The sequence below is a fragment of the Brevundimonas sp. TWP2-1 genome (assembly GCF_049897645.1).
GTDB lineage: Bacteria > Pseudomonadota > Alphaproteobacteria > Caulobacterales > Caulobacteraceae > Brevundimonas.
On sequence record NZ_JAFCWR010000002.1, the window covers coordinates 110,106 to 220,742 of the forward strand.

Consider the following 110,637-nt stretch of genomic DNA (forward strand, 5'->3'; position numbering starts at 1 on the left):
TGTTCGAAGACTGAATGGTGAAGCTGCGATGTCTTGACGCGGGCCATGCATCCATTGTGCGGTTTCGCGCGTAACGTTCCCGTTACCGCCTTGAGAGCGGCCCAAAGGGAACGAAACACAATGACCAATCTTCGCAATCTCATGCTCGTCGCCGTATCGGGCGGCGCGCTGATGGCGCTTGGCGCCTGCGGCAACAACGAACCGGCCGCCACGACCCCGGCGGAATCGACCGCCATGGCTCCGGCCGAGGGCGCCGCCATGGCTCCCGCGACCGATCCGATGGTCGGCGGCGCCGCCATGAGCCCCAACGAGACCATCGTCGCCAATGCGTCCAAGGCGTCGAACCTCAGCACCCTGGTGTCGGCCGTGACCGCCGCCGGTCTGGTCGAGACCCTGCAGGGCCCCGGCCCCTTCACCGTCTTCGCGCCTGACAACGCCGCCTTCGAGAAGATCCCCGAGGCGACGCGCACCAGCCTGATGCAGCCGGCGATGAAGGCCGACCTGACCAAGATTCTGACCTATCACGTGGTCGCCGGTCGCCTGACGGCCGCCGACATCGCCGCCCAGGCCCAGGCCAATGGCGGAACGGCTACCCTGAAGACGGTTCAGGGCGAAGAACTGAAGGTTTCGGCCGGCCCGAACAACACCTGGGTCATCACCGACGCCAAAGGCGGCACGTCCACGATCACCCAGGCCGACGTGGGTCAATCCAACGGCGTGGTTCACGTCGTGGACACGGTTCTGATGCCGTAAAAAATAATTTGGTTTCGGGCGGAAACGCCTGAAACCAAATCTCGGCGCTCGTGTTCTTCAAGGGCGCGAGACGCACACTACGCCGGGTGAGACATCCCCCAACGTCCCCGGCGAAAAGAAAGGGCCGCACTTTCCCCCGGGTGCGGCCCTTTCGAATTCTCGGATCAGCCCGAAGGCCTAAGACCTACTCGCCGGCGCGAATGCCTTCGCGGGCGATCGAGGCCAGTTCGTCGATCTTGGAGCGAATCTCACCTTCCGACACCGACAGGCCCGAGGCCTTGAAGTCGCCGGCGACCTTGCGGAACACGTCCTCGTCGCCCGGCTGCTCGAAATCGGCGCGCACGACGGCGGCGGCGTACTGATCCGCGCTCTCGCTCGACAGGCCCATCTTTTCGGCAGCCCAAAGACCCAGCATCCGGTTGCGCCGGGCGATGGCCTTGAATTCCTGCTCCTGATCGAGGGCGTATTTAGCCTCGAAGGCCTTTTCCCGATCGTCGAAGGTCGTCATTTCGCTCAGCAAAGCTCCGTCCACCCCGCTAACGTCGGGGCAAGGGCCGTCTATAGACCGCCCATCCATGAACGCAACCTGACTTCAGTCTTGCAGGGCATCCTGTCCCCAACCATTGCGCGCGTCGCCATCCTCATTTGTATCGAGGCCCGCCTTCGGCTAAGGAGACGCCGAACGAGATTGACTGCCCGAACGATTCCGAAACGCGCCGCCAGGACCGGGTCTTCCCCATCCAAAAATGGCCGCGCGATTTTTGTTTCTGGAGGGCGCCCGTAAGCCGGGACCGGACCATGAACAGCAAGCGCAAGAAGATCTACGAAGGCAAGGCCAAGATCCTGTACGAAGGACCCGAGCCTGGCACCCTGATCCAGTATTTCAAGGACGACGCCACTGCGTTCAACGCGCAGAAGAAGGCCGTCCTCGAAGGCAAGGGTGTGGTCAACAACCAGATCAGCGAGTTCATCATGTCGCGCCTGAACGGCATCGGCGTGACCAACCACTTCATCAAGCGTTTAAACCTGCGCGAGCAGTTGATCCGCGAAGTCGAGATCATTCCTCTGGAAGTCGTCTGCCGCAACATCGTCGCCGGCTCGATGAGCCAGCGCCTGGGCATCGAGGAAGGCACGCCCCTGCCCCGCTCGATCATCGAATTCTACTACAAGAAGGATGAGCTCAACGACCCGATGGTCACCGAGGAGCATATCACCGCCTTCAACTGGGCCTCGACCCAGGAGCTGGACGACATGCTGGCCATGACGGTGCGGGTGAACGACTATCTGTCGGGCATGTTCAGCGCGGTCGGCATCACCCTGGTCGACTTCAAGATCGAGTTCGGCCGCGTCTGGGAAAACGACTTCAGCCGCGTGCTGCTGGCCGACGAGATCAGCCCCGACAGCTGCCGCCTGTGGGACACCACCACCGGCGAGAAGCTGGACAAGGACCGCTTCCGCCGCGACCTGGGCAATGTCATCGAAAGCTATACCGAAGTCGCGCGTCGCCTGGGCATCATGAAGGGCATGCCGACGGTGATCCAAGGGGGGCTGCATTAATGGCTAAGGTCAAGGTTCACGTCTTCCTCAAGCCCGGCGTCCTGGACGTTCAGGGCAAGGCCGTCGAAGGCGCCCTGCAGGGTCTGGGCTGGTCGGGCGTCTCGAACGCCCGCGTCGGCAAGCTGATCGAGTTCGACCTCGCCGGCGCCGAAGATCCCCAGGCCGAGGCCAAGAAGATGTGCGAGCAACTGCTCGCCAATACGGTGATCGAAAGCTACCGCATCGAGGCGGCTTAAAATCTGTCGTCTCCTCCCCATTTCATGGGGGAGGAGACGGTTGCATCCTTCGACAGCGACGCCAGTTTAGCAGACGGCTTGATTGACGGAGCGCCAGTGACCTTCACCCTCACCTCCAACGACATTCAGGACGGCGGCGTGCTGCCGGACGCCCAGGTTCACGCCAAGGGCAACCAGTCGCCTCATCTCGCCTGGTCCGGCGCGCCGGAGGGCACCAAGAGCTATGCAATCACCTGCTATGATCCCGACGCGCCGACCGGCTCGGGCTTCTGGCACTGGACCGTGGCCAATATCCCCGCCGACGTGACGGAGCTGGAGGCTGGAGCCGGATCGTCCGGCGGGCATCTGCCGCACAGCGCCATCCAAGGCCGCACCGACTTCGGCCAGGCCGGATTCGGCGGCGCCGCCCCGCCTCCCGGCCATGGTCCGCACCGCTACATCTTCACCGTCTTCGCCGTGGACGTGGAAAGCCTGGACGTCACGGCCGACAACTCCGGCGCCGTGTTCGGCTTCAACCTGCACTTCCACACCCTGGCCAAGGCCTCGATAACCGCGACCTACGAAAACAAAGCGTGATCGCTGTCGGGCGGCGTCGCCCTTGTCGTGTCATGAACGCTGATTAGTTTGCAGCGCAACATGACAGACGCCGCCCTCGACACCGCCCTTCCCGTCCGCTCGCGCGGGGCGGTCGCCCTCGTGCTGATCGCCCTGGCCATGGGCGGCTTCGCCATCGGCGTGACCGAGTTCGCGGCCATGAGCATCCTGCCCGACTTCGCCGCCGGCCTGGGCGTCGATGCGCCGACCGCCGGTCATGTCATCAGCGCCTATGCCGCCGGCGTCGTGGTCGGGGCGCCGATCCTGGCGGTGCTGGGCGCGCGGCTGCCGCGCTGGCATCTGCTGATCGGCTTCATGGCCCTGTTCGCCGTCGGCAATGTGCTCAGCGCGCTGGCGCCCACCTATGGCTGGATGCTGGTGTTCCGTTTCCTCAGCGGCCTGCCGCACGGCGCCTATTTCGGAGTGGCGGCCCTGGTCGCGGCCTCCATCGTGCCGCTGCATTTCCGCACACGGGCGGTCTCGACCATCCTGATGGGACTGACGGTCGGGACGGTGCTGGGCGTGCCCGTCGTCAACATCATCAGCCATGCCTATGGGTGGCGCTGGACCTTCGCCATCGTGGGCGTGCTGGCCGTGATCACCATGGCCCTGGTCGCCCTGTTCGCCCCGCGCGATCCGGCTCACCCCGACGCCAGCCCCTGGCGGGAGCTGGGCGCCTTGAAGCGCGGGCAGGTCTGGCTGACGCTAGGTGTCGGCGCCATTGGCTTCGGCGGCATGTTCGCGGTCTATGCCTATCTGGCCTCGACGCTGCAGGCCGTGACGGGCGTGGGGGCCGAGGTCCTGCCCTGGGTGTTCGCCGTCTTCGGGGTCGGCATGTTCCTGGGCAATATTCTGGGCGCCTGGGCGGCCGACCATGTGGGGTTCAAGGCGGCGGGCGGCCTGTTGCTGTGGAGCGCGGCGGCCCTGGCGCTGTATCCCATGGCGGCGTCGAACCTGTGGGCCGTGATGGGGGTCGTCTTCCTGATCGGCGGCGGCGGCGGCCTGGGCTCGGTGTTGCAGACGCGGCTGATGGATGTCGCCGGCGACGCCCAGACCCTGGCGGCGGCGCTGAACCATTCGGCCTTCAACACCGCCAACGCCATCGGCCCGCTGCTGGGCGGCATGGCCATCGCCGCCGGTTACGGCTGGACCTCGACCGCTTGGGTCGGCGTCGCCCTGTCGCTGGGCGGGTTCGCCATCTTCCTGGTCGCCTGGCTGACGGGTCGGGCGCGCGTGACGGCCTGACAAGCCACAAGAACCCTGCTAAAGGGCCGCGCCATGAGCGCAGCCGTCATCGTCTTCCCCGGTTCCAACTGTGATCGCGACTGCAAGGTCGCCGTCGAACGCTCCACCGGCGAGTCCGTCTCCATGGTGTGGCATGCAGACACCGAACTGCCTTCGGGCCTGGACCTGATCGTCATTCCCGGCGGCTTTTCCTATGGTGACTATCTGCGCTGCGGCGCCATGGCGGCCCAATCGCCGGTGATGCAGGCCGTCAAGAAGGCGGCGGACGAGGGCGTCGCCGTGGTCGGCATCTGCAACGGCTTCCAGATCCTGTGCGAGGCCGGAATGCTGCCCGGCGCCCTGCTGCGCAACAAAGGCCTGAAATACGTCTGCAAGCCCATCGCCCTGACCGTCGCCAACGGCCAGACCCGCTTCACCGCTGGCTATGAAGGCCAGGCCGAAGTCACGATGACCCAGGGCAACGGCGACGGAAACTTCTTCGCCGACGCCGAGACCCTGGCTCGGATCGAGGGCGAGGGCCAGGTCGTCTTCCGCTACGTCGACAACCCGAACGGCTCGGTCAACGACATCGCGGGCATCCAGAATGCGCGCGGCAACGTCCTTGGCATGATGCCCCACCCCGACCGCGCCTTCGAGGCCGAACTGGGCTCCGCCGACGGCGCGACGCTGTTCCGGAGCATCTACGCGGCGGCTTGACGGCAATCTGAAGTTAGGGCGGATTGTGCCCATGCGCAGTTCTCTTCGACTCACCGCCGCTTTCTTGGCGCTCGCCACAGCGACACCAGTACTGGCTCAAGAAAGCCCCTCACAAGGCGAGGACTGGACGTTGACGGCCGTTCCTGAGCGAAAGGCCGTAATGGCCACGATCGACTTCACCTCGGGTCTTGCCATTGCCGCGCGTTGCGTCGATGGCGTCTACGATGTGCTGATCACGGGACTGCCCGAGACAACAAAAAGCTCGACCTCGCGTGAACTGGGAATCCAGGCAGGCGATCAGGAAGAACCCTACACCTCAGTCTGGACTGTAGGCACACAACGTAACACCGCCTTTAGCCGCATTCCCGCCGTTGTCGCCCGCGATTTGGCCAAGGGCGGCAAGCTTCAGGTCATTGTACCTGCCACAAACAACGGCCCGCGGACGCGCTATGTCATGGATCTCGATCCTTCCAGCACGGCTATAGAGCAGACTTTGACCGCCTGCGGACGGCCGATGGTGGATCCCCGTGAAGCTCGGGCTGATGAAATCGACGGCAATGGCCAGGACGGATTGCCCGATACGGTACGGTGGCAAACCATGCCAAGACCGGTTTTTCCAAATCCTGTCGGTGGCAGAATGCCGCTTGAGGGCTATGTCGCGCTCTCTTGCGTCCTGACAGCCTCGGGTCAGTTGACCGAATGCCAAACCGAAAGCGAGCAGCCGGCAGGGTACGACTTGTGGAAGGCCGTCGAGCGTTCGTTGCCGCGGGCCAGACTGGAACTGTCCGATGAAGCCTCGGCGGCCGGCCTGACTTTGGCCGGCCGAATGGTCCGCTTCTCGGTCAATTTCAAGGTCGAGCCCTAAGCCCGTCTAGATGTCCTTAATCTGAGACCGACCGTCGGAAAGGTCGGCAGCCTGGTCGTCTTCGTCTGCGTCGTCGAACGCCTTTTCACCAGCCTCGCGCTGGGCGGCCAGTTCGCGGGCGCCTACGCCGAGGCCCTGTTCGATGGCCCGGTTAGCTTCGACCTCTTCTTCGAGAGATGGCGTGTGGTTGTTGGTGTCGGGATCGGCCATGGGGTCTTCCTGTGTTGACGGCTGACCCTGACAACCGTTCGGTCCCGGCGATTGTTCCTATCGACCGAAAAACGGCTCCAGGCTGGCGCGCGACAGGGGGCGGAAGATCAGGAACTGACCGCCGACGGTCACGGTGATCTCGTGCGCCTGTGGGCGCTGCAGCAGGGCGGGATCGTCCAGCGAGACCGCGCGACCCGAGGCGATGTCGCGCGCATCCAGCGGCGGGAGGGTCGGCCGACCATTGGCTGAGGCCAGGGCCGCCATGAAACCACGAACCTCATTGGCCTGTTGCTCGGGCGTCAGGGCGGAACGCACCCGGGTCCATGCCGTCTGGACCGGCGTCGTCAGGGTCGAGACGGTTTGCGCCCGCCCCTCGCCCGCCACAGCAAGGGCGGCAAAGGCGGCGAGGCAAAGGCAGAGAAGGCGAGCCCTGATGATCATGTCCCACAGGATGAGGCCCGCGCTCGCCAATGCAAGCTTCACTTTTCTAGCGTGATGGATGAACCTTCTGGCGGTCCGGCGCGTAAAGGGCCGACAAGCGTCGCACTGGAAACCGAATGTCCTCCATCATCCGCCCCACACCGCGCCAGCGCACCCGTCGTCTGGTCGTCCTGGCCGCCGCCCTCTTCGCCATCGTCGTGCCCCTGGTGCAGAACCTGGCCGGCCTGGGCCTGACGCAGGCCGAGTTCGCCGCCGACGGCAACACCACTCTGCGGGTCGCCGGCTACGCCTTCTCGATCTGGGGTCTGATCTATGTCGGCATCCTGGCCTATGCGATCCGTCAGGCCCTGCCGCAGACCGGCGAGAGCCCGCTCCTTAACCGGATGGGCCTGCCGTCCGCCGTCGCCTTCTTCGGCATCGGCTTCTGGATCATCGTGGCGGCCATGAACCTGAAGGCCGCCAGCGTGGCCGTGATCTTCGCCTCGCTGATCGCCCTGCTGCTGCCGCTGTTGGCGGTGTCGGGCCATATCCGCGCACTGCGGCTGATGGACCGCGAGCGTATCCTGCTGGTCTGGCCTCTGGCCGCCCTCGCGGGCTGGCTGACGGTCGCCGCGCCGCTGAACCTGATCACGACCGTGACGGCGTTCGACGCCCTGCCCGCCGCCCTGTCGCCCGCACTGTGGGCCATTGTCGCCATCGTGGCGGTCGTGGTCGTCGCCCTGGCGGTGACGGCGGTTCTTCGGACGATGGCCTATCCGTTACCGACCGCCTGGGGCCTGCTGGGCGCCTTCGTCGCCGAACAGGCGGACAAGCCCGCCGTCGCCTTCACCGCCTTGGCCGGTGCCATCATTGTGCTGGTCGGCGGGCTGCTGCTGACCTTCCGGCTGCGGCCGGGCGTCGAACGCGCCCGCTAAGGCTCAAGGTTTCGGCGTATTGGTGACGGCGTCGTCCTGAGGGTCGTGATCGTCGGCGCCGACGTCGAAGGCGCCGTCCTCATCGAAGCCGACGCTCCCAACCCCGACCGCCGAGCCCGTCAGACGCTGACGACGGCTGGCCATTGCGGCCTCCGGCGCGGCGGCGTCCATCTCCGCCGTCGTTTCAGGATCGTTCGAACGGTCCATCTGCTGGCCTGAGGCTGGGACGATGCGGTCGGTGTGGGGCTTGCTCATACCGCGTCCTCCTCGGTGTCGTCAGCCTTCTTCTGAGCCTTTTCGGCCAAGGCGGAGGCGCCCGCGTCGTCGGCGGCGATCTCGGGCAAGTCGTCGTCTTGCGGCGTTGCGGCGGGGTCGATGGGGGTGTCGGTCATGGCGGCTCCTGTGGCTGTCGCCTGAATCAACCGCTTGCGATGTTCGATGTTCCCCGATCTTGCGCCGTGCGGGCTGACATTTGGCCCATCTGCGGCTAGAAGCGCCGCCCATGAGCGCTCCTGAAAAGACCCCCGTCAAAACGATGGCCGAACTGGCCGCCGAATACGGCCTGGCCCCGAACGAATATCAGGTCGTCCTCGACCGGCTGGGCCGCGAGCCCAACCATGTCGAACTGGGCGTCTTCTCGGTCATGTGGTCCGAGCACTGCTCGTACAAATCCTCCAAGATCCACCTGGGCAAGTTCCCCACCACCGGCGAGCGCGTCATCTGCGGGCCGGGCGAGAACGCGGGCGTGATCGACATCGACGACGGCGACGCCTGCATCTTCAAGATGGAGAGCCACAACCACCCCTCCTACATCGAACCCTATCAGGGTGCGGCAACGGGCGTGGGCGGCATCATGCGCGACGTCTTCACCATGGGCGCCCGCCCGGTGGCCCTGCTGAACGCCCTGCGCTTTGGCGATCCGTCGCACGAGAAGACTAGGCGCCTGGTCAAGGGCGTCGTCTCCGGCATCGGCGGCTACGGCAACTGCGTCGGCGTGCCGACCGTGGCGGGCGAGACCAATTTCCACGCCGGCTACAACGGCAACATCCTGGTCAACGCCATGTGCGTGGGCCTGGCCAAGTCGGACAGCATCTTCTATTCGGCCGCGCCCTCGGCGGGCCTGTCGGTCGTCTATTTCGGCTCCAAGACCGGCCGCGACGGCATCCACGGCGCGACCATGTCCTCGGCCGAGTTCGACGACGAGTCGGAATCGAAACGCCCCACCGTCCAGGTCGGCGACCCCTTCGCCGAGAAGCTGCTGATCGAGGCCACCCTCGAACTGATGGCCTCGGGCGCCGTCGCCGCCATCCAGGACATGGGCGCGGCCGGCCTGACCTCCTCCTCGGTCGAGATGGCCGGCAAGGGCGGCGTCGGCATCGAGCTGAACATGGACGCCGTGCCCCAGCGCGAAGAGGGCATGACCGCCTATGAGATGATGCTGTCGGAAAGCCAGGAGCGGATGCTGGCGGTCCTGAAGCCCGGCCGCGAGGCCGACGGCGAGCGCATCTTCAAGAAATGGGGCCTGGACGCCGCCACCATCGGCGTCACCACCGACACCGGCCGCCTGGTGCTGAAGCATCACGGCGAGACGGTCTGCGACGTGCCCCTGGCGCCCCTGTTCGACGACGCGCCCCTGTACGACCGCCCCTGGGTCCAGCCGGACCTGCATCCCCGACTGAACCCCGCCGACATCCCCGCCCCCGACAACTGGGCCGATGCGGTGATGAAGGTGATCGCCTGCCCCGACATGGCCTCCAAGCGCTGGATCTGGGAACAGTACGACCGCCACGTCATGGCCGACACGCTTCAGGACTCTGCCACCGGCGCCGACGCCGGCGTGGTCCGCGTTCACGGCACGGACAAGGGTCTGGCCGTGACCAGCGACTGCACCCCCCGCTACGTCCAAAACGACCCCTATGAGGGCGGAAAGCAGGCGGTGGCTGAGGCCTGGCGCAACCTGACCGCCGTCGGGTCTCGCCCCATCGCCATCACCGACAACCTGAACTTCGGCAATCCGCAACGCCCCGAGATCATGGGCCAGATCGTCCGCTCCATCGACGGCATGGCCGAGGCCTGCCGCGAGCTGGTCTTCCCGGTCGTGAGCGGGAACGTGTCGCTCTATAACGAGACCAACGGCGTCGCCATTCCGCCGACCCCGACCGTCGGCGCCGTGGGCCTGCTGCCCAACTACGACGTGGTGACCAACTTCTCGACCATGGCGGCGGGCGATGCTCTGGTCCTGATCGGCCAGACCGTCGGCGAACTGGGCGCCTCCATCTATCTGCGCGAGGTCCTGGGCCGCGAGGACGGCGCCCCGCCCCCCGTCGATCTGAAGCTGGAAAAGAAGACCGGCGACTTCGTGCGCGACCTGATCGAGGCCGGCGATCTGACCGTAGTCCACGACCTGTCCGACGGCGGCCTGATCGGCGCCGCCGCCGACCTGGCGCTGGCCTCCGACGTCGGCGTGACCCTGGACGCCTCCAGCGCGACCCACGCCCACATCTTCCTGTTCGGAGAGGACCAGGCCCGCTACCTGGTCGCGGTCCCAGACGCCGACGCCCTGATCGCCAAGGCCCAGGCCGCCGGCATGCACGCCTCGGTCGTCGGCCACGCCGGCGGCGACGCCTTCGCCTCTCGCGGCGACAAAGGCGAGCTGTTCAGCATCCCCGTCGCCCATCTGCGCGAATGGCACGAAGGCTGGATGCCGGGCTGGCTGGGCGACGCGGCATGATCCGCGTTCTCGCACCCCTCGCTCTGCTCGGTCTGCTGGCCGCCTGCGACGGCGGCGGCGACCCGGTGGAGCAGGCGCTGCGCGACACATCGGCCGCCAACCATGCGGCGGCGACCCGCACCACGGCCGAGACCCAGGCAGCCGGCCACACCGGTCACGGCAAGGCCGGCCCTACACCCGGCGATCAGGCCTTCGCCGCGTCCGAAGCCGAGATGCACGAGAAGATGGCCGCCGCATCCGGCCAGACGATCGACCAGGCCTATGTCGCCAAGATGATCGCCCACCACGAAGGCGCCGTCGCCATGGCCGAAGTCGCCCTGCGTGACAGCCGCGACCCCGAAATCCGCCGTATGGCCCAGAGCGTCGTCGATGCCCAGACGCGCGAGATCGCCGAAATGAAGGCCTGGGCGCCGACCTCCGCTCCGGCGAACTGAGCGTGGCCAAGGGATCCTACCGCGGCGGCGGAACACCGGCGGGTTCCACCCGTGCCAAGGCGGCGCCGATGGGGCGCTCTCGGGCGCAGAAGCCGGAGCGGCCTGCCGGACGCCCGCAATCCAAGCCTTCACAGATCACGAGAGACGAGCTGAAGCATTTCGCCTTTCGCGACCGCTCCAAAGAGGCGTTCCTGGATGAGCTCGACCCTCTGCTCCGCGCCTGTTTCAAGGGGGGCTTCACCCGACCCAACGAGGTCGCCGGCCTGCTGAACAAGTCGGGAAAGACAACCGCCTGCGGCCAGCCGTGGACGCCTCACCTTGTCTGGGGTCTTCAACGCTTTCTGTTCGAGCGTCGCGAAAAGAAGAGAGCCTCTCAAACGGCTCCCGCGGCGCCGTCGTCCCCGGTTTCGAAACCCGCGACTTCAACCCAACGCGCGAAGGATTTGGCCGCTGAAGACATGGCGCGGCTGCTCGGCGCCATCGCCAGGGCGCGGCCGTCGCGTTGACGTCGCATCGATCCTGCATGAACGCATGCACCAGATCGCGCGTATAAGGGATGAGGCGCCCGGCTGAACCGGCAATCTGCTTAAGGGACGGTCCTATGGACGCGACGACCGCCGACACCATCTTTCGCCCCGCGATACCGCCCCGGCGGACGGGCAAACCCCTGTCGTTGCTGCCCTTCCTGTGGATCAGCTGGCGCGACCCGATCCAGATGTGGTCAGAGCGGCACTTCACCGAGCCGCAGTTGCACGGGAACTCGGCCTTCGGCGAAATCCTGGTGGTCAGCCACCCCGAGGGTGTCCGTCACGTCCTGACCGAGAACGCAGCCAACTATGAGAAGGGCGACCTGCAACGCCGCGTGCTGGGCCCCATGCTGGCCGAAGGCCTGCTGCTGACCGAGGGCGACACCTGGCGCCGCGCCCGCCGCATCCTGGCCCCGCTCTTCACCCCCGCCAAGATGGCCACCTTGAACGCCCGCATGGCCGAGGTCTGCCAGGCCCGCGTCGCGGCCTGGTCCCTGTCGGCGCGCGGGCGGGTGCTCGACATCGATTCCGAGATGTCCGGCCTGACCTTCGACATCCTGTCGGCCACCATGTTCTCCGACGAACTGGGCGGCGAGGCGCGCGGGTTCGAGCGCGCGCTGAACCAGTTCCTGGCCAACGGCGCCCGTATCGATCCGCTGGACGTGCTGGGCGCGCCGGACTGGGCCCCGCGCCTGGGCCGTCTGGCCAGTTTCCGTTCGGCCCGCTTCTTCGAACAGCGCGTCACCACACTGGTCGAGGCCCGCCGCGCCCGGATCGAGGCCGGGGATACGCCGCCTGACGACCTGCTCAGCGCCCTGCTGCTGGCCAAGGACGAAAACGGCGGCCCCGGCCTGTCTGACGAAGAGGTCGCGGCCAACATCCTGACCTTCATCCTGGCGGGACACGAGACTACGGCCCGCGCCTTGGGCTGGACCCTGCACCTGCTGTCGCGCCAGCCCGAATACATGGTCCGGCTCCAGGCCGAAGCCGACGCCTTCGACGTCTCCGATCCCAAATGGGCCGACGCCCTGCCCTGGACCCGCGCCGTGCTGGACGAGACCATGCGCCTGTTCCCGCCCGCCCCGACCATGGCGCGCAAGGCCCTGGCCGACGACGAGATCGGCGGCCAGCCGATCAAGGCCGGCGCCACCGTCATCATCTCACCCTGGATCCTGCAACGCCACAGCCTGCTGTGGGACGACCCCGACGCCTTCAAACCCGAACGCTTCCTGCCCCAGAACCGCAAGTCCATCGACCGCTACGCCTACATCCCCTTCAGCGCCGGCCCCCGCGTCTGCATCGGCGCCGCCTTCGCCATCCAGGAGGCGATGATCGCCCTGGCCGCGATCCTGCGCGCCGCCGAAGTCGAGCCCCTGACCACGGTCGAACCCCGCCCGGTTCACCAGATCACCCTGCGCAGCCGCGAACCGATGCGACTGCGGCTGAGGGCGCGGCGCAAGGGCTGACCCAGCCCAACCGTCCCCCTTCCGCCATGAACGGTCTATAGGTCGCGCCGTCCTCCCATCGGAACCCGCCATTGCGCACCGCCGTCCTGCTCCCTCCCGGTTGTCTCTTCTCCGAAGCCCAGCCCAACTCGATGGAGACCGTCGTGCGGACGATGGCGGGCGTCGATCAGGGCGGGGAGGCCCGCATCTTCTGCTGCGTCGGGGCGGACGATCACAATGCTCCCGGCGTGGACGCCCTGCCCCCCGGCCGCATCCGCATGCCCACCCTGATCGAGCGGCTGCGCGCCTTTCGACCCGACGTGATCGAACACCATCAGCAGGTGAAACAGGCATTGGCGGTGCAACAGGCCCTGCCTGGCACGCCTCACCTGCTTTATCGGCACAACGCCCTGCGCCCGCCCCGCCACCCCATCGACCGCTGGCGCTACCGGGCGCGTTACGAGCGGCTGGACGGCCTGGTCTTCGTGAGCGTCGCCGAGCGCAACGCCTTCGTGCGCATCTTCCCCGATCTGGACGACCGGGCGTTCGCCGTGCCCAATCCCATCGACGCCGGCGCCTGGCTGGCCTCGCCCGAGGGTCGACAGCCGGTGATCGCCTTCGCCGGGCGCGCCATGCCGGAGAAGGGCGTCGATGTCCTGTGCGCCGCCCTGCCCGACGTTCTGGACGCCCATCCCGACTGGCGCGCCGTGCTGATGCTGAACGACTGGAACGACCACGCGCGCTGGGCGGCCCGGCATGTCGCGCCGCTAGAAGCCTATGGCGACCGGGTGAAGGTGCTGAAATCCGCGCCGTTGGCCGAGGTCCGGCGACGGATGCAGTCGGCGGCCATCGCCCTGACGCCCTCGGTCTGGGACGAGCCGTTCGGCCTGACGGCGATCGAGGCCCATGCGGCAGGCGCAGCCCTGATCTCGTCCGGGCGCGGGGGCTTACGCGAAGCCAGCGGGCCGCACGCACTCTATGTCGATGCGGTGACGCCCCGGACGCTGGCGGCGGCGATGGAACGGCTGATCACGGCGCCCGACGAACGGTTGGCCCTTGCGCGCGCAGGCCAGGCCTATGTGCTGGCGACCCACACGCCCCAGCGTCGCGCGGCCGATCTTCAGGCCGTGCGCCAGACCCTGATCGAACGCCGACGGGCGGCCGCCTGACGCCTTACAGAACCGGCACGGCCTGGGACAGGCGCCCGCCGACGCGGATCGGCTCGACGCGCGTCGCCAGCCCGGTCTTGTCGTCCGTCTCCACGAACACGCCGCACACCGTCGCCGGCCCCGACGCCGGCATATAGCGACCGCCGGAGATGCGGGTGGTGAAGCGCCGCAGCGGCTCTTCCTTCTCGTTGCCGATAACGCTGTCATAGTCGCAGCAGCCGCCGGCGTCGGTCTGATAGGCCGTGCCGCCGGGCAGGATCTGGCAGTCCGCGGTCGGGACGTGGGTGTGGGTGCCGACGACCAGCGAGGCGCGCCCGTCGCAGAAATGCCCCATGGCCATCTTCTCGGACGTGACCTCGGCATGCATGTCGACGATCACCGCATCGGCTACGGCCCCCAGAGGCGCAGCCGCAAGCTCGCGCTCGACCGCGCCGAACGGATCGTCCATTGGGTCCATATGCACCCGGCCCAGCACGTTCATCACCAGGACGGTGCGCCCCGAATGGGTCTCGAACAGATTGGCCCCCGCGCCCGGCGCATCCATCAGGCGCGGATAGTTGGCCGGCCGGATTAGCCGCGGCTCACGCACGATATAGGTCAGGGCCTCGCGTTGGTCCCACGAGTGGTTGCCCAGCGTCAGGCAGTCGGCGCCCGCCATGAACAGTTCGCGCGCCGTGTTCTCGGTGATGCCGAACCCGCCCGCCGCGTTCTCGGCGTTGATCACCACGAAGTCGAGCTTCAGGTCGCGCTTCAGGCCCGGAAGATGGTCGCTGATGCCGTCACGACCGGACTTGCCGATGACGTCGCCGAAAAATGCCAGTCTCACGTCAGAGACTCCGTCCAGTCCTGGCAACGCAGGCCGGGAACGCGTTGAAACTCACCAAGATTGCCGGTCAGCAGCAGCAGGCCGCGACTGCGCGCGTGGCCTGCGATCAGGGTGTCGTGAGCGCCGATGGGGGTTCCGGCTTTCTTGAGATAGATCTTGATGTCGGCGGCGTGGGCGGCCGCCTCATCATCGAAATCCAACAGCACCAGCCGCTGAACAAAGTCCTCGACCTCGGCCTTGTGGTGATCAGGCCGCGACGACAGGCTTACGCCGTAAAACAATTCCATCAGGGCGATTGTCGAAAGGCAAAGCCGATCAGCGCTCGTCCTGAAGTGAGACCGAAGCAGGCCTGATCGGTCTCGCAGCGCGCGCACGCACACGCTGGTGTCCAACATGGTCTCAAGCATCAGTCGAACGAAACGACGCTGTCGTCTACCGGATCGGCAGGCTCTCCGATATCGATGCCCGGCCGGTCGAAGAAATCATCCCAGACCGCGTTTGCAGGCAACAGGAGAAGGCCTTTGCCCTCCTTGATCACCCGCAACTCTTTGACGTCGTCAGGAAAAGCAACGGCCTTGGGCAAACGCACCGCCTGCGAGCGGTTCGACTTGAACACAGTGGCCTTCAGGGGTGCTGACATGGCCGACATATCCGCTACGACCACGGATATGTCAATGACATATCCCGTCAGAAACTTTGATAGCCCGCCTCAGTCAGAACCCCATGCAGCCGGATGTCATGCGGTTCCAGCTCCAGCCGCTCGACCTTCTGTCCGACATAGGCGAAGCCGATGCGAAGCGCGTCGGGGCGGGTGGCGAAGGTGCGGTCGTAATAGCCGCCGCCCTGCCCCAGGCGCCCACCCTGATCGTCAAAGGCCAGCAGGGGCGCCAGGATCAGGTCGGGCGTGACGACGTGCGCCAGCGGCAGGGGGGCGGGGCACCCGGCGGCGTCCAGTTCCAGCGGCTCGCCCGGCGACCAGGCGCGGAACTCCATGGGGGCGTCGCGCTGGATCACCACCGGCAGGCACAGCCGACGGCCGGCGGCCTCCAGCGCCACAGCGAGGGCGTCGGTGTCCAGTTCGGACCCCATGGCGCGATAGAGGGCCACGATCTCGGCAGGCGGCAGGGCGTCCGCATGATCCGCCGCGCGCGACGCCGCCAGAGGATCGATCTCGGCCAGCCGCTTGCGAACCGCCCGCGCGGCGGATCGCATCTCATGCTTGCCCTGGATCATTCGGCCACCCCTACCAACGCCCCGACCCTAGCGAACCAAAGCGACGCACACGCAACAGCAAAACGCACTCAAGCAGCGGAGCGACCGCCGCCGCTCAGCGAGCGCGCTCAAGCAGGAAGCAACCACATCGCGAGTAATGGCGCACAAACGTGCTCATGCAGCGAGCCGCCGCGCGGCGAGCGGTAGCACAAAAAAAGAGAAAGGTTGGCGGCGCCGCAAGAACCGTGAAGGGCGTTTAAATCCTCTCGAACCTGGGTAGCCAGGTGGGCTCCATATGCCCAGGCCCTCGAGCCCGGACAGGGACAGATCCCTTTGAGTGAATTAAGGTCGCGAGGAAATGTATGCCTTCGACGTGGGCCGCAGCAAGACCCGCCGTCGAGCAAGATAGGCCTTCGCCTCGGCTTGCGCCAGCCTGCGTCGAATCTTTGGTCAGATACCCGATCAGATTCCTTGGGCGATCTTCTCGATCCGGGCGGCGACGGCGTTGAGCGCCTCGGCGACGCCGTCCGTCGAGGCCGGAGCCGGGGCCAGGGTGGACGGCGCCGCCTTGCCGCCGTTCAGGCGCGCCTCGTGCAGTTCGTCGGCCAGGATCAGGGCAGACATCAGGAACAGCCGCAGATCCCCGACATGGCCGACGTCCTGGGCCACCTGGCGCACCTGGTTGTCGAACTGTTTGGCCAGGATGCGGACCCGCTCTTCCTGACCGTCGGCGCAACCCACCGCATAGGGCCGCCCGTTGACCTCGACCGTCACCGTCGCCATCAGCCGGCCTCGCTTTGCGCCAGCACAGCGCGCACGGCCTCGGCCGCACGCCCTAGGGCGTCGGAGGCTTCGCGTCCTGCGGCCTCCAGCTCGGCGACGCGCTGATCCGAACCACGGGGCGCGAACAGGTCGTCGTCCGCAATCGCGGGCGCCGAGGCGGGGCGCGCCTTCAGCTGCAGGATCTTGCGTTCCAGTTCGGCCAGGGCGCGGTCGATACGCGCCCGTGCGGCCGTGGTGGCGTCTGCCATCGGTCGCTCCTTCAAATTGCGTATAGAACCCGAGGACGCGTCGGGGTAAAGCGGCGCGCCCCCTTTTTCCGCCGTCCCATACAGAGGTCTCCACCGTGACCGACGCCAAAACCGCACCAAAGGCCACGCCCGAGCAGATGGCGAACGCCATTCGCGTCCTCGCCATGGACGGCGTCGAGCAGGCCAAGTCGGGCCACCCCGGCATGCCGATGGGCATGGCCGACGTCGCCACCGTGCTGTTTTCCAAATTCCTGAAGTTCGACGCCAGCCGCCCCGACTGGGCCGACCGCGACCGCTTCATCCTGTCGGCGGGCCACGGCTCGATGCTGATCTACGCCCTGCTGCACCTGACCGGCTACAAGGCCGCGACCAAGGAAGAACTATCCAACTTCCGCCAGTGGGGCTCCAAGACCGCCGGCCACCCCGAATACGGCCACATGCCCGGCGTGGAGGTCACCACCGGCCCCCTGGGTCAGGGCATGGCCACCTCGGTCGGCTTTGCGATGGCCGAGCGTCACCTCGCAGCCAAATACGGCGACGCCCTGGTCGATCACCGCACCTGGGTTGTCGCCGGCGACGGCTGCCTGATGGAAGGCGTCAGCCAAGAAGCCATCGCCCTGGCCGGCCGCTACAAGCTGAACAAGCTGACGGTCCTGTGGGACGACAACGAGATCACGATCGACGGCAAGGTCTCCCTGTCCGACGCCACCGATCAGAAGGCCCGATTCAAGGCCGCCGGCTGGGCGGTCAAGGCCATCGACGGCCACGACATGAACGCCATCAAGTCCGCCCTCAAATGGGCCACCCGTCAGGACAAGCCGACCCTGATCGCCTGCAAGACCAAGATCGGCAAGGGCGCCGCCACCATGGAAGGCAGCCACAAGACCCACGGCGCCGCCCTCGGCGCCGCCGAGATCGCCGCCACCCGCCTGGGCCTGGCCTGGGATCACGAACCCTTCGAAATGCCGACCACCATCGCCGACGCCTGGGCCAAGGTCGGGCGTCGCGGCGCCAAGGACCGCAAGAAGTGGGAGGCCCGCCTCGCCGCCTCTGGCCAGGCCGCCGACTTCACCCGCGCCATGAAGGGCGACCTGCCCGAGGGCGCCTTCGACGCCCTGAACGCCAAGATCGCCGAACTGATCGAGACCAAGCCCGCCCAGGCCACGCGCCAGTCCTCGGGCGCCGCCCTGGACCAGGTCTTCGCCTCCATCCCCGAACTGGTCGGCGGCTCGGCCGACCTGACCGGCTCGAACAACACCTTCGTCGCCGGCACGCCCATCCTAGACGCCCCGTCGTATGAGGGCCGCTACGTCAACTGGGGCATCCGCGAGTTCGGCATGGCCGCGGCCATGAACGGCCTGGCCCTGCACGGCGGGATCATCCCCTACGCCGGCACCTTCATGGTCTTCTCGGACTACAGCCGTCCGGCCATCCGTCTGGGCGCCCTGATGGGGGTCCGCGCCATCCACGTCCTGACGCACGACTCGATCGGCCTGGGCGAGGACGGCCCGACCCACCAGCCGGTCGAACATCTGGCGGCGCTTCGCGCCATCCCCAACCTGCTGGTCTTCCGCCCCGCCGACACGGTCGAGGCCATGGAGTGCTGGAAGATCGCGCTGGAGACCAAGACCTCGCCCTCGGCCATGGCCCTGTCGCGCCAGAAGACCCCGGCCGTCCGCACCGTCGCGGGCACGGAAAACCTCTCGGCCAAGGGTGCCTATGAGATCAAGGCCGCGTCGGGCGAAGCCAAGGCCACCCTGTTCGGCACCGGCACGGAACTGGCCCTCGCGCTCAAGGCCGCCGAAACGCTTGAAGCCGAAGGCGTCCCGACCCGCGTCGTCTCCGTCCCCTGTTTCGAATTGTTCGAGCAACAGGACGCCGCCTACCGCGCCTCGGTCATCGGCCGCGGCACGATCCGCGTCGCCGTCGAGGCCGCCATCAAACAGGGCTGGGAAGGCTTCATCGGCGAAGACGGCGCCTTCATCGGCATGACCGGCTTCGGCGCCTCGGCCCCCGCCGAAGTCCTCTACGACAAGTTCGGCATCACCGCCGACGCCGTCGTCGCGGCGGTGAAGGCGCGGCTGTAGAAAGCCTGCCCTTCTCCCATTGGGAGAAGGTGGCCCGCAGGGCCGGATGAGGGTCGGCCGGTGGGCCAGTTCGCACCACCCGACCCTCACCCTTTCGCGCAAGAACGACGGCTTACGCCGCCGCGCGCTCAAGCCCTCTCCCAACGGGAGAGGGAAGGCTTGTGGAGGTGTCGATGATTTCGGTTCGCGTTCTGGTGCTGACCATCGGCCTGGCCCTCGGCATAACGACGACGGTCGCCGCCCAGACGCCGACGATCGCCGAAACTCCCATCGTCATCGGCCGGTCCTACGCCCTGCCCTCCGCGATCATGGGCGCGGCGCGGGAAATCAACATCTGGCTGCCCCCCGGCTATGCCGACAGCGGCCGGACCTATCCCGTCCTCTATGTCCTCGACGGCGGCCAGGATCAGGACTTCCACCACATCTCGGGCCTCGCCCAGCTCGGGACCGTCGCCGGCACGACCCGTGACGTGATCTTGATCGGGATCGCCTCGGTGGATCGCCGCAACGAACTGGCCCTGCCGACGCAAGATCCCGAACTGATCGCCCGCTATCCGACCCAGGGCCATTCGGATCGCTTCCGCCGTTTCGTCGCCGAGGAGGTCCTGCCCTTCGTCGAAACCCGCTTCCGCACCAGCGGCGAGACGGCCCTGATGGGCGAGTCCCTCGCCGGCCTGTTCGTGGTCGAGACCTTCCTCAAGGAACCCCAGATGTTCGACGCCTATGTCGCCGTCAGCCCCAGTCTGTGGTGGGACGGCGGCGTCCTGGCGCGTCAGTCCGCCGTCCGCCTGCGCGACCAGTCGAACGACCCCCGCACCCTGATCCTGACCCTGGGCGACGAAGGCCCCGAGATGCAGGCCCCGATGGACGTCCTGACCGCCAATCTGCGCGACCACGCCCTGCCCGGCCTGAGCTGGAGCTTCACCCCCCGCCCGACCGAGACCCACGCCACCATCTACCACGGCGCGGCCCTGGACGCCTTCCGCCGCCTCTATGCGGCCCCCGCCCAATGAGCCGTATCGGCGCCGTCAGCCTGCTGGTCCACGACTATGACGCGGCCATCGCCTTCTATGTCGGCAAGCTCGGCTTCGACCTCAGCGAGGACACGGACATGGGCGGCGGGAAGCGCTGGGTGCGCGTTACCCCCAAAGGCGGCGAAACCAGCCTGCTGCTCGCCCGCGCCACGACCGACGTCCAGAAGTCCCAGGTCGGAAATCAGGCCGGCGGCCGCGTCTGGCTGTTCCTCGAAACCGACGACCTGCTGCGCGATCACGCCGCCTGGCTTGCCGCCGGCGTCGTCTTCCGCGAAACCCCGCGTCACGAACCCTATGGCAAGGTGGTGGTCTTCGAAGACCTCTACGGCAACGCCTGGGACCTAATCGAACCCGCCAACGGAGCCTGACCCCGATGAAACTCGGCACCCCGCTTTCCGACACCGCCGTCCGCGTCATGCTGCTGGGCTCGGGCGAACTGGGCAAGGAGGTCGCCATCGAGCTTCAGCGGCTCGGCGTCGAGGTGATCGCCGTGGACCGGTATCCCAACGCCCCCGCCATGCAGGTCGCGCACCGCAGCCACGTCATCCCGATGACCGATCCTCAGGTGCTGAACGGCGTCATCCTGGCCGAGGCCCCGCACATCATCGTGCCCGAGATCGAGGCCATCGCCACCGAAGTCCTGGCCGATATCGAGGCCGCCGGCATGGCCGTGGTCATCCCCACCGCCCGCGCCGTGCAGCTGACCATGAACCGCGAGGGCATCCGCCGCCTGGCCGCCGAAGAGCTCGGCCTGCCTGCCAGCCCCTACGCCTTCGCCGGCAGCGCCGAGGAACTGGCCGCCGGCGCCGAGACCGTCGGCTATCCCGCCTTCGTCAAACCGGTCATGTCCTCGTCCGGCAAGGGGCAATCCTTTGTCGAAAGCCCTGATGAAATCGCCGACGCCTGGACCTACGCCCAGTCCGCCGGCCGCGTCGAAACCGCCCGCGTCATCGTCGAGGGCCGGATCGACTTCGATTTCGAGATCACCCTGCTGACCGTCCGATCGCGCGCCGCCGACGGCTCGATCGCTACGTCCTTCTGCGCCCCCATCGGCCACCGCCAGGTCAAGGGCGACTATGTCGAGAGCTGGCAGCCCCAGGCCATGACGCCCGCCGCCCTGGCCGCCTCCCAGGACATCGCCGGCAAGGTCACCGACGCGCTCGGCGGTTTCGGCGTCTTCGGCGTCGAACTGTTCGTCAAGGGCGACCAGGTCTGGTTCTCCGAGGTCTCGCCCCGCCCCCACGACACCGGCCTCGTCACCCTCGCCAGCCAGACCATGAGCGAGTTCGCCCTCCACGCCCGCGCCATCCTGGGCCTGCCCGTCGACGTGACCCTGCGCGAACCCGCCGCCAGCGCCGTCATCTACGGCGGCATGGAGGCGCAAGGGATCGCCTTCGAAGGCGTCGCCGAAGCTCTGTCCGTCCCCACCGCCGACCTGCGCCTCTTCGGCAAGCCCGAAGCCTTCGACCGCCGCCGCATGGGCGTCGCCACCGCCCGCGGCGCCGATGTCGAGGAAGCCCGCGCACGCGCGCGCGAAGCGGCTGGGCGGGTGAAGGTGGTTCGGAGCTGAGACAGATTTCCCTTCTCCCCTTGCGGGAGAAGGTGGCCGAGCGCAGCGAGGTCGGATGAGGGGTTGCCCCCACTCTGACCGGAAAAGCTTCGAAGCTGAACCGACCCCTCATCCGGCCCTGTGGGCCACCTTCTCCCGCAAGGGGAGAAGGAAAAGCGTCCAAACCCGACCTGCATTTCTACGACTTTAGTCGATTGGCCTTGTCCCGCATTGTGGTGCAAACCAAGGGCGAGGGCCGCAGTCAGCCGGCCGGGAGGGATCTGTCGTGGGCAAACTCAGCACACCCATAATTTTCGGCGCCATCGCCATTCTGGGGGCCGTGTCCCTCGGCGTCATCGCCCTGCATCAGGGCGAGAGCATCAGCGCGGTCTGGATGGTGGTCGCCGCCGTCTGCACCTACGCCATCGCCTATCGGTTCTACGCCCGGTTCCTGGCCAACAAGGTGCTGAAGCTGGACGCCGCACGTCTGACGCCGGCCATGCGCCGCAACGATGGGCTGGACTATGTGCCGACGCCCCGCAACGTCCTGTTCGGTCACCACTTCGCCGCCATCGCCGGCGCGGGGCCGCTGGTCGGGCCGGTGCTGGCCGCCCAGATGGGCTATCTGCCCGGCGTGCTGTGGATCCTGGTCGGCGTGGTTCTGGCGGGCGCGGTGCAGGACATGATCGTCCTGTTCATGTCCACCCGTCGCGACGGCAAGTCGCTGGGCGATATGATCCGCACCGAAATGGGCACCATCCCCGGCATCATCGCCCAGGTCGGCGTCTTGATGATCATGGTCATCATTCTGGCCGTTCTGGCCCTGGTGGTGGTCAAGGCCCTGGCCGAGAGCCCGTGGGGCACCTTCACCGTCGCCGCCACCATCCCCATCGCCATCTTTATGGGCCTGTACACCCGCTATCTGCGGCCCGGCCGCGTGGGCGAGATTTCGGTCATCGGCGTCGTCCTGCTGATCCTGGCCATCATCGGCGGCGGCCATGTCGCGGCCGATCCGTTCTGGGGCCCGGCCTTCACCCTGACCGGCCCTACCCTGGCGATCCTGATGATGGTCTATGGCTTCATCGCCTCGGTCATTCCGGTCTGGCTGCTGCTGGCGCCGCGCGACTATCTGTCGACCTTCCTGAAGATCGGCGCGATCGTCGCCCTGGCCATCGGCATCCTGATCGTGCGTCCGCACCTGCAAATGCCGGCCGTCACCCCCTTCATCGATGGCACCGGCCCGGTCTTCGCCGGTGCCCTGTTCCCCTTCCTGTTCATCACCATCGCCTGTGGCGCGGTCTCGGGCTTCCACGCCCTGATCTCGTCGGGCACCACGCCAAAGCTGCTGGAGAACGAGAACCAGATCCCGCTGATCGGCTACGGCGCCATGCTGTGCGAAAGCTTCGTCGCCGTCATGGCCCTGATCGCCGCCACCGTCCTGGACCCGGCGGTCTATTTCGCCATGAACAGCCCGGTCGCCCTCATCGGCAACGATGCGGTCTCGGCCGCCGCTGCGGTCGCCCAGTGGGGCTTCCACATCACGCCTGGAGAGCTTGAGCAACTGGCCCGCGACGTGGGCGAGAACTCGATCCTGTCGCGCGCAGGCGGCGCCCCGACCCTGGCGGTCGGCATGGCCCACATCCTGTCCAGCGTCATTGGCGGCCAGGCCATGATGGCCTTCTGGTATCACTTCGCCATCCTGTTCGAGGCCCTGTTCATCCTGACCACGGTCGACGCCGGCACCCGCGTCTGCCGCTTCATGATCCAGGATCTGCTGGGCGTCGCCGTGCCCAAGATGCGCGAGACCAAGTCGTGGAGCGCAAACGTCGTCGCCACGGCCCTGACGGTCGGCCTGTGGGGCTACTTCCTCTACACCGGCGTGGTCGATCCGCTGGGCGGCATCAACAGCCTGTGGCCCCTGTTCGGCATCGCCAACCAGATGCTGGCCGCCGTCGCCCTGATCCTGGGCACGGTCGTCCTGTTCAAGATGAAGCGCGAGAGATACGCCTGGGTCACCATAATCCCGGCGACCTGGCTGCTGATCTGCACCCTGACGGCCGGCTTGCAGAAGCTGTTCCACCCCGAGGTCCGCATCGGCTTCCTGGCCCACGCCCGCAGGTATCAGGAGGCCCTGGGCGCCGGCGAACTGATCGCCCCGGCCAAGAGCGTCGGCGACATGCACCGCATCATCGTCAACGACTACGTCAACTCGACGCTGACGGCGGGCTTCCTGTTCGTGGTCGTCACCATGTTGATCTACGGCGTGCTGGCGTGCCGCAAGGCCTATCGCAACAACCGGCCGACCGTGCGCGAATATCCCGAGGCGCACGAACTGACGCCGGCCGACGAAGCGGCGGACATCGCCCGTGCCTAGTCCTCAGACCCAGGACGACCTGCTCTGCCTGTGCCGCGACACCGCCCTGCGGTGGGGTCGCGGCGTCAGGCGCACGGCGGGCGCCATGATCGGCCAGCCGGATTATGACGCCTACGTCGCCCATGCGACAGCGACCCACGCCGACCAGCCGCCGCTGGACAAGACGGCCTTCTTCCGCCTGCACGAACAACGCCGCTTCGGCGGCGCCGGCGGCTTCAAATGCTGCTGATCTAGAGACTGCTGGCGGTGGTTTCGGTCCGAGCCCGATCCTCCGCCTGAAGCGCGGCGATGGCGGCCTCCAGCGCGGGGTCGTCGCCGGCGCGGCGCTGGGCCACGCTGCGGGGCGCGGCGATATCGGGCGTGACGCCCCGCTTTTCCAGCCGCATGCCGCCCGAGGTCACGAAGTCCGCCCGGCTGAGCGTCAGTTTCCCGCCGTCGGGCAGATTGGTTTCCTGCGCGATCAGGACCGATCCCCCCGTCTTCTCTCCCACCACGATCCCGCGTCGCGCCTCCTGCAAGGCGGCAGGCGTCAGTTCCGCAGCGCTCCGACTGCCCTGGTCCACCAGCACCGCGACGTCGTTCGACAAGGGATCGCGTCGGTCGCCGCAGTCGCCCGCCGCCCGCAGCACCACCGCCCGGCCGCTGCGCCCCCGCCGCGTGGCCCAGGCCTGATTGGCGGGCAGGAAACAGGTCAGGACCGCCTCCGCCTCCATCAAACGACCACCCGGATTGCCACGCAGGTCCAGCACCACATCGACATCGGCCGGCAGCCCTTCCAGCTCGCTGCCCATCCAGGCGCCCAGACCCTTGTCGAACTGCTCGACCCGCAGGACCAGCACGCCCGGCCGCGACTTGTCCGCCGTGAACGGCTCGACCGCGTCCATCACGCGCGGGGTCAGGGCGGTCTCATGGCGCTGGCCTGTCTCGTCCGTCAGGACCAGTCGCACCGGCTGCCCTTCGTGCGTCTCGACATCCGGCCCCCAGGGCCGACCGTCGACCGAGTTCAGCGACCAGCCCAGTTGCACGCCCGCCTCCTCGGCCGGCGAACCGGGCCGGATGCGTTCGACGGTCCAGTCGTCGGGCGTCTCGCCCCGCATCAGGGTCAGGCCCATCACGGCGCGGCGTGCGAACTGGACCTCCTGGCGACGCACGGCGGCCGGGGGGCTGGCGGCGGCATGGCCGTCGTCCAGCAGGTCCAGCATTTCGTTGATGACCCGGTACAGCCCCCGCTCGTCGGTCGCCGCCAGGGCCTGGGGCCGGAACTGCGCCCGCGCCGCGTTCCAGTCCACGCCGTGCAGGGTCGGATCGTAATAGCCGCGCCGGACCTCGCTCCACACCCGGTCGAACACCCGCTGGTTCAGCCGCGAGCGGTCTCGCGTCTGGGGCGCGGCTATGGACTGGATAGACACAGTCGCGCCGGCCGGCTGGGCCACGGCCGGCGCGCTCAACGGCAGGCCGAGCAACAAGAGGCTGAAAAGCCGGACGGAAATTCTGACGCGCATGGACGGCATCTGACGCCAGACGCCCCTTTGGCTCAAGTCACGACTGCGCGTTATTCCGGCACCCGCGCCCCGTCCCAGGCGAAGACCCCGCCGCTGTCGGCCGGCGTCAGGCCCGACAAAACCGCCAGCAGCCGCTCTGCGGAATGGTCAGCCGTGAACAGCCGCCCCTCGGCCACCCCTTTCTGGAACGGCGCGCTCAGGCCCGTGTCCACCGTGCCGGGATGCAGGCCGGCGATCACCGCCTGCGGATGGCTGCGCCCCATCTCGATCGCCAGATTGCGCAGGATCATGTTCAGCGCCGCCTTGGACGCGCGATAGGCATGCCAGCCGCCCAGCCGGTTGTCCGAAATCGACCCCACCCGCGCCGACAGGGCCGCGAACACCGCCCGCCGATCCCGCGGCATCAGCGGCAGCAGGTGCTTGGCCGCCAGCGCCGGCCCGACCGCATTGATTCGGTAGTCCCGCAGCATGTGATCGGCATCCAGCTGGCGTAAGGACCGCTCCGGCTGAAACCCGTCGTGCAGCACGCCGGTCGCCAGCACGATCAGGGTCGGCGCAGGCCCTTGGCCGATCCGTTCGGCGGCCCGAGCCAGCCCAGCCTCGTCCTCCAGATCGGCGGCCAACCCTTGCGCGCCCGCCACGTCCGCGCCCGACCGCGACACGGCCCAGACCGTCTCGAACGCGCCTCTCGCCAAAATCCGTTCGACCATCGCCCGGCCGATTCCGCCCGTCGCACCGATCACCACTGCCGATCCGTTCATCGCGTCTCCCCTCCTGGTTCGTCCCATGATAGGGGCGCGGCATGAGCATCACCACGGTCGGCCTCGATGCCGACGACACCCTTTGGCACAACGAGACGATCTTCCGCCTGACCCATGCGCGGTTCGTCGATCTGCTGGCCGACCACGGCGACGAACCGACCATCGAGGCGCGCCTCGCCGAGACCGAACAACGCAATCTGCGTCTCTATGGCTATGGCGTGAAGGGCTTCACCCTGTCGATGATCGAGACGGCGATGGAGCTGACGAACGGCGAGGCCCCGCCCCATGTCGTGCGCGAGATCCTGGCCGCCGGCCGCGAGATGCTGGCCCACCCGGTCGAGACCCTGCCCGGCGTGGACGAGGTCATCGCCGAACTGTCCGAGAAATACCGCCTGGTCCTGATCACCAAGGGCGACCTGCTCGATCAGGAGCGCAAGCTGGCCGCCTCGGGCCTGGGCGACCGTTTCAGCGCCGTCGAGATCGTGTCCGAGAAAGACTGCGCCACCTACGACCGCGTCTTCACCCGCCACGGCACCGGCCCGGCCGAGGCCGTCATGGCCGGCAACTCGATGAAGTCCGACGTCCTGCCCGCCATCGCCGCCGGCGCCTTCGGCGTCCACATCCCCTACCACGTCACCTGGGCCCACGAACTCGCCGACGCCCCGGCAGACGAGCCCCGCTACGTCTCCCTGGCCCGCATCGGCGAACTGCCAGACTGGATCGCAGCGATCGCGGATCAGACGTAGCCGAGCAGCGCGCGCAGACCCGGCGCATTGTAGTCGACCAAAGCCTTCTGGGTGGGTGAAAGCTCGGCCGGGAAGGTGATGGTGTTCGCCGGCTTGAGGTTTTCCCTGGCCGTGCGGCTGTAGCGCCGGTCCGCGCCAATGGTGGCCCGCTCGCGCCAGTCCTCGGGCCGCTCTATGCCGCAAGCCTTGAAGAGGTCCGCAAACAGCGCGTCGGCCTCTGGCGACTCGATGTCCTTAACCGCGCCCAGCAGATCCTCGTACCGGATGAGATGCACGCCCGTGCCCAGCCAGGCGGCCGCATTGTGCGTGAAGATATCGATCAGGCCAGGCGACTTCTGATGGATGCCGAAGATCATCATGTTGATCAGGGCGTCGGCTGAGAACACGCCGGATTTCAGGTGTGCGATATTGTCCTGCTGAAACTCCTCGGACACGAAGAAGCGTGCCCGCGCCAGCACCCAGTCGTAGGGATCGCGCACCATCAGAATGTGCCGCGCCGTGCGCACATTGGCGTAGGATTGGTCGCTGAACAGCAGGTGTGCTGCACTTATCATCGGCACATGCGGATTGAAGGCGTCGAGGTGCAGATGCATGTTCGGCACCTGAACGAAGTCGGCCTTGTAGTGCTGCTCGACGGGGACGAACATCCGCATGATGTTGCGCAACAGATGCGTGCCGCCCTTGGGCACGCTGTTGAGCATGACCGGCTGTTTCAACGGCTGCTGCGAAAACCGAACGACCTGTTCGTCCAGGGTGTCAGGGATACCGCCGATACGGGCCATGTCCAGATCTCTTACGTTGTCGCACATGAGAACGGGGCGGCGGATCGCTCCGCCGCCCCGTGACGTCTTTGCCGGATTGCGACCTTAGAAGGTCTTGCTCACCCGAAGGAAGCCCCGACGACCATAGAAGGCTTCGGTGTACTGCGACCCGAAGACCGAGTTGCCCTGAACGGTCGTGGCGAACGAACTCGCCGCCGGCGGCAACTCGTCGAACACGTTCGACACGCCGCCGCTGACCCGCCAGCCGTTGTCGCTGTCGTAGCTCAACGAGACGCTGTGGAAGCTGGTGAACTCAGCCACAGCCTTCACCTCGACCCGACGACCATCGATGGTTTCGAACAAGTCGCCGTTGTCGTCGATGTAGTCGAAGCGGCTGTCCTGGTTTCCGATCCAGTCAAAGCCCCAGAACGCGGTCCACGGACCATGCGCCAGGCTGGCGTTGATATTGCCGACCAGTTCCGGATTGCCGATGCGGCCCAGCGGATTGACCGGTGCATCCTCGAACAACGCGGTCCGGTCTTCCAAAGTCCAGGTTGTCTGGCTGTCAAGCGTCAGCTCACCCCACGGCGTGTCGGTGATGTAGCGAACAGTGAAGTCCAGTCCGCGGTTGGTTTGTTCGGCGACGTTCAGATACGAATCGCGCACCTGAATGATGCCGCTGGAGTTCACGTCGCGATCGAACTGGTTGCAGATCGGATCGGTCGGGAAGTTGTCGGAGGTGTAGCAGGCATTGAGAATGCCCGCCGCGCCAAGGTTACGAACCTCGTCCTTGATCTCGATTTCGAAGTAATCCACCGCCAGGCTCAGACCGCTGTTGGGCGGCGTGAGGACCACACCCAGAACCGTGGCCTTGGAGGTTTCAGGCTCCAGAACGCCCAGACCGCCGCCGGTCACAATTGTCGCCGAAGACGGCGCACCTGCGTAAGCCCCATCGACCCCGCCGCCCGGCCCCGCGGCGCTGGTGCAATTGTTATAGACCTGCTGCGAGACGGAACCGTCCGCGAGCCTGTTGTCCAGGTTCAAGCAGGGGTCGATGGAGCGTTGCGCCAGGAAGCTAGTCTGATCGGCCAGATAAAGTTCGAACAGCGCAGGCGCGCGGAACGAGGTGCCGTGCGATGCGCGGAACCTGATGCCGTCCATCAGCTCCCAGTTCAGCCCGACCTTGTAGGTGGTGGCGCTGCCCGACGTCTTGGTGTCGGTGTAGCGGCTTGAGAGAGACAGATCGAGTTCACGCGCAAACGGCACATTCTTCAGAAGCGGCACCGCCAATTCGGCATAGACTTCGCGGGTCTCGTCCGAGCCTGCGGTGATGCCCGAGCCGGAAAGGCCCCAGCTGTTGTCCGCCAGTGTGACTGCGCCCGGCGTGTCGTTGATCTCGTCACGACGAATATGGAAGCCCAGCGCGAGGCCGAGCGGACCCGCAGGCAGTTCCATCAGGTCACCCCCGATGAAGCCTTCGATATAAGTCTGTTCGTAAAGGGTGTTGCCCGTCTCAGTGTCGAACAGGAAAGCGCGCTCTTCGTCCGTCAGGCGACCTGCCAGGAAGTCTGGATCGGTGAAATCGACGTCGATGCATGGACGCCCGCTGATCGGCAAATTCGACCCGACACAGCTTGATGTCTTGAAGCTGGTCGAGTCCACTGCGTCCTGAAGGATGACGTCGGAGGTGTAATCACCGTCCGAGCGGCTGTACTGGACGAACACATCCCACTTCCAGTTCTTAAGCGGCCCCACGCTGAGGTCGCCACGAATACCGGCGACACCACGCATATAGTCAACGCGCTGCGATTGGTCGAAGTGGTCGGTGATCGGCGTAGCGCTGAGAAGATTCGGGCCGGTAAAGCCTGTTACGGGGTCGCCGCCCGATCCCGGACCGTAAATATAGTCGAAGAAATCAGCGGTGTAAGTGTAGTTCCAGAACTGGCGGAACCCGTCGGTGCGGCTCTCGCGGCGGTTCAGCAGGAACTCGCCATAGATTTCGGCGCTGCCGAGTTCATACGCCCCTTCGATAAAGGCGGTGTAACGATCGACCTCAGGAATGATGGACGCTTCTCTGGCGAAGTCCGGCAGGTTGTTCGTCACCGCCCGTGAGGGCGTGTCGTAGTTGACCAGATAGAAGCCGGCGGGTGCGTTGGCATATTGAGACGCGATCGCGGGATCGGTTGGCCGCGTCGGAATGTACTGACCCAAGTTGCCGTCATAGTCGAACTGGTAGCGACCGGGGCGACCCGAGAAGTCATCGCCATAGACGTAAACCTGACCCCAGGGCGTATCCGTGCATTGCGGCTGGCCGGTGCGCGGATCGATACGATCCGCCCGGTTACGCGTGCCCGGCTCGAAAACATACTGGTTGGTGCAGATCAGATAGTCGCGGTCGCCGGCGCGCAGGGCTTCCTGGCGATAATAGTCCGCCGAAAAGTTGACGTGGCCACGATCAAACTTTTTGCCGAAGGATCCAGAGATATTGAATTGCTCGCCACCGCCCTCGAACGGCGCTGTGGCGAAGACGGACATCTCGCCGCCATCACGGTTCTGGTCGGTGATCAGGTTGACCACGCCGGCGACGGCGTCGGAGCCGTAGATCGACGAGGCGCCGTCCTTCAGGATGTCGATGCGGTTGATGGCGGACTGCGGGATGACGTTCAGGTCAAAGGACGACACGCCGCCGCGTGTGCCTGCGGGGCCTGCACGACGGCCATTCAGCAGAACCAGAGTACGGTTGGCGCCCAGGCCGCGCAACGAGATCGTCGCGGCGCCCGGACCGCCATCTGTAACGAAGGCGCTGGAAATAGCCGAGTTCACCTGGGGCGAGCCCGCCGCCAAGGTGGACGACTGAAGGAACTGAGCCGTATCGCTGATGCCGCGCTGCTCGGCGCGCTCGGACGTCAGCACCTGGACGGGCGATGCGCTGGTGAACTCGTTGCGGGGAATGCGCGAACCCGTCACCACGATTTCGCCGACCTCTGTCGCCGATTCAGCGGGCTGCTCGCCTTCAACGGGCGGCGGCGTTTGCTGCGCGGCGGCCGGAAGGGCGGCCATGAGACCCACAGCGGAAAGCATGCTGCCCGCCAACAACCGAGAACGTTGATACTTCAAGCTGAAATCCCTCGAGATTATGCGGGAGCAACAACCAGCTCACTGCATATCGCTGATGTAACTTCCTAGAGAAACCACATTAGGACCAAAGCCTCGACGCAACCAAGTCTGAAATGTGTTCTACCTGCAACACGAAGGTGACAAAATCCACCTGTCCCGGATTCATCTTGAGGCGAAGATTAACCGGCAGCGTCATTCATCCCTGGCCATCCTCGCGCGCTTCGATTTGCGCTGATGGGACGTTTCCGGTTGCCCCCTCGCCCCTCCCTCTCTAAACGGGCCGCTTAACCGACAAGCAGACGTGAGCGTCGCAGGGCCAGGCTCTGCGGGGACTTCTCGCGCGCGTAGAGAACGAAGGACGACGCAGCCCCTTGGACGCCTCGGACATCAGTCATGACGAACGCGACGCCATGGTGCGCGCGGCGCTGGCCGAACAGGGCGACAGCGGCGTGACCCCGCGTCACACGCGATTCTACTTCTATGGCGAAGGCGACCACGGCGACCTGAACGAGGTCGCGCGTCGCGCCGGCTTCCTGACCGGCGGCGCCGACGATTCCACCACACTTGAGACCACCATGGCGGTGGACGAGGCGTCGTTCGCCGCGACCTCCGCCATGATGCAGACCTGGGCCGCAGCGTTTCAGCTGGACTACGACGGCTGGGACTGCGCGGTCGTGACCCATTAGCGTTCAATAAGAAGAAGAGCTGGCGATGCCCAAGCGCACAGACATCCAATCCATCCTCATCATCGGCGCCGGCCCGATCGTCATCGGCCAGGCGTGCGAGTTCGACTATTCCGGCGTCCAGGCCTGCAAGGCGCTGAAGGCGGAAGGGTACCGGGTCATCCTGGTCAACTCGAACCCCGCCACCATCATGACGGACCCCGAGGTGGCCGACGCCACCTATATCGAGCCGATCACGCCCGAGATGGTCGAGAAAATCATCGCCAAGGAACGCCCCGACGCGCTTCTGCCGACCATGGGCGGCCAGACCGCGCTGAACACGGCCCTGGCGCTGGACGCCTCGGGCGCGCTGAAGAAATACGGCGTCGAGATGATCGGAGCGAAAGCCGACGTCATCGACAAGGCCGAGGATCGCCAGAAATTCCGCGACGCCATGGACAAGCTGGGCCTTGAAAGCCCCCGCTCCAAGGCCGCCCACTCGATGGAAGAGGCGCTGGAAGGACTGGAGTTCGTCGGCCTGCCCGCCGTCGTCCGCCCGTCCTTCACCCTGGCCGGCACCGGCGGCGGCATCGCCTTCAACCGCGAGGAGTTCGAGGAGATCGTCCTGCGCGGCCTCGACCTGTCGCCGACCACCGAGGTCCTGATCGAGGAATCGGTGCTGGGCTGGAAGGAATACGAGATGGAGGTCGTCCGCGACACGGCGGACAACTGCATCATCATCTGCTCGATCGAGAACATCGACCCGATGGGCGTCCACACGGGCGACTCCATCACCGTCGCCCCCGCCCTGACGCTGACCGACAAGGAATATCAGCGGATGCGGACCGGCTCGATCAACGTCCTGCGCGAGATCGGCGTCGAGACCGGCGGATCGAACGTCCAGTGGGCCATCAATCCGGCCGACGGCCGCATGGTGGTGATCGAGATGAACCCGCGCGTGTCGCGCTCGTCCGCCCTGGCGTCCAAGGCCACCGGCTTCCCCATCGCCAAGGTCGCGGCGCGTCTGGCGGTCGGCTACACTCTGGACGAACTGACCAACGACATCACCCAGGTCACGCCGGCCAGCTTCGAGCCGTCAATCGACTATGTCGTCACCAAGATCCCGCGCTTCGCCTTCGAGAAATATCCGGGCTCGGAGCCCTTGCTGGGCACCTCGATGAAGTCGGTGGGCGAGGTCATGGCGATCGGCCGCACCTTCCAGGAATCGATGCAGAAAGCCCTTCGCGGGCTTGAGACCGGCCTGTCCGGCTTCGACGAGATCGAGATCGAAGGCGTCGCCGATGTCGAAGACGCCGGCGCCGCCCGCGCCGCCGTGGTCCGCGCCCTGGGCGTGCCCACGCCCGACCGTATCCGCGTCATCGCCCAGGCCTTCCGCCACGGCCTGACGGTGGAAGAGGTCAACGCCGCCTGTTCCTATGAGCCCTGGTTCCTGCGCCAGATCGCCGACATCGTGCGCGAGGAAGGCCATATCCGGGTCAAGGGCCTGCCGACCGACCCGACCGAGTTCCGCCGCCTGAAGGCCAAGGGCTTCGCCGACGCCCGCCTGGCTCAGCTGACCGGCGCGACCGAAAAAGCCGTCCGCACCGCCCGTCGCGGCCTGAACGTCCGCCCCGTCTTCAAGCGGATCGACACCTGCGCGGCCGAGTTCGCCAGCGCCACCGCCTATATGTATTCGACCTATGAGACCGGCGCCCTGGGCCAGATCCCCGAGTGCGAGTCCGAGCCGACGAACAGGAAGAAGGCCATCATCCTGGGCGGCGGTCCGAACCGGATCGGCCAGGGGATCGAGTTCGACTACTGCTGCTGCCACGCGGCCTTCGCCTTCGCCGACATCGGCGTCGAGTCGATCATGGTCAACTGCAACCCCGAGACCGTCTCGACCGACTACGACACCTCCGACCGCCTGTATTTCGAGCCGCTGACGGCCGAGGACGTGCTGGAGCTGATCGAGGTCGAGCGCTCGAACGGCGACCTGATCGGCTGCGTCGTCCAGTTCGGCGGCCAGACCCCGCTGAAGCTGGCCCACGCCCTGCAGGAGGACGGCATCCCGGTGCTGGGCACGTCCGTCGACTCCATCGACCTGGCCGAGGACCGCGAACGCTTCCAGCAAATGCTGGAAGGCATCGGCCTGCGCCAGCCGCCCAACGGCCTGGCCCGCAGCGCCGAAGAAGCCGCGCAAAAGGCGGAAGAGGTCGGCTATCCCGTCGTGCTGCGCCCCTCCTACGTACTGGGCGGCCGCGGCATGATGATCGTCCACGACCGCGAGCAGCTGGACCGCTACGTCCACGAGGCCATGCGCGTCTCGGGCTCGGACCCCGTCCTGATCGACCACTATCTGAACCGCGCCACCGAGGTGGATGTGGACGCCCTGTGCGACGACGAGACCGTCTTCGTCGCCGGCGTGCTGGAACATATCGAGGAAGCCGGCGTCCACTCGGGCGACAGCGCCTGCTCCATGCCGCCCTGGTCCCTGTCGGCCGAGACGGTGGCCGAGCTGAAGCGCCAGACCACCGAAATGGCCAAGGCCCTGAAGGTCCGCGGCCTGATGAACGTCCAGTTCGCCATCGAAGAGCCGCACAGCGCCGAACCCCGCATCTTCGTGCTGGAGGTCAACCCGCGCGCCAGCCGCACGGCGCCCTTCGTGGCCAAGACCATCGGCCAGCCGATCGCCTCGATCGCCGCCAAGGTCATGGCCGGCGTGCCGCTGAAATCCTTCGGCCTGACCGACAAGCCCTACGACCATATCGCGGTCAAGGAAGCGGTCTTCCCCTTCGCCCGCTTCGCCGGGGTCGACACGATCCTGGGTCCGGAAATGCGCTCGACCGGCGAGGTCATGGGCCTGGACTGGAAGCGTGAGGGCGAGGCCGACATGGCCCCCGCCTTCGCCCGCGCCTTCGCCAAGTCCCAGATCGGCGGCGGCGTCACCCTGCCGACCTCGGGCTGCGCCTTCATCTCGGTCAAGGACGAGGACAAGGCCTTCATCGTCGATGCAGCCCGCACGCTTCTGGCCGAAGGCTTCACCCTGATCGCCACCGGCGGCACCCACAGCTACCTGGTCGAACAGGGGCTGGAGATCGGCCTGGTCAAGAAGGTGCTGGAAGGCCGCCCGCATATCGTGGACGCCATGAAGAACGGCGAGGTCCACCTGGTCTTCAACACCACCTCGGGCAAACAGTCGCTGCAGGACAGCTTCTCCCTGCGCCGCACGGCCCTGATGATGAAGATCCCCTACTACACCACCACCGCCGGCGCCCTGGCGGCGGCCCAGGCCATCGGCGCCATCAAGGCCGGCGACCTGGATGTCCGACCGATCCAGGACTACGCCTGATCACGGACCGGAGGGGCGTGCAGACGCCCCTCCGGTTCGCCCTATGACCGACCGTCAGGCCGCCCGACGCGCGGCGTAGGTTCCGCCCGGCAGGGCGCTGATCCAGCCGTAGCGGACCAGGGTGGACAGGGCCTGGACCACCCGCTGTTCGATCTTCTTGCCGCCGCCCTTGAAGGCGCGCGACACGGCGGCGGCGTCCATCGGACCGTTCGCCGCCTCCAGCACGGCGTGGATGGCCATGGCCTGTTCGCCCTTGTCCTTGGGGAAGACCGGCAGGCTCTTGTCGATGGCGACGACCGTCTCGCCCAGGTCCAGTTGACCGGACTTGGCGGCGGCGCCCTTGGCGAAGCGCGGAATCTGATAGTCGGGCCGCAGCCAGCGCACGTGGCCGGCGGCCTCTTCCGCCGCGCGTTCGGCGTTCAGGGCGACCAGCCGTTCCAAAATCTGTTCGTCGCTCAGGTCGTGGGGCCAGCCATAGGCGTCGGCGGTCGCCCGGTCGATCTGATCGTGCAGATCCTTGAGGATCAGCACCCGGCCGCGTTCCTTGACGTCCTGATCCTTGGCGTCCAGCGGCGTCCCGGCGCGAATCTTCTCCAGCACATTATAGAGGCCGGTCAGGGTCAGGTCCGGATGCTCGGCCTGGACCGTCTTGCGGGTGGCGTCGAGTTCCTCTCCGAGGTCGCGGAGGGTGGTCCGGATGGCGTCGGATGGGTCGGGGAAAGGGAAGGGATCGAAGCACTCTGAATGGTTGTAGGTATGGTCGTTCCCGACCCCCAACCAACCGCCTGTGCTGAATGCATATGTGGTATGGATGCGGCTACTCAGCACCGTAAGTCGATCAGCATTCGACAAGGCAATGAGAATGACCTTGCTCTCTGCCACGGTATCGACGTCGAGGAACTGAAAGAGCCTGTGCTTTGCAGTTCTAGTTGTGGCGATGTAGCGGTCCAGGCCAGCGACGGCGTCTCTCTGGGAGCGGTGCGTTCGACCATGTAACCACCAAAAGCGCTTTCGGCTGGGCTCTCTACCGGCGTCTCGCTCGGGCTTCACGAGCTCAAAAAGCCGCGAAAATGTTTGCGGCATTCGAGTTCGCAGATCTCGATCAGACAGCCCGAATGTGTCGATGACGAAGCGATTTTGGTTGCGTTGAGAGAGGTCGCGTCCGTTTACATACGGACGAATAATCTGAGCACTGGCTCCACCATCCGTTGCGATCAAGTGGTCACGCTCCGAAGCGGTCAACACGAAGCCTTGACCGTTCAGTTGCATTCCTTTGTGGGCGATCCCTTCGTTGGCGGCGAGGCCTTCGAGCGAGGAGACAGCGGACCCCACCGTCAAATCCGAATTGATGCGTCCTTCGCGCTCGACGAACGTCAGCGCAGGATTGTCGCTATCCAAGCTGGCTTCCGAAACGACCTCTCTAAGCTGACCATTAAACGCTCCAATGCGCGCGACTGTCATAGCGATGCGCACGGCTGCGCTATCTTTTGTCGCCTTGGTCCACGGATGGTCGGGCACGGCGAAGATGATCGATATCGGTGCCTTCGCGGTAAGGTGCCGCTCAATCACACGACGCTGGAACACTTGGCTGATCGAGTTGGTGGTGACGAAGCCGAACCGGCCCAAGCGCGTTTTTTTTCGCGTCAGTAGTTCCGCCGCGCGTTCCCACCAATACATGACAAAGTCGGCACTCTCGTTCATGTCTTTGTGCGCCTTCCACAGCGCCTCGGCGTAGCCCGGCATCATTCGTGAACGAAGCATCGCTCCCCCGATAAACGGCGGATTCCCCACGATGAACTCCGCCGTCGGCCAGTCCGGCCGCCGCGCGTTCGGATAGACTTGGACCGCAACCCCGTCCCTCATGTCGAACTGGTATTCGGGATAGCCGTCCCAGGTCAGGACCGCGTCCTTCTGCTGGATATTGCCGAAGGCCTTCAGGATCGGTTCGGCGGGGTGTTCGACGCTGTTGCGGTAATGCTGTTGCAGATAGCCGATCCACAGCACCAGCTCGGCGATGGCGGCGGCGCGGACGTTCAGTTCGATGCCCAGGAACTGGTGCGGATCGACGGTCTCGAAGCCGATGCCCTCGGTCTCGCCCAGCTCGGCCAGGGCCTCCAGCACCTCGCCCTCCAGCCGCTTCATCAGCTCCAGCGAGACATAGAGGAAGTTTCCGGTGCCGCAGGCCGGGTCCAGCACGCGGGTCGTGCAAAGCTGATGATGGAAGGCGCGGACGGCCGCCACCGCCTCCTTGTGCTCGCCCCGTTCGCGCGCGTCCCCGGCCTTGACCAAGGCGGCGTTCCAGTCGCCGCGCAACGGCTCCATCACCGTCACCTCGACCAGCCGCTCGACATAGGAACGGGGGGTGTAGTGGGCGCCCAGCTTGCGCCGCTCGCCCGGCTCTAGCGCCTGCTCGACCAGGGTGCCGAAGATGGCCGGCTCCACATAGCGCCAGTCGTGGCTGGATGCGGCCAGCAGTTCGCCGATCTCCTCGCGACCCAGGGGGAAGGCCTTGGCGTTCTTGAACAGGCTGCCGTTGAAATGGCGCAGATGCAGACCGAAGCCGGCATAGAAGCGGCTCTCGTACTCTGGCGCGTCCATGCTCTTCCACAGGGCCTGGAGCATCGGCGCGAAGCTCTCGGGATGGTCCAGCTGGTCCTTCAGCAGGGCGGTGAACCGCCCGCGCGGCAACAGGTCCACGTCCTCGGCGAACATGGTGAAGATGCACCGCATCAGGAAATGGGCGACCTCTTCCGCCGGATGCTTCTTCTCCAGCCGTTTCGACACCTCGGCCAGCCGCTCGGCGATCTGGCGGGTGACGCGGGCCGACTCGCGGGTCGGGTCCAGCGACAGGGGCTCGGTCCAGATCGCCTTCAGCCGTTTGACGATCTTCTCGTCGCGCAGATCCTCCAGCCGAACCCGGAAGCCCTTGCGGTCGGGGAAGTGCGAATAGGCCCGGCCGCTGCCCGAGAAGTCGGCATAGACCTCGAACACATAGCCGACGTCGCAGACGATGATGAAGGGCGGGGCGGCGTGGTCGGCCGGCAGGCGGAAGACATAGTCCTCGGCCTGACGCCGGGCGTTGCGCATCAGCACGTCCCACTTGCCTTGGGACGCGGCGGTCGAGGCGGTTTCGTCCGCCTTGAACAGCGCGCCCTGGCCGTCGTCGCGATGCGCCGCCCGCGACTGTTTGGCCTCCAGGATGAAGCAGCCGCGCTTGTACAAATCGATCCGCAGCGTCGAGGCCAGGCCTTCGGACTCGCGCCGCTTCACGCCTCGCTCGAAAACATAGTCGTTGGTGCGGGTGTCGTCGCTGGCCGGATCAGGACGCGGGAGATCCAGCGCTTCGCACAGTTCCGTCAGGAACATCTGATAGTTGGCGCGCTCGGCCCCGCCCCGCGCGGCGCTCCAGCGCTCAATGAAGGTGTCGATATCCAATGATGCGCCCCGTGTCCTCGCCACACCCTAGAGTGTGTTCGTTCTCAGAGGAACCGACCTTCACCCCGCCTCTTCTTCCCCGTCCTCGCCCGCCACGATCCGGGTCGCGGCCAGGTCGGCGGTGACGTTGCCGACGGTGCGGAAGATGTCGGGGATGACCTCCACCGCCAGCAGCAGGGGCAGGACGCCCAGCGGCAGGCCCATGGCCAGGCAGATGGGGCCGATGGCGGCGAAGAAGCTGACTTGGCCCGGCAGGCCGACCGAGGCGATGGACACGGCGATGGCCGTCAGCCCCCCGGCGATCAGCACCCCCAGGCTCAGTTCGACCCCGTGCAGCTGCGCCACATAGAGGCAGACCGCCAGGTTCGCGACCGGGCTGGTGATGCGGAACACCGCCACCGCCAGCGGCAGGACCAGGCCCGCCGAGGTCTGGGGCACGCCCAGCCAGTCGCGGGCCCGCTCGATCATGACCGGCAGGCTGGCCAGCGACGACTGGGTCGAGACGGCGACGACCTGGGCCGGGGCCACGGCGCGGGCGAACCGGGCCAGCGAAATCCGTCCCCAGACGATGGCGACGACATAGATGATCAGGATCAGGCCGATCTGGCTCAGGCAGACGATGGCGACATAGTGGGCCAGCGTCCCCGCCACCCCCAGCCCGGCCCGCAAACCGACGCCCAACGCCAGGGCGAACACGCCGAACGGCGCGGCCAGCAGCACCCAGTGGACGATCACCACCATGGTCTCGGCCACCGCTTCGAAGAAGCCCGCCAGGGGGCGGCGCAGCTCCGTCTTGATCCGGGTCGCGGCGAAACCGAAGGCGACGGCGAAGACCACGACCGCCAACACCCCGTCGTCCGCCGCCGCCTTGATCACATTCGCCGGCGCCAAACTAGCCAGAAAGGCGCGCAGGCCGTCCGTCCGCGCCGCCTCGCCCACAGTCGTCAGAGACTCGGTCGTCACCCCCGCCAGCAGCCCCCTGCCCGCCTCCGGATCGATAGGCCAGACCGCCAGCAGGCCCAGCCCCGCCAGGATCGCATAGACCGTCGCCCCGACCAGCAGCACGCCGAACACCACCAGCGACCGCACGGCGATCCGCCCCGTCGCGGCCGCATCGGCGATGGAGACGATGCCGGTGACCAGCAGGCTGAACACCAGGGGAATGACCGTCATGCGCAGCGCATTCAGCCAGACCTGGCCCAGGCTTTCGACCACCCCCAGCGAGCCGGTCAGCCACGACGCCTGCGTCCCCTGCGCCAGGGCTCCGACAACCACGCCCGCGACCAGGGCGGCGATGACGAAAAAGCTCAAAGAGGTGAAGAAGGCGGCGATGCGAGATTGGCTCATAAACCAGAGCTAGCACCGCTTTTCGCGGCGCGCGCGCCAAACCTTCTGTCGGCCATCTTCAGTTCATGTCGTCGCAGGGCGAACCGCGACGCCAGACGGCGCGTTAAGCCGCCAAAGGAGATCAATCATGTCCCGTCTGCACAAACTCGTTCCCATGCTCGGCGGCCTGCTGCTGTCCAAGGGCGGCCGGCGCGTCGCCGGTCGCCATGCCGGCAAGCTCGCCCTGGCCACCCTGGCCTATGAGGTCTGGCGCAACCGTCGCGAAGGCGCCAAGCCTCAGGTCACGCCGAGGCCCGCGCCCGAGCCCCGCGCGCGGTGGAGTGGTCGTCGCCCGCGCTAGCGCTCGACTTGCCCCTCGACTTCTGGGGCGGCGATGCGAATAGTCACGCCTCGCCGCCTGGAGCCGACCCATGATCAAAGTCCATCACCTAAACGACAGCCGTTCGCAGCGCGTCCTGTGGCTGCTGGAAGAGCTGGGCCTGGACTATGAGGTCGTTCGCTATGAGCGGAACGCCGGCAACCGTCTGGCCCCGCCCGAACTGCTGGCCATCCACCCCCTGGGCAAGTCGCCGGTGATCGAGGACGGCGGCGTCAAGGTCGCCGAGACCGGGGCCATCGTCGAATATCTGCTCGACACCTACGGCCAGGGACGGCTGCGGCCGGCGGTGGGGACCGAGGACGGTCGTCGCTTCACCTATTGGCTACACTATGCCGAAGGCTCGGCCATGCCGCCCCTGCTGCTGAAACTGGTGTTCGGCATGCTGCCACGCCGCGCGCCGGCTCTGCTGAAGCCGCTGGTCAAGAGCATCGCGAACAAGGCCCTGACCAGTTTCGTCGATCCCCAGCTCAAGACCCACGTCGGCTTCTGGGAGGACGAACTGGGCCGGTGCGAATGGTTCGCGGGCGATCAGTTCACTGCCGCCGACATCATGATGAGCTTCCCCGTCGAGGCCGGCGCCGACCGCGCATTCGACGCCGCGACGAAACCCCGCCTGAAAGCCTTCCTGGCCCGCATCCACGCCCGCCCCGCCTATCAGCGCGCCTTGGAACGCGGCGGCCCCTACAGTTACGCGTGATCGGATCGTGATCGGGGGCGACGCAACCCGGCGTCGCCCAGCACGTTGATAGGCCATGCGCCTTCAAACCATTCAGATCGTGGCCGGACTTGCAGCGGCCGTCGCCTTCATCCTGGCCTTCATGGCTGCAGGAGCCGCCCTTGTCTCGGGCCTGTTCATGCTGGCTGGTCTCGCGGCCGTCGCCTGGTTGGCCTACAGCCTGATCAAGGGCGTCCTGCGCCGCGATCCCAAGTCCGAACCGCCCGCGCGAGCCTGATGTTTTCATCGGCTCGGTTTCCCGCTCTTGAAATCTTGAGCGGGAAACCCTAATATTGATGCCCGGCCGCGCCCGCCCCGCGGCCTTTTGTATGCTTACTTTGCGTCTTTCCAGTCTCCGGGCGAACCAGAAAAATCACGACACCAATGGAAAAAGTGCCGATGACGGGCGAGGGCTACCGTGTCCTCGACGATCAACTGAAGCAATTGAAGTCGGTCGAAAGGCCGAGCGTCATCGCGGCCATCTCCGAGGCCCGCGAACATGGCGACCTGTCTGAAAACGCCGAATACCATGCCGCCAAGGAGCGGCAGGGTTGGATCGAAGGCCAGATCGCGGACATCGAGGACAAGATCAGCCGCGCCCAGGTTATCGACGTGTCGAAACTGTCAGGCAGCCAGGTCAAGTTCGGCGCCACGGTCACCGTGGTCGACGAGGACACCGAGGACGAGGCCCGCTATCAGATCGTCGGCGAACACGAAGCCGACGTGAAGAAGGGCAAGGTCTCCATCGCCTCGCCCATCGCCCGCGCCATGATCTCCAAGGAGGTCGGCGACGTCGTCGAGGTCAACACCCCCGGCGGCGTCAAGGCCTACGAAATCCTCAAGGTCGAGTGGAAGTAAGCCAAACTTCGCACGACCTTCTCCCTCCCCGCTCCGGGGAGGGTCGTCGCGCAGCGACGGGGTGGGGGCGGCCCGGCAGGGACGCACTGTCTGAAACACGTAAGGTCCGTGGGGTTTCGCTATGCCCTCCCCACCCGACCTCGCTACGCTCGGCCACCCTCCCCCGCAGGGGGAGGGAGAGCAGATGACGCGCCCCCTCTCCATCTGGGTCGTTTCCGACGGCCGCGCCGGCATCGAGAATCAGGCGCTGGGCCTCGCCGAGGCCGTTCAGCGCCTGACCCCAGCCGAGATCGCGATCAAACACATCCGCTGGCGGCCGCTGTTCGACCGCCTGCCTTCGGCGTTGAAGACCCCGGCCATGCTGGCGTCCGCGCCGCTGACAGAGCCGTGGCCTGATCTGTGGATCGCCACAGGCCGAGCCACTCTTCCCCTCTCGACCCGCGTCAAGGCCTGGAGCGGCGGCAAGACCTTCGTCGTCCAGACCCAGGATCCCCGCTGGGCCAATGATCGCTACGACCTGATCGTGGCCCCCGCCCATGACGAACTGTCGCGCGACAATGTCTTCGAGATCACCGGCTCGCCCCACCGCATCACGCCCCAGCGGATCGCCGAGGCTGCGCCCGCCTTCGCCGACCGGATCGCCCCCCTGCCCCACCCGCGCGTCGCCGTGCTGATCGGCGGCAAGTCCAGGGCCTTCGACCTGCCCGAGGCCCATGCGGCGGATTTGGGTGATCAGATCGCGGACGCTGTGCGGGCGTCGGGCGGCTCGCTGATGCTGACCTTCTCGCGCCGGACGCCCGACGCGGCCAAGACGGCCATGACCGCCCGCCTGTCGGACCTGCCCGGCTGGATCTGGGACGGAACGGGCGACAACCCCCTGTTCGGCTTCCTGCATTTCGCCGACCACATCCTCGTCACCGAGGACAGCGCCAACATGGCCGCCGAGGCCGCCTCGACCGGCAAGCCGGTCCACATCCTGCCGATGATGCCGCTGAAATCCGGCGACAAGTTCGCCCGCCTGCACGACGACCTGCAATCACGCGGCGCAACGCAGCCCTTTGACGGCACGCTGGACAGCTGGACATACGACCCTCTGGCTGAAACCGACCGCGCGGCGCGCGCGGTGCTGGAAGCGATGCGGGCGCGCTGACTTTTTCCTTCATCATCCTCCGGCGCGCAGCGGCCGGGGGACCCAGCGGCGCGCGTGAGCGCGAACCTGTCGCGGAGCAGATGTCCAACAGTTCGCAGCGGACGCATCGCCTTCGGCGCCGCTGGGTCCCCCGGTCTGCGCCGCAAGCGGCTTGCCGGAGGATGACGAAAGAAGACATCAGCGCCTTCACCAACGTCCGATCCTGACGCAGGTGTGACCTAGGGTCGATCCACGGCCAGGGAGGCGCTTTAAGAATTGCTCGCAAAAATCTGCACTAAAGTGCACTCAAAAAATATGCAGTGGCGTTTAGTCGCCCCCGCCGCCGCCATCCCCGCCACCGTCCGAGCCTCCGTCATGGCCGCCCTGATGATGTGTGTCCGACGACGGGACCACCGTGCCGCCGCCGTCCGACCCGTCGCCTTTCTTGGCGGGCTTGGCCTTGGCGTTTGCCGCGCCCATCAGCGCCACGCCCAAGCCCGATCCGATGGCCGTGCCCAAGGCGAGACCCAGGCCGATATTGTCCATCGCGGCGCCCAGCGCCACCCCGATCGACACCCCCACGCCGATCCCGATCGGCAAAAAGGCCGCGCCCTTGTTGGTCATCCCCATCTCCCTTTCTCGTCAGACGAGACTAGCATCGCGCAAACGGGAATCAGCCCCTAAATAGGGGCCATGACCCAAGCTCGTACCGTTCGCGTCGCCATCATCGGTTCCGGCCCCGCCGGCTGGACCGCCGCCATCTACGCCGCCCGCGCCTCGTTGAATCCCGTCGTCATCGCCGGCATCCAGCCCGGCGGCCAGCTGACCATCACCACCGACGTCGAGAACTATCCCGGCTTCGCCGACACCATCCAGGGCCCCTGGCTGATGGAGCAGATGCAGGCCCAGGCCCTGCACGTCGGCACGGAAGTCATCCACGACATCGTCGTCTCCGCCGACCTGTCGCAGCGCCCGTTCAAGCTCAAGCTGGACGGCGGCGACGAAATCCTGGCCGAGACCATCATCATCTCCACCGGCGCCCAGGCAAAGTGGCTGGGCCTGGAGAGCGAGGCCGCCTACCAGGGCTTCGGCGTCTCCGCCTGCGCCACCTGCGACGGCTTCTTCTATCGCGGCAAGGAAGTGGTCGTGGTCGGCGGCGGCAACACCGCCGTCGAAGAGGCGCTGTTCCTGACCAATTTCGCCTCCAAGGTCACCGTTGTTCACCGCCGTGACGAGTTCCGCGCCGAGAAGATCCTTCAGGACCGCCTGTTCGCCCACCCCAAGGTCGAGGTGATCTGGAACTCGGCCATTGAGGAGATCGTCGGCGTCGTCGACGGCATGGCCAAGAACGTCACCGGCGTGCGCCTGAAGAACGTCCAGGACGGCTCGACGCAGGAAATCCCCGCTGACGGCGTCTTCATCGCCATTGGCCACGCCCCGTCGTCGGAACTGTTCAAGGGTCAGCTGGAGACCAATTCAGGCGGCTATCTGCGGGTCAAGCCCGGCACCGCCTCGACCGAGATCGAGGGCGTCTGGGCCGCCGGCGACGTGACCGACGACGTCTATCGCCAGGCCGTCACCGCCGCCGGCATGGGCTGCATGGCCGCCCTGGAAGTCAGCCGCTTCCTGGCCGAAGAAGACCACGCCAAAGCCCACAACCCCATCAGCCATGCCGAGGCTGAGAAGATCGGGGTCTGGTGACCCCGATCCTTCGGTATCAGTAGGCGCTCGCCTCCGTCAGCTCCGCCACATCCTCGTCCGACAGCGTCAGGGTCGCCGCCTTCAGCGTGTCGGCCAATTGCTCGGTCGAGGTGGCGCTGACGATGGGCGCGGTCACGCCCGGCTGGGCCAGCAGCCAGGCCAGGGCGACCTGGGCGGAGGTCGCCTCGTTCTTCTGGGCTACGGCGTCCAGCACGGCCAGGATGCGCACGCCGCGCTCGTCGAACTTGTCCTTCAGCATCCCCTCGCGCTTGGTCCCGGCGATCTGATCGACGGTCTTGTACTTGCCGGTCAGGAAGCCGCTTTCCAGGCTGAAATAGGTGATGACGCCCAGCCCCTTCTCGATCGCCAGGTCCTGCAACCCGCCCTCGAACGTGTTGCGGCTGTAGAGGTTGTAGTGCGGCTGGATGGTCGCATAGGCGGCCAAGCCTTCGCGTTCCGAGATCGCCAGAGCCTCGCTGACCTGTTCGGCCGAATGGTTCGACGTGCCGATGGCCCGGACCTTGCCGGCCTTCACCAGCTTGTCGAGCGTGCGCAGCGTCTCTTCCTGCGGCGTCTTCGGGTCGGGCCAGTGGGTCTGGTACAGGTCGATATAGTCCGTCTGGAGCCGGCGCAGCGACGCCTCGACCGCCGTCTCGATCCAGGCCGGCGACAGGTCGTTGTGACCCTGGCCCATGTCCGAGCCGACCTTGGTCAGGATCTTGACGTCGTCGCGCCGCCCGCGCGCCTTCAGCCATTTGCCGATGATGACTTCGCTCTCGCCGCCCGAATGGCCCGGAACCCAGCGCGAATAGGCGTCGGCGGTGTCGATGGCGTCTAACCCGGCCTCGACGAACCCATCCAACAGGGCGAACGACGTCGGCTCGTCGGCCGTCCAGCCGAAGACGTTGCCGCCGAACACCAGGGGAGCGATGTCCAGGCCGCTGGAGCCGAGCTTGCGTTTGGTCAGGGTCGTCATGGGGGAGGTCTCCTGTGGGGGAGCCCTCGACATATGCCGCATCGCGGCGACCGCAACCGCCTTGGAAGCGGTCAGGCGAAGAGTTGAAGGCCGGGCGGCGCGTATTCGACCGGCCCGCCCTGACGGCGACGCAGGGCATAGTCCACGGCCCTCTGGACCGCATGTTCGTCTGTGGGCTTTGACAGGACGCCGATGGTGCCGGCGACGCCGTCACGCACCATGCCGGGGTTGGCCGTCATGAAGAGGACCGACACGCCCATGTCCTGGCCCAACTCGCGACCCAGGTTGATGCCCGTGGGGCCGTCGGACAGGTGGATATCGACCAGAGCAAGGTCCACGTCGTTCTCGCGCACCAGGTCGAGCGCGGCCTTTGCGGTCGCGGCGACACCCAGGACTTCATGTCCCAGATCTTCCAGAACGAAGCGCAGCTCCATGGCGACCAGAGCTTCGTCTTCGATGATGAGGATACGCGCGGTCATAGGTGATGCTTGTGCTCGGGAACGTACACAACGCAGGTTGGCCCGATAGGTTTCAACATAAGGCTAATTTCTGACACCGCTCGCCGCCCTGCGGCGCGAGAGCGCCGTCGCCGGCAGATCGACGACGACCTTCAAACCCTCCGGTCGCCATTCGCGTTCCAGCCGACCGCCCAACTGGCCCTGGACCGACAACGTCGCCAGCGAGGAGCCGAAACCGGTGCGCGAAGGCTCGCCCTGGATGGTCGGGCCGCCGCTTTCGCCCCAGGTCAGGACGAACCGGTCTTCGTCACGAACAGTGACAAGCGAGACCACGCCCCCCTTCTCCGACAGAGCGCCGTATTTAGCGGCATTGGTCGCCAGTTCGTGGAACAGCAGGGCGACGGAGGTCGCGGCCTGATCGTCGAACACGGCGTCGTCTCCCGTGATCCTGACGCGCGGCGCGCCCGTCTCGTCGGCATAGGCCTTGAACAGGTCCGACAGGAAGGAATGCAGGGTCGTCGCGCCGACCGTCGGCTTGGACGTCTCGGTGTGCGGACGCACGAACTCGTGCGCCCGGGCCAAGGCGGCGATGCGGGTGCGCAAAGAGGCGGAGAAGGCCTTGGCCTCGGGATACTGACGCGCCGACAGGGCGACCAACGCCGTGATCACCGCGAAGATGTTCTTGATCCGGTGGCTCAGCTCCTGGCTGATCAGTTCGCGGCCCTGTTCAAGCCTCTTCAGCTCATCGATATCGGTGCAGGTGCCAAACCAGCGCGTGATCTCTCCGTCCTCGTCGCGGATCGCCACCGCCCGTCCCAGGGTCCAGCGATAGACGCCGCTGTGGTGCTTCAACCGGTATTCGATCTCGTAAGGTTCGCCTGTCTCCAGCGAGTGCCGCCAGGCCGCCCAGGCCCGCTCCTGATCGTCCGTATGGAACATGTCGTTCCAGCCCTCGCCGTCCGTGGAGCCTGCGGGCACGCCCGTGAACTCGTACCAGCGGGCGTTGTAGTAGTCGTGGAATCCGTCCGGCTGGGTCGACCAGACCATCTGCGGCATGGCGTCGGCCAGGACGCGGAACCGGGTCTCGCTCTCGCTCAGCGCCCGGGCCGTCTCGGCGAGATCCGTCTCGATCTGTTTGCGCTCGGTGATGTCCACGGCGATGCCGGGCAGACGGATGGCCTCGCCCGAACGGTCGAAATAGGCATGTCCCCTAGCCAGCACCCAGCGCACGTCGCCCTTGGCCACCAGCCGGTATTCGCTGAGAAAGACGCCGTCCCCGGACTTGGCGCGCTCGATCTCCTCGCCGACACGCACCGCATCGTCTGGGTGAACGCTGGCGGTGAAGACCTCGATGGGCACACCGTCGCGCGCCGCGGCGGCGTCCACGCCATACATCCGGGCGAAGCGTTCGTCGGCGACGACGCGGTTCTGGGCGATGTCCCAGTCCCAGGCGCCGACATAGGCCGAGGCCTCCATCGCCAGACGCGCGGTGTCGCGGCTGCGATCCCGGTCCAGCAGGGCGCGACGCAGCTCCAGCTGGGTCATGACCTGATCGGCCAGGGTTTTCAGGGCCATGGTCTGAAGCTCGGTCAGGCCTTCGGGGCGCGGCTTGTCGTCGAGCACGCACAGCGCACCCAGCGACACGCCGTCGGACGTCTTCAGCGGATGGCCAGCGTAGAAGCGGATGTGGGGCGGGCCGGTGACCAGGGCGTTGTCGGCGAAGCGCGGATCCTCCAGCGCATCCGTCACCACCATGGCGGCGTCGGCGAGCATGGCGTGGGCGCAGAAGGACAGGGGGCGCGGCGTCTCGCGCACGCCCAGCCCGACCTCGGCCTTGAACCACTGACGCTGGGCATCAACCAGACTGACGGCAGCCATGGGCGCGTCGCAGAGGCGCGCGGCGAGGTTTGCGATGTCGTCGAACGACGCCTCCGGCGTCGTGTCCAGCACCCCGTATTGTTTGAGCGCTCTCAGACGGTCAGCCTCGTCCCACCTAGGACATTCGACTTCGGGGTGGGTCAAGCAGGCGTCCTCGTCGGGCCGGAGATGTCCGGGCACGAGCATAAATGCCCAGACCGGTCAAAGCGTTGCAATGCGGGATTTCAGTTCGCGGGTCGACCGCCTTCTTCGACGTCCATGGTCGCGACGCCCTCCGGCGCGGGCGCGGCGGGCCTGGGCGCGGCTGCGGGCCGCTCCAGGGCGGTCAGGCGGGCGTTGATGGCGGCGACCTCGTCGCGGGTCGGCAGGCGGCGTCCGCCAAGGCTGACGACGCCGACGACCCGCTGCTGACCATCAACCTCGACGGTGCGCAGGGGCGCGTCCTTGGCCGGGGCGTCCGGGTCGGGACCGCCGGTCGCGGCGCCGGCTGCGATGGTCATGCGGGGCCGCGAGAAGCGCGCCTCGTCGATGACCGGCTCGCGGCCGTTGTAGACTTTGCGGAAGGCGGCGGTTTCGCCATAGACGCCCTTCCAGCGATAGAAGATGTGCGCGCCGATCTGCGTCACCTTGGCCACCGTCGGCGCCCACCAGGGATGCACATAGTCGGCGTGATAATGGGTGGCGGTGCCGACCTGCTGGGCGACCTCGCCGTTCAGCGCCTTTTCCGCGACCTTGCGCGCCCGATCCCAGGCCCAGCCGACTGGCGCCTGAGCCAGCGAACCGTCGCAGGTGAAGCTGAACTGGCAGCCCGTCGTCCGCTCGGCGCCCTCGAACACCACGCCGCAGACGGTGTTGGCGTAGTTGGGATCGCGCACCCGGTTCAGCACCACCTGGGCCACGCCGGCCTGGCCGCTGTCCGGCTCCAGCGCCGCCTCGAAGTAGACGGCCTGGGTCAGGCAGCGCAGAGCCCGACGACGATCGTCGGCGCTGCCCTTGAACACGAACGGCAGGGCGGGACGCAGCGCGCCGGACGCGGGCGCCAGGGCGGCGTTCAGACGCTGGGCCTCCAACCCGCTCTTGCCAGGCTCCAGACCCGGCTTGCCCGCCAGGGTCAGGCTTTCCCAGCCGGGCGTCAGTCCATACAGGGCCGGCTGCAGCAGGTTGGGATCGTGCCGCATGGCCAGGGCCAGTTGCGACGGGGTCAGACGGCCCTTGATCGCGTTCAGCCCGCCCTCGCCCAGATCGCCGCCGGTAATGCGCGACACGGCCTCGGCCGTGCGGTCCACGTCCGGGCGCACGCTCGACCCGGCGGCCATGGCGACGCCCAGCACCGCGCCGGCCGCGGGCAAGGCCGCCGCCGAACGCCGCAGCGCCGTCCACATCGTCTTCCAGGGCAACAAGGTCATTCACCGTCCACAGCCGCGATCGGCGTAATCGCCTCTCGCTGAAACCGCATCTATTCGGACTTATAGGCCATTTTCCGGCGATCCGGCGACCGTCGTTACGGCGACCCCGCTGCGCAACGGGGGTGGTCGCCCGAAACGCAAGGTGTAAAGCTACGTTCCAGCTTCGCAAACGCGACGCTGATGGGGCAAACCGACGGTATGAGCGCAGGCGTATCGAAACGGCGTATCGCGGGCATGGATCGCTGGCTTGTCGACTTGGCGCGCCTGCCGACGATGTCGCCGCTGCGTCGCGTGCTGATCGGGGTCGGCATCGCCCTGCTGGGTTTGGTCGTCCGAGCGGCCGCCTCTCCGCTGTATGGCGAGGTGACAGGCTTCACCATCCTGCTGCCGGCCGTCACCCTGGCGGCGCTTGCGGGCGGTTGGACCGGCGCACTCGCCGCCCTGGCTGTCTGCACAGGGGGCGGTTGGGCGATCGTCGCCATGACGGCCACCGGCCGAGACGGCATCCTGAACGCCATCGGCGGCGCGGCGACCTGGAATTTCGTGCTCGTCGGTCTGTTCATCTCCGCCGTAGGCGCCTCGTTGCGCAGCGCCATTTCGCGACTGAGCGAAAGCGAGACGCGGTTCCGACTGCTGGCCGACACGGCCCCCTCGCCGATCTGGCTACTGGACGCGAACGGCGAGTTCGAATTCGTCAATGCGGCGGTCTTCGCCCTGCACGGCCTGAGCGTGGAAAAACTGCGCGAAGGCGGCTGGAAGTCGTCGGTGCATCCCGACGATCTTGAGACCGTCAAGGCTGCGGAAAATGCGGGGGCTGCGGATCGACAGCCCTTCGAGATGGAGGCGCGGATCAAAGGACCGGACGGCGTCTGGCGCTGGATGCGGGCCATTGTCCGCCCGCGCTTCGACGGCCAGGGCGTCTTCCTGGGTTATGCCGGGATTTCGTTCGACGTGACGGAGACGCGCGAGGCGCTGGATACGGCGGCGCGGGCCGAGCGTCGTCAGGCCTTCCTTCTGGACCTCAGCGACCGGCTGCGTGACCTGACCGATCCCGAAGAGATCATGGCCGATGTCGAAAGCGCCCTGGGCGCCCTGCTGGACGCCGACCGGGTCGGCTATGGCGAGGTGGATCAGGCGGCGGGCATCGTCTCCATGAGCCGCGACTGGACCGCCGGCGTCGCTAGCGCCCAGGGGCAGTTCAGCCTGAACGCCTTCGGCGAAGACTTGATTACGGACCTCACCGAAGGCCGCACGATCCAGATCGAGGATATTCGCCAGGACGCGCGCACAGCCGCCTTCGCCGACGCCTTTGACGCCATCGAGACCCGCGCGCTGATCCGCGCGCCACTGATTCGCACGGGACGGCTGCGCGCCTTCCTCTATGTCCATTCCGCGACCCCGCGTCGCTGGACCGAGGCGCAGGTCGCCCTGGTCGAGGAGGTCGCCGCCCGGACCTGGGCCGAGGTCGAGCGCGCCCGCGCCGAGAACGAGACCCGCGAGAGCGAGCAACGCTTTCGCGCCATCGCAGACACGGCCCCGGTCCTGATCTGGGTCACGCAGCAGGACCGCACCCGCGCCTTCGTCAACCAGGCCTATGTCGACTTCTATGGCGCGGACTATGAGACGGTCCGCACCCTGGACTGGCGCGAGGCGCTGCACCCTGACGACCAGGCCCGTATTCTGGCGGAGTCCGTGGCGGGCGAAGCGACCCGCGAGCCGTTCTCGATGGAGGCCCGCTATCGGCGTCACGACGGCGAGTGGCGCTGGCTGAAGTCTTTCTCGCGCCCCCGGCTGAACGGGTCCGAAGTGGTGGGCTTCGTCGGCGTGGCCTTCGACGTGACCGACATGCGTGCGGCCCAGGCCAGGCTGGAAGAATCGGAAAATCGCTTCCGCATCGTCGCCGACAGCGCGCCGGCCCTGATCTGGATGAGCGACGACGCCGCCCAGATGGTGTTCGCCAACAGGCGCTATCGCACCTTCTTCGGGGTCGAGGCCGACGGCCATTTGCCCGACAGCTGGCGCACCCTGATCCACCCGGACGACGAGGGCGTCTTCGTCGCCGCCTTCATGCGGGCCTTCGAGGCCAGAGATCGGTTCGAGGCCCTGACGCGGGTCAACCACCCGCTGCTCGGCTTGCGCTGGCTGCGCAACGAGGGCGTGCCGCGCTTCGACGCCTCTGGCCAGTTCCAGGGCTATGTCGGCGCCTGCCTGGACGTGACCGACGCCAAGCGCGCCGAGGACGATCTGAAACGGATCAACGAACTGCTGGCCGAACGCGTGGACGAAGCCCTGATCGACAAGGCCCAGGCCGAGGCCCAGCTGGTTCACGCCCAGCGGATGGAGGCGGTCGGGCGGCTGACCGGCGGGGTGGCGCACGATTTCAACAACCTGCTGACCGTGGTCATCGGCGCCCTGGACATCATCCTGCGCAGCGACGATCCGGCCAAGCGCAAGAAGCTGGGCGAGGCGGCCCTGGCGGCGGCGCGGCGTGGCGAGAGCCTGACGCACCAGCTGCTGGCCTTCTCGCGGCGCCAGGCCTTGAGGCCCGAGCCGATCGACCTAAACGCCCTGATCCGCGAGAGCGAGCCCCTGTTGCGGCGCGCCGTCGGAGAGGCGGTCGATTTCAAGGTGAAGCTGAAACGCGGCGGCGCATGCGCCAATGTGGACCCGGCCCAGTTCGAGGCCGCGCTGCTGAACCTGATCGTCAACGCCCGCGACGCCCTGGGCGACGTGACGGGGGCCGAGAGCCGTCATGCGCGGATCACGGTTCAGACGCGGGCCTACACCGTCGAGGCCGGGCATGTCGCAGAGCTGCCGCCCGGCGACTATGTCTGCATCGCCGTGTCCGACAATGGCGAAGGCATGTCGCCCGAGATCCGTGATCGGGTGTTCGAACCCTTCTTCACCACCAAGGGCGTCGGCAAAGGCACGGGCCTGGGCCTGAGCCAGGTCTATGGATTCGCGCGCCAGTCGGGCGGCGGCGTCCATATTGAATCCGAGCCGGGACAGGGAGCCGAAATCTGCCTCTATCTGCCGCCCCTGTCCGCCGAGGATGCGGTCGCCGCGCCGGTCGCGGCGTCGGGAGACGACGCGCCCCTGGCCGAGGGCGGGCGGATGTTGCTGGTCGAGGACGATCCCGGCGTCGCCGCCGTGGCGCTGGAAATCCTAGAAGGTTTCGGGCTTGAGGTCGACTGGGCCGAGAATGGCGACGACGCGCTGAAGTTCCTGCACGCCGACCGCTTCGACGTGATGCTGACCGATGTGGTCATGCCCGGCGGCATGAGCGGGGTGGAGCTGGCGCGCACAGCCGCGGTCCAATGGCCCGAACTGCGGATCGCCTTGACCTCGGGCTATGTCGGCGAGGATGTGGATGCGGTGCTGGCCGACACGACCTGGCCGCTGCTGCGCAAACCCTATTCGTCGGACCAGTTGCGCGCCCTGATGGAGCGACTGAGCGCCGCGCCGGCAAGCTGACAGGCAAAGAAAAACGCGCCGCAGAGCTGCGACGCGTCGATCTTTTCAGCAGTCGGCTTGCGCCTAGCGGCGCGCCTTGCGCGCGGCGTAACGGGCGTCGCGCTTTTCCTTCTGCTCTTCCTTGGTCAACTGCTTGCGCGCCTTGCGGTCGGCGCGCTTCTCGGCCTCGATCGCTTCCTGAGCGGCGAGATCGGCAGCCATGCGTGCGGCGTCCTTATCGGCCTTCTCGCGGCGCTGTTCGGCCTTGGCCATCTCGTGTTGTTGACGCAGGGCTTCCTTTTCGGCGGCGCGCTTCTCGGCCAGCCGATCGAATTCGGGGTCGGGCGCAGCGGCCTTCGGCTTGAATTTGGCGAGCAGGGCCTTCTTGGCTTCCTGCTGGGCGGTAATGCGGTCGGAGAATCCGGTCTTCAGATCTTTCATGCGAAAGCGTCAGGGTTCCTTGTGAACGGCCAGGGGCGGCCGTCGGGGGTCAGGCGGCGAAAAAACGCGCATCCCGAAGCGGGGGGCACAAAGCCGATAAGCGAGCGAAAATCAAGGTTCGCCGCCAGGAAATCGGTCCTGCGAGTCATTTGGCGTGCGATGGCGTCGCCATCGCACGCCGTTACTAAGGTAGGTCGCGCCCGCCCGATGACAAGGGTTGCCGTCCGAACGGGCGCGGTCGGCGCCCGGTCAGTTCGGCTTTTGCGCCTGCCCCACGGCCGCTCCAGCGGCCCCGCCGACGGCGGCGCCCACAGGGCCGCCCACGACAGCGCCGGCGATGGCGCCGCTGGCGGCCTTCTGTTCGATGGTTGCGCCACAGGCGGCCAGGGTCAGGGCGGCGGCGACGGCGGCGGTCAGGACGAGTGTTCGGGACATGGCGCTTCTCTCCAAAAGGCCAAGCTTGAATGCGAACGCGACGCCGCGGTTCCGGCCTTTCGCTTTAGTAGCGATTACGCGCGGCGTCACATTCTTGAACAGACAAAGACGCCGCCGTTAATCTGCTGCACCGCAACACGTCGTTCGACGGGCAGTTTCTGTGTAACCGAATACAGTATTCGGTAGTTCGACTATGCAAGATGCGCCGGATTTCCGCCACAAGCCGTCACCCATCTGAAAAATATCTAGTCGTTTCGCCACCTTAACCATCGGATTGCGAATCGAACACATTGAGGCCATAAAAGGCTGGCTAAAGGCCCGTCCTCGACGCCCGGGCCAGTGAGCCGAGCGCCGGAAATTGCAGGCTAGAATGCGACCGCAGAGTCGCCTCGCCGGCAAGACTACCCCCGGGGGCCGCGTTTCTCGCCCTGCTGAACAGGACTATCTCGTTGTCGCATTCCTCGCAGACGCGCGCCATTCTGCGCGCCGATCGTGTGGCCAAGATCAAGCCCATGACGGCAGCCGCAGCCTTTGGCGGTCTGGTGGGACTGGCGATCGGCTGCGCCTATCTGGGCGGCACGACGGCGCGCGCGACGACGCTGCGCGCCCAGGCCGAACGGATTCAGGGCGCCACCGCCGCCGGTTTCACCGAAGAAGCGCTCGCCGCCGCCGCCGGCGGTTTGGACGCCAGCGCCCTGACCATCGCGCGTCGCCACGATCCCTATACCAGCGCCGGCTCGGCCCAGCGCGACCGACAGGCCGAACTGCTGGCCGCCCGTCTCGAACAACTGCGTGCACCCGGCGACGCCAATCTGCGCCGCGCCAGCCTGACCGCCCCGACCGCCGCCCGCCCCTTCCAGATGGCCAACGCCCTGGACGCCAGCCGCGACCTCGATTGCCTGACCCAGGCCGTCTATTATGAAGCCCGCGGCGAAGGCGGCGACGGCATGAAGGCCGTGGCCCAGGTCGTCCTGAACCGCGTGCGCCACCCCGCCTTTCCCAAGACCGTCTGCGGCGTGGTGTTCCAGGGCGCGGCCCGCAGCACCGGCTGCCAGTTCTCCTTCACCTGCTCGGGCGTGATGCGCGGTCGCGTCAACCAGACCGCCTGGAACCGCGCGCGCGCTGTCGCGTCGGACGCCATGTCGGGATCGGTCTTCGCCCGCGTCGGCAACGCCACCCACTTCCACACCACCGCCGTCGCGCCGGGTTGGCGTTCGTCGCTGGTTCAGGTCAGCCAGGTCGGCAGCCATCTGTTCTACCGCTTCGGCGGACGTTCGGGCTCCAGCGGCGCCTTCACCTATGCCGCGCGGCCTTCGGCGCCTGCGGAACAGCCGCGCCTGATCCAGGCCGGCCTCAACCCGGTCGAGACCGCGCGTCAGGCCGGACAGGCCGTGGCCTATACGATGGTGCTGGCGCAGGAAGGCCGGTCCCTGCCGGCTCCGGCCGCCCAGCCGGCGACGACGCCGCGCCCGGCCGCCGCGACGACCCCGGCGCCGACCGCCGCCCGCGCCGCCAACGCCCAGCCGGTTTCCCGTCCCGCGCGTCCGGCCGAAGCCCCCGCCAAGACCGACATCGTCGAAACGGCCTCCAGCCCCGCCTGATCGGCCCTGGTCTGGAGGGTCTGGCGCCTAGAGCGCGTCCAGACCGATATCGAGAACCGGTGCCGAATGGGTCAGGGCGCCGACCGAGATCACCTCGACGCCCGTCTCGGCGATGCCGCGCACGGTCGTCAGATCGACCCCGCCCGACGCCTCCAGCACGATCCGCCCGGCCACGCGCGCCACGGCGGCCCGCAGGTCTGACAGGCTGAAGTTGTCCAGCATGATTACGTCCGGCGCCGCGCCCTCGTCGATCAGGGCCAGAACGGCGTCCAGCTGACCCAGCCCGTCCACCTCGACCTCGACCTTCATCAGGTGCGGGGCGAAGGTCCTGGCCCGTCGCACGGCCTCGGCGACCCCGCCACAGACAGCGACATGATTGTCCTTGATCAGGATGGCGTCATCCAGGCCGAAGCGATGGTTCATTCCACCGCCACAGGCCACGGCGTGCTTTTCCAGCGCGCGCAGACCCGGCGTGGTCTTCCTCGTGTCCGCGATCCGCGCCTTCGTTCCGGCGACCGCATCGACATAGGTTCGCGTCAGGGTCGCCACGCCGCTGAGCCGTCCGACGAGGTTTAGCGCCGTCCGCTCGGCCGACAGGAAGGCGCGGGCGTCGGCCTCGACCACCGCCAGCACCGCGCCGGCGTCGAAGGCGTCGCCGTCATAGAGGCGCACGTCCACGAACGCCTTCGGATCCATGGCCAGCACCGCCAGCCGCACGCAATCGATCCCGGCCAGCACGCCCGGCTTGCGCGCCGCGAACGCCGCCTTCATGCGCGCGCCCTCGGGAATGCAGGCCATGGCGGTCACGTCGCCCGCCCGGCCCAGATCCTCGGCCAGAGCCATGCGCACGACGGGTTCGATCAGGACATCGGCAAGCCGTCTCATTCCGCCGCCTCCAGCGCCGCCGGGCGCGTGATCCGCACCCGCGTATGGTCGGCGTGCGCCGCCGTCTGAGGATAGTCCGAGCGATAATGACCGCCCCGGCTCTCGCGCCGATCCAGCGCCGCCCGGGCGATCAGCCGCGCCGCCAGCAGGACGGCCGCCGGCCCGTGCTGGACCTCCAGCCTGTCGATCAGCGCGATCAGGGCCGACAGCCCCGCCGCATCGCGCACCACGCCCGCATGGGCCGTCATCGCAGTCCGCAGTTCGGCCATCGCCGCGTCAGGCAGATCAGGCGCAATCTCGACCGGCGCGGGACGGCCGCCGCCTGTTTCCAGGGCAGCCGCCACGCCCGCGCGCCGACCGAAGGCCGCCGCTTCGAGCAGGGAGTTGGAGGCCAACCGGTTGGCGCCGTGCACCCCCGTCGCCGCGCATTCTCCCACCGCATAGAGGCCCGCCACCGTGGTGCGCCCATCGGCGTCGGCGGCGATCCCGCCCATGTGATAGTGGCAGGCCGCCATCACCGGAATGGGGCTGATGCGCGGATCCAGTCCGCTGCGCATGCAGGCGGCGAAGACGGCGGGAAACTCGTGCGGGAAGGCCTCGCCGATGGCCGTGCGCGCATCCAGAAAGGCGCCCCTCCCCTCGGCCCGAGCCGCATGGACCGCCCGCGCCACCACGTCGCGCGGCTTCAGATCGGCGTCAGCTTCGTCGCCCAGCAGGAACCGGCCCTGTCCGTCGATCAGCCGCGCCCCCTCGCCGCGCAAGGCTTCTGTCGCCAAGGGCGCGGGGTCGAGCCCTACGTCGATGGCGGTGGGGTGGAACTGCACGAACTCGGGATCGAGGATTTCTGCACCGGCACGCGCAGCCAGCGCCATTCCCTCGCCCTTGAGCGCCGCCGGGGTCGTGGTCGCCGCGAACAGGCCGCCCGCCCCGCCGGTGGCCAGCACAACGGTCGTCGCCGTGATCTCGACCAGACGTCCGCCGCGCACGACCACCGCCCCGACCACACGGCCGTCGGCGTCCTGCAGCAGGCCCTTCAGCCGCGCGTCGTCCCACACCTCGATCAGCTTCTCGGCCCGCACCGCCGCGACCACGGCCGACAGGATGGCCCGCCCGGCCCCGTCGCCGCCGACCCGCGCCACGCGGGGAACGGAATGGGCCGCCTCCAGGCTGACGACGAAGCCGCCGTCTGCATCCCGGTCGAACGGCGCGCCCAGGGCCGCCAGCCATTCCACCGTCTCGCGCCCCGCCTCGGTCAAGGCCCGTGTCGCGCCCGGATCGACCAGGCCAGCGCCCGCCGCCTCGGTGTCCTTCGCATGACGTTCAGCCGAATCCTGCGCCGTCAGGGCCGCCGCCATACCGCCCTGCGCCCAGGCCGACGAACAGGCGTTCAACAGGGATTCCGGCGTGACGACCAGAACATTCACGCCCGCCTTCGCCGCCTCCAGCGCGGCCGATAGGCCAGCCAGGCCTGCGCCGACGATCAGCGGTCCGTCATGCCGCGTTCGGGTCATCCGCGCACTCCGAGATAGTTCAGGCCCAGTTGCATCGCGCCGGCCGGATCGCCGCCGGTCATCGGCATCAGGGCGCCGACGGCCGCCGCCGCACATACGGCAAGGGTCAGCAGATAGAGCCCCAGGCTCTTGCCCGCCTCGGGCCAGCTCAGCGTGCCCCAGGCCGCGCGCCAGACGCCGCGCTTCAGATGGCTGAACACCGACAGCGCCAGGAAGGCGGCCAAGATGAACCGCCCGGTCGTCAAACCCCACCAGACCACCGCCACGCCGATGACCAGCAGCACGATCTGCTCCAGCCGCGGATGCACGCGCGTCAGCACCGGCCCCAGGGCCTTGGACCCGTCCAGCGGCGGCGCAGGGACCAGGTTCACCAGGTTCAGCATGGCGATGAAGAAGGCCCCCATCAGCCATTCGCCCTGCCCCATCGCCATCCACACCCCGACGAAGGGGATCATGGCCAGCAGGCCGAACGCCGGCCCGGCCAGCGACACCAGCACGCCGTCCCATTCGCTCTTCGGCTCCCGTCGCGCCTTGGCCAGCCCGCCCAGGAAGGGAATGATGTAGATTCGCGCCGGCCCCATGCCGAGCTTGTTCATCGCCAGGGCGTGCCCCGCCTCGTGGACGAAGAGGCCGATCAGCACCGCGCCCGCCACGATGGCGCTGCCCGTGACCCACCACAGGAAGCCGCCCATCAGGGCCGTGGACAACAGCGCCCAGACCAGGCTCTGGTCCTTCTCGACTGGGGCTTCGACGGCAGGCGTCTGTGCGGCCTCGCGCGCGATCGCCTCGTCCGGCTTGATATCCCAGGGGCCGGGCGTGCGCGCGGGCGTTTGATTTGGGGTGTCGGTGTTGCTCATGGCGTCCAGATGGGCGCGGACGACCGTCCCGTCGCCGGGACCGATCGCCGCGTCGCTCAGATCAGCTCCACATCGACGTGATGCCGCGCCTTGACGAGGTCGTAGCGCGCGGGCACCAGCGGCGGCGGCAGGTCGATCATCCGCTGCACCGCCAGGCGTCCGCGCTCGATCATGTCGGCCGGAACCGTCACCTCGAACTGCATGTGCAGCAAGCAGTCGCGGATGTTTTCCAGCGTGATCCGCTTCATGTGCGGGCACAGGTTGCACGGACCGATGAACTGCACGCCCGGCACGTCGCCGGCCACGTTCGAGGCCATCGAACATTCGGTGATCAGGACCACCTGTTTGGGCCGGCGCGTCTCGACATAGTCGGTCATCGCCGCCGTCGAACCGGCGAAGTCCGCCGCCGCCAGCACGTCTTCGGGGCATTCGGGGTGGGCCAGGATTTCAGCGCCCGGATAGGCGGCGCGCATCTCGGCGATGTCGTCCACCGTGAACCGTTCATGCACCTCGCAGCGGCCCTTCCAGGCGATAATCCCGACCGTCGTCTGGGCCGCGACATTGCGCGCCAAATATTCGTCGGGGATCAGGATGACCCGGTCCACGCCCCATTCTTTCGCCGCCCATTCCACCACCTGGACGGCGTTGGCGCTGGTGCAGCAGATGTCGGTCTCGGCCTTCACATCGGCCGTGGTGTTCACATAGGTCACGACCGGCAGGCCCGGATAGCGTTGCTTGATCAGCCGCACATCCGCCCCCGTAATCGAAGACGCCAGCGAACAGCCCGCCCGCAGGTCGGGGATCAGCACGGTCTTTTCCGGGCTCAGAATCTTCGACGTCTCGGCCATGAAGTGCACGCCTGCCTGGACGATCACCTTGGCGTCCGACCGAGCGGCCTCCTTGGCCAGGCCCAGGCTGTCGCCGACATAGTCGCCGACCCCGTGGAAGATCTCGGGCGTCATATAGTTGTGGGCCAGGATCACGGCGTCGCGCTCGCGCTTCAGCCGGTTGATCTCGCTGATCAACCGCGCCTGGGCCGGCCATTCCAAAGGCGTGACGTGGTCCTTGACCTTCGCCCACACCCCGGCGGTCTCCCGCTCCAGTTCCTTCGTCAGACCAAAGGCGCCGTCCGCCATGACCGTCTCCCTAGACCCTTATGCTCAAAGTTAGCATAAGCGGGAACAATGTAGGCCGATGCGAACGCGGTGCAAGAGGAAATGCAAAGCCGCACTCCGCAAGCGCCGAGGGCCCGAATCTGCAAAAACCGTTCCCATGACGGCCGATTTCGCCTAGATGACAGCCCACTTCTTTGCCGTTTCAACCCTATTCACGACATTTCCATGCAGGACACCATCCGCCGCATCCTCACCGCCCGCGTTTATGACGTGGCGGAGGAAACGCCTCTCGACCCGCTGCGCCGCCTGTCGGTGCGGCTCGACCGGCCTGTTCTGCTGAAGCGCGAGGATTTGCAGCCGGTCTTTTCGTTCAAGATTCGCGGCGCCTACAACAAGATCGCCGCCCTGTCGGAGAAAGAACTTTCCAAGGGCGTCATCTGCGCCTCGGCCGGCAATCACGCCCAAGGGGTCGCCCTGGCCGCCGCCCGCCGCAACATCCCCGCCACCATCGTCATGCCGACCACCACCCCCGGCATCAAGGTCGCGGCCGTCCGCGCCCTGGGCGGCGAAGTGGTCCTGCACGGCGACAGTTTCGACGAGGCCTATGCCTATGCTCGCGATCTGGAGAGCCAGACGGGCGCCGCCTTCATCCATCCCTTCGACGACCCCGACGTCATCGCCGGCCAAGGCACGGTGGGCTTGGAGATCGCCCGCCAGCACGCCGACCCCATCGAGGCCGTCTTCGTGCCCATCGGCGGCGGCGGCCTCGCCGCCGGCGTCGCCGCCATCGTCAAATTCCTGCGCCCCGACACCCGCGTCATCGGGGTGGAGCCGGTCGACGCCCCCACCATGAAGGCGTCCATCGACGCCGGCGAGGTCGTGACCCTGAACGAGGTCGGCCTGTTCGCCGACGGCGTGGCCGTGCGCCGCGCCGGGGATCACACCTTCCGCCTTTGCAAGGATCTGCTGGACGAGATCGTCCTGGTGGACACCGACGCCATCTGCGCCGCCATCAAGGACATCTTCGACGACAGCCGCGCCATCGCCGAACCCTCGGGCGCCGTCGCCCTGGCGGGCCTCAAGGCCTGGGCCGCCGCCCATCCCGGCGCGGGGACGCTGATCGCCGTCAACTCGGGCGCCAACCTGAACTTCGACCGGCTGCGTCACGTCGCCGAACGGGCCGAGATCGGCGAGGGCGCCGAGGCCCTGCTGGCCGTGGCGATGAAGGACGACCGCGACGACTATCGCCGCTTCCTCGACAGCTTGGACGGCCGGTCGGTGACCGAGTTCAACTACCGTTGGTCCGGCGACGGCCATGCCCAGATCTTCGTCGGCGTCGCGCTGCGCAACGGCCCGCACGAGCGCGACGACCTGATCGCCACGCTCCGCAGCGGCGGCTACGCCGTCGAGGACATGAGCGACAATGAGACCGCCAAACTGCACGTCCGCTACATGGTCGGCGGTCGCACCGTCGGCCTGCCGCACGAACGCATCCTGCGCTTCCAGTTCCCCGAACGCCCCGGCGCCTTCCTGCGCTTCCTCAACAGCCTCCAGCCCGCCTGGGCCCTGACCCTGTTCCACTATCGCAACCACGGCGACGACGTGGGCCGGGTGCTGGCCGGCATCAGCGTGCCCCCGCAGGAGCAGGCCCAACTGACCGCCGCCCTCGCCGACCTGGGCTATCCTTACGTGGACGAGACCGCCAATCCGGCCTGTAGGCTGTTTCTGGACGGCGCCTGACGAGCAAAGGGCGGCGACCGTTTCCGGCCGCCGCCCCTCTTTTTCTGACGGTGATCAGAGCTTCTTGTTGAACCGCACGAAGAAATAGCGGCCGCGCGCCGAAACCGGGGTCGCCACCGTGCTGAGGAACGGCTCCTCGTCCGTCAGGTTGTTGACGCCCAGGATCAGGTCGCTCTTGCCGTCGATGTCCCAGGACAGCGAGGCGTCGTGGGTCCAGATCGGATCGTTCCACGGCGCGTCGAAGGACACCGTATTCTCGATCTCGACGCCCGAACGCGTCTGCTTGCTCTGATAGTTCGAGAATAGGCCGGCGGTGAAGTCGCCCACGCTCCAGCGGACGGAGGTGTTGACCACCCACTCGGGCGAGTTCAACTGCTCCTTGACCGGATTGGCCAGGGTTGCATCCGCCACGAACGGGAAGTCGTTGCGATCCTCCAGCCAGGTGCCGCCGACGCCCAGGGCCAGCGAACCCCACTCCGACTTGCCGAACGTACCCAGATCCAGACGATAGACGGCGTTGAAATCGACGCCCGACGCCTCCAGCCCGGCGAAGTTCACCTGGCTCTGCTGCAGATAGTCCAGTCCACCCTGGGTCAGAGAACCGGGACGGTCGTCGCGGCTGAGCAGGGCGCAATACTGGTTGGCGATGCTGGGCGCGTCATAGCAGCTGTTGACGATGTCCTGGGCCGAGACCGACGCAATGGCGTTCTCGATCTTGATGTTCCAGTAGTCGGCCGTCAGCGTGAAGTTCGGGATGAAGCGCGGTTGCAGCACCATGCCCGCGGTCCACGAATCCGAGGTTTCGGCCTGCAGATCGGGGTTGCCGCCGGCGGCGCCGAAGAACTGGGCCGTCAACGGATCTTCGAAGTCGTAGGTGGAGCTGACCGTCACGCCGTAACGGGCCAGATCCGCCCGGCAGTTGGCCTCGCGCGTGCTCGTCCCTTGCGTGATGTTCTCGGCCGAGCAGGGATCGATCGGACGGAAGCCGGTGGTCTGCAAAGGCGTGAACAGTTCGGCGATGTTCGGCGCACGCACGGCCTTGGCCACGCCCCCGCGGAACCGGACGTCGGTCACCGGCGCCCAGACCAGGTCAGCCTTGAAGGTCTCCGTATTGCCGATGTTGCTGTAGTCGCCGAACCGCGCGGCGGTGTTCAGGGTCAGGGTCTTGGCGAACGGCAGGTCAGCCAGCAGCGGGAAGCTGATCTCGACGAACCCTTCCGATACCTCGAACTCACCGGACACGGCGGCCGTGGTGGCGTAGCGGAAGGTCACGCCCTGCTCGTCATAGTCGTTCGGATTGAAGTCGCTCTGTTCCTTGCGATACTCGCCGCCGATGGCGAAGCTGATCGGGCCGCCCGGCAGGCTGAACCAGCGCGAGAGATCGCCGGCCAGGAAGCCCGAGACGACCGTCTGCTGGATCAGGGAGGTGTCGGTCGCCAGCGGCCCGACGAAGGCCGAGGCTTCCGGGCTGACGTTGCCCAGGCCGAACAGGTTCAGCGGGCGGCAATCCGAACCCGCGCCCGGCGTGAAGGTCTGGAACGGGTTCGGCACCGGCCCGCCGAACTCGGGATAGAGGCCCGAAATGGGCGGCGCCGCCGTGGGATCGAGGGTAGAGCGGCAGACCGCCTGGCCGGTCACCGGATCGGTGACGGCGTCGAGAGCGGCGAAGAAGCGGTCCTCCAGCCGCACGGCGAAGGTCGTGTCCCGCTCGGTGCGGCCATAGTTGAACGACAGCTCGTAGTTCCAGCCCAGATCAAGCTCGCCCCGCGTGCCGACCACGGCGCGATAGGTGCGGCGATCGCTGACGGCCTTGGGATCGAAGATGTCGATGTGGTCTCGCGAAAGCGCGATCTGAGCCGTGCCTGCGACGCTGGGGTCGGCCGCGATCTCGGCGTTGACCAGGGCCCTCAGCGCCGCCGGAATGAAGGGGTTGTCCAGCGAGATGGGGATGGAGTCGTCATAGGTGTTGTAGGGGCTGAACGTCGTGCCCTTGTTCCACGACGCATTGATCTCGACGAACGGGTTGAAGAAGGTCGAGAGGTTGTAGTTGGCCGTGAAGCTGACCGAATAGCTCGACTCCTTGGGCAGCAGGCTCTGGTTGTCGAAGACCTGGGCCGCGCCGTCGCCGCCCGACTGGTTGGAGGAGCCGGCATAGAGGCCGTCCTGGAAAGGCCGCAGCTGCCCGGTGACCGGATCGACCGTGTAGCAGCCATAGCCGAGCTGGCCGTTGCGGTTGGTGTTGCAGTCGGCGTTGACCTGCGGATTGGAGAAGAAGCCCGCCGGGTCGGCATAGCCGTCGCCGTCCAGATCGATGCCGATCAGGCCGCTGGTGCTGGAGATCGAGAAGCGGGGGTCGGCGATGAAGGCGCGCGGGGTCGCCGTCTGGGCGCGCGTGATCAGCGACGCATCCGTCCCGACGTAACGCGGCGCGCCGCCCAGCAGGATGGTCCGACCTCGTGTATTGGCCAGGGTGCGGCCTGGAGGCAGGGGATCGCCGACCTGGAAGAAGAGCGCGGGGTTGGTGTAGTCGTCGTAGGTCCCGTTGTTTTTCGAATAGCTGCGATGCCCGTAGTAGAGCTCGGAGCGTTCGTTGCCCTGCACCCCGATCGTGAAGTTGCCGCGCCCATTGTCGAAGTTTCGGCCATGCAGCAGCGAGATATAGAACTCCTCGGCGTCGCCCTCGCCAGACAGGCCGCCCTGCACCGTCATTTCGGTGCCCTCGTAGTCGTCCTTGAGGATGAAGTTGACCACGCCGGTGACCGCGTCGGACCCATAGACGGCGGAGGCGCCGCCGGTCAGGACTTCGACACGCTCGATCAGGCCGGCCGGAATGCTGCTGACGTCCACGGCGGCCGATCCGGGCACGCCGGCGACATAGCGGCGCCCATTGACCAGGGTCAGGGTGCGCTCCGCCCCCATGCCACGCAGGTTCAGGGTCGCGGCGCCGCCATTCGCCTGGGCCGAACTGGTCGAGGATTGCAGCGCCGGGATGCGGTCGAGCAGGTCGGCGACCTGCGTCACGCCCTGGGCCTCTATCGATTGCGCCGTCACCACCTGAACCGGCTGGGCCGCCTGCGTCGCGGCGGTCGCAGACAGGCGCGAGCCCGTGACGACGATCTCATCGACCTCGGACGGCTGGTCCGGCGTAGATTGAGCGAAGGCAGGCGTCGAAATGGCGCCCAGAATCGATCCGCCAAGCAGGATCGAGCGGAAAACCGCTTTTTTATGCATGATTATCCCCAATCATCGCGAGAGGAGTCGCGATGGCTGCAAGGATTTTGCTGCAATGCAGCAGGCGTCAATCGAAGATCAACGAAATGCTGCAACTTTGTGGCAATGCTGTCGCATTTTGACCACAACTACTAACGTGCTGGATGATCGCCAGCTCGTTCTAAGCGCTGAGATTATTTCGCGATTTCATCGCTGTGGACTCACCCGCTGAAACAGAAGGGCCGCATATTGCATTGCGGCGATATGCGGCCCTTTCAAACGCTGGCGACAGGTCGATTGCACATCTGCGATGCAGCGACCGACCGATTTAGGTCACGCCTTGTCGATCGCTGCGGCGATCTGGTCGCTGGAGTGCCCCGTCAGGTCCTTGGCGATTTCGCCGACCAGCTTGCCTTGAAGGTCCTTGTGCCAGTGCTTGCGCAGTTCGCCCAAGGTCTTGGGCGCGGCGATCACCAGCAGTTCGTCGATCTTGTTGGTGACCGACCATTTGTTCAGCACCTCTGCGACCCCCATGGCGAAACCGTCTTCGGCCTGGGTGTCGTTGTCAGGATTGGCCTCATTCGAACGCCGACCGGCCGAGCCGGAAACGCGATCCGCAATGGGGGGATTTTCCAGCGGCGTCAGCTTGATCTCCGAAGCGTTCGTGTTCTTGAACAGGGCCAGCTTTTCGCCGTCGACCACCGCCACCAGCGCGCCATTGGAAAGTTTCATCGTCGATACTCCAGTCTGTAGGGATGCGGATAACGAACCGGAGCGCATGCCGTTGCCTCGCGCGGCTATTCCCATAGTGTCGCGCGACAAAACCGCCGAGAGACCGAGCCATGCCTGACGCCCTGCCCCTGGACCGCCGCCGCCTGATGGCCCTGGGCGCATCGGGCGTCGCGGGCGCGATCCTGCCCGGTTGCGCGACGATGCAGACCGCCGCGCCGCGCCGGACGGTGTGGACTTTTGATCGGTTGGCAGACATCGGCGGGGTCGCGACCAGCGTCGAGGGCGACCCGACCCTGATCGACAGTCCCTATGGTCGCGCGGTGCTGTTCGACGGCGTGGGCGACGCCCTGTTCATCGAGGACCACCCGCTGGCCGGGGCCGAGACCTTCACCTTCGAGGCCCTGTTCCGGCCCGACGGCGGCGCCTTCGAGCAGCGCTGGTTCCACCTCGCCGAAGAGGCGCCTGCCGGCCAGCCGCCGCCCCAGACGCGCTTCCTGTTCGAGATTCGGGTGGTTCGGGACCGCTGGTACCTGGACGCCTTCACGCGCGGCCCCGGCTACAACCACACCCTGATCTTCCCCGAGCGCCTCTACCCTTGCGGCCAGTGGTTCCACGTCGCCCAGACCTTCGACGGCGTCATGTACCGCGCCTATGTCGACGGCGTGCTGCAGGGCGAAAATGCCGTGCCGTTCAAGCCCCAGGGACCGGGTCGCGCCTCGGTCGGCTGTCGCATGAACCGGGTGAACTATTTCAAGGGCGCAGTGCGTCAGGCCCGCTTCACCCACGCCGCCCTGCCCCCCGAACGGTTCACGCGTCGCTGACGGCAGACAGTGCCGGACTAGGCCTCGCCAACCCCCTCAGGTTGCGCCTATTGTCGGAGAACCGAAGGGGAGAGCGGATGATCATGCTGAGGATTCTGGCTGCAGCTCTGGCGCTATCGACGGCCGCCATGGCGACGGCTCCCGCGCCCGCCCTTGCGGCGGCCGCCGCCGACACACCGCAAATGTCGCGACAGGAACGCCAGGATCACGACCTCTTCGTTCAGGCCAACGCCGAGTTTCAACGCCGGGGCTATCCCGCGCTCGCCCACCGCCTTCCGGCGCTTCGCCAGGCGCTGGACCGGATGCCTGCGGACTATGGCCAATTGGTCGAGCAATCAGGTCAGCATGTGGTCAGGGTCACCGATCCGGGCGACGTGCTGATCATGATGATCGGCCTGTCCGCAGCCGCCGCCAAGGACGGCGGAAACGCCAAGGGCGCCACGGCGCTGCCGAACGTCTATGGCGACATCGCGCTGATGCTCGCCTCGGAGGCGGTCGAGGCGCGTCGCTATGACGAGGGCATCGCCTATCTGGATCGCGTGCTGAAGGTCCAGCCGAAGAACTGGCTGTTGCTCGTTGAAAAGGCCGCCGCCCTGCAGGGGTTGGCGCGTTGGAACGACGCCCTGGCCCTGGCGGACGCCGCCTTGGCTGACAACGACATGCTGATGGTTCTTCATCGCGGCCCGTTCCATCGCCGGCGCGGCTTCAGCCTGATCGAACTGGATCGACTGGACGAGGCCAAGGCCGCCTACGAGGCCGCACTCGAAATCGATCCCGAGGACGCAAACGCCAAGCGTGAACTGGACTATATCGCACAGCTGAAGGCCGGCGCCCCGCCGACCGCCCATCAGGTGATCTCTCCCCTCTCGCCGACGCCTCCACCGCCGACCAGCTAAAGCAACCGCCCGCCCGCCTCGTGCGCCAGCAGCCAACGCTTGCGCTCCAGCCCGCCGGCATAGCCGGTCAGCGTCCCGTTCGCCCCGATCACGCGGTGGCAGGGCACGATGACCCCGACCGGGTTCGCGCCATTGGCCAGACCGACCGCCCGCACCGCCTTGGGCGCGCCGATCGCGGTCGCCAGCTGGCCGTAGGTGCGCGTCTCGCCGGCGGGAATATCCCGCAGGGCCCGCCAGACGGCGCGTTGGAAATCCGTGCCGCCGGTCTTCACCTCGACAGCGTCGAAGGCGGTCAGGTCTCCGCCGAACCAGGCCTCGACGGCCTGACGCACCGGCTGCGGCGCCCGGCCTTCGGTCAGGACGACCTCGCCATAGTGACGACGCAGCAGCAGTCGCAGCCGCGCCTCATAGTCGTGGAAATCCAGCGCCCGCACCGCGCCGTCCGCATCGGTGACGACCAGCACCTCGCCCACCGGCGAAGGGATTCGGTCCAGGGTCAGATGCATCTCAGGCTGCTTTGTCATCTCGCCGCTCCTCGATCAGGGTCCAGTACAGGGCGCCATAGGCCCGCCACGGCCGCCACTGCTCCGCGCGCGCCATCAAGGCCGCATCCGTCGTCGTCAGCCGATCGCTGGGCGCATCCTCGCCCGCGTCGATCCAGTCGCCCGCCGGCCGCAGTCCCGGCCGGGCCTCGACGGCCGCTCGCAGGACGGGATCGGCCGACAGGTCGCGCGTGATCGCCTCGGGATCGGCGGCGAGATCGAACACCCGCCGCACACGCGCCAGAACGCCGGGCAAGGCCGTCAGCTCGCCGACCCGCACCTCGACCGCCGCCCTGCCCATGGCGGCGGGGCGCACCGTCACAGACCCGTCCGTGCCATCCACGTCGATGCGCAGCCGCCGGGTCCAGACACCATCGACCACCGCCTCGTCCGCGACGCCGCGCATCGCCAGCGTCGTCATCATGGCGGCCCAGTCATAGGGGGGCCGGTAGGACAGGTTGATCTTGATCACCCCGCCCGGCTCGCCCTCGACCTTGCGTCGGCGCAGGTCCGACGGCGCGCGGCCGTAGAGGGCCTGGAATGTCTCATTGAACCGTCGCACGCTGCCGAAGCCGGAAGCCATCGCCACCTCCGCCATCGACAGGTCGCTTTCGTGGATCAGTTGTTTGGCCAGCAGCACGCGCCGCGTCTGGGCCACGCTGACCGGGGCGGCGCCCAGGTGCTGGCGGAACAGGCGGCGCAGTTGCCGCTCGCCCATGCCCAGCCGGGTCGCCAGCGCCTCCGCATCGCCCCTATCCAGCGCGCCCGCCTCGATCATGGCCAGCGCCCGGCTGACCGTATTCGACGTGCCCCGCCAGGCGCCCATTTCGGGCGCGGTCTCGGGCCGACACCGCAGGCAGGCCCGAAGCCCCGCCTCCTCGGCCGCCGCCGCCGTCGGATGAAAGACCACATTTTCCCGCTTCGGCGTGCGCGCCGGACAGACCGGCCGGCAATAGATCCCGGTCGAGGTCACGCCGGTGAAGAAACGCCCGTCGAAGCGGGCGTCCCGCGCCACGACGGCGCGCCAGCAGGCGTCCTGATCCAGGGGCTGTTCCATGGGGACAGGATGCCCCCGCCGCCTCGCCATGTCTCGCGGTTTTCGGACATGGATCGGATCGGGGATCGGATCAGTCCTTCAGGAAGAACAGCGCCTCCACCGTCGTGTCCAGCGCCCGCGCCAGTTCCAGCGCCAGGACGGTGGAGGGCACGAAGACGCCGTTCTCGACCGTATTGATGGTCTTGCGCGAGACGCTCGCCTTGTCGGCCAGCCCCTGCTGGGTCAGGCCCGCGGCAGTGCGCAGTTCCTTGAGCCGTGACCCCAGTCGCGGATCACCCATCGCGGCCGGCCTCTCGGTCCAGCCAGGCGAACCGCAACCCCGCCGATGCACCGCCCAGCGCCAGCACATAGGGCAAGGCCATCACGCCATAGTCCGCGCGCCACAGCCCCAGACCCAAGGCCACGGTCACGCCGCTCATCAGCACGACGAAGGCCAGGATCATCGACTGCGCCCGCATCACCTGGGTCAGTTCATCCTCCAGCAGGCGGCGGTTCTTCTTTGCATGCCAGTCCCACCCCATGACCAGCACGGGGATCAGCCAGCCGTACAGGACCGGCAGCAGGATCTGGACGTAGGCGCCGAGGTTATGGTCCCCGCCCAAGACACGCTGCACGGCGCTGTGGGCCTGGGCCATGAACAGCAGCAGCACGGCGGGGTAGATCACCAGCTGTTGGGTCCGCGCGCGTTGAAACTTGTCGCGCTGGGCGCCCTCGCCGCTCGTCGCCATATCGATCGGTCGGCCTGGCCGCCCAAACCAGGCCAAGATCGACCCGATGAGGACCACAGCAAAGCCCATGCCTGCCACCACGCCGGCGGCCGTCGCCTGATCCCCCTCCGTCCCAAAAAGGATCGCGAAGCCCGTTCCGCCGGCCAGCGCGACGGCGCCGACGACCGCCATGACGATCCCGCTCCACCAGCACCTGCCGCGTTCCGTCTTCATCTGCCGAACCACAGCCCCGGCGTAACCGCTTTCGTCATTGCTCATGACATCCTCCTGAAGTAACCTTGAGGTAACATATCACCTATAGGTTACACGCCGTCAAGAGGCGATCGTCACATGGGCCAGAACAGCAGGATCATCGGCGGCCCGATGACCAATACCAGCAGGCTCAACGGCGCACCCAGCTTCGGATAGTCCGAGAATTTGTAGCCGCCTGGCCCCATGACCATGGTGTTGCATTGGTGTCCGATGGGGGTCAGGAAGTCGCACGCGGCCCCCACCGCAACCGCCATCAGGAAGGGGTCGGGCCGATGACCCAACTGCTGGGCCAGAACACCGGCGATGGGCGCCACGACCAGCACCGTGGCGGCGTTGTTCAGGAAGGGCGTGACCGCCATCGACACGGCCATCATCCCCGCCACGGCGACCACCGGCGGGATGCCGTCGAACAGCGCTTTCAGATGGCTGGCGATCAGGTCGGCCCCGCCGGTCTGCTGGATGGCGTCGGACACGGGGATCAGCGCCGCGATCAGGACCAGCAACGGCCCGTCCAACGCCGCATAGGCGTCCCGCATCCGCAAGCCGCCCAGGGCCACGATCACAACCGCCGCGCCGAAGAAGGCGATGGCCACGGGAAGAATGCCGAACCCCACCATCACCATCGCCGCCGCCAGCACCACCGCCGGCAGGTACTTGCGTCGCTTGCCGCCCAGCCGCACCTCGCGCTCGGCCAGCGGCAGCAGCTGCAGTTCGGCCAGCACCTTGGGCAAAGCCGCCTCTGACCCCTGCAACAGGAGCACATCGCCGGCCTGCAACTTGGCCGTCCGCAGATGCTGGGTCAGTTCATAACCGCTGCGCGACACGCCCAACAAATTGAGCCCGTGCTGGCCGTAGAGGTCCAACTGCCGCACCGACTGGCCGGTGAGCGGAGACTCGGCGCCCACGACCGCCTCGACCAGATGCACCTCGTCCTTGGCCTGTTCCAGCAGGACGGGCCGGTCCCCGCGCACCAGCTTCAGCTTCGTCGCGTCAATGAAACCCTCCAGCGCCTCATGGTCGCCCTTCAGCAGCAGGGTGTCGCCGGCCTGGACCTGGGTGTTCCCGCGAGGCCGCGTGCGTCGCTTTCCGTTGCGGATCAGGGCCATCACCTTGATCGCATCGGGCGCCATGGCCGACAGGGCGGTGATGGTGGTGCGGTCGAACGTCCAGCCGTCAGGCACGCGCGCCTCGGTCAGATAGGCGTTGGCCGACAAGGCGGCGGACAGTCCCAGCGTGCCCGTTCGATCCTTGGGCAACAGCCGATAGCCGAACGCCAGAAACACCAGCGCCGCCGCCGTCAGCGCCAGACCGACGGGCGCATAGTCGAACATCTGGAACGGCTGGCCGACGATGTCCTGACGCACCTCTGCGACCAGGATGTTGGGCGAGGTGCCCACCAGGGTCACCATGCCGCCCGCCATGGCGCCGAAGGCCATCGGCATCAGCAGCCGCGACTGCGGCGTGCCCGTTCTTCGCGACACCTGAAGCGCCACCGGCATCATGATGGCCAGGGCGCCGACGTTCTTGGTCACCATGGACAGCAGGGTCACCGCCGTGGTCAGCACCGGAACTTGGCTGCGTTCCGTCTTCAGGTGCGGCAGGACCCGCTTCAGCGCCATCTCGACGATGCCGGACCGGGCGAAGGCCGCCGAAACAATCAGGGCGCAGGCGATGATGACTGTCACGTCGTTGGCGAAGCCCGCGAACGCGTCCTCCGCCGGGATCACGCCGACGGCCAGCCCCGCGACCAGCGCCGCCAGCGCCACCAGATCATAACGGAAGCGGCCCCAGATGAAGGCCGCCACCGTCAGGCCCACCAGGCCGAACGCCAAACCCTGTTGTAATGTCACGCGATAACCCAGCCCCGATGCGGTCCAGAACGGCGCCGCTTGGCCCCAACGGCGCAACCGCCTGAAGGTTCAGCCCCTCCCGTCGCGGAAAGGGCTGTTTTTCAGCGACCCACGATCAGGCGCGCTCCTGCCCGTACCACCCGGACCACCTCTGCGGCGAAGGCCCAGACCACCACGACCATCAGGATCGTCGCCACCCCGCCCACGTCCTCGCCCGAGCGGCCGATCAGCACCCGCACCCGCTCCACGAAGTCGGTCGCCGTTCCGACCCAGATCAGCGGCGACAACGCCGACCAGAACCAGACCCACAGCAGCCCCCAGGCCGCCGCGATCCCGAACGCCAGATCGCCCAGCGCCGTCAGCCGCACGTTTCCGCCCGACGCCGCCCGCATCAGGTCGAACCCGACACGGCAGGCCGCGAACAAGGCGACCGGCCAATAGGCGGCGCGCACCATCTCGCCCAGGATCCGCCCGTAATCGACGCCGTCGACGACGCCCGCCAGATCCTCTGGCCGGATCGGCGCGACCTGAAGCAGGCCCGTCCACCACAGCAGCACCACGGCCCAGCCGATGGCGCTGGCCACAGCCCGGGCCACTGGCGACATCTCGGCGCTCTTGCGCACCTCGGCGCCGGGCTTGGCGTCGGGTTTGGCCTTGGACGAAGACCAGTCGCCGCGCGCCAGCTTCTGGCCCCACTGTTCGGCGTCGAAATCGCCGCCCAGTTCGAACATGCCCAGATCCTTGACCCGCCATCTGGCGATGAAGTCCGGCTTCTTCTCCTGGCGTTCCAGAATGAAGCCGGCGACGGTCAGCAGGCCGACGATGGTCACGGCCCCGCTGAACAGGCTGGCGATCCCCTGCCCGATCGCCTGGCCCACATAGACGTCGCCGACCAGCACACGAACCGCCAGCCCGATCAGGGTCACGCACGCCATGACCGTCAGCCCGACCTTCACCCCGAACATCCACCAGGGATAGAGCTCCGGCCCGATCAGCGCCTGCGGGCCTGATCGATAGCGCGCCGCCACCGTCAGGGGATGCCCGACCTCGCGTAGCAGGGCCTCGACCTCGTCGTCGCTGGGCGCACGACCCAGGCGCGCCTCCAGCGCATCGATCCGCCCCATGATCTCGTCGCGCAGCTCGGCGACGATGTCGTCGCGACTGTCCTTGGGCAACTGCGCCGCCAAGGTCTTCAGATAACGTTCGACGAGGTCCATGCCCGTCTCTCCCTCTTTCCCGGTGTTCACAGCATCTTCTCCAGCGAGGCCGACAGGCCGCGCCATTCGGTCGCGAGCCGCGCCAGCATCGCCTCCCCGCGCGGCGACAGGCGATAGAACCGCTTCCTGCGCCGCTCCTCCTCGCGCCACTCGCTGTCCAGCAGCCCCTGGCTCTCCAGCCGGCGCAGCAGCGGATACAGGGTGCTCTCCTCCATCTCGACCCCCGCCTCGCCCAGGGCGACCCGCAGCGAATAGCCGTATTGTTCGCGCCTCAGGCTCGCCAGCACGGCAAGGATCAACGACCCCCGCCGTAGCTCCAGCCGCAAGCTCTCGAACAGCAGCGCCTCATCGTTCTCGCTCACGCGCCATCTCCGTGCGTCACATAGTGTATGACATACAGTGTATGCGGCATACTGTGTGTGAGAGTCAAGCGGTCGCGCTTTGACACCAAAGAAAAAGGGCGGCGGACCGATGTCCGCCGCCCTTAGTCAGTCGCCCTGATGTCGTGGTTAGAACGACTTGGTCAGGTTTACGAAGGCCGTGCGGCCCAGGTAGTCGTAGCCCGAATACAGCGGGGCGTTGCCGACCCGGTTATATACGCCCGACGAGATGGTCGGCGGGTTGTCATTGAACAGATTGCGAACGCCGAGCGTAGCGGTCCAACCGTCGGACGCATACTGGACCGAGGTGTTGTGCAGCCAGTAGTCGTCGGTCGCCAGGTCGTAGTCCGAAGTCGCCGGATCTTCGCCATAGTACTCGTAGCTGTCTGTGCCCTGGATCCATTCGACGCCGTAACGCACGCGCCACTTGTCCCAGGCGTAGGAAACGTCGGCCGTTCCGGTGAACTCCGGATTGTTGATCATGCCGGTGAAGTCTTCCAGCGGATCTTCGGCGAACAGCTTGCTCGAGATTTCCGTGTACTGCGTCACAGCCAGGTTGAACAACGCCGTTCCGGGACCGACATCCTTGCGATAACGCACGGTGTAGTCGAGGCCCTTCACGTTGTCGGTGGCCAGGTTGATGTAGCTGTCCTGGACCGTCAGGCTGTTATCGACCGTGCTGCGGGTAACCAGCCGGCAGAAGCCGTTGTCGGCGGCGAAGTCGGCGGGGTTTGAATCGTAGCAGCGGGTCAGGATTTCGCCAGCACCGGTGCGCGAGACGCCATTGTCGACTTCGATCTCGTAATAGTCGACGGCGAAGGACAGATCACCCCAGGACGACGGCAGAGGCGGCTGAAGCACCAGACCGACCGTCATGTTAGTCGAGGTTTCGGCCGACAGACCGGCATCGGCGCCGCCCGAAGTGACGACACGAATGCTGGTGACCGACTGGAAGTCGCCCGGCAGGCTCTGCGCGGTGCAGTTGGCGACCCGGTTCGGATTCACGTTCGGCGCGCCGTAGTTGTTGCAGCTATCCAGGGTGTTGGACTGGAAGCCGGTCGTTGCGCCCACGAACTGCTCGAACAGGGCGGGTGCGCGATACGACGTGCCGTAGGTGCCGCGAACCGTAACCCAGTCGATCGGACGATAGACCAGCCCAATCTTGTAGGTCGTGTCGTCGCCGTAGGAGTCATAGTCCGTATAGCGGAACGAACCGTTCAGCGTCAGCTCCTTGGCGAACGGCATATCCGCCATGATGGGCGCTTCGATCTCGCCGAAGACCTCCTTCACCGAGTCCGAACCGCGCGTAATGGCCGAGGTCGAGAAGTTGTAGGTGTTGCCCAGTTGGCTATCGAGACCCGGCGTGTCGTCGATTTCCGATTCACGCCATTCGGCGCCGAAGAAGCCCATCACGCGGCCAGCAGGCAGGCTGAACAGCGGACCGTCGATGCCGAAGCTGACGACCTTCTCGGTGAACTCGGTCGTGCCGGTCACCGGACGGAACACGTAATCGACCCAGTTCTGAGGCAGAACGCCGCCGATGGTCTGAGTGTTCAGTACGGGCGCGGCGACGCAGCCGGGGTTGGCGCCCAGTTGAGCGCACTGGAACTGGCCCGGCGCAGTCTGGACGACATCCAGGGTCTCGATCAGCCGATCCGTCAGGAACTGCTCGCTGGTGTAGGTCGATTTGGAGCGCGAGTAGCTGAACGATGCGTCGTAGCGCCATTCGGGGATGAAGAAGTTGCCCTTGATGCCTGCGACGTAGCGGCCGAAATCGACCTCCTGCTCGGAGTAGTCGTTGCCAAAGCCGATGAAGGCGCGGACGCCGACGTTCTGACCCTTGTTCAGGCCCTGATCGGCGAAGGCGACGCTCCCCTGAAGATTAGCCGGGATCAGCGGGCTGCCGACGGCATAGTCCAGCGCCAGTTGGCGGTAACCGGTCTGCGAAGACTTGCGACGGTTGAACAGGGCTTCACCGTAGATTTCGGCATCGCCAAGCGCCTGCAGCTGATAGCCGGCTTCGCCGTACAGGGTGGTGATCTCGACCGGCGAGATCAGCGACTCGTTCAGCATGCGATCTTCAAAGGTGTCGCGCACGTTGACGTCATTGGCGCCGCCGCCGACGCCTTCGAAGCCGACCAGACCGGTGCTGACGGCGGAGTTCGGACGCCAGCGGTTGAAGGTGGAGCCGACCGCACCCGCGGCGGGGACGCCGGCCAGAGTACCGGTGCCGATGGTGTTGATGGTGACGCCGTTCGAGCCGGTCGTGGTGATCGGATAGCATTTCGACTGGCCGGTCAGCGGGTCGATATAGTCCTGGCCGTTGCGGAAGCCGTCCGTCTGGCAACGCGTGAACTCACGGTCGCGCAGGGTCAGTTCGTCGCGCTCGTAGCGCTCGACCGAGCCGGCGGCGCGCCAGCGGTCGCCGCTGGTTCCGGCCGTCAGCGACAGACGGGTCGAACCGCCCGCGCCATTGGCTTCCAGCGGCTCGTTGCGCTGGCCTTCGATCGTCACACCGTCGATGTTCTTGCGGGTCTGGATGTTGACCACGCCGGCGACGGCGTCGGAGCCGTAAACCGAGGAGGCGCCGTCGCGCAGGATTTCGACGCGATCGATCATCGCGGTCGGCAGCACGTTCAAGTCGGCAGCGCCGACCGAACCTCGCGAACCAGCCGGCGAAACGCGACGACCGTTCAGAAGAACCAGGGTGCGGCTGGGCGACATGCCGCGCAGGCCGATGGTGTTGGCGCCGGGGCCGCCATCGGTGACGTAGCCGCCGTAGGAGTTGTTGATCTGCGAGGTGCCGCCGGTGACGGCCGTGCTTTGCAGCGCTTCGGTCGTCGAGGCGAAGCCTTGAAGCGTGGCTTCTTCACGCGTCACGACCTGGGTCGGCGACGGCGCATTGTAGTTGTCGCGGCGAATGCGCGAACCGATGACGACGATCTCATCGACGGTTGAAGCTTCACTGGATTGTGAAACGGCAGCATCCTGTGCTGCAGCGATGGATGGAGCAAACATCGCAAGCGATGCTGTAACAATTCCGCCGACCACGGTCGACGCAAGGAGATGATTCTTACGGTTACGCATACGCCTCATTCACAATCTGTATTGACACGATACTTAACGAAACCCGCATATCGCAGGTATGTATCACCGATATACGTAATATATCGATTGTGTGACAGCCCTAGGCGCAATGCGGACGCATCACAACTGAAAAAAGTCATGGCTGCGTCGACAACACGGTTGAATTGCGCGCGAAATGCCGCAGTTCTGGCCAAAATGAGCATTAACTTGTTACATCACGCCGTTTGTCGAAAAGTTTTATCCCAACATTCGAGATGCAACGGCTTGCAGCCCCACACGCTATGGCGAGACCTGCCAGCACTCACTAAGTTCTGTTCATGAACCGTTCTTCGACGCCGAAGCCCGCCGCCGCCAAGCCGGTCAAGCCCGTTCACGTGCCCAATCCGGGCGTTCAGGAGGCGTCGGCGCAGTTCGTGCGGGACACGGGCCAGAAGGGGGGCAAGCCGGCCAAGGCCATGCCGATGTTCGCCCCCGTCACCGGCCCGCGCCTGACGCCGGAAGAGCCCATCGCGGCCCCCGCCGACTGGGTGCCGCACCGCCCCTCGCACGAGGGCAAGAAAAAAGGCGGGCGCTTCCGGCTGGAGACGAAGTACACCCCCGCCGGCGACCAGCCCGCCGCCATCGCCGAACTGGTGGCCCAGGCCGAGGCGGGTGACCGGGATCAGGTGCTGCTGGGCGTCACCGGCTCGGGCAAGACCTTCACCATGGCCAAGGTGATCGAACAGACCCAGCGCCCGGCCCTGATCCTGGCCCCGAACAAGACGCTGGCGGCCCAGCTCTATTCCGAGTTCAAGAGCTTCTTCCCCGACAACGCCGTCGAATATTTCGTCAGCTACTACGACTACTATCAGCCGGAAGCTTACGTTCCGAGAACCGACACCTACATTGAGAAGGATTCGTCGATCAACGAGCAGATCGACCGGATGCGGCACTCGGCTACTCGGGCGATACTAGAACGGGAAGATGTCATCGTCGTGGCGTCGGTGTCCTGCATCTACGGCATCGGGTCGGTGGAGACCTATACGGCGATGACGTTCACGCTGAAGGTCGGGGACCAGATCGATGAGGGCAAGCTGCGGGCGGATCTGATCGCGTTGCAGTACAAGCGCAACGACCTGAACTTCGACCGGGGCATGTTCAGGAAGCGCGGGGACGTGATCGAGATCTTCCCGGTCCACTTGGAAGATCGCGCCTGGCGCATCAGCCTGTTCGGGGATGAACTGGAGGCGATCCAGGAGTTCGATCCCCTGACCGGCAAGAAGACCGCCGACCTGACCGAGATCACCGTCTACGCCGCCAGCCACTATGTGACGCCGCGCCCGACGCTGAACCAGGCCACCAGCGGCATCAAGGCCGAGCTGAAGGAGACGCTGGACTGGATGGTCGAGAACGGCAAACTGCTGGAGGCGCAACGCCTCGAACAACGCACCCGCTTCGACCTGGAGATGATGGAGGCCACCGGCAGCTGCGCCGGCATCGAGAACTATTCCCGCTGGCTGACCGGCCGCGCGCCGGGCGAGCCGCCGCCGACCTTCTTCGAATACATCCCCGACAACGCCCTGCTGTTCGTGGACGAGAGCCACGTCACCATCGGCCAGATCAACGGCATGTTCCGGGGCGACTACCGCCGCAAATCCACCCTGGCGGAATACGGCTTCCGCCTGCCCTCCTGCATCGACAACCGCCCGCTGAAGTTCGAGGAATGGGAGGCCATGCGCCCCCAGACGGTGCACGTCAGCGCCACCCCCGGCCCGTGGGAGATGGAACAGGCCGGCGGCGTCTTCGTCGAACAGGTCATCCGCCCCACCGGCCTGATCGACCCGCCGGTCGAGATCCGCCCCGTCTCGGGCAAGACCCGCAACCAGGTCGACGACGTCATCGACGAGGTCAAGGCGACGACGGCCAAGGGCTACCGCAGCCTGGTCACCACCCTGACCAAGAAGATGGCCGAGGACCTGACCGAATATATGCACGAACAGGGGGTGCGCGTCCGCTACATGCACTCCGACGTGGACACGCTGGAGCGGATCGAGATCCTGCGCGACCTGCGACTGGGATCGTTCGACTGCCTGATCGGCATCAACCTGCTGCGCGAGGGGCTGGACATCCCCGAGTGCGGCCTGGTCGCCATCCTGGATGCGGACAAGGAGGGCTTCCTGCGCTCCGAGACCTCATTGATCCAGACCATCGGCCGCGCCGCGCGCAACGTGGACGGCCGCGTCATCCTGTACGCCGACCGCATGACCGGCAGTATGGAGCGCGCCATCGCCGAGACCGACCGCCGCCGCGAACGCCAGGTCGCCTACAACACCGAACACGGCATCACCCCCGAGAGCGTCAAGCGCGACATCAAGGAGATCATGGCCAGCCCCTATGAGTCGCGCGAGATGGACCGGATCACCCGGCCCGGCGTGGCCGAGGCCTCCAAACCCTTCGTCGGCTCCAACTTCCAGGCCGCCCTGCGCGACCTGGAAGGCCGCATGCGCGAGGCCGCCTCCAACCTGGAGTTCGAAGAAGCCGGCCGCCTGCGCGACGAGATCAAGCGCATGAAGCTGATGGACCTGGAGTTCGCCAACGAAGCCCTGACCGGCGCGGGGGAAGAGGTGGACAAGTCGGCGCCCAAGCGATGGCGCGCGGATGCGGCAGCGGAGGCGCAGGAGCGCTTCAGGAAGGGGCGGCTGTAGGGCGAACTCAACCGCGAGTTCAGTTACTGGATTGAGATTTTCGGTAGCAATGATTGTATCTTGGCTATCAGAACCCTTCTACCGGCGCTGCTAGAGTAAGACCCTGCGGCACCGCGAGGTGCTGCGCGCCAAAAGTCTAGGCCCACCACGGCGTTTCCAGAAGAATCGTCGCCTTGTAATCTCTCCAGAGCGTCACCGAGAACCCTCGTGTAAGTTTCACCTTCGGTGAGCGGAAGTCCTTGTGATCGGGCGATCTCTACGACTTGCATCAGAAGAGTATGCATGACAATGACGCCAATTCCCTTCTGAAGCGAAAAATCCTTAGGTTGGTCAAATGCCTCAGGAAATACTCCTCGAATGCCTTTCCAATACGCGTCTATGATCTTGAGCTGCTGATCATCAGTGAGAGCCTTGAAATACCCAGAGCTCAGTACTGATTTCAGTGAAGTGACCATAGATGCGGACGGCATCACGGTGTCGCCCTTATCCATGGACGCAAACCTGATCCTGCTTCTCCAAACAGGACTCTCTTCGCTCAACCTCCTCACAATTCCCTGAGCATAGACCTGCCAATCTTGGCCGCGCTCAACCAAGGAGGCCATCACACCCGGATCTTGCGCACGCTTGTAGAGCAGTTCGTGTGCGAGATCGGTTCGGACCGATTTGGCTTTTGAATTGACGAGATAGAACTGTTCCATCTCCTCATCTTCGTCTGCACCTATCATGCAGGTGAATGGAATTTGGTATCCTGACCAATAATCACTATCGACCTCGTTGATAAGTTTTTCGAGGGCAAGGACTCTATGCTGGCCATCTACTACATAAAAACGAGCTTCGCTCTCGGCGATAGCTTTCAGATTTAGCGTTCCACCTTTTATGTATCGAATCGAATCTTTATTTCTAAGATTTAGCAGGACAGAAGTAGGCAGATCTACTCGCTTTTTACGAAGATCTACGGCCAGCTCGTTAACTCGCGTGCCTTGCGGAAGCCGTTGGTATCCGCGGCCCGTTCGGGGGTCGAGATGGGGGATGTGGTACTTGTCAGGGATAAGAGATCCCGCAGGAATGAAGCCCGACACTAGCTGCACATCGGCTCTGACAAGGAAGGGGCCCATCACAACGGGAATTTCCGCCGGAGCGGCAAACTTCGAGCCGGGCACTGCTGGTCGCCTGAACATTGTCATCTCCTTCGTCCGAACAGTCTGGCGGGGGATCGCTAACAACACAAGATCCGAATAACCTGATCCACAAATGGGGATCCAAATATGCGGATCCGATAATTTTTGCTGGACATCTGGTTTGGTTACCAATACGAAAAGGGCGGGCCAGTTTCCTGGCCCGCCCTGAAGTCCGCGGCTGTAGTCTAACGGCACTACCGCTCGGCTGACGCCGCTCTGACTTGCTGTTGCAAGCCTAAGTTAGTCGGTTTCACGGGGGTTTTCAATCGCCGTGGAGACTAAACTGCTATGCCTATTGGAACCACAGCCAAGACCGGGGCGCGCTGCCCGGAAAGCGGAATCTGGAAGGTGCTCGGTACGCCATCGACCACCGCTCCTATCGCCAAGACCAACGTCATGCCCCCGTATGGCGGTAAGGCTGTTACGTGGTCGCTGATCCAGCGCGCCTAGTAACGACTAGAAACGAACGAGAGGCAGCCGTCACGGCTGCCTCTTTTTGGTTAAACCAACTCCACCTTCAACACGCGCGCCGCATGGCTGAGCGGATGCAGCGTCACGTTCGACGCCTCCGGGTCGAGGACGCGGTTCAGTTGGGCGCGGCTGGTCTTTCTCTCGGCGGCCATGGTTGAGCGGGTCAAGCCCATGACCTTCATCGCCGTTCTGATCCCTTCTCCCCTTGCGGGAGAAGGTGGCAGCCGAAGGCTGACGGATGAGGGGTCGCGCGGGCGAAGACGATGGGCTGCTGGGCGTGCGGACCGAACTTCAGGCGTCAGTGTGACCCCTCATCCGGCCCTGCGGGCCACCTTCTCCCGCAGGGGGAGAAGGGACGCGGGTGGGGAGGCGTGAATTGCAATCCTGAGAGGATTTCGACACAACTTTCTCATGGATGACTGGCTGCAATCTCGCGCCAAGGCGATGCGTCGCGAGCCCGTGCTTTATGAGCAGCGGTTGTGGGCGATCTTGCGGGATCGGGGGCTGGCGGGGCTGAAGTTTCGGCGGCAGGTGGTGATGGGGCGGTATATCGCCGACTTCGTCTGCTTGAGGCATCGGCTGATCGTCGAGGCGGATGGGCCGCAGCATGAGGATCGGGTCGAGGACGCCGAGCGGGATGCGTGGTTTCGCGAGCAGGGGTTTCGGGTGCTGCGGTTTCCGAACCAGGTGATCGAGAACCATCAGGAGAAGGTGCTGGCGGCGATCGTGGCGTCGACGCGGGAGAGGTTGGTGGGGGATTAGAATTCCTTCTCCCTTTGCGGGAGAAGATGGCCCGAAGGGACGGATGAGGGGTCAGCTTGAATCAAGCCGCTGAGGCCTGAGCAACCCCTCATCCGACCTCGCTCCGCTCGGCCACCTTCTCCCGCAAGGGGAGAAGGATCAGATTTTAGAGTTCATCCAGCGTCTTCTCCCATTCCTCCATCGACACGATCTTGCGCAAGGGGCCGAGGTAGAGGTCGATGCCCTGGGAAATGCGGCGGTCTTGTTCGCGTTCGATGACGGGGTCGAGGCCGGCTTCGCGGAGTTGGGTCTCAAGGGCGGCGATGCGGCGGTCCAGCTGGACGCGGCGGGCCAGTTGGGCGTGACCCCATTCGGTGTTGGCGCGCTCCAGCTTCTGCTTCGCCTGCCAGTACTGGCCGCGCAGTTCCCAGTCGCTCTTGTCGCTGGTGTTCATGGCGAAGCGGTTCTCGGCCTCGTCCGGGTTTGTCAGGATGTCGAAGACCAGTTGCAGGGGGGCGGTCTTGATCGTCAGGCGAGAGGCGCGGCCGGGGCCGTCGCGGTCGGCCAGTTTGCGATAGGTCTCGGCCAGAGCCGCCAGGGCGCGGGCCTGGGCGAAGTCCTGGGCGTGGAGGGCGCGGCCCGAGGCCTGGGCGGCGGCGCGGGCCAATTCCAGTGGATCGTGGGCGGACGGGTCGTTGGGATCGTCGGGCGAGAGGTCGGCGGCGTCCTCGGGCGACAAGAATGGGGGCGACAGCGGCGGCGGCGCGGGCGGCGGGGTTTCGGTGCGCGGGTGGCGCGACCAGCCTTCCTTGGTGGCGCGGGCGCGCAGGGCGGCCTCGGTGACGTCGTGGCGGGCGGCGACGGTTTTGGCGTCGAGGCCGGAGAGATAGTCCTGTCGGACCTGGGTCCAGACCTCGGGCGGTTTGATCTTGTATCGGCGTTTTTCCATGCGGACAGTATGGGGCGGTCTCTACCTCAGGCCGGAAGACGGGCGGTTTTCGAGGCTAGAGACCTGATTTTCCATATCGCGACATGTCAGGTACGGCGCGCCAGCCATCCTAAATCGGCGCGCGGCGAGGCTTGCGTCCGATGATGACGCAGCGGCGTGCGACGACCCTTTCCCCATGAGCCAGGGCATACATCGCAAGATCCGGCCGGACGCCGTCTGGGCCGAGGTTCGCAAGGCGTGGGAGGACGGCGAGACGGCTCGCTCAGTCGCCGCGCGCTATGACGTGGGGGTGCACGCCCTGTGGAAGCGGCGCGAGGCGGAGGGGTGGAAACGGCCCGATCCGGCGCAGGCGGGGCCGATCGAGCCGGCCGAGGGCTGGGACCGGCATATCCAGGCGCGGCGCGACGCCTTTTCCGCCCAGCTGGAGGATGCGCGGGCGCTGGCGGAATGTCTGGCGGCGGCGATGACGGACGAGCGGCTGACCCGCGCGCCGCACTGGCATATTCCGTGGCTGTATCACTGGCGGGCGACGCATCTGGGGCCGGAGGCGACGGCGCGGGACCGGGCGCGGGCGGTCGAGACGGGACAGCCGTGGGCGGAGCGGTTCTGGAACGCGGACGGGGCGCTGAAGCCGCTGGCCTGGCTGGATCTGGAGATGGCGCGGCTGCATCCCGAGGAGTGGCGCGCGGCCATCGGATTGCCCGACGGCCTGCCCGAGGCGGCGACGCGATACGCGCCCTGATGTGTGCGGCAGTTGACTTATCGGCGATAAGCGCCCATTTGCGCTGCGTCGCACAATCGCGATCTCCGGCGTCTCCAGCGCGTGTGGGTCCTTTCCGGACCTGTCTGTAGAAGCCGCCGGCCCCTCATATCCATTCGCTGCCCGGACACGCGGGGCGGCGCCCGATCCACCCCGCAGGCCTCATTTTCGAGGCCCCGTCGGGACTGGCGGTGCGCGGCCCGACGGCGTCATGCCATGGCCGATGCGCGTCGCCGCTACGCGAAAGACACAACTGTGAGCATCACCTTCGAATCCATGGGCCTGAACAAGGCCCTTCTGCAGGCCCTGGCCTCGACCGGCTACACCACGCCGACCCCGATCCAGGAAAAGGCCATCCCCGACGTCATGGCCGGCAAGGACCTGCTGGGCATCGCCCAGACGGGCACCGGCAAGACCGCCGCCTTCGCCCTGCCGATCCTGCATCGCCTGGCCGAGAACCGCATCGCCCCCAAGCCGCGCACGACCCGCGTGCTGGTCCTGTCGCCTACGCGTGAGCTGGCGACCCAGATCGGCGACAGCTTCAAGGCTTACGGCGCCCACCTGGGCTTCCGGGTCGCGGTCATCTTCGGCGGCGTGAAATACGGCGGTCAGGAACGCGCCCTGCAACAGGGTCTGGACATCCTGGTCGCGGCGCCCGGCCGCCTGCTGGACCATATCCAGCAGAAGAACCTGGACCTGTCCTCGACCGAGATCTTCGTGCTGGACGAGGCCGACCAGATGCTGGACCTGGGCTTCATCAAGCCGATCCGCCAGATCGTCTCCAAGATCCCGGCCAAGCGCCAGAACCTGTTCTTCTCGGCGACCATGCCCAGCGAGATCGGCAAGCTGGCGGGTGAGCTGCTGAAGGATCCGGTCAAGGTCCAGGTCACGCCGCAGTCGACCACGGTGCAGCGCATCAGCCAGTCGGTCGTCTATATCGAACAGGGCCGCAAGCGCGCCCTGCTGACCGAGATGTTCTCGGATCCCGAATACACGCGCTGCCTGGTCTTCACCAAGACCAAGCACGGCGCCGACAAGGTCGCGGCCTATCTGGAAGCCGGCGGCGTGGAAGCCGGCGCCATCCACGGCAACAAGAGCCAGCCCCAGCGTGAACGCACCCTGGCCGCCTTCAAGGCCGGCAAGCTGCGCGTCCTGGTCGCCACCGACATCGCCGCGCGCGGCATCGACGTGGACGGCGTCTCGCACGTCGTGAACTTCGAACTGCCGCACGTGCCGGAAAGCTACGTCCACCGCATCGGCCGCACCGCGCGGGCGGGCAAGGACGGCACGGCCGTCAGCTTCGTCGCCGGCGACGAGATGAAGCTGCTGAAGGATATCGAGAAGGTCACACGCCAGAAGATCCCGGCCATCGACCGCCGCAACGACAAGGCCCTGGGCCAGCTGGACGCCACCATCATGGCCACCGGCGTCGGCAAGAAGGCGACCATGCCGGAACGCGAAGGCGGCGATCGCAACGAAGGCGGCCGTGGCGAAGGTCGCGGCGGTCGTGGACGCAGCCGCGTCCCGCATCGCGACGGCGTGCGCCCGGAAGGCGGCGGTCAGCCGCATCGCCAGCGTCGCGCCCGTCCCGGCGAGACCCCGGCGGCCCCGCGTCCCGAACGCGCCTACAACCCCCTGGCCGGCGAGCGCGTCCCGTCGATCAACGACAACGTCAAACCGGCGGAAGGCGAAATGAAGCGCCGTCCCCGTCGCCGCCCGTCCAACGGCGGCAAGGGCTATGTCGGCGGCGCCAAGGCGTAGGATCGAACGGCGGGGTTCGCGCCCCGCCTTCATCTTGAGACAATAAAAAACGGCGGCTCCTGCGAAGGAGCCGCCGTTCTCATGTCAGGCGTATGCGGACCTTAGAAGGCCCAGGTCGCGCCCATCGAGAAGCCGACGCCGTAGCCGGTGGCTTCGCCGCGCAGGTTCGAGACGACCAGGCCGTTGCCATAGACGTCGCGCGTGTCGTTGATCGCAGCGGTGTCGATGTCGATGTAGGTCACGGCGCCGTCGAAGGTCATCGAACCGACCGTCTTGGACAGACCGGCGGCGTAGAGCCAGCGGTCGCCGTCCGGGATGCGGGCGGTGCGGTGATCGTCCGGGGTCGGGGTCGGGTCGTAGCCCAGGCCGGCGCGGAAGGTCATGGACGGATCGATCTTGTAGTCGAAGCCGATCGCGCCGGTGGTGACGTCGTCATAGTCCTGGACGATGATCGAGCCGCCGCCGGTGTAGGCCACGCGGATGGCGTCGAACTCGCTCCAGCCGATCTGGTTAACCTGGGCGTTCAGGGTCAGGCGGTCGTTGACGGCGTAACGGGCCGAGACGGTGGCGTACCAGGGCGTGGTGAAGGACGCGCCGCCGTCAGCCGAGACGTTGGCGCCGGCCAGGACGCCGGTCAGGCCCGAGATGTTCACCGAACCTTCCAGCTCGTGCTCGATCTTGGAACGGTAGGACAGACCCAGGTCCAGCTTGCCGAAATGCATCTGGGCGCCGGCGTTCCATCCGTAATCCCAGCCGTCGCCTTCCAGTTGGTTGCGGCCGTCGGTGGACGGCGAGACGGCATAGGCCGGCGACAGGACGGCGGGGATCGGCACGTTCGGCAGGGCCGACGACAGGGTCGCCTTGGCGTACTGGGCGTCGAAGCCGGCGCCGATGTCCAGCCAGTCCGTGACCGTCATGGCGGCGACCAGGCTGACGTTGGCCGAGCGCAGCTCGGACGTCAGGGCGTCGTAGCGCGCGAAGTCGGTCGGCTCATACTTGGTGGTGAAGTTGTAGGGAGCCTGGACGGCGAGACCGACGTTGAAGCGGTCGCCGATCGGCATGGAGACGGCGAAGTTTGGCACGATGCCGCTTTCGACGACTTCGTGGACGTGCGGGTCGCCGTTGACGGGGGCCGTGCGGCTGACGATGGCCGGCGTGGGGACGTTGTAGGTCAGGCTGGAGCCACGGTCATCGACGTCGGAGTCGAGGACCAGGCCGTGCATGCCGAGATAGACTTCGCGTTGCGTGCCGGCGATGGCGGCGGGGTTCCACCACAGCGATTGGACACCCTTGTCGGCGCCGACGCCGGCGTTGGCGCGGCCCTGGGCGCGCGTCGATTGTTCCTGGACGTAGAAGGAGCCGGCCATGGCCGGAGCGGCGACGCCAGCCAGCAGGGCGGTCGTCAGGGCGAGCCCGCCCACGCGGGCGAAGTTCCTGGAGGTCATTTCAAACACCTAAGTAAACGTCGACCGCTTTACGCGCGGTCGATCCGGGGAGGAGCCCACTCAGCGTTCACGGCGCGAAAGCGTTGCGAGCAAGGCCCCCATCGGACCGGAAACGGGCGAAACCGTGGCGCCTGCGCCGCACATGATCACGGCTTCGAGAGGTTACGTCGCGGCAACATCGATGCCCATATTTCGCAGTTCGGCGATCAAATCTTGCGCCGCCGCCTCGACCAGGCCCGCGTCACGGCCACGGATGACCAACTGGGTTCCGATCTCGCCGACGCTGCCGTGGCCGAAGGGATAGCTGCCGAACGACAGGTCACGGCGCAGATTTGCGGCGGTCCGCAGCACATCGGCCACAGCCCCCTCGCCCACCCCGCTGACCTTCAGCGTCCGGGCATGAACGACGGCGCCGGTGCGCAGACGCGGCGCCACGTCCTCCAGCATCGCCTGCATGATCCTGGGCACGCCGGCCATGACGAAGACATTGCCGATGTTGAAGCCGGGCGCGTCGGTGACCGGATTGGCGATGAGCATGCCTCCGTCAGGAATGCGGGCCATGCGACGGCGCGCGGCGTTGAAGTCGTAGCCATAGCGCCGCGCCAGGATCGCCAGGGCCTCGGGATGTTCGGGCAGGGCCACGCCGAAGGCCGCCGCGACGGCGTCGGCGGTGATGTCGTCGTGGGTCGGGCCGATGCCGCCGGTGGTGAAGACATAGTCCCAGCGCGCCCGCAGCGCGTCGAGCGCCTCGATGATCCGGTCGTGGTCGTCGCTAACGACCCGCGCCTCCATCAGGTCAATCCCCAGCGCGGACAGGAAGCGGGCGATGGTGTTGGTGTTCGTGTCCTGGGTCCGGCCCGACAGGATTTCGTCGCCGATGACCAGCACGGCGGCTGTGACGGCTTCGGGGGGCCCGGCAGCAATGGGCCCGGCAGTGGGATCGACGTCGGTCATGCGGGAATCCAAACTCGGGGTTGAGGTTTCATGCTATAACGACCATCTGCGGCGAACGGATTGCGCCGTATCCCCGCCTTTTGCAGACCGATCGCCCCATGTACGAAACGCCCGAAATCGAAACCGACGTCCTGGTCCGCTCCAGCGCCATTCGCGTCCACGAAGCCGAAGACTTCGAAGGCATGCGCAAGGCCGGCCGTCTGGTCGCCGAGGCGCTGGACATGATCGCCGCCCATGTGAAGCCGGGCGTCCTAACCAGCACGATCGACGATCTGGTGCGCGAGTTCACCCTGGACAACGGCGGCCTGCCCGCCTGCCTGGGCTACAAGGGCTATGAGAAGACCGTCTGCACCTCGATCAATCATGTCGTCTGCCACGGCATTCCCGGCGACCGGGTGCTGAAGGACGGCGACATCGTCAACATCGACCACACCGTCATCGTCGACGGCTGGCACGGCGATTCCAGCCGCATGTATGCGGTCGGCGAGATCAATGCGCGGGCCAAGAAGCTGATCGACGTGACCTATCAGTCGCTGGATCTGGGCCTTGAACAGGTCAAGCCGGGCAACACCTTCGGCGACATCGGCTTCGCCATCCAGAAGTTCGTCGAGGCCCAGCGCATGAGCGTGGTCCGCGACTTCTGCGGCCACGGCATCGGCCGCGTCTTCCACGACAGCCCCAACGTCCTGCACTACGGGCGTCGCGGCGAGGGGGCGGTGCTGAAGCCCGGCATGTTCTTCACCGTCGAGCCGATGGTCAACCTGGGCAAGCCGCACGTGAAGGTGCTGTCCGACGGCTGGACCGCCGTGACCCGCGACAAGTCCCTGTCGGCCCAGTGCGAGCACACCATCGGGGTGACGGAAGACGGGCTGGAGATTTTCACGGCCTCGCCAGCGGGGCTGTTCCGCCCGAACTGATGGCTGACGGTGCGTCATGCGCTGATACAGGCACTTCCTTGATTGGAAACGCGACGCTAGGTTGCCGACACGCAACCTGGTGATTTCGTCTATGAGGAATGCATACGCCGCAATCGGCCTAGCGATGCTGACGCTGGGCTGCGCCGCTGATCGCGCGCCTTCCACCCCGAATGCCTCGACCGTGATTTCGGACCAAGGCGCAGAGGTCGAGCGCTGCGTTCCGCTGAGGACCAAGGCAACGTTCAGTTGCTGGTGGTCCGGACCGGACGCCCCGCTGACACACTGCGTCAACTATGGGGAGGATGAACCTGCCTGCGGCCTGAAGACCCGAGGCGGCGCCTATCTGAACCGAGGGGCGCCAGGCGGCGGCAATATGTTCGAGCGTCAGGGCGGGACGTGGCAAGTCATCTCCGTGTTTGCGGACAGCGAAGGCCGTGTCGGAATGGTGGCGGAGCGAATGGACGGGACGCGGTTCCTGAGCCACCACGACCAGTCACCGCCAGCGAGCGCCGCACCGTCGCAGCCCATACGGCCAAGATGGCCCGCTGGGCTGGAGTTCGGCCCCGAACAGGCGGCGCCGTAATGTCGCTGGACGAGACTTCGGAAGCATCACACCAAGTCGTAGGCGGGACCAAACCCAAACCGCGCCACAGCGGCCATCGTGACCGTCTGCGCGAGCGGGCGGCCAAGGGCGGGCTGGGGGCCCTGCCCGATTACGAACTGCTGGAGATGCTGCTGTTCCGCAGCGTGCCCTACAAGGACACCAAGCCGCTGGCCAAGGATATGCTGGCGCGGTTCGGGGGGCTGGAGGGGATCGGCGCGGCCAGCCATGAGGCGATCGAGGATCAGGTCGCGCGGTCGATGGGCTATGCCGTCGGCAAGGCGACGCGGGCGATCGCGCTGGACCTGCAGCTGATCTTCGACGTGACGCGACGGATCGCGCGCGAGCCGACGGCGAAACGGCCGGTGATCTCGTCATGGACGGCGCTCTTGGCCTATGTGCGGGTCGCCCTGCAGCACGAACCGCGCGAGCAATTTCGCGTCTTTTATCTGGACAAGAAGAACCAGCTGATCCTGGACGAGGTGCAGAACCGGGGCACGGTCGATCATGCGCCGGTCTATCCGCGCGAGGTGGTGCGGCGCGCGCTGGAGCTGTCGGCCAGCGCCCTGATCCTGGTGCACAACCATCCGTCCGGCGATCCCACGCCCAGCCGCGCCGACGTCGAGGTCACGAAACAGGTTGTGCAGGCCGGGCGCGCCCTTAACGTCGAGGTTCACGACCATCTGGTCGTCGGCCGCGACGGGGTGGCCAGCTTCAAGCAACTGGGCCTGATGTGAACGACAGGATTCTGACGACCGAACGACTGGTGCTCAAGCCCGTCTCGATCGAGGATTTCGACGATCTGCTGACGCTGTGGTCGAACGAGGACTTCACGCGCCACATCATGGGCCGGGCGCTGGGGCGCGAGGAGGTCTGGTTCCGGCTGTTGCGCGACATCGGCCATTGGGCGGCGATGGGTCACGGCAACTGGACGATCCGGCTGCGCGAGGGCGGCGTCTATCTGGGCAGCGTGGGGGTGTTCGACTATCGCCGCGAGTTGGAGCCGCCGTTCGAGGCGCCCGAACTAGGCTGGGGCATTGGGCCGGCGTTCCAGGGCAAGGGCTATGCGGCCGAGGCCTTGACGGCGGTGCTGGGCTGGACCGACCGAACGCTGGAGAGCCGCACCGTCTGCATGATCGCGCCGGAGAACCTGGCCTCGCTGAAGCTGGCGGCGCGGGTCGGTTATCGCCCCTATGCGACCGCGACCTACAAGGATCACACGGTTCAGCTGTTCGAAAGGCCGGTTCGCGGCGCGTAGGTCGCCATTAAGGATTATCGGGCACACTGGCGTCGAACGAACCGCGAGTCCCTGCCCATGCCCATGTCCGTGGAAACGCTGCGCCAGCATCTGGTCGACGCCTTTGCCGACGCCGAGATCGAGATCGAGGATCTGGCGGGCGACGGCGACCACTATCGCGCCCGCATCGTATCCAGCGCCTTTGCGGGCGTGCCGCGCGTGCGCCAGCACCAGATGGTCTATGCCGCGCTGAAGGGCCAGATGGGCGGCGAGCTTCATGCGTTGGCGCTGGAAACCTCGGCGCCCGAGGCGGGAAACTGACCGATGCGTTATAGGCCCTTCGGCGCCTCGGGCGCCGCCATCTCCAACCTGACGCTGAACTTCGGCGCCGATGCGCTGAAGCGCGGGCGCGAAGCGGGGCTGGACCTGCTGTATTCGGCGCTGGAAGCGGGCGTCAACAGCTACCGTCTGGAGAACGCCGATCCCGTCGCGGCCGAGGTGCTGGGCGAGGCGTTGTCGCACGTGGATCGCAAGCTGGTCTACGTCAGCCTGACCCTGGGGACCGGCGACGGTCGCGAAAGCGTGCGGGACTTTTCCGCCCAGGGCATGACGGCCGCCATCGACCGGGTGCTGCATTTTTCGGGTCTGGGCTGGATCGACGTGGCGGTGCTGCACGAGCCAGGCGAAGCCGAACTGGCCCAGTCGTCGTTGAGCGCGCTGAAGGCGATGCGGGCGACCGGGCGCATCAAGCTGCTGGGCATCGCGGGCGGCGGCGAGGTGATGGACGCCTATGTCTCGACCGGCGCGTTCGACGCCCTGCTGACGCCGTTCGACATCAACGCAGGCTGGTCGATCCGCAACCGCATCCGTGCGGCGCGGGATCAGGACATGGCGGTCTTCGCCTATGACTTTCACACCGACCGCCGAAGCCGCGCGCCCGACGCGCCAGTGTTCAAGAAAGGGCTGTTCGGCCTGGGCGGTGGAAAAAGGCCTGTCGATACGCCCAAGAAGGACGCCTTCGGCTTTCTCTATCGCACGCAGAACTGGACGGCCGAGGCGATCTGCCTGTCCTACGTCCTGACCGATCCGTCGGTGTCCAGCGTGATCGTGACCGCGACGGACACCGACCGCCTGGCCACGCTGGCGGCTGCGCCCGAGCGCGACCTGCCGCCCGGCCTCGCCGCACAGATCGAGATGGCGCGCGTCGTCGCCAACGTCGCCGCCTGACGCAGAGCGACCCGCGCCATACAGATCGTCGCGCACGCCTTGACCGCGCCCTCCGCTCTCCCTAGCTGACGGGCTTCACGAAAGGCCTATCCCGTGACCGACACCGCCCAGACCGCCGATCCCGCCCACGCCTTCATCGGCGAAACCGTCGCCCAGAACGACGTCGTGCTGTTCATGAAGGGCACGCCGGACCAGCCGCGCTGCGGCTTCTCGTCCCTGGCGGTTCAGATCCTGGATCATGTCGGCGCCGGCTTTGTGGGCGTGGACGTGCTGCAGGACGAAGCCCTGCGCGAAGGCGTCAAGAGCTTCACCGACTGGCCCACCATTCCGCAGCTCTATGTGAAGGGCGAATTCGTCGGCGGATCGGACATCATCCGCGAGATGTTCCAGGCCGGCGAACTTCAGGCCCTGATGGTCGAGAAGGGCGTGCCGCTCGGCGAGGGCTGATGGCCCGCAAGACGCTGAGCCCCCGCGAGGACCGAGAGGTCTTCGTCGTGCCGCTGGACGTGCGGCCCGAGCACATCGACGCCAACGGACACGTCAACAACGTCGTCTATGTCGGCTGGCTGCAGGACGCCGGCACGGCCCACTGGAACGCGCGCTTCGACGACGAGACGCGGGCGAAATGGTCCTGGGTCGCGACCCGGCACGAGATCGACTATCTGCGCGGCATCGAGCCGGGCGCCCAGGGCGTGGTCGCGCGCACCTGGGTCGGCGATCCGCAGGGACCGCGCTTCACCCGCTATGTCCGCATCGAGGACGCCCAGGGCCGCGTCTGCGCCCAGGGCGTCACCGAATGGGTGCTGGTCGACGCCGCGACCCTGAGGCCCCAGCGCATTCCGCCCACGATGCTGGCGGTTTTCGAGACGCCTACTTCAGCGGATTGAGAATCCGCGCCGGGGTACCGGGCTCCAGGCCCAGGTCGGCGTAGGTCCAGCGCAGTTCGACGCCGCCGGCGACCAGGGCCTTGCACAGGTCCGGCTTAGTGCGACGCAGGGTGATCTCGGTGGGCGAGCCGTCCGACACCGACACTTCGAAGTCCGACGCCTGGGTGCAGCCGTTGGAATCGACACGCGCGACCAGGGCGCCGTCGGTAAAGCGGGCCTCGCGAATGGCCTCCGCCGGCGGGGCGTCGTTGCGCGTGACATTGACCGAGACGTTCTCGCCCGCATCGCTGTCATAGATGACGCAGGCCGACAGCAGCGGTGCGACCAGGGCCGCGACCGCCAGACCCTTTGCGAGACCCCGCATCACTGACCCGAGGCCGGGGCGGTGATGACCCGCGTGGTCGGCTTTTCGGTCGAGACGATGATGCAGCCCGACAGCAACGGAGCGGCGATGGCGATGGCGAGAGCGAGACGAAGCATGTGGTGTTCCCCTTTGAAAGCTTGACCCTTTGTGCCGCGCGGGTCGGTTCCGCACACGTGAATTATCGGCAAGCTGGATGAACAATCGGACAGGCTGGACTTGAACGCGTCTGCAACCGCCATAGCTACGGTCCCTCCCCTTCTCCTCGGATCGTCTCTCATGAGCCTGCTGTTCTCGCCCCGCGCCGTTGGCCCCCTGACGCTGAAAAACCGCGTCGTCATCGCCCCGATGTGCCAGTATTCCGCTGTCGACGGCGTGCCCCAACCCTGGCACGTCCAGCATCTGGGCAGGCTGGCGATCTCGGGCGCGGGCCTGGTCATCGTGGAGGCCACAGGGGTCGAGGCGGCGGGGCGCATCACGCCGGACGACACCGGCCTGTGGAACGACGCCCAGGAAGCCGCCTTTGCCCGGATCATCACCGACATCCGCACCTACAGCGACACGCCGATCGGCGTTCAGCTGGGCCATGCGGGCCGCAAGGCCTCGACCAGCGCGCCGTGGAAGGGCGGTCGCGCCCTGGGCGCCGACGAGGGCGCATGGGAGACGTTCAGCGCCTCGGCCGAACCGTTCAAGGACGACTGGCATACCCCGACGGCGATGACGCAAGGCGACATGGACCGGGTCGTCGCGGCCTTCGAGGACGCCGCGCGCCGGGCGGACCGTGCCGGGTTCGACCTGGTCGAGCTGCACGCCGCCCACGGCTATCTGCTGACCCAGTTCCTGTCGCCCCTGTCCAATCGCCGCACCGACGACTTCGGCGGCGGGTTCGAGAACCGGGCGCGCTTCCCCTTGCGGGTGGCGCAGGCCCTGCGCGACGCCTGGCCCCGGACCAAGGCGCTGGGCGTGCGGTTCAACGGGTCGGACTGGGTCGAGGGCGGCATCGCCCTGGATGAGGTCACGGCCTTCGGTCAGGCCCTGCACGACATAGGCTATGACTATCTGCACCTGACGTCGGGCGGCAATGTCGCGCGCGCCGACATTCCGGGGGCCGAGCCGGGCTATCAGCTGGCGTTCGCGCAGGCGGTGAAGGCGGCGACGCCGGACGCCAACGTCATGGCCGTGGGCATGATCTTCGACCCGCAACAGGCAGAGGACATCGTGGCCTCGGGTCAGGCGGACCTGATCGCCATCGCCCGTGCGGCGCTGGACGATCCCAACTGGGCGCATCATGCGGCCGTGGCGCTGGGCGACGACGAGAACCTGCCGCCGCAATACGAGCGGGCCGGCAAAACGACCTGGCCTGGATACGGCAAGGCCGGCGCCTAAGGCCTGATCAGGCGGCGTCTTCCAGCGGTCGTGCGCCGTCCCACAGGACGCGCGCCGCCGCCAGAATCTCGCCCTCAGCCGTCTTCTGCGGGCGGCCCAGCAGATAGCCTTGAACCTCGTCGCAGCCCTGGTCGCGCAAGAAGGTCAGCTGTTCCAGCGTCTCTACGCCCTCCGCCAGGACCGGAATGTCCAGGCTCTCGCCCAAGGCCAGGACGGCGCGGATAATGGCGGCGGATTGCGGCCCGCCGTCCAACTCCGACATGAAGGAGCGGTCCAGCTTGATCTTGTCGAACGGGAAGGCGCGCAGGGTCGACAGGGACGAATAGCCGGTGCCGAAATCGTCCATGGCGATGGACACGCCCAGCAGCTTCAGCTGGCGCAACACATGGGTGGTGCGCTCCATGTCGGTGATCATGGCCGTCTCGGTGATCTCCAGCTCCAGTCGCGCAGCTGACAGACCAGTCTCGATCAGGATCTGATGCACCAGGCGCGGCAGATCGACGTGGCCCAGCTGGACTGGCGACAGATTGACCGCGATCTTGTGCGGCTCGGCCCAGGCGGCAGCCTCGGCGCAGGCGGTGCGCAGCACCCATTCCCCGATCGGCAGGATCAGGCCGTTCTCTTCGGCCAGGGGGATGAAGTCGGCCGGCGAAATGAAGGTCCCGTCGGGCTGGATCCAGCGCAGCAGAACCTCATAGCCGGTGATGTCGCCCGTATCGACAGAGGCCTGGATCTGCCAGTTCAGGCTGAACTGGCCCTGGTCCAGGGCTTCGCGCATCTGCTGGGCCATGCGACGTCGCGTGCGCACCGCCTCGTCCATCTCTTCCTCATAGAAGCAGACGTCGGTCCCCAGCGAGGCCTTGGCCCGGTACATGGCCAGGTCCGCGTCGTTGATCAGGGACGAGATGTCGCGCGCGTCGTCGGGCCAGACGGCGACCCCCACGCTGAGGCCGCAAGCGACTTCGGCATGGTCCAGCATGACCGGCGCGATGACGGCCTGGCGCAGACGATCGACCAGGCCCAGCGCGTCCTCGCGCTGTTCGACCGCAACCACGGCCACGAACTCGTCGCCGCCCAGACGAGCCACGAACTCGCCGGGGCGCAGACTGGCCTTCATCCGTTCGGCGATGCGGATCAGAAGCTGGTCGCCCGCAGCGTGGCCGTGAACGTCGTTGACCTCCTTGAACCGATCCAGGTCCATGGCCAGCAGGGCGACCTTGGTCGCGGCGCTGTCGTCGGCGGTCTGGCGCGTCAGCCACTCCAGGAAGGAGGAGCGGTTCGGCAGGCCGGTCAGGCTGTCGTTGCGCGCCAGGTGAGCGATGCGGCGTTCCTGGGCCAGGCGCGTGCGCAGGTCGCGCACGGCATAGATCATGAAGTCGCCCTCGACCGCGTGACCGCCGTCACGGCGCACGGCGATCTCGACCGGGATCTCGGTCCCGCCCGCTCCGACCAGCCTGGACTGGGTCAGACCGCCCACGGTCAGGTCGGCGGTGTGGACGATCCAGCGCGACAAGGGCTCCCCGACCAGGGCGTTGCGGTCCATGCCCGCCAGTTCGGCGAAGGCGGCGTTGGCGGCCAGGATCAGGCCGTCCTGCGCGACCACCATGCCGTCCACGCTGCCTTCTATCAGATGATCGAGGCGCGCCTTGGCCTGAAGCCGGGACTGCATGTCCAGGGCGTGGCTGGCGACGCCGGTGCCCAGCATCATCAGTCCGACGGCGGAGACGGCGAAGGCCAGCACGACATTGGCGGCATCGGCGGCGACGGCGTCGATCATCGGCGACAGGGGTATGACCGTCATCGCGGCCATGCCGGTGAAGTGCAGCGCGACGATCCCCAGGACCATCAACGCGACCGGCGCGATCTGTCCGGGACGGCGCGCGCGGTTGAACGCCAGGGCGCCGAAGACGACCGCACCAACGATCGAGGCGGCGATATAGGCGGCGGACCAGTGAATGACCGCATCGGTCGCAAAGGCCGCCATGCCGGTATAGTGCATCGCCACGACGGTCAGGCCGAACAGAACGCCGCCGATTTCGGCCGAGAACCGCAGGGTCCTCGACGCGACCCACAGCGCCAGGGCGCTGCCGGCGATGGCGACGCCCAGGGAGACGCCCGTCAGGACCGGCTCGTAGCGGATGGCGGCGCCCGGCTCATAGGCGATCATCGCCACGAAATGGGTGCACCAGATCGTCGCCCCGGTCGCCACCGCGCCCATGAAGGCCCAGGCCAGGCGCGTGCCCTTTTCGGCGGCGCGCAGCCGGCGATAGAGGCGGAAGGTGATGATGGAGCCGATCAGGCACAGGCCGGCGGCGAGCCCGACCAGCCACAGATTATGGTCGTCGGTCAGGCAGGTGAAAAAGCGCATGAAAGCTACAGACCGTGGGGAAGACAGCCTGGCTCCGTAGCAGCAGAGAATTTAATCAGACGCGCCTGAACAGGCTTAACCAATCCCTATCCGAGGTCAGGAACGCGGCAGTTGATAGGGGTTGTTGACGCTGATGGGCGAACCGGGCGGCAGGCCCAGTTCCTCGAACGACCATTTCAGCTCGACGCCCTCGACAAGGTCCTGGCGGCACTTGTCCTCGTCGATGCGGCGCAGGGTGATAACGGCGGCGCCGCCCTGCAGGCTGACGATGGGGATCAGGTCTTCCTTGTCGGTGCAGCCGTTGGAGCTGACCCAGAAGACGGCCTCATCCTTGGTGAAGGCGGCGGCGTGGATCGGTTCGAGCGCGCCGGGCATGCCCTGGGTCGAGACGGACGGCTCGCCGCCGGTGGCGCAGGCGGCAAGGCTCGCCGATGCGGCGGCGATCAAAGCCAGTCGTCCGATGATGGAGTCGCGCACCGACGACCTCCCCTGTCTCTCAAAGCCTGAACGGGCCGAGAATGCGCCTGTTCGCCCGTGGAGGGAACAGGGTAAAAACGAAGGGCCCCGGACGAGTCCGAGGCCCTTCAAACTCAACTGGTCGAGGCTTCGCTTACGAAGCGTAGTATTCGACGACCAGGTTCGGTTCCATCTTCACGGCATACGGCACGTCCGACAGTTCCGGCACGCGGACGTAGCGAACCGAGAACGAGCGGTCCGACAGTTCCAGATAATCCGGCACGTCGCGTTCCGACGACGTCTGGGCTTCGATCACCAGAGCCATGCTGCGCGACTTTTCCTTCACCGTGACGACGTCGTCCGGCTTCACGCGGTAGGAGGCGATATCGACCTTCTTGCCGTTGACCGTGACGTGGCCGTGGTTGACGAACTGACGGGCGGCCCAGACGGTCGGGACGAACTTGGCGCGGTAGACGATGGCGTCCAGACGCGATTCCAGCAGACCGATCAGGTTTTCCGAGGTGTTGCCCTTGCGACGCGTGGCTTCGTCGTAGGTCTTGGCGAATTGCTTCTCGGTGATGTTGCCGTAGTAGCCCTTCAGCTTCTGCTTGGCCTTCAGTTGCAGACCGAAGTCCGAAACCTTCGACTTGCGACGCTGACCGTGCTGACCGGGACCGTAAGAACGCTTGTTGACCGGCGACTTGGCGCGGCCCCACAGGTTCTCACCCATGGCGCGGTCGATCTTGTATTTGGCGCTGTGGCGCTTGGACATTCTATTCTCTTTTCAACGATACGGCCCGGCGTCCCCTCGATTGGGAATGCGATCTCAACGGCGGTCCACGCATCTTCCGTCATCAATCCCGCCCTCGGCGAACCGGAGGCATGGAAGGCGGCGCTTATGGCCACCGGGCGGCCGTGAGTCAAGCCGGGGGAGTCAAGCCGGGCGGGCCGTTAAGCACGATGGGATGGAACGATGGGCCGCACCCATCCCTTTCCGACCGGGTGAAGCCTCCAGTCGCCTGAGACGATAGAGGAGGACGAAGGGTGACGAATGAAGCCAAGACGTTCCAGACCGGCCTGTCCGAGCCGGCGTTCGCGACGCTGAAAACCAAGCTGATCGACCTTGTCGAGCCGCTGAACGACGGGCAGCTGCTCGAACTGGCGGACGGCATCCACGAGATGCTTCGACAGCGTCGGATGCTGCGCCAGCACCATGCCGAGCGCATGAACGAACGCGCCCGGCACAGTCTGGATCTTCGTATCTAGTCGATGGGCGCCTAATCCTTCGCCGATTGCGCCTCGGAGATGAACATCGCCCGGCCCTCGCGGGTGGCGACCTTGCCCAGGCCCGGGAACGGGAAGTGATAGGCGTAGATGTGGGCGCCCGAGTTGCGTAGCGCCGTCACCTCGTCCAGCCGCGCCTTCTCGCCCGCCGCCTGATCGTCGTCATAGCCGACGCGCCAGTCGGGATGTTCCACCGACAGGATCCAGTGGTGCATCAGGTCGCCGGTGAAGAGCAGCTGGTTCTGGCCGTCGGCGATCAGATAAGCGACATGGCCCGGCGTGTGGCCCGCCGTGTCCTGGGCCGTGACGCCCGGCGCGATCTCTCCGCCCGGCGCGAAGGCCTGGACCTTGGGCGTGATGATCCGCACCAGATCGGCCAACTCGGGATTGGCGCGGATCGACGCCCACTCCGCCTGCGACATCCGGATCGCCGCATTGGGGAAGGCCAGACCGCCGGCGCGGATCAGGCCGCCGACATGGTCGGGGTGGCCGTGCGAGATCAGCACGTCGGTGATGGAGGCCGGATCGACGCCGGCCTTTTGCAGGCTGTCCATCAGCTGGCCCTTGCCCTCGCCCAGGCCGGTGTCGAACAGCATGGTCCGGTCGCCGTTCCTGACCAGCAGCGGATGGATTTCCAGCATGATCGGGTCGGCCGGCTGACCGGCGGCGGTCAGGGACGCAGCGACCGCCTGCGGTGTCAGGCCGACGCCGAAAGTCTGGTTGTCGTTCTTGACCGGGTTTTCGCCGTCGAACAGGGCGATGGCGTCCAGCGCGCCGATCTTGAACCTATAGACCGGCTTCTCGGCCGGGGCGGCGACCGTCTGCTGCGGCGTGGGCGGGGCGTGATCGCCGGGCTTCTGCTGGCCCGCCTGTGGATTGCACGCCGCCAGCGCCAAGGCGGCCGTCGCGGCCGTCAACATCACCCTACGCATCGCTTCACTCCTGTGTCTGTGCAGCTTGAATCGAAAACGCCCGCCGGAGGTTCCGGCGGGCGTCGTCTTGTCTCGATCTAGATCGCGATCTGTGACGGGCCTTACTTGGCGGCGGCGTACAGTTCGTTGACCTTGTTCCAGTTCACGACCGACCAGAACGACTTCAGATAGTCGGCGCGGCGGTTCTGGTATTTCAGATAGTAGGCGTGTTCCCAGACGTCGGCGCCCAGAATGACTTCGCCGCGCTCGTCCACGACATCCATCAGCGGATTGTCCTGGTTGGGGGTCGAGGTGATCTTCAGCTTGCCGTTCTGGACGATCAGCCAGGCCCAGCCAGAGCCGAACTGTGCGGCGCCGGCGGCGTTGAAGTCTTCCTTGAACTTGTCCATGCCGCCGAGGTCGGCGTCGATGGCGGCCTTGAGTTCAGCCGAGGGTTCGCCGGCCTGGTCGGCCGGGGCCAGCAGTTCCCAGAACAGGCTGTGGTTCCAGTGACCGCCGCCGTTGTTGCGGACGGCCTTGGGCGCGGTCGAGATGCTGGTGAATATCTCTTCCAGCGACTTGCCCTGCAGACCGGCGTCGGCGTCGACGGCCTTGTTCAGGTTGTCGACATAGGTCTGGTGGTGCTTGTCGTGGTGGAAGGTCATCGTCTCCTTGTCGATGGCCGGCTCCAGCGCGTCATAGGCGTAGGGCAGCGGGGGCAGGGTGAAGGCCATGGGAGAGCTCCTTTTCCGACAGATCTTGATAGGCAGCACATAGGCGCCCGTTCGTAAAACCCAAGCGACAAAGCCCGGATTCGTTCCGACTTATCGGCCCGGAACGGTCAAGCTGGCAAGTTCGCCTTCAGGCATTCGCGCACGGCGCGCTTCACGTCGCCCGGCGCATTGGGCTCGTCCACACCCTCGGCGGCGAAGACGGCGCGCACGGCGGCGTCCAGACCCTTGGGCAGGGCCTCGATCACCCGCTTCTGGCCCTTGGCATGCAGGCAATAGCCCACCTCGCGGCACAGGGCGGAAAACATCGGTTCGTAGGGATCGGGAGCGCTCATGGCGCCCCTCTATCACCGCCGGGCGATCAGCGACAGTCAGTCACGCCTTCAACCGCTCAGCGTGGAAGGCGACGTGGTCGGCGATGAAGCTGGTCATGAAGAAGTAGGAGTGGTCGTAGCCGGGCTGCATGCGCAGGGTGATCTTCTGGCCTGCGGCGTCGGCGGCGGCCTGCAGCAGTTCGGGTTTCAACTGGTCGATCAGGAAGCTGTCGGCGTCGCCTTGGTCGATCAGGATGTCGTCATAGACGCCGCGTGCGACGCCGGCGGCGATCAGTTTGGCGGCGTCGTGGCGGTCCCAGGTCGCGCGGTCGTCTCCGAGATAGGCGGTGAAGGCCTTTTCGCCCCAGGCGCATCGTGTCGGCGAGCAGATGGGGGCGAAGGCGGAGACGGAGCGGAACAGGTCGGGATGGTTCAGCGCCAGGGTCAGGGCGCCGTGGCCGCCCATCGAATGGCCGCTGATGGCGCGGGCGCCCGTGGTCGGGAACGCGGCGTCGATCAGGCCGATCAGTTCCTCGGTGACATAGGTTTCCATGCGGAAATGCGGGGCCCAGGGGGCCTGTGTCGCATCCAGATAGAAGCCCGCGCCCTGGCCCAGGTCATAGGCGGGGTCGTCGGCCACGCCGTCTCCACGCGGGCTGGTGTCCGGCGCGACGATGATGACGCCGTGTTCGGCTGCGGCCTGGTAGGCGCCGGCCTTGGTGGTGAAATTGTCCTCGGTGCAGGTCAGGCCCGACAGCCAGATCAGCACGGGAAACGGACCCTCGCCCGCCGGCGTGAAGACCGACAGGGTCATCGGCGTGCCGGTCGCCGTGCTGTCGTGCTTCATATAGCGGAGGGTTCCGCCGTGGACGATGTGGGTCTTGGTGGTCTCGAAGGTCATGCCCTCTGGCTAGTCCACCTGACGAACCCCCGCAATGCGTAAGCCTTCACGGCAAGCGACGTCAGGCGAAGATGTCTGACAGACTAAGGGCTCGGGCTTCGCACCGGAAGATTCACGCCAGCTTCGGCACAACTACCTTGAACCACAGAATTCATGGCAGGGATCATCCGCTGCCTGTTCCTCGGTTCAGCCAAATGGATAGCCATCAGCGCGGTCTCTTTCTCGCCAGATATGGAATACTGATAGGCGACGTCTTCGCCGGTCTCCAGCCGCACGATGCCGCAAATCGATCTGCCGTTTGAAGCTGGGACAGCCCAGACCGGTGAAGCCCCCTCCACTCCGACTCTTTTTATCGCGTAGGCCTCGGCTGCCCCCACTGTCGGCCTGGCGAAAGAAACAGCGACCGGCTCAGGTGCACTGCACGACACAAGCGCCAAGCCAAAGGCCGAAATCATGATGGCACGCATCGCAAATCCAAGCTGACGGAACGTCGGAAACGCACTTGTCACAGACTGGCCTGATAAATCACCCCGCCCGGTGCATGGCGCAGATCTTGTTGCCCGAGGGATCGCGCAGATAGGCCAGGATCATCGGGCCGAACGGGCCTTTGCGCTCTCCGGGCGGATCCTCGATGGCGCGACCGCCGGCGGCGACGCCGGCGTCGTGGAAGGCCTGGACCATCTCGGGCGTCTTGGCGTGAAAACCGATGGTGCCGCCGTTGGCGTGGCAGGCGGGGTCGCCATCGATGGGGGCACCGACCGCAAAGGCGCCCATGCGGGTGCGCCACCAGTAGCGGCCCTTGGGATCGGGACCCTGCCCCGGCTCGACGCCCAGGGCGCCGAGCGCCGCGTCATAGAATTTGCGCGACGCCTCGATGTCGTTGGCGCCGACGGTGACGTGGGTGAACATGGTCGAACCTCCCGATTTTAAGTCCGTTTCTTTAAACAACGAACCGTGCGGCGCGCAAGTCGATCAGAACACCACCACGCTGCGGATGCTCTTGCCCTCGTGCATCAGGTCGAAGGCCTTGTTGATGTCTTCCAGGCCGAAGGTGTGGGTGATCATGGGGTCGATCTCGATCTTGCCGTCCATGTACCAGTCGACGATCTTGGGCGTGTCGGTGCGGCCGCGCGCGCCGCCGAAGGCCGAACCGCGCCAGACGCGACCCGTGACCAGCTGGAACGGGCGGGTGGCGATCTCCTTGCCGGATTCGGCGACGCCGATGACCACGCTCTCGCCCCAGCCGCGGTGGCAGGCCTCAAGCGCCTGGCGCATGACCACGGTATTGCCGGTGCAGTCAAAGGTGTAGTCCGCGCCGCCGCCGGTCAGTTCGACCAGATGGGCGACCACGTCGGGCACCTCCTTCGGATTGACGAAATGGGTCATGCCGAAGCGACGGCCCCATTCTTCCTTGTCGGCATTGATGTCCACGCCGACGATCATGTCGGCCCCGACCATCTTCAGCCCCTGGATGACGTTCAGGCCGATGCCGCCCAAACCAAAGACCACGGCATTCGCCCCCGGCTCGACCTTGGCCGTATTGACCACCGCGCCGACGCCCGTCGTCACGCCGCAGCCGACGTAGCAGGCCTTGTCGAACGGCGCGTCCTTGCGGATCTTCGCCACCGCGATCTCGGGCAGGACGGTGAAGTTGGAGAAGGTCGAGCAGCCCATATAGTGGGCGATGGCCTGACCCTTGTAGCTGAAACGCGAGGTTCCGTCGGGCATCAGCCCTTTCCCTTGCGTCGAGCGGATCGAGGTGCACAGGTTGGTCTTGCGCGACAGGCACGACTTACACTGGCGGCATTCCGGCGTGTACAGCGGGATGACGTGATCGCCGACCGCGACCGAGGTCACGCCCGGCCCCACCTCGACCACCACGCCGGCGCCCTCGTGGCCGAGAATGCTCGGGAAGATGCCCTCGGAGTCCAGACCGTCCAGCGTATAGGCGTCGGTGTGGCAGATGCCGGTGGCCTTGATCTCGATCAGCACCTCGCCGGCGCGCGGCCCCTCCAGATCGACCTCGACGATCTCCAACGGACGTTTGGCCTCGAAGGCGACGGCGGCGCGGGTTTTCATGGCGAGGGCTCCTTGGTTTGCGCCTGTTTCTCACGAGCGACGCCGGGAAGGCCAGCCCGTCCGCCGATGAAGGCCACTGAAAATTTTTTGAGTGCACTTTAGTGCAGATTTTTGAGATCGGTTCGCAGAAGTTGGCGGCGTCTGATGTGTAGAGGATGACGGTGTCAGGATCGGACGTGTCCCGATCCACGACAGGCTTGCATCATCCACGCGTGACAATAGTCTTATCCGGCAACGGAGAGACTCCATCATGCTGGCCTGGTTCCTCGCTGCCGCCTTGAGTTTGGCCGACCTTTCCCCCGCAGCCGAGGCGGCGCTTCGTCCCTTCACCGAGGCCATCGCGACGGCACGCGCCAAGCAGGCCGCCCTGCCGGAGAACCCGACACCCAAGGAAAGACTGGAACTGGCGCTGACCCTGGATCAAGAGCCGTTGAAGGCGATGCACAGCGTCGATCTTTCGGCCCTTTCCGAAATGGATCGACTTGCCGCTCAAACAGAAGCGAAGGCGCGGCTGGACGCCATCAGCAACGAGACGGTGTCCACGGTTTTGTCGCTGGTCCCGCCCGAGGGCTGGTTCTCCAACGCTGCGTATGGCCAGGATGCTGCGACAGGAGCCTTCCTGGTCATCCAGCACGCTGATACGGCGTTGCAAAAACGGTTCTTGCCCGCGCTGGAAGCGATGGCCGAGCGGGGCGAGGCGCTGAAGTGGCAGTATGCGATGATGTACGACCGCATCGCTGTCGCCGAAACCGTCCGCAGCGGTACGGCACCCAGATGCAATGCGTAGCCGGCCGCATGGTCCCGGCACCCACGGAAGACCCGGAACGGCTGGAGCAACGTCGCGCGCCGATGGGTTTCCGTTGGCCCGACTACGACGCCTATCTGGCGAACTTCGGCGCTTGCTGAACGCGCCACAGATCAGACAGGAGATCGCGCCTTGAACCTCGTCGTCCTGACCGGCGCCGGCATATCGGCGGAGAGCGGCGTGCCGACGTTTCGGGCCGATGATGGGCTGTGGTGCGGGCATCGGGTCGAGGATGTGGCGACGCCGGAGGGGTATGCGGCCGATCCGGCCCTGGTGCAGGACTTCTACAATCAGCGGCGGCGGCAATTGGCCGACGTTCAGCCCAATGCGGCGCATCGGGCGCTGGCGAATCTGGCGGCGCGGTGGGAGGGCGACTTCCTGCTGGTGACGCAGAACGTCGATGATCTGCACGACCGGGCGCATACGCAGACGCCGCCCGCCGCCGGGTTCGAGTTGATTCATATGCATGGCGAGCTGTTGAAGGCGCGCTGCACCCGGTCGGGCGTGGTGATGGACTGGACGGACGACATGGCGGCGGATCAGGCCTCGCCGCATCACTCCGACGGCCTCATGCGGCCGCACATCGTCTGGTTCGGGGAGATGCCGCTGGAGATGGCGCGGATCGAGGCGGCGCTGGAGGCGTGCGACCTGTTCGTCTCCATCGGCACGTCCGGCGCGGTCTATCCGGCGGCGGGATTCGTGCAGTCGGCGCGCTATGCAGGGGCGCGGACGGTGGAGATCAATCTGGAGCCGACGTCGGGCGCGCGCCTGTTCGACGAGGGGGTCTATGGGCCGGCGACGCAGGCCGTGCCGGGTTTCTTCGACAGGCTGTAGATACGAAAACGGCGACCGCTGCGAAGCGGCCGCCGTTCCGGTCTTGAAGTCGAAGCGGGTTAGGCCAGGACGACGATGGTCACGCGGCGGTTCTGCGAACGGCCTTCCGGCGTGTCGTTCGAGGCCACCGGCTGTTCCTGACCATAGGAGATGGTCGCCATCCGGTTCAGGGCGACGCCCTGACGGTTGAGGAAGCGGCGCACGGCCTCGGCGCGCTGCTCGCCCAGCTGGTCGTTATGCTCGGGCGTGCCGGTCGCGTCCGTATAGCCCTGGATTTCCAGATAGACGTTCTTGTTCTCGCCCTGCAGACGCTGGGCGAACTGGGCCAGGCGTTGCTCGGCTTCGGGCGACAGGGCCGCCGCGTCGGTGGGGAATTTCACGGAATCGTCCGACAGCACGACCTGATAGAGGAACTTGCCCTCGGCCAGCTTGTGCGCGTCGTTGGCGCGTTGCAGGGCCTGGCCTGCGGTGCCTTCGACGGTGGTCACGCGGTTGTCGACGACCTCGACCTGATCACGCACGAAACGATGGCTGGCGCAGCCGCTGGCCGCAAAGCCGAGGGCGATGAGGGCGCCGCCGACGACCGCCGTCCTGAGTTTCGATCTGCTCAAGTTCTGTCTCCTTCTTGCCGGGAGCGCCACACCCGTTTTTGCGCCAGATGAAAATGGCGTAGGGCACAAGGCGGAGTAATGACGTGCTTTGGGCGGGATCATGTCAGCTTGACCATAAGCAGATCGGGCATTTCGCGCTATTCGCGAGCGGCGGCGGAACCTTCGCCCCAGTGACGACGTTGCGCCGCCGACGGTCAAGGCCGCAGGCGGATGCGCTCATCTATCACTGATCTGAACCGCTGTTCGGTTGTATTCGGAGCGACGCCACTTTCCTGACGCGACCGAATGTTTTCAACAGAGCCTGAAGATTTTTACAGGCGTTCTGTTCTGATGACCATGCGGCACGGTGTTCAACAGTCATCACGGATCAGCGATTGAGCGCCGGCCGCATACGGCGGTGGGCGCTGGCGGCGACGCCGATCCTGGCCGTGCATGCCGGGCTGGCCCTGCTGATGACCGCGCGCGCGACGCCTGAGCCCCCCGTGTCCGAGCCGCCTTTGGTGATGGTCGAACTGGTCGAGCCGCCGCCCCCTCCCCCGCCACCGCCCGCACGGGTCATCGCCCCCGATCCCTCGCCCAAGCCGGATACACCGGCCGCCGCGGCCCAGTCGGCCGCGCCGCCCAGGCCCGCGCCCCAACGTCGCCCGCCGGCCGTGGCGGCGGCGCGGCCTCGACTGGTCGTCGCCAAACGCCCGCCGGATGTCGAACCCCTGCCCGCCGCGCCTGCGCCGCCGGGACCGCCCCTGCCCTTGCTGGGCGCGGCCCAGATCGCCGGCGCCATGACGGTGGGTGCAGGACCGGGCGGTGGAGGCGGAACGGGCGTGGGGGCCAGCGGCGGATCGGGCGGAACCGGCTCAGGCCCCGGGTCGGGCGGTGGATCGTGCGACATGGTGCGCTGGGTCCAGGACGCCGTGCGCGACGACCAGGCGGTGCGCCGCGCCGTCATCGCCGCGTCTCAGGACATGAACGCCAACGGACGCGCCATCCTGGTCTGGAACGGCGACTGGCTGCAGAGCCGCAACCAGTCGGGCAAGGGCCTGGCCGGCGTGCGCCAGGCCATCGCCCTGGAAGTCGCCTTCGCTCCCGCCGAGTGCAAGAGCCAGAGGATGACCGGTTTGGCGGTTCTGAAGCTGGAAGACCGCCCCGGCGGCGCGCAGCTGGCGCTGGGCAAGGGCAGTTGGCGGTGGTCGGACCTGCTGGGGGCGGGTTAGGCCGCCCGCGGACCGAACAGGATGATGCCCGCGCCGACGATGCAGACCAGACCGCCCAGCACGTCCCATCGATCCGGCGTCGTCTTCTCGACCACGGCCATCCAGATCAGAGACGCACAGATATAGACCCCGCCATAGGCCGCGAAGGCCCGGCCCGCCGCGTCGCTGGGGACCAGGGTCAGCAGCCAGGCGAAGGCGATCAGGCAGACGACGCCCGGCGCCAGCCACAGCGGCGAGCGGTCCAGCCTCAGCCAGGCCCAGAAGGCGAAACAGCCGCCGATCTCCGCCAGCGCCGCCAACGGATAGATCAGCAAGAGCTTCATCCTCGCCTCCTATCGCTCGCCGCGCGGCGGCTCGCTGCTTGAGGAGGCCTTCGCCGCCCGTTCCGCCGCCAGCTTGGCCAGCACCCGGCCCCGACCGCGCGACAGGGCGTGGATGGCGCCGCGCATGGTGGCGACCTCTTGCTCCGAGAAGGCGGCGCGCCCCAGCATGACGCGCAGGTTCTGGCTCATCGAACGCTTCTTCTCGGGCGGATAGAAGAAGCCGCCGTTTTCCAGCTCTTCTTCCAGGTGTTCGTACATGCCGACCAGAAGCTCGTTCGACGCCGGCGGCTCGCTGTCGCGGAAGCGCGGCGGCGGGGCGTCCAGGATCAGGGTGCGCCATTCATAGGCGTTGATCGCCACAGCCTGGGCCAGGTTCAGCGAATGGTGCCGGGGGTCGATGGGGATGGTGACGATGCCGGCGCACAGGGCGATGTCGGTCGTCTCCAGCCCCGCCCGCTCGCCGCCGAACAACAGGCCGGTCTTCAGGCCCGACGCCGTGTCGTCATAGAGGACGCGGCTCGCCTCTCGCGGGGTGCGGACCGGCTGGCGTGTCTCGCGCGGGCGGGCGGTGGTGGCGAAGACGGTGTTCAGGTCGGCGACGGCGTCCGCGACGCTGTCGAACACCCGCACGCCGTCCAGCACCCAGTCGGCGCCCGAGGCCATGGCCCAGGCCCGGTCCTGGGGCCAGCCGTCGCGGGGCGTGACCAAACGCAAATCCGTCAGACCGAAGTTGGCCATCACACGCGCCACGGCGCCGATGTTCTCGGCCATCTGCGACTTGTCGAGGATGACGGCGGGGGGTGTTAGCTCCGACAAGGAAATCAGTCCTCGCCCACCATGGCGATCCAGGGGTCTGCGGTTCCGGCCTCGACCTCGGCGACCTTGACGGCGGGCCAGCCGATGGAGGCGCTGCCCGAGGCGGTCCAGGCAGTGATTATGAAGTCGCGCAGTTCGCCGGCGCCCGCGGCCAGGCGTTCGTTGACGAAGGCCGCGCCGCGCGGGTCGGCGTCGCGGAAACCGCCGGCCTTTTCCAGCCGATAGAAGGGGATCACCGTGCCGAGCGTCGTGGTCAGATAGGAGACGGTGCGCGCCTTGACGTCGAAACCGTCCAGGCTGGCGGCCGGCATGGCGGCCTCGACCGCGTCCAGACGGGCGACGCGGTTGGTGAACTCGCCCTCGAAGACGGCGTGGGTCTGACGCGAGTTGGTGAAGCCTTCCGGGTTCGGGAAGTCGCCCCAGCCGTTGTAGTGGATCGTCGTGTGATGCGGCTGGGAGCCGTCGCCGACATAGTGACCCATCACGCCGATGTCGCGCAGGATCAGGGCCTCGCGGCGGATGCGGTCGGCGCGGTACCAGGCCTGGCGCTCCATGTTCGTCTCGCGCTTCTCGGCGGCGTTCAGCACGCGCCAATAGGCGAAGTCGCGGCCCAGGTTCTGCCAGGCGTCGACCATGGCGTAGGGCAGATAGCCGGCGTCGTTGACGTCCAGACCCGCCTTGGTCAGGGCGGCGTCATATTCCGATTTCAGGCGCGGCAGGTCGTTGATGCTCATGCCGCGCTGGTCAAACACGCGACCCTGGTCGTCCATGTCGATGAAGTGGGCGGTGTCGCGCTCGCGGTCGTGGGGCTGGCCGGCGCCCTTCCAGCGGTCGGGCTCGCGCGCCAGTTCGCCCACGTCGGCGATGGCGGCCGGGGTGCGCAGGAAGGCGGGCAGATCGTCAGGCAGGGCCCGCATCGCCGCCACGCCGATCAGCCGGTGGCCGGTGTTGCCCCAGGCGGTGACGGTGACGGCCGGCGCGGCGACCGCGATCAGGGCCAGGGCGGCGATGGCGAGACGTTTCATGAGGCGACCTCGAAGACAGGAAGCCCTCGCTCTAGCCCATCGTCACGCAAGCCTCCACCCACGTCAGACGTCGGCGGGCTCGCGCCGCGTCTCCGGCGCGGCCGGGCCCGCCTCGTCCTCGTTCAGCAGGCGGCCTTCGCGGCGCGGTTTGATGTAGGGGGCGGGCTGGGGCGTCGGCATGTTGCCACGCATCAGCTGGCGGCCGGCCTTGAGCCCGCCGGTCAGTTGCAGGTCCAGACGGGCCTCGTCGCGACGACGCACGTCGCCGATGGCCTCGGCCGCCTGGCCTTCGTCCATACCCAGTTCGATCAGAGCCCGCTCGCCGAACTTCAGCGCCGATTCGAAGGTCTCGCGGATCTGGTAATCGACCCCGGCCTGGATCAGGCGCATCGAATGCCCCCGGTCGAAGGCGCGGACCATGATCTTGGTGGTCGGGAACTCGGACTTGACCAGTTCGACGATGCGGTCGGCGGCCTCGGGTTTGTCCACGCAGACCAGGACGATCTCGGCCTCCTCCGCACCGGACGCCCGCAGCGTGTGCAGCTGTGTGCCGTCGCCGTAATAGACCTTGAACCCGAACTGCGAGGCGGCCTGGATCATCTCCACGTCGTTCTCGATGATCGACACGTCCACGTCGCGCGCCAACAGCGGCTGTGACACGACCTGGGCGAAACGACCGAAGCCGATGATCAGCACCTGGCCGCGCAGGTCCTTGGCGAAATCGACGCCGTCGGCGTCCTCGGCCGACACGGTCGGCTTGGGCAGGAAGCGCTGGGTCAGCAGACTGGTCAGGGGCGTCAGGGCCATGGACAGGATGACGATGGCCGACAGCATGGCGCCAACCTGGGCGTCGAACAGGCCGGCCGTCACCGCCGCGCCATAGAGGACGAAGGCGAACTCGCCGCCCTGGGCGAACAGGGCCGCCCGCTCGACCGCCTCGTGGTGGGAGGCCTTGAACAGGCGGGCGATCCCATAGATGCCCAGCGCCTTGACCACCATGAAGGCGACCACGCCGCCGACCACGATGCGCCAGTCGGTGATGACCACCGACAGGTCCAGCGACATGCCGACGCTGAGGAAGAACAGGCCCAGCAGGATGGCGCGGAACGGCTCCACGTCCGATTCCAGCTGGTGGCGGAAGGTCGATTCCGACAGCAGCACGCCGGCCAGGAAGGCGCCCATGGCCATCGACAGACCGCCCAGCGACATGGCCCAGGCGGCGCTGACCACGACCAGCAGGGCGGCGGCCGTCATCACCTCGCGCCCGCCGTAACGGGCCAAGAGGCGGAAGATGGGATCGACCAGATATTTGCCGGCCAGCAGCACGCCGCCGACCGCTGCGACCGCGAAGCCGATGGTCTGCCACAGGGGCGGGGCCTGCTCGTTCGCCACGCCCAGCACCGTGGCCAGGACGGCGACGATGGCCAGCAGCGGCACGATGGCCAGGTCTTCCAGCAGCAGGATGGACACCGCGCGCTGGCCCGGTCCGCCGGCGATCTCGCCGCGCTCTTCCAGCATCTGCATGATGACGGCGGTGGACGACAGGACGAAGCCCATGGCTCCGACGAAGGCGACGGGGGCGGAGAAGCCCGCCAGCATGGCGGTGAGGGTCAGGATCAGGCCGCAGAACAGCACCTGGGCCGCGCCCAGGCCGAAGATTTCCTTGCGTAAGCCCCACAGGCGTTTGGGCCGCATCTCCAGCCCGATGATGAATAGGAAGATGACCACGCCGAACTCGGCGACGTGCAGGATGGTCTCGGGTTCGCGGAACAGTTTCAGGCCGAAGGGACCGATGGCCAGGCCCGCCGCCAGATAGCCCAGCACCGACCCCAGGCCGATGCGCTTGAACACCGGCACGGCGAGCACGCCCGCCGCCAGCAGGGCGGCCGCAGCGCCCAGATCCAGTCCCGTTGTCGCCTCGGCCATCGCGCCCCTCGTATGCTCAAGCTCCATTGTGGGGATCGAATCGCCGGATTGCGAGATGGCGCCGAAGACACGGTCGCAGATCGCCGTGCGACGAGCGGCGTCCGCGCCACAGTTTCGCCCCAGGACGATCCGCGACTGGCGTCAAGAAAACAACCGGAGGAAGCCATGTCACGTCTCGCCCGGATCGCCGCCCTGTCGGTGTTGAGCCTGTCGATCGCCACGCCGCCGATGGCCCTGCCGTCCGTCGCCTTGGCCAAGCCGCTGGATGGCGAGCCGACGCCGGCGGCCTGTGGCCCTCTGGGCTTCGACCTGGCGCCGCCCGCGCCAGTCCCGCCGGTCGTTCGCAGGGTGGCGCCGGCGGGGCCTCCCGTCATGGTCGCGCCCACTCGCAAGGAGGATCGCGTCGCATACGCCCCCCCTCCGCCACCACCGCCGCCGCCGCCGCCTCCTCCACCTCCCGCCGCGATGGCGGGGAGCGTGGTCGTCACGGGCTCTCGGGTTTCAGTCATCACGCCAGCCCCCGCGCCCGCCGATACCGAACGCTATCCCGATGCGACGCCCAA

The 110,637-nt window shown here is 66.7% G+C and carries 110 protein-coding genes and 1 other RNA gene (2 of these 111 running past the window's edge); 52 read left to right on the forward strand and 59 right to left on the reverse strand.

The window, feature by feature from the left end:
• Window positions 1–14, forward strand: partial view of a formyltetrahydrofolate deformylase gene (gene purU / locus ACP7BH_RS10770; protein WP_425985051.1) — the 3' end only. It extends 829 nt beyond the left edge of the window; 14 of the gene's 843 nt are visible here — the last part of the coding sequence; its start codon lies beyond the left edge, outside the window; its stop codon occupies window positions 12–14.
• A gap of 106 nt (window positions 15–120) precedes the next feature.
• Window positions 121–753: a fasciclin domain-containing protein gene (locus ACP7BH_RS10775; RefSeq protein ID WP_135194928.1), complete on the forward strand. Its 633-nt coding sequence runs from the start codon at window positions 121–123 to the stop codon at window positions 751–753.
• A gap of 184 nt (window positions 754–937) precedes the next feature.
• On the opposite strand, the gene ACP7BH_RS10780 is transcribed toward ACP7BH_RS10775, so the two are convergent.
• On the reverse strand, window positions 938–1,261 hold the full coding sequence (locus tag ACP7BH_RS10780) for a DUF1476 domain-containing protein (protein ID WP_209308033.1): 324 nt from the start codon (window positions 1,259–1,261) through the stop codon (window positions 938–940).
• A gap of 290 nt (window positions 1,262–1,551) precedes the next feature.
• On the opposite strand from ACP7BH_RS10780, the gene purC reads away from it, so the two are divergent.
• The 6 genes from purC to ACP7BH_RS10810 all read left to right on the forward strand — a co-directional run bounded on the left by purC (window position 1,552) and on the right by ACP7BH_RS10810 (window position 5,946).
• The gene (gene purC, locus ACP7BH_RS10785; RefSeq protein ID WP_135194926.1) at window positions 1,552–2,310 is read left to right on the forward strand and encodes a phosphoribosylaminoimidazolesuccinocarboxamide synthase; all 759 of its coding nucleotides are present in this window, start codon (window positions 1,552–1,554) and stop codon (window positions 2,308–2,310) included.
• On the forward strand, window positions 2,310–2,546 hold the full coding sequence (purS, locus tag ACP7BH_RS10790) for a phosphoribosylformylglycinamidine synthase subunit PurS (protein WP_159849538.1): 237 nt from the start codon (window positions 2,310–2,312) through the stop codon (window positions 2,544–2,546). Before purC ends, purS begins: the two co-directional genes overlap by 1 nt.
• 96 nt (window positions 2,547–2,642) lie before the next feature.
• Window positions 2,643–3,122 carry a YbhB/YbcL family Raf kinase inhibitor-like protein gene (locus tag ACP7BH_RS10795; RefSeq protein ID WP_425985053.1) on the forward strand — a complete coding sequence of 160 codons (480 nt, stop codon included), beginning with the start codon at window positions 2,643–2,645 and terminating at the stop codon, window positions 3,120–3,122.
• A 60-nt stretch (window positions 3,123–3,182) separates the two neighbouring features.
• The gene (locus ACP7BH_RS10800) at window positions 3,183–4,385 is read left to right on the forward strand and encodes an MFS transporter (protein WP_425985056.1); all 1,203 of its coding nucleotides are present in this window, start codon (window positions 3,183–3,185) and stop codon (window positions 4,383–4,385) included.
• Window positions 4,386–4,418: 33 nt separating this feature from the next.
• Entirely contained in the window at window positions 4,419–5,081 is a 663-nt protein-coding gene (gene purQ / locus ACP7BH_RS10805) for a phosphoribosylformylglycinamidine synthase subunit PurQ (protein ID WP_425985058.1), read from the forward strand.
• Window positions 5,082–5,241: 160 nt separating this feature from the next.
• Window positions 5,242–5,946 carry a hypothetical protein gene (locus ACP7BH_RS10810; protein ID WP_426043343.1) on the forward strand — a complete coding sequence of 235 codons (705 nt, stop codon included), beginning with the start codon at window positions 5,242–5,244 and terminating at the stop codon, window positions 5,944–5,946.
• A gap of 6 nt (window positions 5,947–5,952) precedes the next feature.
• On the opposite strand, the gene ACP7BH_RS10815 is transcribed toward ACP7BH_RS10810, so the two are convergent.
• Complete coding sequence (locus ACP7BH_RS10815; protein WP_425985061.1) at window positions 5,953–6,156, reverse strand: hypothetical protein; 204 nt, start codon at window positions 6,154–6,156, stop codon at window positions 5,953–5,955.
• Between the two features lie 57 nt (window positions 6,157–6,213).
• Window positions 6,214–6,627 (reverse strand): hypothetical protein, encoded by a 414-nt coding sequence (locus ACP7BH_RS10820; protein WP_425985063.1) that lies wholly within the window; start codon window positions 6,625–6,627, stop codon window positions 6,214–6,216.
• Between the two features lie 86 nt (window positions 6,628–6,713).
• On the opposite strand from ACP7BH_RS10820, the gene ACP7BH_RS10825 reads away from it, so the two are divergent.
• Window positions 6,714–7,511 (forward strand): hypothetical protein, encoded by a 798-nt coding sequence (locus ACP7BH_RS10825; RefSeq protein WP_425985064.1) that lies wholly within the window; start codon window positions 6,714–6,716, stop codon window positions 7,509–7,511.
• Between the two features lie 3 nt (window positions 7,512–7,514).
• On the opposite strand, the gene ACP7BH_RS10830 is transcribed toward ACP7BH_RS10825, so the two are convergent.
• Window positions 7,515–7,766 carry a Tat pathway signal protein gene (locus ACP7BH_RS10830; protein ID WP_425985067.1) on the reverse strand — a complete coding sequence of 84 codons (252 nt, stop codon included), beginning with the start codon at window positions 7,764–7,766 and terminating at the stop codon, window positions 7,515–7,517.
• Window positions 7,763–7,903, reverse strand: a complete 141-nt coding sequence (locus tag ACP7BH_RS10835) for a hypothetical protein (RefSeq protein WP_425985069.1) — start codon at window positions 7,901–7,903, stop codon at window positions 7,763–7,765. Before ACP7BH_RS10835 ends, ACP7BH_RS10830 begins: the two co-directional genes overlap by 4 nt.
• 110 nt (window positions 7,904–8,013) lie before the next feature.
• On the opposite strand from ACP7BH_RS10835, the gene purL reads away from it, so the two are divergent.
• The 5 genes from purL to ACP7BH_RS10860 all read left to right on the forward strand — a co-directional run bounded on the left by purL (window position 8,014) and on the right by ACP7BH_RS10860 (window position 13,817).
• Complete coding sequence (gene purL / locus ACP7BH_RS10840) at window positions 8,014–10,242, forward strand: phosphoribosylformylglycinamidine synthase subunit PurL (RefSeq protein WP_425985071.1); 2,229 nt, start codon at window positions 8,014–8,016, stop codon at window positions 10,240–10,242.
• Window positions 10,239–10,676, forward strand: coding sequence for a DUF305 domain-containing protein (locus ACP7BH_RS10845; RefSeq protein WP_425985073.1), 438 nt, complete (start codon window positions 10,239–10,241; stop codon window positions 10,674–10,676). Before purL ends, ACP7BH_RS10845 begins: the two co-directional genes overlap by 4 nt.
• Before the next feature lie 2 nt (window positions 10,677–10,678).
• Window positions 10,679–11,182 carry a hypothetical protein gene (locus tag ACP7BH_RS10850; protein WP_425985074.1) on the forward strand — a complete coding sequence of 168 codons (504 nt, stop codon included), beginning with the start codon at window positions 10,679–10,681 and terminating at the stop codon, window positions 11,180–11,182.
• 95 nt (window positions 11,183–11,277) lie between these two features.
• Window positions 11,278–12,669, forward strand: coding sequence for a cytochrome P450 (locus tag ACP7BH_RS10855; RefSeq protein ID WP_425985076.1), 1,392 nt, complete (start codon window positions 11,278–11,280; stop codon window positions 12,667–12,669).
• Between the two features lie 71 nt (window positions 12,670–12,740).
• Complete coding sequence (locus ACP7BH_RS10860; protein ID WP_425985078.1) at window positions 12,741–13,817, forward strand: glycosyltransferase family 4 protein; 1,077 nt, start codon at window positions 12,741–12,743, stop codon at window positions 13,815–13,817.
• Window positions 13,818–13,821: 4 nt separating this feature from the next.
• On the opposite strand, the gene ACP7BH_RS10865 is transcribed toward ACP7BH_RS10860, so the two are convergent.
• The 7 genes from ACP7BH_RS10865 to ACP7BH_RS10895 form a co-directional block, all read right to left on the reverse strand.
• Window positions 13,822–14,643 (reverse strand): TIGR00282 family metallophosphoesterase, encoded by an 822-nt coding sequence (locus tag ACP7BH_RS10865; protein WP_135194910.1) that lies wholly within the window; start codon window positions 14,641–14,643, stop codon window positions 13,822–13,824.
• A complete protein-coding gene (locus tag ACP7BH_RS10870; RefSeq protein ID WP_425985080.1) occupies window positions 14,640–15,050 on the reverse strand; it encodes a PIN domain-containing protein in 411 nt (136 codons plus the stop codon). The genes ACP7BH_RS10865 and ACP7BH_RS10870 overlap by 4 nt, the downstream gene beginning before the upstream one ends.
• Window positions 15,050–15,283, reverse strand: coding sequence for a type II toxin-antitoxin system VapB family antitoxin (gene vapB, locus ACP7BH_RS10875; RefSeq protein WP_425985082.1), 234 nt, complete (start codon window positions 15,281–15,283; stop codon window positions 15,050–15,052). Before vapB ends, ACP7BH_RS10870 begins: the two co-directional genes overlap by 1 nt.
• 47 nt (window positions 15,284–15,330) lie before the next feature.
• On the reverse strand, window positions 15,331–15,876 hold the full coding sequence (locus ACP7BH_RS10880) for a 5-formyltetrahydrofolate cyclo-ligase (RefSeq protein WP_425985084.1): 546 nt from the start codon (window positions 15,874–15,876) through the stop codon (window positions 15,331–15,333).
• A 206-nt stretch (window positions 15,877–16,082) separates the two neighbouring features.
• Window positions 16,083–16,245, reverse strand: a non-coding RNA gene (gene ssrS / locus ACP7BH_RS10885) — 6S RNA.
• 72 nt (window positions 16,246–16,317) lie between these two features.
• Complete coding sequence (locus ACP7BH_RS10890; protein WP_425985086.1) at window positions 16,318–16,638, reverse strand: cell division protein ZapA; 321 nt, start codon at window positions 16,636–16,638, stop codon at window positions 16,318–16,320.
• A complete protein-coding gene (locus ACP7BH_RS10895) occupies window positions 16,638–16,886 on the reverse strand; it encodes a hypothetical protein (protein ID WP_425985089.1) in 249 nt (82 codons plus the stop codon). Before ACP7BH_RS10895 ends, ACP7BH_RS10890 begins: the two co-directional genes overlap by 1 nt.
• Before the next feature lie 95 nt (window positions 16,887–16,981).
• Between ACP7BH_RS10895 and tkt the strand changes: the two genes are divergently transcribed.
• The 6 genes from tkt to ACP7BH_RS10925 all read left to right on the forward strand — a co-directional run bounded on the left by tkt (window position 16,982) and on the right by ACP7BH_RS10925 (window position 24,159).
• Window positions 16,982–18,973 carry a transketolase gene (gene tkt / locus ACP7BH_RS10900; RefSeq protein WP_425985090.1) on the forward strand — a complete coding sequence of 664 codons (1,992 nt, stop codon included), beginning with the start codon at window positions 16,982–16,984 and terminating at the stop codon, window positions 18,971–18,973.
• A gap of 173 nt (window positions 18,974–19,146) precedes the next feature.
• The gene (locus tag ACP7BH_RS10905) at window positions 19,147–19,986 is read left to right on the forward strand and encodes an alpha/beta hydrolase (protein WP_425985093.1); all 840 of its coding nucleotides are present in this window, start codon (window positions 19,147–19,149) and stop codon (window positions 19,984–19,986) included.
• Window positions 19,983–20,375, forward strand: coding sequence for a VOC family protein (locus ACP7BH_RS10910; protein ID WP_425985095.1), 393 nt, complete (start codon window positions 19,983–19,985; stop codon window positions 20,373–20,375). The genes ACP7BH_RS10905 and ACP7BH_RS10910 overlap by 4 nt, the downstream gene beginning before the upstream one ends.
• Window positions 20,376–20,380: 5 nt before the next feature.
• Window positions 20,381–21,577 (forward strand): formate-dependent phosphoribosylglycinamide formyltransferase, encoded by a 1,197-nt coding sequence (gene purT, locus ACP7BH_RS10915; RefSeq protein WP_425985097.1) that lies wholly within the window; start codon window positions 20,381–20,383, stop codon window positions 21,575–21,577.
• Between the two features lie 265 nt (window positions 21,578–21,842).
• Window positions 21,843–23,930 (forward strand): carbon starvation CstA family protein, encoded by a 2,088-nt coding sequence (locus ACP7BH_RS10920; protein WP_425985099.1) that lies wholly within the window; start codon window positions 21,843–21,845, stop codon window positions 23,928–23,930.
• Entirely contained in the window at window positions 23,923–24,159 is a 237-nt protein-coding gene (locus tag ACP7BH_RS10925) for a YbdD/YjiX family protein (RefSeq protein WP_135194900.1), read from the forward strand. Before ACP7BH_RS10920 ends, ACP7BH_RS10925 begins: the two co-directional genes overlap by 8 nt.
• A gap of 1 nt (window position 24,160) precedes the next feature.
• On the opposite strand, the gene ACP7BH_RS10930 is transcribed toward ACP7BH_RS10925, so the two are convergent.
• Window positions 24,161–25,432, reverse strand: a complete 1,272-nt coding sequence (locus tag ACP7BH_RS10930; protein ID WP_425985100.1) for a S41 family peptidase — start codon at window positions 25,430–25,432, stop codon at window positions 24,161–24,163.
• 50 nt (window positions 25,433–25,482) lie between these two features.
• Window positions 25,483–26,193, reverse strand: a complete 711-nt coding sequence (locus ACP7BH_RS10935; RefSeq protein ID WP_425985102.1) for an SDR family NAD(P)-dependent oxidoreductase — start codon at window positions 26,191–26,193, stop codon at window positions 25,483–25,485.
• 41 nt (window positions 26,194–26,234) lie between these two features.
• On the opposite strand from ACP7BH_RS10935, the gene ACP7BH_RS10940 reads away from it, so the two are divergent.
• Window positions 26,235–26,939: an HAD family hydrolase gene (locus ACP7BH_RS10940; RefSeq protein WP_425985104.1), complete on the forward strand. Its 705-nt coding sequence runs from the start codon at window positions 26,235–26,237 to the stop codon at window positions 26,937–26,939.
• On the opposite strand, the gene ACP7BH_RS10945 is transcribed toward ACP7BH_RS10940, so the two are convergent.
• Window positions 26,930–27,721 carry a hypothetical protein gene (locus ACP7BH_RS10945; RefSeq protein WP_425985106.1) on the reverse strand — a complete coding sequence of 264 codons (792 nt, stop codon included), beginning with the start codon at window positions 27,719–27,721 and terminating at the stop codon, window positions 26,930–26,932. The two genes, ACP7BH_RS10940 and ACP7BH_RS10945, sit on opposite strands and share 10 nt — an antisense overlap.
• 84 nt (window positions 27,722–27,805) lie before the next feature.
• Window positions 27,806–30,781: a TonB-dependent receptor domain-containing protein gene (locus ACP7BH_RS10950; protein ID WP_425985109.1), complete on the reverse strand. Its 2,976-nt coding sequence runs from the start codon at window positions 30,779–30,781 to the stop codon at window positions 27,806–27,808.
• Window positions 30,782–31,188: 407 nt separating this feature from the next.
• Between ACP7BH_RS10950 and ACP7BH_RS10955 the strand changes: the two genes are divergently transcribed.
• A complete protein-coding gene (locus tag ACP7BH_RS10955) occupies window positions 31,189–31,503 on the forward strand; it encodes a hypothetical protein (protein WP_236547491.1) in 315 nt (104 codons plus the stop codon).
• Between the two features lie 25 nt (window positions 31,504–31,528).
• Window positions 31,529–34,828 (forward strand): carbamoyl-phosphate synthase large subunit, encoded by a 3,300-nt coding sequence (carB, locus tag ACP7BH_RS10960; RefSeq protein ID WP_425985111.1) that lies wholly within the window; start codon window positions 31,529–31,531, stop codon window positions 34,826–34,828.
• 54 nt (window positions 34,829–34,882) lie between these two features.
• On the opposite strand, the gene ACP7BH_RS10965 is transcribed toward carB, so the two are convergent.
• Both ACP7BH_RS10965 and ACP7BH_RS10970 read right to left on the reverse strand, forming a co-directional pair.
• Window positions 34,883–38,263, reverse strand: a complete 3,381-nt coding sequence (locus tag ACP7BH_RS10965; RefSeq protein WP_425985114.1) for a class I SAM-dependent DNA methyltransferase — start codon at window positions 38,261–38,263, stop codon at window positions 34,883–34,885.
• Window positions 38,264–38,323: 60 nt separating this feature from the next.
• Window positions 38,324–39,610, reverse strand: a complete 1,287-nt coding sequence (locus ACP7BH_RS10970) for a dicarboxylate/amino acid:cation symporter (protein WP_425985116.1) — start codon at window positions 39,608–39,610, stop codon at window positions 38,324–38,326.
• A 127-nt stretch (window positions 39,611–39,737) separates the two neighbouring features.
• Between ACP7BH_RS10970 and ACP7BH_RS10975 the strand changes: the two genes are divergently transcribed.
• The 5 genes from ACP7BH_RS10975 to ACP7BH_RS10995 all read left to right on the forward strand — a co-directional run bounded on the left by ACP7BH_RS10975 (window position 39,738) and on the right by ACP7BH_RS10995 (window position 42,712).
• On the forward strand, window positions 39,738–39,950 hold the full coding sequence (locus ACP7BH_RS10975; RefSeq protein WP_409713582.1) for a cysteine protease: 213 nt from the start codon (window positions 39,738–39,740) through the stop codon (window positions 39,948–39,950).
• A gap of 70 nt (window positions 39,951–40,020) precedes the next feature.
• Window positions 40,021–40,686: a glutathione S-transferase family protein gene (locus ACP7BH_RS10980; RefSeq protein WP_425985118.1), complete on the forward strand. Its 666-nt coding sequence runs from the start codon at window positions 40,021–40,023 to the stop codon at window positions 40,684–40,686.
• A gap of 55 nt (window positions 40,687–40,741) precedes the next feature.
• Complete coding sequence (locus tag ACP7BH_RS10985) at window positions 40,742–40,942, forward strand: hypothetical protein (protein ID WP_346494834.1); 201 nt, start codon at window positions 40,742–40,744, stop codon at window positions 40,940–40,942.
• A gap of 146 nt (window positions 40,943–41,088) precedes the next feature.
• A complete protein-coding gene (gene greA, locus ACP7BH_RS10990; protein ID WP_346494833.1) occupies window positions 41,089–41,562 on the forward strand; it encodes a transcription elongation factor GreA in 474 nt (157 codons plus the stop codon).
• A 184-nt stretch (window positions 41,563–41,746) separates the two neighbouring features.
• Window positions 41,747–42,712, forward strand: a complete 966-nt coding sequence (locus ACP7BH_RS10995) for a mitochondrial fission ELM1 family protein (RefSeq protein WP_425985120.1) — start codon at window positions 41,747–41,749, stop codon at window positions 42,710–42,712.
• Between the two features lie 306 nt (window positions 42,713–43,018).
• Here the strand turns inward: ACP7BH_RS10995 and ACP7BH_RS11000 are convergent, their stop codons facing one another.
• Complete coding sequence (locus tag ACP7BH_RS11000; RefSeq protein WP_425985122.1) at window positions 43,019–43,315, reverse strand: hypothetical protein; 297 nt, start codon at window positions 43,313–43,315, stop codon at window positions 43,019–43,021.
• Between the two features lie 69 nt (window positions 43,316–43,384).
• Between ACP7BH_RS11000 and trxB the strand changes: the two genes are divergently transcribed.
• Window positions 43,385–44,392: a thioredoxin-disulfide reductase gene (trxB, locus tag ACP7BH_RS11005; RefSeq protein WP_425985123.1), complete on the forward strand. Its 1,008-nt coding sequence runs from the start codon at window positions 43,385–43,387 to the stop codon at window positions 44,390–44,392.
• Between the two features lie 16 nt (window positions 44,393–44,408).
• On the opposite strand, the gene ACP7BH_RS11010 is transcribed toward trxB, so the two are convergent.
• The 4 genes from ACP7BH_RS11010 to ACP7BH_RS11025 form a co-directional block, all read right to left on the reverse strand.
• Window positions 44,409–45,368 (reverse strand): aldo/keto reductase, encoded by a 960-nt coding sequence (locus tag ACP7BH_RS11010; protein ID WP_425985125.1) that lies wholly within the window; start codon window positions 45,366–45,368, stop codon window positions 44,409–44,411.
• A gap of 71 nt (window positions 45,369–45,439) precedes the next feature.
• Entirely contained in the window at window positions 45,440–45,883 is a 444-nt protein-coding gene (locus tag ACP7BH_RS11015; RefSeq protein WP_425987063.1) for a response regulator, read from the reverse strand.
• 27 nt (window positions 45,884–45,910) lie between these two features.
• Window positions 45,911–47,848: a PAS domain-containing protein gene (locus tag ACP7BH_RS11020; protein WP_425985128.1), complete on the reverse strand. Its 1,938-nt coding sequence runs from the start codon at window positions 47,846–47,848 to the stop codon at window positions 45,911–45,913.
• A gap of 80 nt (window positions 47,849–47,928) precedes the next feature.
• Complete coding sequence (locus ACP7BH_RS11025) at window positions 47,929–49,110, reverse strand: cell wall hydrolase (RefSeq protein WP_425985130.1); 1,182 nt, start codon at window positions 49,108–49,110, stop codon at window positions 47,929–47,931.
• 234 nt (window positions 49,111–49,344) lie between these two features.
• On the opposite strand from ACP7BH_RS11025, the gene ACP7BH_RS11030 reads away from it, so the two are divergent.
• A complete protein-coding gene (locus ACP7BH_RS11030; protein WP_425985132.1) occupies window positions 49,345–52,584 on the forward strand; it encodes a PAS domain S-box protein in 3,240 nt (1,079 codons plus the stop codon).
• Window positions 52,585–52,647: 63 nt separating this feature from the next.
• Here ACP7BH_RS11030 and ACP7BH_RS11035 read toward each other — a convergent pair whose 3' ends face one another.
• Window positions 52,648–53,004 (reverse strand): DUF6481 family protein, encoded by a 357-nt coding sequence (locus ACP7BH_RS11035; RefSeq protein ID WP_135194882.1) that lies wholly within the window; start codon window positions 53,002–53,004, stop codon window positions 52,648–52,650.
• Window positions 53,005–53,253: 249 nt separating this feature from the next.
• Window positions 53,254–53,439 carry a hypothetical protein gene (locus ACP7BH_RS11040; RefSeq protein WP_425985134.1) on the reverse strand — a complete coding sequence of 62 codons (186 nt, stop codon included), beginning with the start codon at window positions 53,437–53,439 and terminating at the stop codon, window positions 53,254–53,256.
• A 512-nt stretch (window positions 53,440–53,951) separates the two neighbouring features.
• Here ACP7BH_RS11040 and ACP7BH_RS11045 point away from each other — a divergent pair.
• Window positions 53,952–55,040 (forward strand): cell wall hydrolase, encoded by a 1,089-nt coding sequence (locus ACP7BH_RS11045; protein ID WP_425985135.1) that lies wholly within the window; start codon window positions 53,952–53,954, stop codon window positions 55,038–55,040.
• Window positions 55,041–55,067: 27 nt separating this feature from the next.
• Here ACP7BH_RS11045 and nadC read toward each other — a convergent pair whose 3' ends face one another.
• The 4 genes from nadC to nadA are packed head-to-tail and all read right to left on the reverse strand — an operon-like array spanning window position 55,068 to window position 59,429.
• The gene (nadC, locus tag ACP7BH_RS11050) at window positions 55,068–55,925 is read right to left on the reverse strand and encodes a carboxylating nicotinate-nucleotide diphosphorylase (RefSeq protein ID WP_425985138.1); all 858 of its coding nucleotides are present in this window, start codon (window positions 55,923–55,925) and stop codon (window positions 55,068–55,070) included.
• Complete coding sequence (locus ACP7BH_RS11055; protein WP_425985140.1) at window positions 55,922–57,436, reverse strand: L-aspartate oxidase; 1,515 nt, start codon at window positions 57,434–57,436, stop codon at window positions 55,922–55,924. Before ACP7BH_RS11055 ends, nadC begins: the two co-directional genes overlap by 4 nt.
• Window positions 57,433–58,293 carry a metalloprotease gene (locus tag ACP7BH_RS11060; RefSeq protein ID WP_425985142.1) on the reverse strand — a complete coding sequence of 287 codons (861 nt, stop codon included), beginning with the start codon at window positions 58,291–58,293 and terminating at the stop codon, window positions 57,433–57,435. The genes ACP7BH_RS11055 and ACP7BH_RS11060 overlap by 4 nt, the downstream gene beginning before the upstream one ends.
• 56 nt (window positions 58,294–58,349) lie before the next feature.
• Entirely contained in the window at window positions 58,350–59,429 is a 1,080-nt protein-coding gene (gene nadA / locus ACP7BH_RS11065) for a quinolinate synthase NadA (RefSeq protein WP_135194877.1), read from the reverse strand.
• A 204-nt stretch (window positions 59,430–59,633) separates the two neighbouring features.
• On the opposite strand from nadA, the gene ilvA reads away from it, so the two are divergent.
• Window positions 59,634–61,148: a threonine ammonia-lyase, biosynthetic gene (gene ilvA / locus ACP7BH_RS11070; RefSeq protein ID WP_425985144.1), complete on the forward strand. Its 1,515-nt coding sequence runs from the start codon at window positions 59,634–59,636 to the stop codon at window positions 61,146–61,148.
• Between the two features lie 54 nt (window positions 61,149–61,202).
• Here ilvA and ACP7BH_RS11075 read toward each other — a convergent pair whose 3' ends face one another.
• Window positions 61,203–64,379 (reverse strand): TonB-dependent receptor domain-containing protein, encoded by a 3,177-nt coding sequence (locus tag ACP7BH_RS11075; protein WP_425985146.1) that lies wholly within the window; start codon window positions 64,377–64,379, stop codon window positions 61,203–61,205.
• Between the two features lie 312 nt (window positions 64,380–64,691).
• Entirely contained in the window at window positions 64,692–65,090 is a 399-nt protein-coding gene (locus ACP7BH_RS11080; RefSeq protein WP_425985148.1) for a host attachment family protein, read from the reverse strand.
• A gap of 110 nt (window positions 65,091–65,200) precedes the next feature.
• On the opposite strand from ACP7BH_RS11080, the gene ACP7BH_RS11085 reads away from it, so the two are divergent.
• Together ACP7BH_RS11085 and ACP7BH_RS11090 are read left to right on the forward strand one after the other, a co-directional pair.
• Entirely contained in the window at window positions 65,201–65,911 is a 711-nt protein-coding gene (locus ACP7BH_RS11085) for a LamG-like jellyroll fold domain-containing protein (protein ID WP_425985150.1), read from the forward strand.
• Window positions 65,912–65,994: 83 nt separating this feature from the next.
• Entirely contained in the window at window positions 65,995–66,807 is an 813-nt protein-coding gene (locus ACP7BH_RS11090; RefSeq protein WP_425985152.1) for a tetratricopeptide repeat protein, read from the forward strand.
• On the opposite strand, the gene ACP7BH_RS11095 is transcribed toward ACP7BH_RS11090, so the two are convergent.
• The 8 genes from ACP7BH_RS11095 to ACP7BH_RS11130 all read right to left on the reverse strand — a co-directional run bounded on the left by ACP7BH_RS11095 (window position 66,804) and on the right by ACP7BH_RS11130 (window position 75,851).
• Window positions 66,804–67,331, reverse strand: a complete 528-nt coding sequence (locus tag ACP7BH_RS11095) for a methylated-DNA--[protein]-cysteine S-methyltransferase (protein WP_425985154.1) — start codon at window positions 67,329–67,331, stop codon at window positions 66,804–66,806. The two genes, ACP7BH_RS11090 and ACP7BH_RS11095, sit on opposite strands and share 4 nt — an antisense overlap.
• Window positions 67,315–68,406 (reverse strand): bifunctional transcriptional activator/DNA repair enzyme AdaA, encoded by a 1,092-nt coding sequence (locus tag ACP7BH_RS11100; RefSeq protein WP_425985156.1) that lies wholly within the window; start codon window positions 68,404–68,406, stop codon window positions 67,315–67,317. The genes ACP7BH_RS11095 and ACP7BH_RS11100 overlap by 17 nt, the downstream gene beginning before the upstream one ends.
• Window positions 68,407–68,476: 70 nt before the next feature.
• Window positions 68,477–68,686 carry a helix-turn-helix transcriptional regulator gene (locus tag ACP7BH_RS11105; RefSeq protein ID WP_425985158.1) on the reverse strand — a complete coding sequence of 70 codons (210 nt, stop codon included), beginning with the start codon at window positions 68,684–68,686 and terminating at the stop codon, window positions 68,477–68,479.
• Window positions 68,679–69,392: a hypothetical protein gene (locus ACP7BH_RS11110; protein WP_425985160.1), complete on the reverse strand. Its 714-nt coding sequence runs from the start codon at window positions 69,390–69,392 to the stop codon at window positions 68,679–68,681. Before ACP7BH_RS11110 ends, ACP7BH_RS11105 begins: the two co-directional genes overlap by 8 nt.
• 68 nt (window positions 69,393–69,460) lie before the next feature.
• Window positions 69,461–71,236 (reverse strand): SLC13 family permease, encoded by a 1,776-nt coding sequence (locus ACP7BH_RS11115; RefSeq protein WP_425985161.1) that lies wholly within the window; start codon window positions 71,234–71,236, stop codon window positions 69,461–69,463.
• Window positions 71,237–71,337: 101 nt separating this feature from the next.
• Window positions 71,338–72,453: an HAAS signaling domain-containing protein gene (locus ACP7BH_RS11120; RefSeq protein ID WP_425985163.1), complete on the reverse strand. Its 1,116-nt coding sequence runs from the start codon at window positions 72,451–72,453 to the stop codon at window positions 71,338–71,340.
• 26 nt (window positions 72,454–72,479) lie between these two features.
• Window positions 72,480–72,815, reverse strand: a complete 336-nt coding sequence (locus ACP7BH_RS11125) for a PadR family transcriptional regulator (protein WP_425985165.1) — start codon at window positions 72,813–72,815, stop codon at window positions 72,480–72,482.
• A 147-nt stretch (window positions 72,816–72,962) separates the two neighbouring features.
• Window positions 72,963–75,851 carry a TonB-dependent receptor plug domain-containing protein gene (locus ACP7BH_RS11130; protein ID WP_425985167.1) on the reverse strand — a complete coding sequence of 963 codons (2,889 nt, stop codon included), beginning with the start codon at window positions 75,849–75,851 and terminating at the stop codon, window positions 72,963–72,965.
• Between the two features lie 386 nt (window positions 75,852–76,237).
• Here ACP7BH_RS11130 and uvrB point away from each other — a divergent pair, with 386 nt between their 5' ends.
• Window positions 76,238–78,604 carry an excinuclease ABC subunit UvrB gene (uvrB, locus tag ACP7BH_RS11135; protein ID WP_425985169.1) on the forward strand — a complete coding sequence of 789 codons (2,367 nt, stop codon included), beginning with the start codon at window positions 76,238–76,240 and terminating at the stop codon, window positions 78,602–78,604.
• 23 nt (window positions 78,605–78,627) lie between these two features.
• Here the strand turns inward: uvrB and ACP7BH_RS11140 are convergent, their stop codons facing one another.
• Window positions 78,628–79,782, reverse strand: coding sequence for a DGQHR domain-containing protein (locus ACP7BH_RS11140; protein WP_425985171.1), 1,155 nt, complete (start codon window positions 79,780–79,782; stop codon window positions 78,628–78,630).
• Between the two features lie 500 nt (window positions 79,783–80,282).
• Complete coding sequence (locus tag ACP7BH_RS11145; RefSeq protein WP_425985173.1) at window positions 80,283–80,420, reverse strand: hypothetical protein; 138 nt, start codon at window positions 80,418–80,420, stop codon at window positions 80,283–80,285.
• A gap of 244 nt (window positions 80,421–80,664) precedes the next feature.
• Here ACP7BH_RS11145 and ACP7BH_RS11150 point away from each other — a divergent pair, with 244 nt between their 5' ends.
• Window positions 80,665–81,015, forward strand: coding sequence for an endonuclease domain-containing protein (locus ACP7BH_RS11150; RefSeq protein WP_425985175.1), 351 nt, complete (start codon window positions 80,665–80,667; stop codon window positions 81,013–81,015).
• Window positions 81,016–81,160: 145 nt separating this feature from the next.
• Here the strand turns inward: ACP7BH_RS11150 and ACP7BH_RS11155 are convergent, their stop codons facing one another.
• Entirely contained in the window at window positions 81,161–81,943 is a 783-nt protein-coding gene (locus ACP7BH_RS11155; RefSeq protein WP_425985177.1) for a hypothetical protein, read from the reverse strand.
• A gap of 175 nt (window positions 81,944–82,118) precedes the next feature.
• Between ACP7BH_RS11155 and ACP7BH_RS11160 the strand changes: the two genes are divergently transcribed.
• Together ACP7BH_RS11160 and ACP7BH_RS11165 are read left to right on the forward strand one after the other, a co-directional pair.
• Window positions 82,119–82,685, forward strand: coding sequence for a hypothetical protein (locus ACP7BH_RS11160; protein ID WP_425985179.1), 567 nt, complete (start codon window positions 82,119–82,121; stop codon window positions 82,683–82,685).
• Between the two features lie 294 nt (window positions 82,686–82,979).
• On the forward strand, window positions 82,980–84,464 hold the full coding sequence (locus ACP7BH_RS11165) for a DEAD/DEAH box helicase (RefSeq protein WP_425987064.1): 1,485 nt from the start codon (window positions 82,980–82,982) through the stop codon (window positions 84,462–84,464).
• 101 nt (window positions 84,465–84,565) lie between these two features.
• Here ACP7BH_RS11165 and ACP7BH_RS11170 read toward each other — a convergent pair whose 3' ends face one another.
• Together ACP7BH_RS11170 and ACP7BH_RS11175 are read right to left on the reverse strand one after the other, a co-directional pair.
• Complete coding sequence (locus ACP7BH_RS11170; protein WP_425985181.1) at window positions 84,566–85,909, reverse strand: OmpP1/FadL family transporter; 1,344 nt, start codon at window positions 85,907–85,909, stop codon at window positions 84,566–84,568.
• 162 nt (window positions 85,910–86,071) lie between these two features.
• Window positions 86,072–86,863, reverse strand: coding sequence for a competence/damage-inducible protein A (locus ACP7BH_RS11175; protein ID WP_425985183.1), 792 nt, complete (start codon window positions 86,861–86,863; stop codon window positions 86,072–86,074).
• Between the two features lie 98 nt (window positions 86,864–86,961).
• Between ACP7BH_RS11175 and map the strand changes: the two genes are divergently transcribed.
• The 8 genes from map (at window position 86,962) to ACP7BH_RS11215 (ending at window position 91,732) form a co-directional block, all read left to right on the forward strand.
• Window positions 86,962–87,780: a type I methionyl aminopeptidase gene (gene map, locus ACP7BH_RS11180; protein ID WP_372693036.1), complete on the forward strand. Its 819-nt coding sequence runs from the start codon at window positions 86,962–86,964 to the stop codon at window positions 87,778–87,780.
• Window positions 87,781–87,871: 91 nt separating this feature from the next.
• Window positions 87,872–88,363, forward strand: coding sequence for a hypothetical protein (locus tag ACP7BH_RS11185; RefSeq protein ID WP_425985185.1), 492 nt, complete (start codon window positions 87,872–87,874; stop codon window positions 88,361–88,363).
• Entirely contained in the window at window positions 88,363–89,118 is a 756-nt protein-coding gene (gene radC / locus ACP7BH_RS11190) for a RadC family protein (RefSeq protein WP_425985187.1), read from the forward strand. The genes ACP7BH_RS11185 and radC overlap by 1 nt, the downstream gene beginning before the upstream one ends.
• The gene (locus ACP7BH_RS11195) at window positions 89,115–89,639 is read left to right on the forward strand and encodes a GNAT family N-acetyltransferase (protein ID WP_425985189.1); all 525 of its coding nucleotides are present in this window, start codon (window positions 89,115–89,117) and stop codon (window positions 89,637–89,639) included. Before radC ends, ACP7BH_RS11195 begins: the two co-directional genes overlap by 4 nt.
• 57 nt (window positions 89,640–89,696) lie before the next feature.
• A complete protein-coding gene (locus ACP7BH_RS11200; RefSeq protein WP_135194857.1) occupies window positions 89,697–89,939 on the forward strand; it encodes a BolA/IbaG family iron-sulfur metabolism protein in 243 nt (80 codons plus the stop codon).
• Window positions 89,940–89,942: 3 nt separating this feature from the next.
• The gene (locus tag ACP7BH_RS11205; RefSeq protein ID WP_425985191.1) at window positions 89,943–90,845 is read left to right on the forward strand and encodes an oxidoreductase; all 903 of its coding nucleotides are present in this window, start codon (window positions 89,943–89,945) and stop codon (window positions 90,843–90,845) included.
• A 93-nt stretch (window positions 90,846–90,938) separates the two neighbouring features.
• The gene (grxD, locus tag ACP7BH_RS11210) at window positions 90,939–91,292 is read left to right on the forward strand and encodes a Grx4 family monothiol glutaredoxin (RefSeq protein ID WP_425985193.1); all 354 of its coding nucleotides are present in this window, start codon (window positions 90,939–90,941) and stop codon (window positions 91,290–91,292) included.
• The gene (locus ACP7BH_RS11215) at window positions 91,292–91,732 is read left to right on the forward strand and encodes an acyl-CoA thioesterase (protein WP_425985195.1); all 441 of its coding nucleotides are present in this window, start codon (window positions 91,292–91,294) and stop codon (window positions 91,730–91,732) included. Before grxD ends, ACP7BH_RS11215 begins: the two co-directional genes overlap by 1 nt.
• On the opposite strand, the gene ACP7BH_RS11220 is transcribed toward ACP7BH_RS11215, so the two are convergent.
• The gene (locus ACP7BH_RS11220; protein ID WP_425985197.1) at window positions 91,716–92,096 is read right to left on the reverse strand and encodes a hypothetical protein; all 381 of its coding nucleotides are present in this window, start codon (window positions 92,094–92,096) and stop codon (window positions 91,716–91,718) included. The genes ACP7BH_RS11215 and ACP7BH_RS11220 overlap by 17 nt on opposite strands.
• Before the next feature lie 276 nt (window positions 92,097–92,372).
• Here ACP7BH_RS11220 and ACP7BH_RS11225 point away from each other — a divergent pair, with 276 nt between their 5' ends.
• Entirely contained in the window at window positions 92,373–93,479 is a 1,107-nt protein-coding gene (locus ACP7BH_RS11225; protein ID WP_425985198.1) for an NADH:flavin oxidoreductase/NADH oxidase, read from the forward strand.
• Between the two features lie 7 nt (window positions 93,480–93,486).
• On the opposite strand, the gene ACP7BH_RS11230 is transcribed toward ACP7BH_RS11225, so the two are convergent.
• The 3 genes from ACP7BH_RS11230 to rpsD all read right to left on the reverse strand — a co-directional run bounded on the left by ACP7BH_RS11230 (window position 93,487) and on the right by rpsD (window position 97,075).
• On the reverse strand, window positions 93,487–95,847 hold the full coding sequence (locus ACP7BH_RS11230; protein WP_425985200.1) for a bifunctional diguanylate cyclase/phosphodiesterase: 2,361 nt from the start codon (window positions 95,845–95,847) through the stop codon (window positions 93,487–93,489).
• Window positions 95,848–95,943: 96 nt separating this feature from the next.
• Window positions 95,944–96,324: a hypothetical protein gene (locus tag ACP7BH_RS11235; RefSeq protein WP_135194850.1), complete on the reverse strand. Its 381-nt coding sequence runs from the start codon at window positions 96,322–96,324 to the stop codon at window positions 95,944–95,946.
• A gap of 133 nt (window positions 96,325–96,457) precedes the next feature.
• Window positions 96,458–97,075, reverse strand: coding sequence for a 30S ribosomal protein S4 (gene rpsD / locus ACP7BH_RS11240; protein ID WP_135194849.1), 618 nt, complete (start codon window positions 97,073–97,075; stop codon window positions 96,458–96,460).
• Window positions 97,076–97,347: 272 nt separating this feature from the next.
• On the opposite strand from rpsD, the gene ACP7BH_RS11245 reads away from it, so the two are divergent.
• Complete coding sequence (locus ACP7BH_RS11245; RefSeq protein WP_346494792.1) at window positions 97,348–97,569, forward strand: hypothetical protein; 222 nt, start codon at window positions 97,348–97,350, stop codon at window positions 97,567–97,569.
• An 11-nt stretch (window positions 97,570–97,580) separates the two neighbouring features.
• On the opposite strand, the gene ACP7BH_RS11250 is transcribed toward ACP7BH_RS11245, so the two are convergent.
• The 6 genes from ACP7BH_RS11250 to ACP7BH_RS11275 form a co-directional block, all read right to left on the reverse strand.
• Window positions 97,581–98,519 carry an MBL fold metallo-hydrolase gene (locus ACP7BH_RS11250; RefSeq protein ID WP_425985202.1) on the reverse strand — a complete coding sequence of 313 codons (939 nt, stop codon included), beginning with the start codon at window positions 98,517–98,519 and terminating at the stop codon, window positions 97,581–97,583.
• A gap of 101 nt (window positions 98,520–98,620) precedes the next feature.
• Complete coding sequence (locus tag ACP7BH_RS11255) at window positions 98,621–99,232, reverse strand: superoxide dismutase (protein ID WP_425985205.1); 612 nt, start codon at window positions 99,230–99,232, stop codon at window positions 98,621–98,623.
• A gap of 107 nt (window positions 99,233–99,339) precedes the next feature.
• Entirely contained in the window at window positions 99,340–99,564 is a 225-nt protein-coding gene (locus tag ACP7BH_RS11260) for a hypothetical protein (RefSeq protein WP_409713715.1), read from the reverse strand.
• A gap of 40 nt (window positions 99,565–99,604) precedes the next feature.
• A complete protein-coding gene (gene fghA / locus ACP7BH_RS11265; RefSeq protein WP_425985207.1) occupies window positions 99,605–100,444 on the reverse strand; it encodes an S-formylglutathione hydrolase in 840 nt (279 codons plus the stop codon).
• Window positions 100,445–100,969: 525 nt separating this feature from the next.
• Window positions 100,970–101,353 (reverse strand): VOC family protein, encoded by a 384-nt coding sequence (locus tag ACP7BH_RS11270; RefSeq protein WP_425985209.1) that lies wholly within the window; start codon window positions 101,351–101,353, stop codon window positions 100,970–100,972.
• 63 nt (window positions 101,354–101,416) lie between these two features.
• Complete coding sequence (locus ACP7BH_RS11275) at window positions 101,417–102,523, reverse strand: S-(hydroxymethyl)glutathione dehydrogenase/class III alcohol dehydrogenase (RefSeq protein ID WP_425985210.1); 1,107 nt, start codon at window positions 102,521–102,523, stop codon at window positions 101,417–101,419.
• A 250-nt stretch (window positions 102,524–102,773) separates the two neighbouring features.
• Between ACP7BH_RS11275 and ACP7BH_RS11280 the strand changes: the two genes are divergently transcribed.
• On the forward strand, window positions 102,774–103,310 hold the full coding sequence (locus tag ACP7BH_RS11280; RefSeq protein ID WP_425985212.1) for a DUF6624 domain-containing protein: 537 nt from the start codon (window positions 102,774–102,776) through the stop codon (window positions 103,308–103,310).
• Between the two features lie 150 nt (window positions 103,311–103,460).
• Window positions 103,461–104,162, forward strand: coding sequence for an NAD-dependent deacylase (locus ACP7BH_RS11285; RefSeq protein ID WP_425985214.1), 702 nt, complete (start codon window positions 103,461–103,463; stop codon window positions 104,160–104,162).
• A gap of 59 nt (window positions 104,163–104,221) precedes the next feature.
• Here ACP7BH_RS11285 and ACP7BH_RS11290 read toward each other — a convergent pair whose 3' ends face one another.
• The gene (locus ACP7BH_RS11290) at window positions 104,222–104,773 is read right to left on the reverse strand and encodes an OmpA family protein (protein ID WP_425985216.1); all 552 of its coding nucleotides are present in this window, start codon (window positions 104,771–104,773) and stop codon (window positions 104,222–104,224) included.
• A gap of 374 nt (window positions 104,774–105,147) precedes the next feature.
• Here ACP7BH_RS11290 and ACP7BH_RS11295 point away from each other — a divergent pair, with 374 nt between their 5' ends.
• Window positions 105,148–105,984, forward strand: coding sequence for a hypothetical protein (locus tag ACP7BH_RS11295; RefSeq protein ID WP_425985218.1), 837 nt, complete (start codon window positions 105,148–105,150; stop codon window positions 105,982–105,984).
• On the opposite strand, the gene ACP7BH_RS11300 is transcribed toward ACP7BH_RS11295, so the two are convergent.
• The 4 genes from ACP7BH_RS11300 to ACP7BH_RS11315 all read right to left on the reverse strand — a co-directional run bounded on the left by ACP7BH_RS11300 (window position 105,981) and on the right by ACP7BH_RS11315 (window position 110,074).
• Window positions 105,981–106,307, reverse strand: coding sequence for a YnfA family protein (locus ACP7BH_RS11300; protein ID WP_425985220.1), 327 nt, complete (start codon window positions 106,305–106,307; stop codon window positions 105,981–105,983). The two genes, ACP7BH_RS11295 and ACP7BH_RS11300, sit on opposite strands and share 4 nt — an antisense overlap.
• A 9-nt stretch (window positions 106,308–106,316) precedes the next feature.
• Window positions 106,317–107,123, reverse strand: coding sequence for an RNA methyltransferase (locus tag ACP7BH_RS11305; protein WP_425985222.1), 807 nt, complete (start codon window positions 107,121–107,123; stop codon window positions 106,317–106,319).
• 5 nt (window positions 107,124–107,128) lie between these two features.
• The gene (locus ACP7BH_RS11310; protein WP_425985223.1) at window positions 107,129–108,148 is read right to left on the reverse strand and encodes a S1/P1 Nuclease; all 1,020 of its coding nucleotides are present in this window, start codon (window positions 108,146–108,148) and stop codon (window positions 107,129–107,131) included.
• Window positions 108,149–108,211: 63 nt separating this feature from the next.
• Window positions 108,212–110,074, reverse strand: a complete 1,863-nt coding sequence (locus ACP7BH_RS11315; RefSeq protein WP_425985225.1) for a monovalent cation:proton antiporter-2 (CPA2) family protein — start codon at window positions 110,072–110,074, stop codon at window positions 108,212–108,214.
• Window positions 110,075–110,239: 165 nt separating this feature from the next.
• Between ACP7BH_RS11315 and ACP7BH_RS11320 the strand changes: the two genes are divergently transcribed.
• Window positions 110,240–110,637: the start of a vWA domain-containing protein gene (locus ACP7BH_RS11320; protein WP_425985227.1), read on the forward strand. Its footprint extends 1,402 nt past the window's final position; the window shows 398 of its 1,800 coding nt (coding positions 1–398); the start codon lies at window positions 110,240–110,242; the stop codon falls past the right edge of the window.

What these genes read in the sequence shown, in the direction of transcription:
- ACP7BH_RS11215 (WP_425985195.1), top strand. Translation starts at nt 91,292, where the DNA reads ATGGCCCGCAAGACGCTGAGCCCCCGCGAGGACCGAGAGGTCTTCGTC.
- ACP7BH_RS10880 (WP_425985084.1), bottom strand. Translation starts at nt 15,876, where the DNA reads ATGATCCAGGGCAAGCATGAGATGCGATCCGCCGCGCGGGCGGTTCGC.
- ACP7BH_RS11040 (WP_425985134.1), bottom strand. Translation starts at nt 53,439, where the DNA reads ATGTCCCGAACACTCGTCCTGACCGCCGCCGTCGCCGCCGCCCTGACC.
- purC (WP_135194926.1), top strand. Translation starts at nt 1,552, where the DNA reads ATGAACAGCAAGCGCAAGAAGATCTACGAAGGCAAGGCCAAGATCCTG.
- ACP7BH_RS11090 (WP_425985152.1), top strand. Translation starts at nt 65,995, where the DNA reads ATGCTGAGGATTCTGGCTGCAGCTCTGGCGCTATCGACGGCCGCCATG.
- ilvA (WP_425985144.1), top strand. Translation starts at nt 59,634, where the DNA reads ATGCAGGACACCATCCGCCGCATCCTCACCGCCCGCGTTTATGACGTG.
- map (WP_372693036.1), top strand. Translation starts at nt 86,962, where the DNA reads ATGTACGAAACGCCCGAAATCGAAACCGACGTCCTGGTCCGCTCCAGC.
- ACP7BH_RS11085 (WP_425985150.1), top strand. Translation starts at nt 65,201, where the DNA reads ATGCCTGACGCCCTGCCCCTGGACCGCCGCCGCCTGATGGCCCTGGGC.
- ACP7BH_RS11120 (WP_425985163.1), bottom strand. Translation starts at nt 72,453, where the DNA reads ATGGACCTCGTCGAACGTTATCTGAAGACCTTGGCGGCGCAGTTGCCC.
- ACP7BH_RS11150 (WP_425985175.1), top strand. Translation starts at nt 80,665, where the DNA reads ATGGATGACTGGCTGCAATCTCGCGCCAAGGCGATGCGTCGCGAGCCC.
- purQ (WP_425985058.1), top strand. Translation starts at nt 4,419, where the DNA reads ATGAGCGCAGCCGTCATCGTCTTCCCCGGTTCCAACTGTGATCGCGAC.
- purL (WP_425985071.1), top strand. Translation starts at nt 8,014, where the DNA reads ATGAGCGCTCCTGAAAAGACCCCCGTCAAAACGATGGCCGAACTGGCC.
- carB (WP_425985111.1), top strand. Translation starts at nt 31,529, where the DNA reads ATGCCCAAGCGCACAGACATCCAATCCATCCTCATCATCGGCGCCGGC.
- nadA (WP_135194877.1), bottom strand. Translation starts at nt 59,429, where the DNA reads ATGGCGGACGGCGCCTTTGGTCTGACGAAGGAACTGGAGCGGGAGACC.
- ACP7BH_RS11010 (WP_425985125.1), bottom strand. Translation starts at nt 45,368, where the DNA reads ATGACGACCCTGACCAAACGCAAGCTCGGCTCCAGCGGCCTGGACATC.
- ACP7BH_RS11035 (WP_135194882.1), bottom strand. Translation starts at nt 53,004, where the DNA reads ATGAAAGATCTGAAGACCGGATTCTCCGACCGCATTACCGCCCAGCAG.
- ACP7BH_RS11270 (WP_425985209.1), bottom strand. Translation starts at nt 101,353, where the DNA reads ATGTTCACCCACGTCACCGTCGGCGCCAACGACATCGAGGCGTCGCGC.
- ACP7BH_RS11170 (WP_425985181.1), bottom strand. Translation starts at nt 85,909, where the DNA reads ATGACCTCCAGGAACTTCGCCCGCGTGGGCGGGCTCGCCCTGACGACC.
- ACP7BH_RS10980 (WP_425985118.1), top strand. Translation starts at nt 40,021, where the DNA reads ATGATCAAAGTCCATCACCTAAACGACAGCCGTTCGCAGCGCGTCCTG.
- ACP7BH_RS11140 (WP_425985171.1), bottom strand. Translation starts at nt 79,782, where the DNA reads ATGTTCAGGCGACCAGCAGTGCCCGGCTCGAAGTTTGCCGCTCCGGCG.
- radC (WP_425985187.1), top strand. Translation starts at nt 88,363, where the DNA reads ATGTCGCTGGACGAGACTTCGGAAGCATCACACCAAGTCGTAGGCGGG.
- ACP7BH_RS10970 (WP_425985116.1), bottom strand. Translation starts at nt 39,610, where the DNA reads ATGAGCCAATCTCGCATCGCCGCCTTCTTCACCTCTTTGAGCTTTTTC.
- ACP7BH_RS11080 (WP_425985148.1), bottom strand. Translation starts at nt 65,090, where the DNA reads ATGAAACTTTCCAATGGCGCGCTGGTGGCGGTGGTCGACGGCGAAAAG.
- fghA (WP_425985207.1), bottom strand. Translation starts at nt 100,444, where the DNA reads ATGACCTTCGAGACCACCAAGACCCACATCGTCCACGGCGGAACCCTC.
- ACP7BH_RS11230 (WP_425985200.1), bottom strand. Translation starts at nt 95,847, where the DNA reads ATGCGCTTTTTCACCTGCCTGACCGACGACCATAATCTGTGGCTGGTC.
- ACP7BH_RS10835 (WP_425985069.1), bottom strand. Translation starts at nt 7,903, where the DNA reads ATGACCGACACCCCCATCGACCCCGCCGCAACGCCGCAAGACGACGAC.
- ACP7BH_RS11175 (WP_425985183.1), bottom strand. Translation starts at nt 86,863, where the DNA reads ATGACCGACGTCGATCCCACTGCCGGGCCCATTGCTGCCGGGCCCCCC.
- ACP7BH_RS11315 (WP_425985225.1), bottom strand. Translation starts at nt 110,074, where the DNA reads ATGGCCGAGGCGACAACGGGACTGGATCTGGGCGCTGCGGCCGCCCTG.
- ACP7BH_RS10950 (WP_425985109.1), bottom strand. Translation starts at nt 30,781, where the DNA reads ATGCTTTCCGCTGTGGGTCTCATGGCCGCCCTTCCGGCCGCCGCGCAG.
- ACP7BH_RS11155 (WP_425985177.1), bottom strand. Translation starts at nt 81,943, where the DNA reads ATGGAAAAACGCCGATACAAGATCAAACCGCCCGAGGTCTGGACCCAG.
- ACP7BH_RS10905 (WP_425985093.1), top strand. Translation starts at nt 19,147, where the DNA reads ATGATTTCGGTTCGCGTTCTGGTGCTGACCATCGGCCTGGCCCTCGGC.
- ACP7BH_RS11025 (WP_425985130.1), bottom strand. Translation starts at nt 49,110, where the DNA reads ATGACCTTGTTGCCCTGGAAGACGATGTGGACGGCGCTGCGGCGTTCG.
- ACP7BH_RS10910 (WP_425985095.1), top strand. Translation starts at nt 19,983, where the DNA reads ATGAGCCGTATCGGCGCCGTCAGCCTGCTGGTCCACGACTATGACGCG.
- ACP7BH_RS11250 (WP_425985202.1), bottom strand. Translation starts at nt 98,519, where the DNA reads ATGCGTAGGGTGATGTTGACGGCCGCGACGGCCGCCTTGGCGCTGGCG.
- ACP7BH_RS10830 (WP_425985067.1), bottom strand. Translation starts at nt 7,766, where the DNA reads ATGAGCAAGCCCCACACCGACCGCATCGTCCCAGCCTCAGGCCAGCAG.
- ACP7BH_RS11110 (WP_425985160.1), bottom strand. Translation starts at nt 69,392, where the DNA reads ATGAGCAATGACGAAAGCGGTTACGCCGGGGCTGTGGTTCGGCAGATG.
- ACP7BH_RS11275 (WP_425985210.1), bottom strand. Translation starts at nt 102,523, where the DNA reads ATGAAAACCCGCGCCGCCGTCGCCTTCGAGGCCAAACGTCCGTTGGAG.
- ACP7BH_RS11100 (WP_425985156.1), bottom strand. Translation starts at nt 68,406, where the DNA reads ATGGAACAGCCCCTGGATCAGGACGCCTGCTGGCGCGCCGTCGTGGCG.
- ACP7BH_RS11060 (WP_425985142.1), bottom strand. Translation starts at nt 58,293, where the DNA reads ATGAGCAACACCGACACCCCAAATCAAACGCCCGCGCGCACGCCCGGC.
- ACP7BH_RS11310 (WP_425985223.1), bottom strand. Translation starts at nt 108,148, where the DNA reads ATGAAACGTCTCGCCATCGCCGCCCTGGCCCTGATCGCGGTCGCCGCG.
- ACP7BH_RS10845 (WP_425985073.1), top strand. Translation starts at nt 10,239, where the DNA reads ATGATCCGCGTTCTCGCACCCCTCGCTCTGCTCGGTCTGCTGGCCGCC.
- ACP7BH_RS11185 (WP_425985185.1), top strand. Translation starts at nt 87,872, where the DNA reads ATGAGGAATGCATACGCCGCAATCGGCCTAGCGATGCTGACGCTGGGC.
- purT (WP_425985097.1), top strand. Translation starts at nt 20,381, where the DNA reads ATGAAACTCGGCACCCCGCTTTCCGACACCGCCGTCCGCGTCATGCTG.
- uvrB (WP_425985169.1), top strand. Translation starts at nt 76,238, where the DNA reads ATGAACCGTTCTTCGACGCCGAAGCCCGCCGCCGCCAAGCCGGTCAAG.
- rpsD (WP_135194849.1), bottom strand. Translation starts at nt 97,075, where the DNA reads ATGTCCAAGCGCCACAGCGCCAAATACAAGATCGACCGCGCCATGGGT.
- ACP7BH_RS11220 (WP_425985197.1), bottom strand. Translation starts at nt 92,096, where the DNA reads ATGCGGGGTCTCGCAAAGGGTCTGGCGGTCGCGGCCCTGGTCGCACCG.
- ACP7BH_RS11095 (WP_425985154.1), bottom strand. Translation starts at nt 67,331, where the DNA reads ATGACAAAGCAGCCTGAGATGCATCTGACCCTGGACCGAATCCCTTCG.
- purS (WP_159849538.1), top strand. Translation starts at nt 2,310, where the DNA reads ATGGCTAAGGTCAAGGTTCACGTCTTCCTCAAGCCCGGCGTCCTGGAC.
- ACP7BH_RS11225 (WP_425985198.1), top strand. Translation starts at nt 92,373, where the DNA reads ATGAGCCTGCTGTTCTCGCCCCGCGCCGTTGGCCCCCTGACGCTGAAA.
- ACP7BH_RS11130 (WP_425985167.1), bottom strand. Translation starts at nt 75,851, where the DNA reads ATGTTTGCTCCATCCATCGCTGCAGCACAGGATGCTGCCGTTTCACAA.
- ACP7BH_RS11280 (WP_425985212.1), top strand. Translation starts at nt 102,774, where the DNA reads ATGCTGGCCTGGTTCCTCGCTGCCGCCTTGAGTTTGGCCGACCTTTCC.
- ACP7BH_RS11300 (WP_425985220.1), bottom strand. Translation starts at nt 106,307, where the DNA reads ATGAAGCTCTTGCTGATCTATCCGTTGGCGGCGCTGGCGGAGATCGGC.
- ACP7BH_RS11160 (WP_425985179.1), top strand. Translation starts at nt 82,119, where the DNA reads ATGAGCCAGGGCATACATCGCAAGATCCGGCCGGACGCCGTCTGGGCC.
- ACP7BH_RS10985 (WP_346494834.1), top strand. Translation starts at nt 40,742, where the DNA reads ATGCGCCTTCAAACCATTCAGATCGTGGCCGGACTTGCAGCGGCCGTC.
- ACP7BH_RS10775 (WP_135194928.1), top strand. Translation starts at nt 121, where the DNA reads ATGACCAATCTTCGCAATCTCATGCTCGTCGCCGTATCGGGCGGCGCG.
- ACP7BH_RS10815 (WP_425985061.1), bottom strand. Translation starts at nt 6,156, where the DNA reads ATGGCCGATCCCGACACCAACAACCACACGCCATCTCTCGAAGAAGAG.
- nadC (WP_425985138.1), bottom strand. Translation starts at nt 55,925, where the DNA reads ATGAGACGGCTTGCCGATGTCCTGATCGAACCCGTCGTGCGCATGGCT.
- ACP7BH_RS11075 (WP_425985146.1), bottom strand. Translation starts at nt 64,379, where the DNA reads ATGCATAAAAAAGCGGTTTTCCGCTCGATCCTGCTTGGCGGATCGATT.
- greA (WP_346494833.1), top strand. Translation starts at nt 41,089, where the DNA reads ATGGAAAAAGTGCCGATGACGGGCGAGGGCTACCGTGTCCTCGACGAT.
- vapB (WP_425985082.1), bottom strand. Translation starts at nt 15,283, where the DNA reads ATGTCAGCACCCCTGAAGGCCACTGTGTTCAAGTCGAACCGCTCGCAG.
- ACP7BH_RS10855 (WP_425985076.1), top strand. Translation starts at nt 11,278, where the DNA reads ATGGACGCGACGACCGCCGACACCATCTTTCGCCCCGCGATACCGCCC.
- ACP7BH_RS10800 (WP_425985056.1), top strand. Translation starts at nt 3,183, where the DNA reads ATGACAGACGCCGCCCTCGACACCGCCCTTCCCGTCCGCTCGCGCGGG.
- ACP7BH_RS11030 (WP_425985132.1), top strand. Translation starts at nt 49,345, where the DNA reads ATGGATCGCTGGCTTGTCGACTTGGCGCGCCTGCCGACGATGTCGCCG.
- ACP7BH_RS11165 (WP_425987064.1), top strand. Translation starts at nt 82,980, where the DNA reads ATGGGCCTGAACAAGGCCCTTCTGCAGGCCCTGGCCTCGACCGGCTAC.
- ACP7BH_RS10870 (WP_425985080.1), bottom strand. Translation starts at nt 15,050, where the DNA reads ATGCTTGAGACCATGTTGGACACCAGCGTGTGCGTGCGCGCGCTGCGA.
- ACP7BH_RS10940 (WP_425985104.1), top strand. Translation starts at nt 26,235, where the DNA reads ATGAGCATCACCACGGTCGGCCTCGATGCCGACGACACCCTTTGGCAC.
- ACP7BH_RS10930 (WP_425985100.1), bottom strand. Translation starts at nt 25,432, where the DNA reads ATGCGCGTCAGAATTTCCGTCCGGCTTTTCAGCCTCTTGTTGCTCGGC.
- ACP7BH_RS10810 (WP_426043343.1), top strand. Translation starts at nt 5,242, where the DNA reads ATGGCCACGATCGACTTCACCTCGGGTCTTGCCATTGCCGCGCGTTGC.
- ACP7BH_RS10780 (WP_209308033.1), bottom strand. Translation starts at nt 1,261, where the DNA reads ATGACGACCTTCGACGATCGGGAAAAGGCCTTCGAGGCTAAATACGCC.
- ACP7BH_RS11000 (WP_425985122.1), bottom strand. Translation starts at nt 43,315, where the DNA reads ATGACCAACAAGGGCGCGGCCTTTTTGCCGATCGGGATCGGCGTGGGG.
- ACP7BH_RS11260 (WP_409713715.1), bottom strand. Translation starts at nt 99,564, where the DNA reads ATGAGCGCTCCCGATCCCTACGAACCGATGTTTTCCGCCCTGTGCCGC.
- ACP7BH_RS11205 (WP_425985191.1), top strand. Translation starts at nt 89,943, where the DNA reads ATGCGTTATAGGCCCTTCGGCGCCTCGGGCGCCGCCATCTCCAACCTG.
- ACP7BH_RS11045 (WP_425985135.1), top strand. Translation starts at nt 53,952, where the DNA reads ATGACGGCAGCCGCAGCCTTTGGCGGTCTGGTGGGACTGGCGATCGGC.
- ACP7BH_RS10890 (WP_425985086.1), bottom strand. Translation starts at nt 16,638, where the DNA reads ATGGCGACGGTGACGGTCGAGGTCAACGGGCGGCCCTATGCGGTGGGT.
- ACP7BH_RS10945 (WP_425985106.1), bottom strand. Translation starts at nt 27,721, where the DNA reads ATGGCCCGTATCGGCGGTATCCCTGACACCCTGGACGAACAGGTCGTT.
- ACP7BH_RS10895 (WP_425985089.1), bottom strand. Translation starts at nt 16,886, where the DNA reads ATGGCAGACGCCACCACGGCCGCACGGGCGCGTATCGACCGCGCCCTG.
- ACP7BH_RS11255 (WP_425985205.1), bottom strand. Translation starts at nt 99,232, where the DNA reads ATGGCCTTCACCCTGCCCCCGCTGCCCTACGCCTATGACGCGCTGGAG.
- ACP7BH_RS11105 (WP_425985158.1), bottom strand. Translation starts at nt 68,686, where the DNA reads ATGGGTGATCCGCGACTGGGGTCACGGCTCAAGGAACTGCGCACTGCC.
- ACP7BH_RS10935 (WP_425985102.1), bottom strand. Translation starts at nt 26,193, where the DNA reads ATGAACGGATCGGCAGTGGTGATCGGTGCGACGGGCGGAATCGGCCGG.
- ACP7BH_RS10975 (WP_409713582.1), top strand. Translation starts at nt 39,738, where the DNA reads ATGTCCCGTCTGCACAAACTCGTTCCCATGCTCGGCGGCCTGCTGCTG.
- ACP7BH_RS10995 (WP_425985120.1), top strand. Translation starts at nt 41,747, where the DNA reads ATGACGCGCCCCCTCTCCATCTGGGTCGTTTCCGACGGCCGCGCCGGC.
- trxB (WP_425985123.1), top strand. Translation starts at nt 43,385, where the DNA reads ATGACCCAAGCTCGTACCGTTCGCGTCGCCATCATCGGTTCCGGCCCC.
- ACP7BH_RS11200 (WP_135194857.1), top strand. Translation starts at nt 89,697, where the DNA reads ATGCCCATGTCCGTGGAAACGCTGCGCCAGCATCTGGTCGACGCCTTT.
- ACP7BH_RS10825 (WP_425985064.1), top strand. Translation starts at nt 6,714, where the DNA reads ATGTCCTCCATCATCCGCCCCACACCGCGCCAGCGCACCCGTCGTCTG.
- ACP7BH_RS11055 (WP_425985140.1), bottom strand. Translation starts at nt 57,436, where the DNA reads ATGACCCGAACGCGGCATGACGGACCGCTGATCGTCGGCGCAGGCCTG.